Source organism: Paenibacillus sp. 10L310 (genome assembly GCF_056395745.1).
Genome location: NZ_JBFTKC010000004.1, coordinates 57,672 through 173,014 on the forward strand (window position 1 = coordinate 57,672; position 115,343 = coordinate 173,014).

Below are 115,343 nucleotides of genomic sequence, written 5' to 3' on the forward strand. Positions count from 1 at the left end.
AGATGCTGCTCGTCACCCGTTGCAACTGATTAAAATGAAGGTAGATCAACCGGTTTCGTACTTCGATATGATGAGAAAAAAGAAGTAGGCTCAAATACCTACAATGTGTCAATATTGTATTATAATTTAACAACATAGTGTTATGAAATTTACATGGGGACCTCCGTTTATCGGCAGATGGGGGTCTTTTTTTTATAGAAAAATAGGAATAAAGTTGTAAAATATTTCTGGGAAGTGAAAGGGGAACGAAGAAAGCTGTCGAATACTACATATTTATAGGGGAGAGAAAGAAAAATCTAACAAGTAAATTACTGGCAGGTGAATGGGATTGGTTCAAAAGAAGCAGGAAGACAGTGGGGAGCAAGTGACAAAAGCCGAGCAGGTTAATCCTGAGAAGGTTCAGAAAATGAAGAAAGAAAAAGTAGTCAAAAGCAAAACAACAGGCAGTGGCAAAAAAATGTTTAAGATTGACCGCAGCAAGCTCAACCTGGGCTGGATCAAGACTGATTGGGTGAAGAAACAATTTAAAAACCGGGATTGGAAAAACATTGGAGGTTCCTCTTTCCAACAGATTAAGAAGGCAAATCCGGTTAAATCCGTAGGGGTTAAACTGTTCTTGATCTTTTTTGCGGGGATTATGATTTTTGTAGTGAGTTTAGGTCTATTATCCTATTCGAAGGCCAAAGGTACGATAGAGAAAAATGCCTCGCGTGCCAATCAGGAGACCATTGATCAGACCAAGCAAAAAATGGACATCATTTTGGAGCGGTTTGTCGATACATCCACACAGATTTTCTTTGATCCGGAAATGCAGTCCTTGCTACAAAAAATGTCAGATACGAATTTGACTGCGTATGATACATTCGTGAACTCAAGTTCAATCAACAAGCAACTGTCCAATGTTGCATTTACAAATAAATCTATGGAAGCGATTTATTTGGTACCTACGGACGATACAAAGTCCATTATGGGTACCGGCAGCAACAGTTCATCCATGGGCAGCATTCGCCAGGAAGCATGGTACAGTGAGTTAATTGAGGCGGGCGGTTATCGCTGGCTTCCAACTGAGGTCAAAGAAGGTGGCTCAACGCCAACGTTTAAAATTGCACGTTCCATGAAAAACTTGCAGGGGACTACTCAGTCGTATGTTCTGGTTATTGAACTGAAACTGGAAGTTTTGGAGGAACAATTGAAATCGCTTGATCTGGGGCCAGGAGCTATTCTTCAACTAATTGCTCCGGATAATAAAGTGGTTGCATCTTCCATCTCGGATCGTACAGGACAAGATACAGAGCTTGCATTTGTCAAAGAGTTGACCGAACCAGCAGGTAGTACGAATACGGAGTATACAGTAGATGGCAAATCTACGGAAATGCTGGCTGTATACAGTACGATGGATACATCCAATTGGAAACTGGTTGGTATGATACCTACCTCTGTTTTGGTTCAGGACGCAAAAGGCATTCTGACTCTGACCCTGTGGATGGCGCTGATTGATGCGGGGATTGCAGTATTGATCGGGATCTGGATGGTGCGTATGATCGCTCGTCCACTTGGCAAATTGAAAGACCTGATGCAGGAAGGTGCGAAAGGTAATCTTAAAGTTCGTACACCATATAGCTCCCAGGATGAAATTGGTCAGCTCTCGACTGCCTTCAATCTGATGATGGAGCAGATCACTAAGCTGGTTGAACAAACCAATCGTTCTGCGCAGGAAGTATTGGATACGGCCTCTGAGCTGAGCAGTGCATCCAAGAAAACGGCTGTGTCTGCTTCGGAGATTGCCGTAGCTACAGAAGAGATCGCGGGCGGTGCAGGCAGTTTGGCAACTGAAGCGGAACGTGGCAATGAATTAACTGACAATATCTCTCGTCAGATGCAGAGTGTAATCGCTGCTAATGAACAGATGGGTGATTCTGCTCGTCATGTAGAGAAGTCCAGTCAGACAGGAACACAACATCTGAATCAGTTGATGACCAAAACCCAGAAGACAGAAGAAATGATTGGTGCACTGGTGAATAAGGTTGATTCGTTGAAAGAGAGTACGTCTTCTGTTCTGAAAGTGCTTGAAGTGCTGCAAAACATAACGAAACAGACAAATATCCTTTCCCTGAATGCAACCATTGAAGCAGCACGTGCCGGTGCAGCCGGACGCGGATTCATGGTGGTGGCTGATGAGGTTCGTCAGCTCGCGGCTCAATCGAGACAATCCATTGAGATGGTTGGAGAGATTACAGACAAAATCATGACTGAAATGAATGAGACCGTGGATGCTTTGTCGGCAGCTTATCCGTTATTCAAGGAACAGATGGATGCGGTTAAAGACACCAACGTCATCTTTGCTTCCGTACAGGAACAGATGGGTGCCTTTGTGGAACGTCTGGGCATGGTGACGGGTTCTATTGGGGATTTGAACAAATCTCAAGGTACGTTGTCTGAAGCCATGAGCAATGTCAGCGCTGTAGCTGAAGAATCTTCTGCAACGTCCCAAGAAGTAGCTTCCTTGAGCAGTGAACAGCAAAATATCAGTAACCAGCTGGTCAATCTGTCTGGCAAACTGGAGAATGTGTCTACTGAACTGAAAGAAACCTTGTCACGCTTTACGGTGTAACAAGCCAAGGTTGAAATGAGGAGAACCTGTCCCGCACATGGGACAGGTTTTCTTTTTGTTTACCGGATAATTCCAATCCATATCAGCAATAATATGTCAAAACGACAAAAGGTGAGATTGGGATGCATCTCCTTGCGAAACGGCGAATCTATATAACTTGTATTCTTCTAACTCTTGTCTTTGGATTGCTTATATTACGATTGGGATGGGTTCAGATCGTTCTGGTGAATCAGACGATGCCTGGATTTCACCGAACGGTACGTGAAATGTCTGTATTGCAGCGTGAACGCGGGGTGATGCTTGACCCGGGGCGGGGACAATTTACGGATTACAAGGGTGAGGCGTTGACCGGTAAGCTGCAATGGGGACTGGTTTTTTTTCCACAGGCAAGTCCATTAGAGAAATTACGCAAGCAAAGGGTATTAGAAGGCTCCGAGATGATACAGTTGGCAGCTATATTACATACCGATCCGGATCAATTGAAGAAGGAATGGAATCAGGAAAGTATACCTCATTTCTGGACAGCAGGTACACATCAGCCTGTTCATTTGAACGCTGCCCAGGTGGAGCGCCTACGTAGTTTGCACCTGCAAGGAGCTGGCATCTATCCGATGATGACAAGATACCTTCAGGGGCATACAGGAATGCAGTGGATGGGTTATCTGGCTGAACAGCCTGAGTCCTCCAAAGTTCTAACTGGGCATCAGGATGAAGTAAAACAGCCATTTGCCATGAAATCAGGGGCAGCGGGACTGGAGAGGACACTTGAACCGCTGTTAAGGGGAATTGGCCCTACGCTTGTATCACGTATGGTCTCGGGTGGTGGGGAGATTATCCCTGATATTCAGCCGCACGTCATTGCACCAGCCAATAGCCATTATCCTTTACGTGTAGAAACCACAGTGGATGCTGAGTTACAGCGTGGGTTGGAGGGGTTGACGCAAGAATCTGGATTACAAGAAGGGGCCATTGTTGTGTTAGATGCCGCTAACGCAGATGTTCGCGCCATGATCTCCCGCCCTTTCTATCAGCCACAACATGTGGACCCTAAAAAATCGGCCTGGGGGAATCGTGCAATACAGGGAGCCGTACCGGGTTCTATTTTCAAAATTGTCACTGCGGCTGCCGCATTGGAGTATCATGCGGTTTCTAACGGAGAAGAATTCCATTGCGGTGGTGAGTACGGAAGATATGGGTTGTCTTGCTGGAAGGAGCATGGGCATGGAGAACTGAATCTGGAGCAAGCATTCGCTGAGTCTTGCAACATCGTATTCGCGGAAACGGCGCGCAGGCTTAGTATGGAACAACTGGAGAACATGGCTGATCGTCTGGGACTCGCGCGTCCGATTGGCTGGGAGGGGAAGCAGATGGCAGGAATGCCCGTGTTACGACATTTTGATCATGAGGATCACGGGCGTGTGAGAACAGAGGCTGTTTCTTCTGCTGATGAAGGTGCGAAAATACAGACAGCAATCGGCCAGCGCGATGTCTTGGTCACGCCGCTGCAAGCTGCCAATCTGATCGTTACACTGTTACATGATGGAAAAGTTAGTGCCCCACGTCTCGTTAAGCGCATTCGATATGCGGATGGTGGCACCATGCTGGAGATGCCCTTGCATGATTCACCTTCAGCATCAGGACAGATTGCTCCCGCAACAGCGCATAAACTGTTATCCTGGATGAATAAGGTAGTCCGTGAGGGAACAGGAAAATCCCTGCAGCGTGCACGGTGGCATGTTGCAGGGAAATCAGGTACAGCTCAAGTACAGAAACATGGAGAGAAGCGCAACAATCAATGGTTCATTGGTTATGGACCGGTCGAACAACCCAAATATGCTGTAGCTGTTCTTGTCCAAAATGTCTCTCCTGACAGCCAACATCAGGCGACGGCTCTCTTCAGGAAGGTGATGGACTATCTGGCGGAGTCCTCATGATCCTTCGCAGGAACGGGACGTTGTACAGTAGACTCGGCAGAATTCGCTGAAGCCTTACTAACGGGTGGGTCCATGACCAATGGAGAGGATTCAAATTCATCTTTTGGCAGGTGAATCCACTTTTGCAGGTATCCTTGTTGTAACAGTTCTTTCAGAAGGATCAGAAGCACTGGAGATAACACTACACCAGCCAGGCCAAAGATCGAAAGGGAGATCAGCATAAACGAAAGCATCAAGTACGCCGAAGATACACCAATCGAGTTACCCGATATTTTTGGTTCCAGCAACTGCCGTGTCAGCATCGTTACTGCCAGAATCACAATCAGGCCAATCGCCAGGCTACTATTGCCAATAATGAATAAGTAGACGATCCATGGAATAAATACAACAGGAACGCCAAGCAAGGGTACCAGATCAAAAACCGCACAGACTGCTGCAATGGTAAAGGCGTTAGAGGTTCCCAAAATCAACAAACCTGCATAAATCAATACAAACGTAATGAGCATCATGATCATCTGTGCCTTCAGATACGAGCGGATTGTCTTGAACACGTGATTACGCATGAATTCAATAGCTAACTTTAATGTTTTGGGCGTTTTCGCACGGGCGAACTTGCGCCAGGACTCAATCTCGATACTGAGGAAAAATGCCAGAATAATCGCAATTCCGAAGTTCGTAATAAACGAAGAGAATGAACTGAGGAAACCTACTACGAATTGCGCTCCGCTAGTTACCCATTTGGACAGGAACCCGGTCAGTGTTGCAAAATAATCATTCGCTTTTTCCATAACTCCATCAGGGAGAGCGTCTGACTTGTCCTGAATGAATAACACCAGATTGGTGAATTCACGTTGTATCATTTCAATGTATACGGGGAAATTATCTTGAAGATTGGAAATTTGTGAAATGATAATCAAGCCTACCCCAAAAAAGGCAGCGACAATTAATGCAAGAAACAACAAGACGGAGATGGCTGCTCCAAGTGTCTTGGGCAATCCTTTGCGATGTAAAAATTTGGCCAGCGGTTCAATCATCCAATACACAATGAATGATAGAAAGACCGGTGCAGCCACATGGTATAATTGACTGAAACCGTACATGATCACATACACGGTTAATACGAGCAATGCGATGTCAAAGACAGTTCGCCCGTATTTTTTGTAAAGCGGTAGCATGGACATGGCTCCTTTGATGGCAATAATTAGATTGTATTTATTGTACACGATAGCTATCTTTTTGGGAAAACAGGATTCAAGAAAAGTCTGAACTATGATAAAATTAAAGGCGGTTTATTTTAGATAGTGCCATAGTGCACCGTAATTCAGCAGGAGAAGTGGGGAGCTCGCAACATGACAACGATACTTCATAGTATCTTACTGTGGTTATTGTATCTTTCATCTTTTTACGCCTTTATTCCAAGTTTGATCAGCAGGCTTTTTGGTTTTCGTGTATTTCGACGGGGAAGAAGTGATACACAATTTGCATTAACGTTTGACGATGGGCCAGATCCACATTATACGCCAAGACTGCTCGATCTGCTTCGTCAGCATCAAGCAAAAGCCACATTTTTTGTCGTTGGAGAACATGCAGCGAGTCATCCTGAACTCATACAGCGCATACATGAGGAAGGTCATCTTATTGGCATTCATAATTATATTCACAAGACGAACTGGCTCATGCGGCCACGTACCGTTCGAGATCAGATTCAGCGAACAGGTCAGATTATTCATAAAGTAACCGGAGTGAAGACTTGTTATTATCGTCCACCGTGGGGGATTATGAATTTGTTTGATTTTTTCAGCAAGAAAGAACGAAAGATTGTACTGTGGTCTTCCATGTTTGAAGATTGGAGAAGCCGAGTAGGTGCCCAGAGATTGACTGAACGGATGCTGAAGGAACTGAGAGGCGGAGAGGTCATGCTGCTGCATGATCGAGGGACGACCCTTGGTGCTGATGCACACGCGCCGGAGCAGATGCTTCAGGCGCTGGAAGTCGTATTACAGGAAGCTGAACGGCTAGGCCTTCAAAGCGTACGCGTTGATACGTTGATGGGAGGTATCATAGTGAGCGAATCTCAGAACAAAACGCAATTACAGACACCATTGAAGCTATGGAAACGAATCGTTGTTGCCTTATGGTTGGGCTGGGAGAAGTTGTTCCACTGGGTATACCATCTACGGACGGCTTCGCCAGAGGACCCAATGCTGCACTTCAGATCACGTGTATATCACGGAGCACGGGTGGAGATGAATGATGGCCATGTCATTCAAAATGGAGATCCGGTGATAGAACTACATTTTGACAATCAGAAGTTGTTTGAACTTGGAGTGACGTCACGTTCCAGTATGCATTTGGCTATTCGCATGATTCGGACCATGGAACAGCAATTGCCGGATTTGGCACGCATGGTGGCACTCGAACCTGAGTTACGCTCTGCCAAGGCCATATACGGTGTGAGTATGATTAACAGAGGCCCAGAAAAATTCGGATTTACCATACAAGAATTGCCTCCTGGACCGTTCAGTGCTGCATCCAAAGTATACTTGAAGCTGCTGTTAAGTGTAATCCACCCGGCAGGAACCAAACGTTTGAAACAGCGTACTGAACAACTGGTACCCAAGATGATTGCCATGCCGCTGGATCTATTATTGGAACGTTACGGTCAACATACGATGCAGGTAGCAGCAACGGTAGAAGAATCCAGAGATGAATCGTTGTTAATTGAACAAGATATACTGCCAGAGCGGAACTAAACGGACTGATCACACCAACCAGCAAAAGAAAAGGGTTGCCCTTCGCCAGATTTGGCAGAAGAGCAACCCTTTATTTATTAGTGAATTAGATACTCAGTACGCCACCGTTGCTTGCATTGGTAACCAGTTTGGAATAACGAGCCAGGTAACCGGTTTTTACTTTCGGTTCAAAGCCTTTCCAACCTGCGCGACGACGTTCAAACTCTTCGTCACTGATGTGCAATTCGATGATACGGTTGTTCAGATCCAGCTCGATGATGTCTCCTTCTTCAACAAAGGCGATTGGACCACCCTCAGCTGCTTCCGGAGAGATATGTCCGATACTGATTCCGCGGGATGCGCCAGAGAAGCGTCCATCGGTGATCAGACCAACTTTGGCACCCAATCCCATACCTACGATCTGGGAAGTAGGAGCCAGCATCTCAGGCATACCTGGTCCACCTTTTGGTCCTTCATAACGGATAACAACAACATGTCCTTCTTTTACTTTGCCGTTAGCAATACCTTCGAGCGCTTGCTCCTGTGAGTCAAAGCAGATGGCAGGACCTTTATGGTATCCGCCAACCGAAGCATCAACTGCACCAACTTTGATGATAGCGCCTTGTGGTGCAAGGTTACCAAACAATACAGCCAGGCCACCTTTTTCGGAATGCGGGTTATCCAGGTGGTGAATGACATTTGTATCCTGAATTTCTTTTCCTTCAACGTTCTCACGGATTGTTTTACCTGTTACTGTAATGCAGTCACCATGAATTGCGCCTGGTTTCTTGAGCAATTCGTTCAGCACTGCGCTTACGCCGCCTGCATTGTGAACGTCTTCGATGTGAAGATCGGAAGCAGGTGCAAGTTTCGCCAGATGCGGAACGCGGTTCGCTACTTCATTAATACGTTCGATTGGATACTCGATACCTGCTTCATGAGCCAGTGCCAACGTGTGCAGTACTGTATTCGTAGATCCACCCATCGCCATATCCAGTGCAAACGCATTATCGATCGCTTCTACAGTTACGATATCACGTGGTTTCAAGTCCATTTTGATGAGTTCCATCAATTGGGTAGCGGATTGTTTAACAAACTCACGACGCTCAGGAGCAACGGCAAGGATGGTTCCGTTACCTGGCATAGCCAGTCCCATCGCTTCTGCCAGACAGTTCATGGAGTTTGCCGTAAACATACCGGAACATGATCCACATGTTGGACAGCCGAACTGTTCAAGTTCAAGCAAGCTCTTATCATCGATTTTACCTGCTTGGTAAGCACCTACACCTTCAAATACGGATGTCAGGGAAAGAGCTTTACCATTGCTGTCACGACCAGCTTTCATTGGTCCACCACTTACGAACAGGGTAGGGATGTTTACACGAAGTGCACCCATCATCATGCCTGGTGTGATTTTGTCACAGTTCGGGATACATACCATGCCGTCGAACCAGTGTGCAGATACAACGGTTTCCACGGAATCCGCGATAATGTCACGGCTTGGCAGCGAGTAACGCATACCAATGTGTCCCATGGCAATACCATCATCTACTCCGATGGTGTTGAATTCGAATGGAACGCCACCGGCTTCACGAATAGCATCCTTTACAATTTTACCGAATTCCTGAAGGTGGACGTGGCCGGGCACGATATCGATGTATGAGTTACATACGGCAATAAACGGCTTGCCGAAATCCTCTTCTTTAACGCCCGCTGCGCGGAGCAAACTCCGGTGTGGTGCACGGTCAAAACCTTTTTTGATCATATCGGAACGCATCTTCTTGGCTGACATGGTGTATTCCCCCCAAATATATAATATTGAGCAACATGAATGGAAAAGTAAATGGCAGTGCATCTGTCGTTTAATTTCATCCGTACTCTAAAAAAAAGGACCGGCATGCCGGTGTCGAGCTCCCCGTAGTTTGTGAAATTCTTTGCTGCTTTAAACCCGTGAACACCCGGTTTTTCTATTGAGTCTATCACAACCGTCGTCATATTTCTACAATCAATAGAAAGAAGCCTCAAACCATTTTCATGGAATTAGACTTCTTGATTTACGGGAAAGCTATGATCATGTTTCGATGTGGCGAGCGGAATTAATTAGTTGCTTCCGCCTTTGCGTCCAATCTCACGATAGAATTCCTTATTATGAGTTTCGGAGGTTGCTTCGCCGCCCTTGCGACCAATCTGCTTGTAAAAGTCAGTGTCATGGGCATCTGAAGTCGCTTCTCCACCTTTTTTTCCAATCATCTGGTAGAAGCTTCGGTCATGGTTCTTGGAAGTCGCTTTGCCACCTAATCTGCCAGCTTCCTCACGGCTCATCTTGTGTTCTGACGTCTGTTGACGTGCCATTACAAATCACTCCTTACAACGATAAGTTGTTTTTTGTAGCGCGTAACCCTAATTTACCACCTTATTTCCAGCCTGAAACAATTCACTAGGATAGAATCGATGGTGAAGAGATCCGTCAGAGAATTAGGCCGACCGTTTAAACACCTCATGACGATTGAAAGAAAAGCGGGATATATCTGGTTCAATTACGGGTTTGAACGTGTGACGTACAGCCGGCAGAGCCAGTGTGACTGCGAAGAGTATGGCAATGACAAGTATGACTGGAATATACGCCGAGCTTCCCATATAACTGTAGACTCCGGACCAGATTGCGAGACGAACGAGAAACCCATGCAGCAGGAACACATAGAGTGTGCGTCGTCCAAGGTCCGTCAGTCTGGAAGTCAAGGAAGGTACCCAAGCCAAGAACAGTGCTGCCGATGCGATTTCCAGCAAGTAGACACCCACCCGGAAGATGCCGGCATACCATTCGTGGTGACCCAGTTCGGCGTACGTCATGCTGCCGAGTAACCATCCGGATGAAATGTTCAAACCACCATACCCGATCCATACCAACAGTGCAGCAGATAGGATGGCTGCGGTTTTTCGCCCCCAACCGGATAATAAATGTGAACGGATGGTTGCTCCATAGTCATAACCGATGACAAAAAACGGCAAAAATACAAACGTACGGCTGAAGCTGAGCCAGAACCCGTCGATGGGCAAATACCCGGCAATTACACCAAGCGCAATCGATCCAATCAGCCGATATATCGGTTTCCAGGAAATCGTCAGACGAAGCAACAGTCGCCAACAGAAATGACTCGCGAGAAACCATAACAGCAAGTAAGGTGCAAAGAAGGATAGCCGCATATGGGGTGTGTGGAATACGGTAAAGTCCATCAATGCGTATAAGGACTGAAACAGTACATACTGTAGTGCAATCTGCTTCAGGACGTTTCGTCCAGATTCACCTTGGAGTGAGTGTGTCGCAAAATACCCGGTTACCCATACAAAGAGTGGCATGTGAAACGTATATATCCACAGGAACAGAGCTTCCGCTCCTGCAAAACGTGTAATGAGTGGTTCAAGTGCATTACCAGCTAGGACACAGACGATAAGCATAAAGCGCAGATTGTAAAAGAAAGATTCCTGATCATTCCGGATCAGTGTCTGATTTTTCATGGTGTAGCCCCCTTATAGACCCTGTTTGCAAGGTCATTTGCATCTGTAATAAGGGTAATATGGATGTTTATTATCCATTGTGATTTAATTCACATTAGTAAGCGTTATCTTTTATCAAAGCTGTGACAACAAAATGAACGCAACGGGATTGACAACGGTTGCATAGAGGATGACAATAGAAAAAGAAGATGAGGGAATGTAACTATAAGGAGGGAAGAAATCATGTCAACGAGTCCCTATCCAAGCCCGGAAATTATTACGTTTGGGGAGAGTATGGGTTTGCTGACTGCCAAGGATACAAGAGGGCTGGAATATGCAACCACACTGGACAAGTCTTTCGGGGGTGCTGAGAGCAATCTGGCTATTGGCGTATCCCGCCTGGGGCATACCAGTGGTTGGTTTGGACGCTTGGGCAATGATCCGATCGGCAGGATGATTCTGAAAGCCATTCGCGGTGAAGGCGTAGATGTATCCCGGGTAAGGTTGAGTGATCACGAGCCAACTGGTTTGATGATTCGTGAGAACGCTTCCGGGAAAGCCTCGGTGCATTATTATAGGAAGCTATCTGCTGCAAGTGCGATCACACCTGATGATCTGGATCCTGATTATATTGCCGGGGCGAAGATATTGCACGTTACGGGTATAACGGCAGCGATAAGCCCGTCCGGACTTGCTACGGTAGAGGCTGCCATACATATTGCCAAACAGGCAGGTGTGAAAGTAAGCTTTGATCCAAATTTGCGTCTCAAACTATGGTCTGCGGATGAGGCCCGTCCGGTTATACTGCGTTTAGCTGAACTGGCGGACTACTTTTTACCGGGTCTGGACGAGATGAAACTTCTATATAACGAAGAAAATGATCAAAAAGTACTTGAGCGTTTATCTGCCATGAATGCTGTGTGCATCGTGAAGGGTGGCCCTGATTTGACCTACGTATTGGCGAATGGTACCCTAACTGAAGTTCCGTACTTTAAGGCGGATAATGTTCTGGATACGGTAGGAGCAGGAGACGGATTCTGTGCGGGATTTTTATCGGGTTTATTAAAAGGATACTCCCCGCAGGAAGCAACCCGTCTCGGCAATTTGACCGGTTCCATGGTTATACAGGCTGTTGGCGATTGGGAGGCGCTCCCGACGTGGGGGCAGGTCGAGGCCAAGCTGAACAACGTTGCCCATGTTGAGCGTTAGTCGCTGCTGAAATCATATATGGCTCATCTTCGTTCTTAAATGTAAGGCTTGTATACACAACCACCACATTGACAAGGGAGAGAATGAAATGAAGAAGCTTCAGCTGTTGCAAAAGATTACGGACAATGGGGTTGTTGCAGTTCTGCGTGCAGATTCTGCGGATCAAGTCATTGCCATGGCCGAGCAAGCGATTGCGGGTGGCATTAAAGTTATCGAGATTACGATGACAGTACCCAGTGCACTCAAAGCCATTGAAAAATTAAGCCGTGTATATCATTGGAACACACAAGATCCAGAGAAATTCGCGATTATTGGTGCGGGAACGGTGCTTGAACCGCAAACGGCGAGAGCGGCCATCATGTCGGGTGCCGAGTTTGTAGTTGGGCCTTCCCTGAATCCGGATACGGTTCAGATCTGCAACCTGTATCGAATTCCGATTCTGCCTGGTGTGATGACGATTGCTGACGTTCAACGCGCATTGGAACTTGGCGTGGACATTGTGAAGTTGTTCCCGGGTAATCTGTATGATCCTTCGATTATCAAAACGATGAAGGGCCCTATGCCACAGGCGAATTTTATGCCAACTGGCGGGGTATCCTTGTCTAATCTGGGGGATTGGATCAAGGGTGGGGCAGTGGCTGTAGGGATCGGCTCCGACTTGACATCGGAAGCTGTGAAGACGGGTGACCTGAGTCATGTCCGTCGCAAAGCGGAACAATATATGGATGCTTACCGCAAGGCCAAGGCTGAATAATATTTTTTCAATTCGTAGAAGGGGAGCCTGATAAACAAAGGCTCCCAATTCTGTGAGCCGCGGCACCTGCGGAAGTGAAGAAAGGTGATTAACGTTGAGAAATCGGTATAATACAGGGCGCAAGAAGAGGGGCATCGGGAAATTCCTGCTCGTACTTCTGGCGCTCATTGTCATTGGATGTGGATTTGTTGCATGGAAATTATTCACACCATACGGTCCACAGGAAACAGCTCAAACAGCTATGGAAACAGCCAATCCGGTGACGGTGAGTGAACAAGAGAACTGGATTGATTTTGTGCCAGATAAACCGACGGGGAAAAGTGTGCTTTTCTACCCTGGTGGACTGGTAAAACCGGAAAGTTATGCACCACTTGCGCATGAGCTGGCTGCTGCGGGTCATCACACGATTATTGCCAAGATGCCAGTTAACCTGGCAGTGCTTAAGCCAAACTTGGCAGATGAGATTCTGGCCGCATATCCGGACGAACAATTTGTTATGGGTGGACACTCTCTCGGCGGGTCGATGGCTGCACGTTATGTAGCCGCACATCCTGATGCACTTCACGGGATCTTCTTCTTGGCATCTTACCCGGATGAAAAAGGAAGCGTAAAGTCACTTGGAATACCTGCTTTATCTATTCTGGGTACTAAAGATGAAGTCGTGAATGCTACGAAGTATCAGAGTGGACGGATGTATCTTCCAGAAGACACGGTATATTACACCATTGAAGGTGGTAACCACGCCCAGTTTGGTGATTATGGTCATCAAAAAGGAGATGGCGAGCCGGAAGTGAGCGGGGAAGAACAGCTGAATCAGACGGTCAAGACTGTACTCGCTTGGTTAAGTACCATGAAGTAGGTTTTGATTATTCTGCATTAAGGGTTGAATGCATTTATAGCATAACTTAATGGAGGTGATATGGATGACCATGCTTCAAGTGAATGGAGTGCAGATCCCATGTAAAGGGATCCTGTTCGATAAAGATGGAACACTGCTGGAATTCCTTCAGCTATGGGGGCCGTGGGCAGAGACGTTGCTGAGTCAGTTACAAGCACGTATGAATGAGCTTGGAGCTTCATTTACGGTTGAACGGGAGCACGTCTTAGGCACCATTCATAATGCAGAAGGTCACATTGTCGGCTATGATCCGCAAGGCCCGCTGGCCATTGCGACTGTGGATGAGTGTACGGGATTGCTTGCCGGGCAACTATATGCAGCAGGCATACCATGGAATGAAGCGATCACAACGATACGCCAATTTTCAAGCGAGGCCATGAAATCGGTAAGAGAGCGCAAATCGGCTGAACCGATGCCAGGATTACTTGCTTTCTTACAAAGTTGCAGGGCAGCAGACATACCTCTGGCAGTCGTCACTTCAGACAGTACAGCGGCAGCAGAAACACATCTGGGTTGGATGGGGATACGTTCCTTTTTCACCTCCATTGTGGGCTGTGATCGGGTGACCCAGGGCAAACCGGATGGAGAAGCAGCACTCTTGGCTTGCCGTGAATTACATATCGATCCTGCGGAGGCAGTTGTAATTGGAGACAGCAATGGGGATATGCAGATGGGGCGGCACGCAGAAGTATCCTATACGCTCGGTTACTGTCCGCAGTTAGATCAAGGATCTCACCTGGTTGATGCCCATGCCATTATTCGTCATTATAATGAGATAAGCGTGATTATATAAGTCACCCTGGTCTAATTAAACTATATAAATTGAACTAAACATTTACACAAAACGGAGAGGACAGAAATAACCTGAAGAAACAGAGTGGTCGCCTTTATCCTCGGATTTTTTCCTTTAGAAAGGAATCAAAAAAATCTGTGGATAACAGCGATCGGAAGGTTGTTCTGTCATCGTAGTGGCCAGTGTAAATATTATTTAGTTCAATTTATATAGTAAACAAAAGGAGGAGAGAGGATGAACGCAACAGAACAACTGGCTGCCTGGATTCAGGAAAGCTCCCGGATTGTTTTTTTCGGAGGGGCCGGAACTTCAACGGAAAGCGGGATTCCCGACTTCCGCTCGGCTGCGGGTCTGTATCAGACGGAGCAACATTCGCCTTATCCACCGGAAGAGTTATTAAGCCGACATTTTTTTGATCAACATGCCGATATTTTTTATGATTTTTATCGTGGCAAAATGCTTCATCCAGATGCGGAACCGAATGGGTGCCATCGACTATTGGCCCGTTTGGAGCAGGAGGGAAAACTTCAGGCAGTGATCACGCAAAATATCGACGGACTACATCAGAAGGCAGGCAGTAGCAATGTTTTTGAGCTTCACGGTTCAATTCATCGTAATGCCTGCATGGATTGCAAGCAGTTTTATACGCTGAATGATATTATACAGTCCCAAGATACCGTGCCTCGCTGTAACACATGTGGTGGTGTGATCAAACCGGATGTGGTGCTGTACGAAGAGGAGCTGGATCAGACGACATTGTATCGTTCCATTGATGCACTGTCTTCTGCAGATCTGTTACTCGTGGGAGGCACGTCACTGACGGTATATCCGGCGGCCCAGTTAATTACGTATTTTCAGGGAAAACATACCGTTCTGCTCAACGCTACACCTACCGCTTACGACAGCAGGGCTGATTTGCTGATTACAGAGCCGATTGGTGAGGTAATGAATAATGTGGACCAGCTTCTTGGTTGAACGTATGGACTGAATAACCGCATTCTCCGGTATAGACCGGATACAAGAGGCGGAACCTGGGGAAAGAAGGGATTCATAATGGTCTACGTAGCAAGCGATACTCGCTATGAAACGATGAAATATAACCGCGTTGGACGTTCAGGTTTGAAACTGCCAGCGATTTCACTGGGGCTGTGGCATAATTTTGGCGGTATTAATAACGCTGAGAATGGCCGTAATATGATTACCCGATCATTTGATCTGGGTATTACACATTTTGATCTTGCCAACAATTATGGCCCACCGGCAGGTTCGGCAGAGCAGTTATTTGGACAGGTACTGGCCCAGGATCTGAAACCTTATCGTGATGAACTGGTGATCTCCACCAAAGCGGGGTATCATATGTGGCCCGGACCGTATGGCGAGTGGGGTTCACGCAAAAATCTGGTATCCAGTCTGAATCAGAGCTTGAAGCGTATGGGCCTGGATTATGTAGATATTTTCTATTCACATCGTTATGATCCCGAAACACCTTTGGAAGAAACGATGATGGCACTGGATCATATTGTTCGCTCGGGCAAAGCCCTTTATGTGGGGATATCCAACTATCCCGCAGAGCAGACAAGACAGGCTGCCGAAATTCTGAAAGGTCTGGGTACGCCTCTGTTAATCCATCAACCGAAATACTCGCTGCTGGACCGCTGGATTGAAGATGGTTTGCAGGACGTGCTGGATGAGTATGGAACAGGTAGTATTGCATTCTGTCCATTGGCACAAGGTGTGCTCACGAACAAATACTTGAATGGTATCCCGGAAGACTCACGTGCCAAAGGACCGTCGGTATTCCTGAATGAAAACAACATCTCTCCAGAGACGCTCCGCAAAGTGCGTGCGCTGAACCAGATTGCAGCAGCCCGTGGTCAGAGTTTGGCCCAATTTTCACTCTCATGGGTGCTGCGTAATGGCAGGGTAACTTCTGCGCTGATTGGCGCAAGTCGTCCTTCCCAGATTGAAGAGAATGTGGCTACACTGAGCCAATTGGATTTCTCTACAGAGGAATTGGAACGGATTGAATCCATCCTGTCTCCAGAGCCTGATGACAAATAAATAAAGTGCAAAAGGTGCATCTTAGCCATAATGGCGGAATGCACCTTTTTTTGTCATACGTGTTCCGTCCGTTGTGTTGCTCACCGTTTGATTTGTTGAGCATTCTGCTGTAACCCCTGATGTAGTGGACGGGACAATATTTTCTCTCGATACAAGCTAGGCGCTTCACCGTGAAATCGTTTGAACTGTTTGGAGAAATATAGCGCGTCTGGCAGTCCAACCGATGCAGATACCTGTTCGATGGACAGATCCGGGCGTTCTCTCAGGAGTTGGCGCGACTTGTCGATCCGTAGTTTTAGCAGATAGGTGACTGGTGAAAGGCCGGTTTCCTGTTTGAAAATACGGGATAAATACGCGCGGTTGTATCCAAGACTCGCAGACATTTGTTCAATGGAGACAGGATAGGCATATTGGGTAGACATATATTGAATCATCTGTTTCACCGTACGTCGGATGGAGGATTCACCTGGAATTAAGGTTTGGCCCTGCGAAAGGTGATTCTGTGCTTCGGCTAGAATCATATATAACGTACCCAGTGATGTGAAATGGGAGCTTTCTTTGCGCTCGGCAAAAGCATCCTGCATCACGGATAGCCAATCGGATATCCCACAGGATGGTCCAGCATGAAAAACGGACTTCTCCGGGCGGAACCCGGCTTCCTCGGTATGTTGGCCCGCCTGGCTGCCTGTGAAGGCAATCCAGCGATATTGCCATGGGTTGCGGGCGTGAGACTGGTAACTTACCAGTTGCCCAGGATGAATGAGGAAACAATCACCTGCGGATAACTCGTAGGTGTGCAGTTCGGTACGGAACGTACCCGCCCCTTTTTCTACATAATGCAGCAGATAATAATCAAACAATTTAGGACCGAGGGCGTGACCCGGAAGGGTCTGGCTTGCTCCGGCAAACAGGACATGCAGTGCGCCTTGTTCATAATAGACCGGATTGGAGGCAACCGAATAACTGAGTGCTCCGCTTTTACCGGAAGGTGATTCCTGTATTTTTTCGTTAGAAGATGCAAGGGATTCTTTCTTGGGGTTGGATTGATCTGACATGGTCGTTTCCTTCTTTCCGGGATGCTCCGATCATTATACGCCTTAAGGTCACATTTATCCATATGAAACACACATGGTTGCATTACAAGAGGCACCGCTTTCTTATATAATAACATTAAGAAAACCACAACAACGAGGCGAGGTGCACCAGCAGTGAACGTAACTGAATTGAAACAAAAGTTTATTGAGAAGTATGGAGAGAGTGGAGCGGACATCCGTGTATTTCATGCCCCTGGGCGTGTGAATCTGATCGGTGAGCACATTGACTATAACGGTGGATACGTGCTTCCGGCAGCACTTGAATTCGGAACAACATTGATCATTCGTGAGCGTGAGGACAACAAGTTGCAACTGGCTTCCACGAACATGTCTTATGAAGGGGGACTAGACACTTCCTCCATCGGTAAGGAAAAATCCGGAGAATGGACCGACTATCCTGTTGGTGTCATGGTTGAACTGCAAGGCAAGGGCGTGAATGTAACAAAAGGGTATGACTTCCTGTACCACGGGGAGATTCCGAACGGGGCAGGACTTTCATCGTCTGCATCACTGGAGGTACTTACCGGATTTGCGATTCAGTCTCTGGAGGGTGTATCGGATATTGACACGGTTCAACTGGCGCTTTTGTCCCAGAAAGCGGAAAATGAGTTCGTAGGCGTCAACTGTGGAATCATGGATCAGTTCGCTGTCGCAAACGGTGCACAGGATCACGCGATCCTGCTGATGTGTGACACACTGGAGTACGAAAAGGTTCCTTTCCGTACAGGCTCCTACAAATTGGTCATCGGTAACACAAACAAACGCCGCGGTCTGGTGGATTCGGCTTACAATGAACGTCGCTCCCAATGCGAGCAGGCACTTGCCATCTTGAAGGAACAGCTGCCTGCACTGAATTATCTGGCTCAATTGACGCCAGAGCAGTTCGTAACACTACAGGATCAGATCAAGGATGAGAAAGTAAGGCAGCGTGCGCAACATGTCGTGGAAGAGAACGCACGTGTTCTCGCATCAGTCGAAGCATTGCAGGGTAACGATCTGGAAACCTTCGGTAAGCTGATGAACGCTTCTCATGAATCGCTTCGTGACTTGTACGAAGTAAGCTGTGATGAGCTGGACGTTATGGTTGAAGAAGCTCAGCGGATTCCAGGCACGCTTGGTGCTCGGATGACTGGCGCAGGATTTGGCGGTTGTACCGTATCACTTGTGCATGAGAATGATGTCGAGCGTTTTGTAAGTGAAGTGGGCGCTGCATATGAAGCGCGTACCCGTCTCAAAGGTGATTTCTATGTATGCGGTGTAGGTGATGGTGTCAAAGAATTGAAGGAGGCGAAGTAAAATGGCAATTTTGGTGACAGGTGGAGCAGGGTATATTGGATCTCATACGGTAGCAGCATTGTTGGAACGTGGGGAAGAGGTTGTTGTACTGGATAACTTGCAGACAGGGCATCGTGAAGCGTTGCTCGGCGGTAAGTTGTATGAAGGGGATCTGCGTGACAAAGAAATTCTGGCGAAGCTGTTCGCTGAGAATTCAATCGATGCAGTCATTCACTTTGCAGCCAACTCACTCGTAGGCGAGAGTATGAAAGACCCGGTTAAATATTATGACAACAACGTGTTTGGTACACTCTGTCTGTTGGAAGCGATGAATGCAGCGAACGTACGCCGCATCGTCTTCTCCTCTACAGCAGCTACCTATGGTGAGCCTGAGAAAGTGCCAATCGAAGAGAGCGATCGTACAGAACCAACCAACGTATACGGCGAAACAAAGTTGATGATGGAACGCATGATGTCATGGTTCGATAAAGTTCAGGATATCAAATACGTTTCCCTGCGTTACTTCAATGCGGCCGGTGCTCATGACAGCGGCAAAATTGGTGAAGATCACCAACCAGAGAGTCACTTGATTCCACTTGTATTGCAAACAGCATTGAAACAACGCCCGCACATCGCCGTGTTTGGTGACGACTATGCAACAGAAGATGGGACATGTATCCGTGACTATATCCACGTGAGCGACTTGGCTGATGCACATCTGCGTGCAGTAGATTATCTTCGCAAAGGTGAGAACAGTAATGTGTTCAACCTAGGTAACGGCACAGGATTCTCGGTAAAACAAGTGATCGAAACAGCCAAAAAAGTGACTGGCCTTGATATTCCGGTTGTACAGGAACCACGTCGTGCAGGTGACCCGGCTGTGCTGGTAGCTTCATCTGCAAAAGCGAGATCTGTCCTGGGCTGGAATCCAAAATGGACCAATCTGGAAGATGTTATTCAAAGCGCTTGGAGCTGGCACCAATCACGTCCTGACGGCTACGGAAAAAACTAGGAGGCGAACACCTTATGTCACAGACTCATATTGCAGCAGGTGCCACAGAGCGGACACCGGAGCAGCAGGAAGCACTGCATGCCATTGAACGTCTGGTTGCATTTGCCTTGCAGAAACAATTAATCGAGGAAGCGGATTGGGATTATAGCCGCAACCTCTTGCTGGAACAATTCGGATTCTCAGAGCCTTATGCCGGCGAGTTGGACACGAATGTGCCCGATGGCCCACAGGCTATGCTGGATACGTTGATCGATTATGGATTTTCCATTGGACTTATTCCTGAAAATAGCGATACGTTCCGTGACTTGCTGGATGCCAAAATCATGGGTCATCTGATGGCACGCCCATCCGAGGTGGTACGCGCATTCCGCCACACGGAGCAGACGGAAGGCATTGAGGCGGCCACATCTCAATTCTATGACTTGTCGATTAACTCCAACTACATTCGGATGGATCGGATCTCGAAGAACGTCTACTGGACACAGGACACGGCCTATGGAGACATGGAGATTACTATCAACCTGTCAAAACCGGAGAAAAGTCCAAAGGAAATTGCCATGGCGAAATTGCTTCCGCCGCCGGTATATCCTAAATGCCAGCTGTGTCGTGAAAATGTAGGTTACGCTGGTCGGGTGAATCACCCGGCCCGCCAGAATCTGAGAGTTATTCCGTTGGAGCTTAACAACGAGCCTTGGTTGTTCCAATACTCGCCGTATGTGTACTACAACGAGCACTGCATCATTTTCCATCATGATCATGTACCGATGAAGCTGACGAAGGATACACTGCGCAGACTACTTGCGTTTGTCGGGGAGTACCCGCATTACTTTATCGGATCTAACGCGGATCTGCCGATTGTAGGTGGGTCGATTCTGACACATGACCATTTCCAGGGTGGACGTCATACATTCGCTATTCAAAATGCACAGCCAGAGGCGGTCTTCCGCCATGCGGATGCACCTGGACTTACATTGAGTCTTGTGAAATGGCCAATGTCTGTGATGCGTCTGGCTTCACACGATCCTGCAGAGTTGCTAGAAGCGGGTAACGCCGTATATGAAGCGTGGAAGGTCTACAGTGATTCTGCTGTGGATATCGAAGCATTCAGTGAAGTAGACGGGGAACAAGTACCACACAATACGGTAACACCAATCGTTCGTCGTAGTGCAGATGGTGGTTATGAGATGGATCTTGTATTGCGTAACAACCGCACAAATGATGTGCATCCAGAAGGCATTTTCCATCCGCACCGTGAAATGCACCATCTGAAGAAAGAAAACATTGGTCTGATCGAAGTGATGGGGCTTGCCATCCTGCCAGGTCGTTTGAAAGAAGAACTGGACAGTATCGCGGATATCCTTGCTGGAGATGCTAAACTTGCTGAAGTTGCCAAAGCTTCTGATCATGTGTTGAACAAACATCTGGGCTGGGCGGAAGAATTGATTGAACGGTTTGGTCCTAAACTGGACAAAGAACAAGCCGTTGCCATTGTACAGCAGGAAGTTGGCTTGAAATTTGCCGAGATTCTGGAACATGCAGGGGTCTACAAATATGATGAAGCAGGACGCCAGGCTTTCCGTCGTTTTGTGAGCAGCATGGGATACACTGAATAGACAGGTAGAAGGATGAACACCAGCCCATAATACAAGGGCTGGTGTTTTTTTGAATATGATTTTTAACGGAGTTGTGAGCCAGTCGTTTGTTCTGTTGGAATTGAACGATAGATCAGGGCAGCCAGCTCGGCTCGGGTTAGGGAGTCATCCGGCCTGAACTGTCCGTGATATCCCACAACCATTCGAGTCTCGGCCAGTGTGGCTATGTAGTCGTGAGCCCAGTGGGAGGAGGGCACATCCTCAAAAGAACTCGTTTGGATCAGCGGCAGGTCCAGCGCGAGTACCAGAATTTTTGCTGCCTCAGCACGTGTAAGTACAGCATCCGGATGGAAGAAATCATTTAAGCCGTTCGAAATATGGAATCCATCAATAAGGCCAACCTCCTGTAGTCGAGATATAGCATCAAAGTAGGGATGTGTCGGCTCTACATCTTCAAAGGGAGTAGCCTTTCGGATTATTGGTAGCTCAAACGCTCCGTTGATTATACCAGCCATGTGTTTACGCAAGATTGGCTGATTAGGCCTGAATGTGGCATCGGGATAGCCCGTTATTAGACCACGTGCAGCGATACTTTCAATCATCAAGCGTGCCCAATGGGTTGAAATATCACTGAACACAACTGGGGTCCAAGGTGTTGTTGGTTCTTTAGGTTTAGGTTCAACTTTAAGTTTAGGTTCGGTTTTAAGTTCCGTTCCTGTATCGGGTTCCTGGGATGATGCGTCAGTAATAGAGCTACTGGTCCAGAAAGAAGGACTGCCACCATGGTTTTCAGAGCTATCAGTCTTTACCCATTTGGCATATAGTGTTATGTCCCGACTTACGGTATCTCGGTCAAAATTCCAGGGAAGAGATAATGCCGAATCTATGTACCATCCATGAAATGAAAACCCGCTCTTGCTGGGCTGAGTGGGAGGCGCTATTGCTTGATTATTCCTAGTAATAGTAGAGGAAACGGGGCTTCCGCCTTGAGAATCAAAAGAGACGGTCAAAGCGGAAATGGGATCTTCCTTATTCGTATATTTGGACGCAGTTGTCACTGAACTCGTCCACTTGGCGTACAGCGTGATGTCCCCAGTCACGGTATCTCTGGCAAAATCCCAGGGAAGGGAGTATACCGAATCTATGTACCAGCCTTCAAACAAAAACTGGTCCTTGGTAGGCTGAGTGGGAGGTACAATGGTTTGCCCATAAGTGGCTTGAGTGACCGCAACCGGGGTCCCTCCATTGGAGTCGAAGGAGACGACCATATTCAATTTTTGAAAGGGAATGTTATAAAAGTTAGCGAAGTTTTGAGCCTCTGAAGGATCAAAACCCGTAATAATAAGGGATGAGTTACCATCAAACGCTAAGAAACCAATTGACAAGACACTAGCTGGAATGAAGACAGGCGCCAACCGATTGTCCGCAAATGCCATCGCCCCAATAGAGGAGACACTATCCGGAATGACGACAGAAGTGAGTTGATTGTCCATAAATGTAGCATGTCCAATGGAAGAGACACGATTTGGAATAACAATGGAAGTCAGCTGGTTAGATGCAAACGCCCAGTATCCAATAGTTGAGACATTCTCTGGGATAACGACAGTAGTCAGTTTATTGTTTGTAAATGCACTATTTCCGATCGACATAACAGTCTCGGGAATAACGACAGAGGCCAGTTGGTTGTTAGTGAATGTGGAGTTCCCAATTGTGGATACACTGTCCGGAATGACGACAGAGGTCAGCCGGTTGTATGCAAATGCCAAGTCTCCAATAGTCGTGACAGTCTCTGGAATGACGATAGAAGTCAGTTGATTGATTTCAAATGCCCTTTCTCCAATAGTGAAGACGGTATGCGGAATAACTACAGAAGTCAAATGATCGCTGTAAAATGCTTTTTCACCAATAGAAGTAACTGGTTGACCGCCAATGGTTTCGGGAATAATGACATCTTTCGAAGTGCCCACATAGTCGTTTATTGTGATTCCATGAGCATTAGCGCTCGTTATGAAGTCTTTTTCTTTATTCGGCTCAGCATACATAACCATCTGTCCCCAGGGTACGAGGAACATTAGCAGAGCAAAGACGAAGATGCTTGCTTTTTTCAATCCAATAACCTCCTTATATTTATATTAAGAATTTTGAAGTTCTTTTGGTTACAGTACAACTGTTAGATGATATTAACAATACTGAATCTCCAATAGGTGACCCGAGGGGACATGGGGGCGCGGTATTTGAATGACGGCACTCATATTCGTTCTCAGAAATGGAAGATGTCAGTTCCCGCATGTATAATGGTGGAAAGCCATTGAATACATAACTCAATGAAGAAACGGGGACGAACAATTGGAAAAGAAGGCATTGAATATTCCGTTGATTACAGATGCTGAGGAACTGCAAGGCATGGTGGGTGAACCGCATGAACATGTGCGTAACAAGGCAATTTCATTTGTGGATTCACATGTTCAGAACTTTCTATCCATGTCACCATTATTTTTCCTCTCCACCTCCGATCGTGATGGAAAAAGTGATGTGTCACCTCGGGGTGATGGAGCAGGATTTGTGAAAGTCTATGATACATATCGGCTCGTTTATCCCGAACGCCCAGGCAATCGGCGGATAGACTCGTTGTTAAACATGTTGTCGAACCCTGGTATTGGTATGCTCTTTTTGATTCCGGGTATGAATGAAGTGCTGCGTATTAATGGCACAGCATCCATTACTAAGGATGAGGAATTCATCGCCAGTATGGGCTGGAGTGGTAAAACCATAGGTGCGGCTGTCATTGTAGATGTGGAAGAGTGTTTTATCCATTGTCCGCGGGCATTCAAACAGGCTGGATTATGGGCCACAGAAACATGGGTGGATGCTGAGAATTTGCCTTCATCTAGCGAGATGTTTCGAGCTCATTTGGAGATTAACGGGTTGTTATAAAGTGAGTGACTATCGATTTGTTTTTCTATAGACAGGGTACTATAATTGGAGTTGCACAAAAATACTAAACTCCATTGGAGGCGACAATAGATATGAGATCTTTCCAATTCTATAATCCAACCCGGCTGATTTTCGGCAAAGGACAACTGGAAGCATTAAAGACAGAAGTGCCGAAATACGGTAAACGGGTTCTGCTTGTATATGGTGGCGGCAGTATCAAACGCAGTGGTCTGTACGATCAAGTGATCGGTTTGCTTAAGGAAGCTGGAGCAGAAGTGACTGAACTGGCAGGTGTTGAACCTAACCCGCGTCTTTCTACGGTGCATAAAGGGGTAGACCTCTGTAAAACAAATAACATCGACCTGATCCTCGCTGTAGGTGGCGGTAGTGTACTGGACTGCTCCAAAGCTATCGCTGTAGGTGCCAAATATGATGGCGATATGTGGGATTTTGCTCAGCGCAAAGCCGTTGCACAGGATGCTCTTCCACTCGGTACCGTATTGACCATGGCGGCAACTGGTTCGGAGATGAACTCCGGTTCGGTTATTACGAATCAGGATACACAAGAAAAACTGGGTTGGGGTAGCGCATACTCATTCCCTGCATTCTCTATCCTGGATCCGGTGAATACATACACTGTTCCGCTGGACCAAACGGTATACGGCATGGTGGATATGATGTCCCACGTATTGGAGCATTACTTCCATCTGGATGCCAATACACCGGTTCAACTCGGCTTCTGTGAGACGATTCTGTGTACTGTCATGGAAGCAGCGCCACGTCTGGTTGAAGACCTGGAGAACTATGAACTGCGCGAAACAATTCTGTATTGCGGAACAATGGCACTGAATGGCGTGCTGAATATGGGTCTCGCAGGAGATTGGGCAACACATAATATTGAACATGCGGTTTCCGCAGTGTATGATATCCCACACGGCGGTGGACTTGCAATCTTGTTCCCACACTGGATGAAACATAACCTGGACGTGAATGTGGATCGATTCAAACGTCTGGCAATTAATGTATTCGAGGTGAACCCTGAAGGCAAGTCGGACAGACAGATTGCCGAAGAAGGTATCGATGCGCTCAGCAAATTCTGGACATCCATTGGTGCACCTAACCGTTTGGCTGATTACGATATCGATGATAGCCAGATCGACGTAATGGCAGACAAAGCGATGCTGTTTGGCCCATTCGGTAATTTCAAGAAACTGCAACGGGAAGATGTTGTATCCATCTACAAGGCTTCTCTGTAATTCTATAATCACTGACAAGTGAACGGACACATCCTGTTGTCCAATAAACCGCAAGTCTCCTTCATGGGGGCCTTGCGGTTTTTTCATGTATTCGGGCTGTACACGTGAATGATGGAGGAACATGAAGCAAGAAGAACAGAATGTCGTGATAATACCCATTATCGGGTTCAGAATACATTTGAGGAAAGATTTTGAAACATTTTGATGTTAGCTACGTATTTATTTACATGTGGAATGCCCAGTTAGGATGAATTTGCGGCAGAGAGAGGAGGAACAGGGGATGGAGACAATTTATTGGGGTTGTCTAATCGGAGGAGCAATATTTGCGGTTGTCAGCCTTGTACTGGGTGACTTGATTGACGGCTTGCTGGACGGAGCCTTCGAAATGCCAGGTCTTGATTTTTTCAAACCTGTTGTGTTAGCTGGTTCCATTACAACCTTCGGTGGGGCAGGCATTATGCTGACACGCTATAGTTCATTAAGTGCGATGTCGGGTCTAATATTATCCCTGCTTATAGGTATTGCTGCAGCCATGCTGGTATTCTTCGCATATATCAAACCGATGCGTAACAGCGATGTCTCGATTGCATTTTCAATGAAAGAGTTATCTGGGAAAATTGGGGAAATTACCATTCCGGTGCCGGAAAAAGGTTTTGGCGAAGTGATGATTCGTTTTGCTTCCGGCAGTACGATTCAAACGGCATCCAGCTTTGAACAGCTCCCCATTGCGGCGGGAGCACGTGTAGTTGTGGTGGATGTTGTAGATGGTGTACTGCGTGTGTCGGAATGGGATGAAAATGTACTTAAAGATTTATAAAGTATTCTTATCACCTAAGTAGTTTAAGCACTCATCATGAATGAATAAGGGGAGAGATGTGGAATGGATAATTTGAATTTGAATTGGGATGTATTGCTGATTCCTATAGTTGTAGTCGGTGTCATTCTAATTTTAGGTTTGGCTTTCTGGGCGAGATACAAAACGGTTGGACCGGACGAGGCGATGATCGTTACGGGATCATTCCTGGGTAGCAAAAATATCTCCGATGATGATTCTGGCCGAAAAATTAAGATTGTTCGTGGTGGCGGTGCATTTATCCTGCCGATATTCCAGCAATCCGAATTTATCTCCTTATTGTCCCACAAGCTGGATGTCTCCACACCTGAAGTGTACACGGAGCAAGGGGTTCCGGTTATTGCTGACGGTGTAGCTATTATCAAGGTTGGAGGCGCTGTAGAAGACGTTGCTACGGCAGCTGAGCAATTCATCGGTAAACCTGTAGAAGCGCTGAGAAGCGAAGCACAGGAGGTACTGGAGGGGCATTTGCGGGCCATCCTCGGTACAATGACGGTGGAAGAAGTATATCGGAACCGGGATAGGTTTGCGCAAGAGGTTCAAGGTGTAGCAGCTAGAGATCTGAAGAAAATGGGCCTTCAAATTGTTTCATTTACCATCAAGGATGTTCGTGACAAACAGGGTTACCTTGATGCTCTCGGTAAACCGAGAATTGCTGCTGTGAAGCGTGATGCCGAGATAGCTGAAGCGGAAGCGATGCGTGATGCACGTATTCAGAAGGCCAATGCGGAAGAGCAGGGTCAAAAAGCAGAGTTGCTGCGTGATACCAATATCGCTGAGGCAGCCAAAGAGAAAGAACTGAAAGTAGCCACGTTTAAGCGGGATCAGGATACAGCCAAAGCGGAAGCCGACCAGGCTTACCATATCCATGAAGCTCGTGCGAGACAGACCGTGGTGGAAGAAGAAATGAAGGTTGAACTCGTTCGTAAAGAACGTGAGATCGATCTCCAGGAAAAAGAAATCGTCGTACGTGAGAAGCAATACGATGCCGAAGTGAAGAAAAAGGCAGAAGCGGATCGTTATGCGGTAGAGCAGGCTGCCGAAGCGGATAAAGCCAAAAGAATGCGTGAAGCCGATGCAGTACAGTATTCCATCGAAACACATGCCAAAGCAACAGCTGAGCAGAAGCGACTTGAAGGTCAGGCCATGGCGGATGCGGAACTTGCCAAAGGTACAGCAGATGCAGAAGTTATTCGATTGCGTGGTCTTGCAGAAGCAGAAGCAAAAGAAAAACTGGCCGAAGCGTTCCAGAAGTTTGGCGAAGCAGCTGTACTCGATATCATTGTCAAAATGCTGCCTGAACTGGCTGGCAAAATTGCAGAGCCAATTGCATCCATTGATAAACTGACGGTGGTAGATACAGGTAAAGGTGAAGGTGCAGCACGAGTGAGTAACTATGTTACCGAACTTATGGCGACCGCTCCAGAGATGCTCAAAAGTGTATCCGGCATCGATGTAGAGCAGCTGATTAAGGGCCTTACGAAGTCTAAAACACCTGCGCCAGTTGCCATTCAACAGAGCGAGGCTGTTACAACTCCTTCTATAATCGACAAGATTGTGGAAAGAGCTGGAGTTGACGAGTAAGAAGCACTTCGAATCTTGCATGGTTGCTCTATTGACCTTAAGGCGAATTTTTGTTACTTTTTAAGCGAGACGTCCGGCGCGGTTTGCCCGCTCCGGGTGTCTTTTCGTTCGTAACAGGGTGTGACTTAATCACACCTAAGATGGTGTGAAAAAGAGGTGCAAACAATGAGCAACTTGCATGTAGATAAAGCGCTAAATAATAATGTAATCATTGCACAGCATCCAGAACACGGGGAAGTCGTTGTTATTGGTAAAGGCATTGGCTTTAACCGAAAACCGAGTGATCACATTCCATTGATGGCTGTGGAGAAAATGTTCATTTTGAAAAACCAGCAGGAGCAAGAGCAGTACAAACAGCTTCTTCCACAGGTGGATGAAGCACTGATCGAGATTATTAACGAAGTTATTACGTATATTGCAGAGCGTACGGACGTTCCTCTGAATGAACATATCCATATTGCATTAACCGATCACATTTCTTTCGCGTTAAAACGCAAGGAGCAGGGCATTATCATACAAAATCCATTTTTATATGAAACCCGCGAGATTTATCCTGAAGAATATCGAATGGGAGAATACGCTGTTCGTCTGATCAAAGAGAAAATGGGTGTAGATCTGGGGATGGATGAGATTGGTTTTGTTGCCCTCCATATCTATAGCGCAATGACCAATCAAAATATATCCCAGGTACGTGAGCATTCACAATTGATCACTGATTTGGTGAACCTGGTGTCTGATCAACTCGATTATTCGTTTGAAACGGAATCGCTGGATTACTCTCGTTTGCTGACGCATCTTCGGTTCGCCCTTGAGCGTGTTCGCCGTGGAGACAAAGTGGAAGAGCTTCATAAGTTGGATTCCCTACTTAAGTTAGAGTATCCCGAAATGTACTCGCTTGCATGGAAACTGACCAAAGTAATGGAGAAAAGACTGAAACTGCCGGTTTATCCTGCAGAGGTAGGTTATCTGACCATTCATCTGCAAAGGCTGAATCAGCGGAAGGAAGAAGAGAATAAGTGAGATCATTCCAGTGATGGAATGTGGAATTTATTTTTTTGGTGTAAAGGCTTGCAATAGATTAGAACTGGTGCTACAATGGTTTCCGTAATCAAGCAACTGAATAAGCATAAGCGACGTGTTACTGACTCGATCAGGCATGAGTTAATTAAAGTGTGATTGTTCTTTCCTTATACAGGGTATGCTATACCCCAAGGTTGGCACAGTTTACTTTATTAATTCATGCCTTTTTTTGTGTTCCCTTGCTTGAATCACAACATATAACTTAGACGAAAGGGAGAAACGACGCGATGTTCAAAAAGCTTTTTGGTGTATTGCAAAGAGTAGGTAAAGCTCTCATGTTGCCTGTAGCCATTCTACCTGCGGCAGGTTTGCTGCTCGGAATCGGTAACATGCTGGTTAATCCAAATTTTTTGGAGTATGCGCCAATTTTAGATCATGCTTGGGTGAATGGATTTGCAACAATCATGATGAACGCGGGTCAGATTGTATTTAACAATCTTGCTTTGCTGTTCGCAGTTGGTGTGGCAATTGGTCTCGCAGGTGGCGAAGGGGTTGCGGGACTGGCTGCCATCATAGGTTACTTGGTTATGAATGTAACTCTTGGCACAGCTGTCGGTGTCACACCTGCACTGGTTAACTCTGGAGCCGGTTATGCAAATATCCTAGGTATTCCTACACTCAGCACAGGAGTGTTTGGAGGTATAATAGTTGGTGTTTTAGCCGCCGCAATGTATAATCGATTCTTTAAGATTGAATTACCTTCTTACTTGGGTTTCTTTGCAGGGAAAAGATTCGTACCTATCGTGACGGCTGTTGCTTCAATGTTTTTAGGATTGATTTTGGTAGTCATTTGGCCACCAATTCAACAAGGTTTGAATGCTGTTTCTCATCTGATGGTTGATTCAAACCCAACACTGGCAACCTTTATTTTTGGTGTTATTGAAAGAGCGCTGATTCCATTTGGGCTGCATCATATTTTTTACTCACCATTCTGGTTTGAATTTGGTGAATATGTGAACAAGGCAGGTCAAATTGTAAAAGGTGATTATAATATTTTCTTTGCTCAATTGAAAGATAATGTCACCTTGACTGGGAGTACATTCCAGGTTGGTAAATATCCTTTTATGATGTTTGGCCTTCCAGCTGCAGCACTTGCAATGTACCATGAAGCAAAACCACAGCATAAAAAATATGTTGCTGGAATAATGGGTTCAGCAGCACTGACTTCGTTTCTTACAGGAATTACCGAACCACTTGAGTTCTCGTTCTTGTTTGTCGCACCTGTGTTGTTCGGAATTCATTGTTTGTTTGCAGGATTGTCATTTATGACAATGCAGCTTCTGGATGTTAAAATTGGTATGACTTTTTCAGGTGGGTTGATTGATTTTCTGATTTTTGGTGTATTCCAAAACCGTACACCTTGGTGGGACGTTATTATTGTCGGATTGATTCTTGCGGTGATCTATTACTTCGGTTTCCGGTTTATCATTCGCAAATTCAATCTCAAAACACCAGGACGTGAAGATGCAACGCCTGAAACCGAATCTGGCGGAGGCTCTGGTTCAACGGATGACCTGCCACATAACATTCTCGAAGCTTTCGGTGGCAAGGAAAATATCAAACATCTGGACGCTTGTATTACTCGTTTGCGGATCGAAGTTAATGAGAAATCCAATGTGAAAAAAGATCGTTTGAAACAATTGGGTGCATCTGGTGTACTTGAAGTGGGTAATAATGTTCAAGCCATCTTCGGAACACGTTCCGACACGATCAAATCTCAGATGCAGGATATTATTGCAGGACGAACTCCAGCACCAACGCCAGCAGCTGCCAAACCAACTCCTGAAGAGGAGAAGGCACAAGGTGAGCAGGGCGAGCGCATCGTTGCTGAGGATATCGTCATGCCAGTCAATGGTGAATTGCTGGACATTACAAACGTACCTGATCCGGTCTTTGCTGAGAAAATGACAGGTGATGGATTCGCAATTTTGCCACATGATGGTACGATAACTTCTCCTGTGTATGGTAAAGTGTTTAATGTATTTCCAAGCAAACATGCCGTGGGCATCATGTCCGATGGTGGTAAGGAAGTGCTTGTTCATATAGGTGTTAATACGGTGAAGCTGAAAGGTCAAGGCTTTAACGTACTGGTACAGGAAGGTGATCTGGTATCGGCAGGTCAGCCGATTATGGAAGTGGATCTGGAGTATGTCAAAGCAAACGCTCCTTCGATCATTTCTCCAGTTATTTTCACCAACCTGCCAGAGGGCTCCACGGTAACTCTGAAGAAGAGTGGAGTGCTGAAAGTTGGCGAACAGCCAATCATTGAGATAAAATAAGAAGTGTTACGACGATGGCAAGCAAGTGTAAATATATGCAATGCCTAAACCAAACTACCGAAAGTGAGATGATTGTAATGCAACAAACATTCAGAATTACAGACGAAGATGGTATCCACGCACGTCCGGCGACAGCCCTGGTTAATACAGCAAACAAATTCAAAGGTGCAGAATCCTTTGCAGAAGCTAACGGTAAAAAAGTAACTTTGAAATCCATCCTGGGTGTTCTTTCCCTCGGATTGGAACAAGGCGACACTATCAGCATCATCGTTGAAGGCGAAGGCGAAGCTGAAGCTCTTCAAGCTTTGACTGACGTTATGGTTAACGAAGGGTTGGGCGAAATTAATGCTTAATGTCTCCGGGATCGCGGCTTCGGCGGGTATTGCTATCGCCAAGGCGTTTATCTTGGAGCATCCTGACTACTCTGTAGAAAAACGCCAAATTAACGACGTTGACGCAGAGATCGCGAAACTCGACTCAGCTCTGGGTAAATCCCAGGCTGAGCTTGAGGCGATCAAAGAGCGTACTTTACAAGAGCTTGGCGAGAAAAAAGCAGAGATTTTTGCTTCGCATTTGCTCATTTTGAATGACCCGGAACTAATTGATCCGGTTAAAGCTAGAATTGCGGATGACATGATCAATGCAGAATTTGCTTTGAACGAAACGGCATCGCAATTTATCTCCATGTTTGAGAACATGAAGAGTGCTTACCTGCAGGAACGTGCTGCAGATATGCGTGACGTTACCAAACGTGTGCTAAATCACTTGCTTGGTATCGACTTCATGAGTCCGGCTGAGATCAATGAAGAAGTGATTGTGCTTGCGGAGGATCTAACACCTTCCGACACGGCTCAATTGAACCGCCAATTTGTTAAAGGTTTTGCAACCAACATTGGTGGACGTACTTCTCACTCGGCAATTATGGCTCGCTCTCTTGAGATTCCAGCTGTTGTTGGAACCAAGGACATCTTGGCTCAAGCGAAACAAGGCGATATGATTATTGTTGACGGTCTGGATGGTCACGTACTAGTTAACCCTACTGATGAAGTTATTGCTGAATACCGTGCCAAACAGGAACAGTATGATGCACAACGTGCAGAGTGGAGAAAACTTCGTGATGAGCCAACGGTAACGGTGGACAACGTTCATGTTGAACTTGCAGCTAACATTGGTACACCAAATGACGTAACGGGTGTTCTGGAAAACGGCGGCGAGGCTGTAGGCCTGTACCGTACCGAGTTCTTGTACATGGGCAGAGACAAGCTTCCTTCCGAAGACATTCAGTATAATGCTTACAAAGCGGTACTGGAAAAAATGGAAGGCAAACCTGTCGTTGTTCGTACACTCGACATCGGTGGAGACAAAGAGCTTCCATACCTGGATCTGCCAAAAGAAATGAATCCATTCCTCGGCTTCCGCGCAGTTCGTCTGTGTTTGGACCGTCTGGATATCTTCCGTACACAATTGCGTGCATTGCTGCGTGCAAGCGTACATGGAAACCTGCGTGTCATGTTCCCAATGATCGCAACACTCGGTGAATTCCGTGAAGCAAAAGCTGTCTTGCTCGAAGAGAAAGAGAAGCTGGTTGCTGAAGGTATTGCTGTTTCTGACAGCATTCAACTCGGAATCATGGTCGAAATTCCTTCGACTGCAGTTCTGGCGGATCAATTTGCCAAAGAAGTGGATTTCTTCAGTATCGGAACGAACGATCTGATTCAATACACGATGGCTGCTGACCGCATGAACGAACGAGTGGCTTACCTGTATCAACCTTACAACCCAGCCATTTTGCGTTTGGTTAAAATGGTTATCGATGCAGCGCATCGTGAAGGCAAATGGGTTGGCATGTGTGGTGAGATGGCAGGAGACGAAACAGCAATTCCATTGCTGCTTGGTCTTGGATTGGATGAGTTCAGCATGAGCGCAACCTCCATTCTGCCAGCTCGTAGTCAGATCACCAAGCTGTCCCGTGCGGATATGCAGGAACTGGCTGCTAAAGCTCTGGATATGCAAACAGCTGAACAAGTTGTTGAATTGGTTCAAAGCATTCAAGCGTAATTTTGCCGGGGTTTCCTCCGGATTTGAGGTTTTTCTTTTTCCGATAATGAGCTGCATTGATGCAGCGATTTTGCCGGTATCCGCGATTCATTGTGGATATCGGCTTTTTTTGTTATAAACAGGACAATGTGATTCGGATTCTAGTGTGTAATGCTGAGAACTGGAGGGCGCTTGAATGTGGCTAAAGCAGACAAAAGCGCTGTATTCTGAATTGCGAGATGGCGTTCTCAGCACGAGAATGCGTACTTTATAAGCGAAAGTGCAGAGAACTAAGAGAGAAACAAAAGAGAAACAAGAGAGGAAAGCTAAGAGATTAGTACTTGGGGGTTAAACTTTGAGCATTAGGCGTAGGTGCTCAGTGTTAAGGAATCTGAGACATCTTATTCCGGGATTTGAAGCACCCACAGAAATCTAAAGAATCTGAGACACGCTATGTCGGAGTAGACAGCCATTTTTAGCATTTTTGTGAGGGATTTAGAGAAATAACGTGTCTGATGTTCCTAAGAATTGAAAAAGTGAACCTAGAGGTCAAATAAGACTTCCTGGATTCGTTAGAACATCTTCTAGCTTGGTACTATCCATCACAGGCATCCCAAAGTCTGGGCTTCCAGACCTCAGATCTGGACGCTGGCATACATCGGAGCGTAGCTTGCCTGCAATTGAGACATGTTCTAACAGGATGATGGTGAGCTGTAAGATTGACATCAGTAGACCGGGAAGGCAACACAAAAAGCTCTTGTTGATTGGAACATCAGCAAGAGCTTTCGTGATAACAATGATTTAATTAACTGCAAGCGCAGTTAAGTACAGGTTTGCGAGCGGCGGTGGTTTCATCCAGACGAGTGACCGGTGTTCCGTAAGGTGCGTTGAGTACCAATTCTGGTGTCTCTTCCGCTTCTTTGGCAATCCGTATCATCGTATCAATGAAGCCATCCAGCGTTTCTTTGCTCTCGGTTTCCGTTGGTTCGATCATGATGCATTCTTCCACGTTGAGCGGGAAGTACACCGTAGGTGGGTGATATCCAAAATCAAGCAATCGCTTGGCAACGTCAAGTGTGCGCACACCGTACTGCTTCAAACCCCGACCAGACATGACAAATTCATGTTTGCATACACCCGGATACGGAATCTCGTAATATGGTGCGAGGCGGGCCATCATATAGTTGGCATTCAGTACCGCGCATTCAGAGACTCGGCGTAACCCTTCCGGTCCATAGGTGCGAATGTAGGCATAGGCACGTACCAGAATACCGAAGTTGCCGTAGTAGGCTTTCACCCGGCCAATGGATTTATCGGCTTCACGATCAAATGCATACATACCGTCATCATTTTTGATTACCATTGGCTTAGGCAGGAACGGAACTAAACGACTCTTCACGCCGACTGGTCCGGCGCCTGGTCCACCACCGCCATGCGGTGTGCTCATCGTTTTGTGCAAGTTCAGATGCACCACATCAAAGCCCATATCACCCGGACGGGTAATACCCATAATGGCATTCGAGTTGGCTCCATCGTAATACAACAAGCCACCAGCCTGGTGTACGATGGATGCAATCTCCTGAATGTCTTTCTCGAACAAACCAAGTGTATTCGGGTTGGTCAGCATCAATGCTGCTGTATCGGAACCAACGGCTACACGGAGCGCGTCCAGATCGACCAGTCCATCTGCGCGGGATGGAATCGTCACAGTTTCAAATCCTGCAACGGTAGCACTTGCCGGGTTGGTACCATGAGAGGAATCGGGCACGATGACTTTGGTACGTTGTTCGCCACGCCCTTCGTGGTAGGCACGAATCATCATAAGTCCAGTCCATTCTCCATGGGCACCAGCGGCTGGTTGCAAGGTCACAGCGTCCATACCTGTCAGACCTGCAAGGTCGTTTTGCAACGTATATAACAGTTCAAGTGCACCTTGAATGCTGGATTCATGCTGGTACGGATGGATTTTGGCGAATCCATTATAACGGGCAACATCCTCATTGATCTTCGGATTGTATTTCATCGTACAAGAGCCAAGTGGATAGAATCCGTTATCTACGCCGAAGTTGCGGCGGGACAACGCAGTATAGTGTCGAATAACATCTACCTCGAACACTTCCGGCAGTGCCGCTGCTTCCGAACGGAGCATTTCCCGGGGAATCAACGTATCGGCAGCTTGACGAGGAACGTCACATTCTGGCAAGGAATAAGCGACACGCCCCGGGCTGCTGAGTTCAAAAATCAATGATTGTTCCGGAGCAGGAGATAAGGTCTGTGCACTAAATGTTGTATCCGTCTCAGGTTGAACCGAAGTGGAGACAGAGGTGCCTGTTTCTGATTGTCCGTGTACCGATGTTGTCGTTGTCGTCGTCGTTTCCTGAGTCACAGCGATCCCTCCAATGCTCGTGCGAATTCGTCAATTTCTTCCTTACTACGCCGTTCGGTAACAGCAATCAGCATATGTCCGGCAAGCTCCGGATAATCACGTCCGAGTTCGTAACCACCAATAAAGCCGGCATCCAGCAGTTTCAGTTGAAGTGTATCCACATCGGTTCCTTCAGGAAGCTTAATCACAAATTCATTAAATGTTGGTGCATTAAAAGTAAGGCTAACTCCAGGAATCGCAGTTAATGTATTGAGGGTGTAATGACTCTTTTGCAAATTCAGATCCGCGACATCGATCATGCCCTGTTTACCCATGATGGACATATACACAGATGCGCTGAGTGCAAGCAAAGCTTGGTTGGAACAGATGTTGGATGTCGCCTTTTCGCGGCGGATGTGCTGTTCACGTGCTTGCAGTGTGAGTACAAAACCACGTTTGCCGTTGCGATCCGTGGTCTGGCCTACAATTCGGCCAGGAATTCGGCGCATATGAGGCTGGGACACGGCGAAATATCCGCATGTCGGACCGCCGAGTGAAGCGGCGATGCCGAGGGGCTGCGCATCGCCAACAACGATGTCGGCACCCAACTTGCCTGGGGCTTCCAGCAGACCCAGCGATAGCGGGTTGGCACTTACAACGAGCAGGCCCTTGTGCGCATGCACGAGGTCGGCAGCCTGCTTCACATTTTCCACGGCACCAAAGAAGTTCGGACTCTGGATCATGACAGCAGCGGTATCGTCTGATATGGCGGTTTGCAGGGCATCCCAATCAGTGACGCCATCCTTATAACCAATCTCGACAATCTCCAGACGGAGTCCGTGCGCATATGCCTGCAATACCTGACGGGCTTCCGGATGAACGGTACGGGATACGATAAGTTGTTTGCGACGTGTTGCTGCTGCGGCGAGATTACCGGCTTCCGCAAAAGCTGTTGCGCCGTCATACATGCTGGCATTGGCTACAGCCATACCGGTTAATTCACAGATGTAGGATTGAAATTCGAAAATGGCCTGTAGTTCACCTTGGCTGATCTCAGGCTGATAAGGTGTGTAGGCAGTGTAGAACTCGGAACGGGAAATGACATGATTGATGACGGAAGGAACATGATGATCGTATATGCCTGCGCCGAGGAAACTGGCGTGTGTTTCGAAATTGGCGTTGGCGCCGGCTTGTTTGGACATATGACGTGTCAGCGCATATTCATCAAGTTTGGAGGATACGGGCAGCTCGCCCTGATAACGAATCTCCTGCGGAATGTCCTGAAACAGATCTTCCAGCGTATCCACACCGATGGTTGCGAGCATGGCGCTCTGATCTTGTTCAGTCATGGGAATGTAACGGTGCTTGCTCATGCTTGATCAGCTCCTTGAGTAGGTGTCTTCGACGTACGTGTCCGTTTATGAAAAGGGGTCTTCACGACCTCGGCTTTTAGTTTCTTGCCGCGGATCTCAATCTCAAGCGGGGTTCCCAGCGCAGCGTATTTGCTGTCGATGAGGGCAAGCCCCAGATTACGCTTCAATGTAGGTGATTGTGTGCCTGTTGTCACTTCACCAATCTGTACGCCTTCGGCGTAAATTGGATAGTGGGGGCGGGGAATACCGCGCTCCAACACTTCGATGCCGACCAGTTTGCGGGCGGGCCCGTCAGTTTTTTGCTGTAACAAGGCTTCGTGTCCGATAAAAGGTCCGGCATTCAGCTTCACAAACATATCTACGCCAGCTTCGAGTGGAGAGATAGTTGCCGACAATTCCTGTCCATACAGGGGGAGCCTCGCCTCAAAGCGTAATGTATCCCGGGCACCAAGTCCTGCTGGTACGAGTCCGTGACCTTCACCGGCTTGCATTAATCCATTCCACACCACAGCGGCCTGATCTGCAGGAACATATAGCTCAAAGCCATCTTCACCGGTATAACCGGTACGGGACAACAGTAATTTTACTCCACAGACTTCGGCATCCTGCACAAAACGAAACGGTTCAATCGTGGATACATCCGTATCTGTAACTTTTCTAATAATGTCTACAGCCAGTGGACCTTGCAAGGCGAGTAGCGCCGTCTGCTCCGAATCGTTGGTCATGCTTACGCCGGGGATCAAGTGCTCTTGCAACCACGCCCAATCCTTGTCGATGTTGGAGGCGTTAACAACGAGCATATAATGCTGATCTTCCAGCTTATACACGAGCAGATCATCCACCACACCGCCATCTGGATAACACATCAGGGTGTACTGGGCTTGATCAGGAACCAGCGTGGTCACATCATTGGTCATCATTTGTTGCAAAAACGCTTCAGCCTGCTCACCTTGTACCGTGAATTCGCCCATATGGGATACATCAAACAGTCCCGCGCGCTCGCGTACCGCTTCATGTTCTTTCTGGATTCCGCTAAATTGTACCGGAAGCTCCCAGCCTCCAAAATCAATGCACCGTACGCCTTCGTATTGCTGATACAGTGGGAAGAGTGGTGTTCTAAGCAAATCGGACATCAAATCACCTCGTCATAGGCCGTCAGCCGGCCGGATATACAATCGTGGATCAATGAACCAGGGTATTTTTAAATTTTCAGCTAGATATTTTCATCACATAAGTATGGTAAGGGCAGCTATGGCAGCGCCGTTCTACATCCTGTTTTTCGTTTTTTGGGAAAAAGGAAAAGGACAGGCCAAAGAATCGGCATGCCAAGTAGCACGCTGTATTCTAAGGCTCTGTCCCTTGTACCTGAGAGTTACCCCGCTACGATGTGCAGCAGGTTTCCCCTTGGGTGATCATAACGCCCGCACAGGGCGAATAGATGCTCTCCAGAGTTGCGTCCCGTAAAAGTCCTTTTGCCTGAGAGATTCACCCCCGCTTATCGGTGGTTTACTCCTTCGGCGTTACCTCATGTACATCCCGAATCGGGTGTCACGGGTAATCTCTCCCTTTACATTCATCCGCGGGTATAACATAGTCCAATAAACACATTTACTCCTCTCATTAAAACGTGAATCCACTACTGATGTCAAGAACGATATCATAGGTAATGATTGAAAACCGAATATTTAATTTATTTTTTATTTTATTGTTCGTGTATTTATAAAGAGTGCGCTTACTATTCTAATATTCACCAGTATATGAAGAAAGAGTGTAATCCGGTTACAGGATTTAGAGGTGTTCAGCAAATAAATTGTGAGGTATCTTGACATTTGATTCAAAAATATCATACGCTATGTTCTGGGAAAAAGGTTAAGGTCAAAGAACGCATCTACTCATTAATGAAAAGCGAGGCGGATATCGATGAGCGAATTGAAAAGTGATTTCCTGTACAGTGAAGAGCACGAATGGGTGCAAACCGTAGGGGAGGATACTGTACGTATTGGCATTACCGAGTTCGCGCAGCATCAGCTGGGTGACATTGTGTTTGTGGAATTGCCTGACCTTGAAACCAATGTAAAAGCAGAGGACAGCATTGGAACGATCGAATCGGTCAAAACGGTTTCGGACTTGTTCTCTCCCGTCACAGGTTCAATTATTGCAGTCAATGATTCGTTGCAGGACTCCCCTGAACTTGTGAACAGCTCTCCTTATGAGGAAGGCTGGATGATTGAGATCCGTGTTGAGGGAGATCTGACAGCAGCATTGTCTACATTGATGAATGCAGACACATATCGGAAACATACGGAAGAATAGTATCAACGAACTTGTACTTATTAACATATATTTTATAACCAAATGAAATGAGCTTCATATTGTTTCGACCTGTGTGAGCGGATGCTTGCACAGGTTTTTTGTGCTTTCCAAAAATGGTTTTGAAGGTGGATTTGAGCAGATTGTGGATGTGAATCGTCTGATTGGACCAAGCTATAGGTTGGAAAATGATTCTGGAAATGATAAAAGTCATAGGCAAGAAAATCCTTGTGTACCAATGGGTTCAGTCATTATGCATCAATTAAAACGATTACATAACCTAATGTTGTCATCATTGTTCATGACGAAAGTACGCTTTCATTTCATTGAACAGGAGAGCATTCTCGCTTAGGATTACAGCAGGGGAGAAATGATACCCCTTTCATAAATCATAATCACTTGATCCAAGGAGGATAATACAATGAGTAATTTGGACCAATCGTCCAATTCCAAAGGTGGGCTACGGGTTGGTGTTCAGCGTTTTGGCCGATTCCTGAGTGGTATGGTCATGCCAAATATGGGAGCGTTCATCGCCTGGGGATTAATTACGGCTCTGTTCATTCCAACAGGCTGGTTCCCTAACGAGACGCTTGCACAGCTAGTTGATCCGATGATCAAATATTTGCTGCCACTGTTAATTGGTTACACCGGAGGTACGATGGTGCATGGTCAGCGTGGTGGTGTCGTGGGTGCCATTATGACCATCGGGGTCATCGTGGGTAGTGATATCCCGATGTTCCTCGGTGCCATGATTGCCGGACCACTGGCAGCATGGATCATTAAAAAGTTTGATAAATCCATTGAAGGTAAAGTTAAAGCCGGATTTGAAATGCTTGTTAACAACTTCTCAGCCGGTATTATTGGCGGAATCTTGGGGATTTTTGCGCTACTGGGCATCGGGCCTGCTGTAGAAGCGATTAGCAAAGTATTATCTGCCGGGGTACAAGGGTTAATGAATCTTGGTTTGCTGCCGCTGGTCAACCTAATCATCGAACCAGGTAAAGTATTGTTCCTGAACAATGCAATCAACCACGGGATTCTGACACCGATTGCAACAGATCAAGCGAGAGAATTAGGGAAATCCGTATTATACATGCTTGAATCGAACCCGGGTCCGGGACTTGGTATCTTACTTGCTTACTGTTTCTTCGGACGCGGAATGGCCAAATCTTCTGCACCGGGTGCCGTTATCATTCATTTCTTCGGGGGAATTCATGAGATCTACTTCCCTTACATTCTGATGAGACCGATTCTGATTCTTGCCGCAATTGCGGGTGGCGTCGCAGGTACATTAACATTCATGCTCACCGGAGCAGGACTTGTTTCAGCACCATCACCGGGTAGTATTATCGCGTATTTCTTCTTAACACCAAAAGGTGGATACCTGCCGATGCTCGCAGGGGTGCTTGTAGCAGCCGTCGTTTCTTTCCTGGTTGCAGCAGTGTTGCTGAAAACGGGTAAACAAAAGGACGAAGATCTGGAGTCCGCATCCAGTCGGATGAAAGACATGAAGAGTCAAGGAACCGTGCCAAACGCTGGTATTACGGCTAATCAACGTGAAGCAGACAGAGCTGCAGATATGGCTTCTTCTACAGTGAAAACAGATGTGAAGAAAATTGTCTTCTCCTGTGATGCAGGCATGGGATCGAGTGCCATGGGCGCTTCCATTCTACGCAAGAAGATGAAGGCAGAGGGGATTGACGTTACGGTGACCAATACGGCTATCAGTGATATCCCGCCGGATGCAGACGTGGTGATCACACAACAAGTATTGACCGATCGTGCCCGCTCCGTTGCACCGAATGCAGAACATATATCCATCGACAACTTCCTAAAAAGCCCGGAATACGATGCGCTCGTTGAACGTCTAAAGTAATTGCACGCATTTGTTTTCCCTGAGCCGGAGGCTGAGATATGAGTATTACCAAAAGACAACGTGAAATCGTGGAGTTTCTGCTGGAGCATCCACATGAAGTCACTGCCGGCGAAATCGCCGTTGAAGTAAAGGTCAGTACCCGAACGGTTCACCGGGAGCTGCAAATGATTGAACAATGGCTTGAACCTTTGGGCATGAAGCTGGAAAAAAAATCAGGAACCGGTATCCGAATCGATGCCAGTTCCGATGATCTGGCTGTATTGCGCCAGCAACTAGAGGGTAAAGAATATGTAGAGTTTACGCCAGAAGAGCGTAAGCTCTTCATGCTTTGCATCCTGCTGGATGAACCGGAGCCTGTAAAGTTACTCGCCTTGGCTTCGGATCTGAAAGTGACCGTATCAACCGTAACCACTGATCTGGACGATCTGGAGTCACGGATTCGTCAGGCGGGACTAAAGCTGGTTCGCAGACGTGGATATGGCGTCAAGATTAACGGAAGTGAGACGATTCATCGCACAGCCATAGCTGCACTTGCTCTCGAATTTTTGGATGAATCCGACCTGTTCGGAAGACAACCTGAACAAGGGGGCTCCATCGTAAACCAAAAATTGTTGGATATGATTGGACATGGTGATGTACTTACGGTCGAAAATGCGTTATGGCAACCAGATATCGAATGGCTGGAGAACATCCCGGAACGCCAATACATGAAGTTGCTGATTCAATTATCCGTAGCGGTTGTACGTATTCGTAAAGGCTTTGGCATTGGCCGTATACCTCCCCTGGAGAACAAGGGAGATGAAGTCGCAGAGCAGGATGAGATGAAGGTTCCACCTTATATGGCTTCCCGCTTGTGTGGTGTGTTATCGACCCAGCTGGGGCTGACATTCTCCCAAGATGAGCAAGCTTATTTTCACAGACTATTAGTTGAGACAGAGCAGCGGATTCATTCTTCGCGGCTGTTGCCAATAGATGATTTGATTTTACTGGACAGGGTACATTCACTGATTGATCAGATGCAGGCGAGAACACATTACGCCTTTCATGAGGATCGTTTGCTTCGTGAAGGTCTGCTTGGTCATATGCAACCTGTCATGGAGCGAATTGAAGGGCAACAGATGATTCGTAATCCGCTACTGCAGCAGATTCGCAAGGATTATGATTCCCTCTTCGAAGAGGTCAAACAATCCGTGCATCAAGCTTGGCCAGGCACAGAAGTTCCGGATGAAGAAATTGGTTTCTTGGTCATGCATTTTGGGGCTTCCATCGAGAGGTTACGTGCATTGAAACGGGAGATCAGGGCGATCATCGTGTGTACAAGCGGAATCGGCTCATCACGTATGCTCTCCAGCCGACTGTCCAAGGAGATTCCCGAGATTCGGATCATGGACAGCGTGTCCTGGTATGAAGCTGCCCGGATGCCTACAGATCAATATGATCTGGTGTTATCCACTGTTGATCTGCCGATGGATGAGCATCAGTATTACAAAGTGAGTCCACTGCTTACGGCAGAAGAGAGCGAGCGTCTGCGTCATTTTATCCGAACAACAACATTACAACGACAGCATAATAAGCCCCGTGAAGCCGAGGTTCAGACGACAAGTCGTTACTCGGACCCGGATGGAATGGAAGCTATTTTAGTTGAAATCGTCCGAATTATTGGCAAGTTTCAGGTGTATCCGTTGGATAACCAAGATATCGGTTTCTATAAAACCGTATATGCGATGTGCAACGCACTCCATGGATCTGGTGTGCTGAAGGAACCGGAGGAGGTCGCGAAACGGTTGGAGGCACGTGAGGCAGTGGGGAGTCAGAAGATTCCCGGTACAAGACTTGCGCTGTTTCATACACGCAGTGAGGGAATTTACAGGCCGTCTATTAGCTTGTTTCAGCTCACTGAGCCACTCCTCTGTACGCCGGATGATCCGGCAGGAGTTACCCATGTCCTCTTGATGCTTGGTCCCAGAGAATTATCCAAGGAAAGCCTGGAGGTTCTCAGTGAGATCAGCGCCCTGTTATTACAGGAAGAAATGATTACATTGCTGGAAAAAGGAATCAGGGATGAACTCATTCATTACCTGTCCCAGGAACTTGTTGGATTTTATCGCAGTAAAACCGAAATTGGAGGTCAACCATTATGAGTATGTTAACAACAGATAAAGTCATCATGAATGCGACGGCTCAGGACAAATACGAAGCGATTCGTATGGCAGGACAGATTCTGAAGGATGCGGGACATATTACCGCTGATTACATTGAGAAGATGATTGAACGTGAAGAGATTGTCTCGACCTATGTAGGGAACGGCCTGGCTATTCCGCATGGTACAAAGGAGTCCAAAGCTTTCATTTTATCCACAGGTATCTCTGTCATTCAGTATCCACAGGGTGTTGATTTTGGCGAAGAAAAGGCTTATATGGTCATTGGTATCGCGGCTCAAGGCGGGGAACATATGGAGATCTTGACTAGCATCGCGGTGATCTGTGCTGAGGATGAGAATATGGAGGCCTTGCGTCTGGCGAAAACAGCCGAAGAAGTTATAACTATTCTGGAAAGTGAAATGGAGCTATGAAGGCCCTACACTTTGGCGCAGGTAACATTGGACGCGGGTTTATCGGATTGATTCTCTCCCGTGCAGGGTATGAGGTGATTTTCTCCGACGTGAATCAGACCTTGGTAACGGCTCTCCAGCAACGGGGACAATATACGGTGGAACTGGCCAACGAGAGCAAGGATCAGGAGACCGTCACAGGTGTAAATGCAATCGATGGAACCCAGCTGGAGACGGTTGCCCAAACCGTGGTGGAAGCGGATCTGATTACAACCGCGGTGGGCGTAGGCGTGCTGAAACATATTGCACCAGGTATTGCAAGGGGACTTGAGAAAAGACTGAATTCGGGTCCGGTACAAAACCCGCTTCACATTATCGCTTGCGAGAACGCCATTGGAGCCAGTACGCAATTGAAAGAGCATGTATATGGTCTGCTCGATGAAAAGGTACGTTCCCTTGCAGATCAGTACATTTATTTTCCCGACTCGGCCGTAGACCGGATTGTACCTATTCAGCATCATGAAGATCCTCTTCATGTACAGGTGGAGCCTTTTTACGAGTGGGTGGTGGATCGTTCCCAGATGGCTCCTGCATTCAAACCGGTTGAGGGCATTGTATATGTCGATGATCTGGAGCCATATATCGAACGTAAACTGTTCACGGTTAATACAGGACACTGCGTTGCAGCATATATCGGTAATGTGCACGGGTATGACACGATTCAGAAGGCTATTGCTGATGAAAAGGTGAAATCCATTGTATACGGCGCTTTGCAGGAAACTGGAAAAGTTCTAGTGAAGCGTTTTGCATTCAACCCGGAAGAACATGAGCAGTATATTGTCAAAATATTGGGACGGTTTGTCAACCCGTATCTTACCGATGAGGTTACTCGTGTTGGTCGTTCCCCGCTGCGTAAGTTGTCTCCGAATGATCGTCTGGTTCGTCCGGCCCTTCAGGCCTATGCGGATGGAAGCGAAACAACTTATCTGGCTATGGGCATGGCAGCAGCCTGCAAGTTCGATGTCTCCGATGATCCGGAAGCAGTTGAACTGCAGGATATGATCCGCGAGAAGGGGATTACAGCTGCCCTCCACCATTATACGTCCATGGATGAGCAACATCCGGTGCTTGAACAGGCTGTTGCCCAGTATAACCAAATGTAAGAGTAGTGTTAGCCAGCTAATAGTATAGATGATGCATAATGAAGAAGAGCCATACAGTCGTTAACTGTGTGGCTCTTCTTTTGGTTGGTGTTTATCGGCATAGTCATCCAAACAGCGTTGACATATGCACGATTTTCGGCGCTGCTCTGCCGGAATGCGGTCAAATACACCTTCGGGGAAAGTAGCCCGGTTACACCAGCATTCCGAATGGGGATGTCCTGCGGCATAGGAACAGCGATTAGCTTCCCCGCATAATGGGCAGACAAGAACATCGATATGGATGTGCTCTTGATCGTCTTGTTCTGCAGACATTCAGTTCTTCCCTCCCTGTGCAATAGCTACGAGCTGAAGTTAAACATACTGGTCCCAGTATAACAGAAATGTGTTGGTGATTATGGATTTCACTCTGTATATATGACTTCCAGTTCACCACATCTGTTTCTCCCATCGGCTATTCTTCAGGCGGTAACTCGATCTGTAGACCTTCCACATGTTTGCGTCCCATCAACTTACGCTTCTTTCGATTTTCCTTTGTTTCTAGCACAATGTCCAAGTCATAATCGTCACCCGGATAAAGCTCATTGGCAGATATATGCAGGGTCAGGCGTTTCTTATGGATTTTGACTTTGCGTCCCCGTAACATGACCCCGATATTTCCACGGCTATCCTCGACATCACAGACGACGCCCGACTGATTAAGATAGGCCGCATACACCCGATCTCCTTTGCGAAAAGTTTTGGCAGGAGCAGGAGAATCCGACTCTCTGGTTGTTGTCTTTTTGTTGAGACGGATTGGATCTTTTGACTGTTTCGACTGGTTCTTTCTGGATAACTCTGCTGGGCTGACTGATTCTGTACCAGAACGAGCAGGCGTCAGGGCCTTAGTTTCCGAAGGAGGTGACGTGAATCCTAATGTACGATCTCTCGAAATACTTTGATCGGACAGGGACTTGGATCGCTCGATAATTCGCTGTGGCATGCCCAGCTTCAATGCAATGGAATAGGCGTAACTTTCACCAGCTTCTCCGATACGCAATCGATACAGCGGCTTGAGAGAAACGGTGTCAAATTCCATACGGGCATTTTCGAATCCTGGCGTGGCAGTTGCAAAATGTTTGATTTCACCAAAGTGTGTTGTCGCCACAACGGTTGCTCCGCGGCTGTGAAGTTCCTCCAGCATGGCGATGGACAGTCCGACACCTTCACCGGGATCTGTGCCGGAAGCCATCTCATCAATGAGCACCAGCGTCGACGTATTGGCCTGTTCCAGTATGCCAATCATATTGCGAATATGTGCAGAGAATGTACTGAGTGCTTGTTCCATACTCTGTCCGTCACCAATATCAACCGCTACCTCGTTATAAACAGCCATCTCGCCACCTTCCTCTACCGGAATAAGCAAACCGGATTGCATCATCAGGGTTAACAAACCAAGTGTTTTGAGTGCGACCGTTTTACCACCGGTATTCGGGCCCGTAATAATGAGCGACGAGTACGTTCTGCCGATGGCAAAATCGAGGGGAACCATAGAAGAACCCATGAACGGATGACGTGCACGTTGAAGGCTAATGTGGCCCTGAGTATTGACTCGAACGGTACGCCCATCCATGGTGGCCGCATATTTGGCTTTGGCAAACAGGAAGTCCAATACACCTACCGTTTCGGTGTTGAGGGCGATTTCACGGTTATACGATTCGGCCATAGAGGTTAAATCACCGAGAATTCTCATCTCCTCTCGGGACTCCTCGGCTTGTAGAGCAGCCAATTCCATCTGCAGACTTACTAATTCAACGGGTTCAATATACACGGTTTGCCCGCTCCCCGATTCATCCAGCACACTGCCTTTCACCTGTTTGCGAAACTCTTTCTTAATGGGCAGCACCGTTCTTCCTCCCCGTTGGCTGATGACATGTTCCTGCATAATGGAGCGATGTTTACTCATCAGAGAATCAAGTTTTCGTTTCATGCGTTCCGCATTCACCGTTATTTTTTTACGAATACGAATCAGTTCCTTGCTCGCCTGATCCTGAATGCTTCCACTATGGATGCAGCGCTCAATCTCACTCAGCAAAGGTTCGATCATGATCATGGACGCTGCATAACGACTGACGGTGGGAGCGGCCCCGGATTTGCCCTCCATGTATTTCATAAGTTGTGCACAGCTCCGCAGGAACTGAGCGAGATGACTGAAGTCGCGTTCACTGAATAGATAACCGGTGCCAAGCAGATCCATAATGGTTTCCATTCCGTCGAGTGAAGGGAGGGGGATACTGGCCCCGAAGCGAATCAATGCAGCAGCTTCTGCTGTTTCTTCCAGGCGAATCTCGATCAGGTGAGCATCTACCATCGGTTTTAGTTCTCTCGCATAACGTTTGCCCAGATAAGACAGGGCGCAGTCTGCAACATTTTTTTGAATTTGTGGATAGCCCAAACTGTTTAATGTGTTCTCATTCATGCGTAATCTCTCCTTGAATTTGAATTGGGATTTCAGTTGACGCGCTGAAACATATTCCTGGAAAACGCAAAAAGGGCGGAGAATGAACAAACGTCATTCTCCGCCCTAAACGTATGGGAAAGCAAAGTCCACTACAGGTCTATATTAAAAAATCCGCGCTGAACTCAGCGCGGAAATAGACCCGGACAATTACAATCCCGGAGGCGATTTATGATATCCGCTGTTCTTAACTAAGTACAGGGATCTGGCGCATCATGAAATACACGTATGCCATATGGGCACAAGCGCAATGAAAGGCCAAACTCCTGAATATGAAACTTGGTTAGTTAAGAACATTCACCGACATTAAAAATCTCTCCTTTGATTGAGGAATATGCAACCAATATAAACTGGAAATTGGTTTGAAGTCAACCTTTAGAATAAATGAGTGGACTTGAATAAGAATGGGTTTTAAAATAACAATAGTAAATTAATCCAATGAAAGCGATTTATTTTAATAAACATACGTATAAAGGAGGATGCTCTTCTTGCCGAAGTATTTACTGCGTTTGCTCTGTTTTACCCTGATCCTCGGAGCCCTTCCGGTCATTGTTATTGGTTCGGTCTCGTATACGATTGCATCACGTGACATTGAACAGAAAGTGCGTGAGAGCAATCTTCAGATATTACATCAGACCCAAATGAGGGTAGAACAAGTTCTGCGTAGCCTGCAATTATCATCCATCCAGTATGTTAATTCGCCCTTGGTACTACAAGCGATGAAGAAACCACTAGACAGTAGCGAGTTTCAGGAGATTCGTGATCTGACCTCCGGTTTTAACAACTTGCAAGCGGTTACGAACATTGACCAAGCCTATCTGGTCAATCTGGATGAAGATTGGGTCGTTTCGATGCGTTCTTTTGGCAAATTGGATGATTTCAGCATTCGAGACCGAATTGGCTCCTACCTAAGTTATACCAACAGCCTGTTCTGGGTCACTCAGAATGCTAGTTCAGCCAAAGAAAGTGTACCTGTGTCAGCAGGTATGGGTGAACTAACACCCGAACAGGCACCTGCTCTTATATCATCGGATAATGTGGTCAGTATGGTATTCAAAATCCCGATGATACCAACCAATGTGAAACCAAAGGGATTTCTTGTAATTGATATCGCCGATACGGAACTGAGTACATACTTGAGCCGAAATACGAATTCTGGAGATATGTACGTTCTGGATCGGGAGCAGAAGTATTTTCTGAACGATATGCAGCAAGGCGGGAAATATGACGGGCTGAATAAGGAAATTCAGGAAATGGTGCAAACGACGGGCCAGCCAGAGGGTTTCTTCAGTGCGGAGGTGGAAGGTAATCAAGTGGCGGTTAGCTATAGACAATCTCCGCTCAATGGCTGGTTATACGTGTCCGTTGTATCTCTTGGACAGATCACGGCCCAGTCACAGAAAATTGCATTGGTTACTGGTATCGCTACACTGGTCATGTTATGTGTAACGGGATTGTTCGCCATATACGGCAGTCGGCGGATGTACTCACCAATCTCCAGACTGCTACAATTTACGAAGGGTTTGGATTCCCCAGTTGCCCCGTCAGGACGCCGTCAAGATGAATTTATCTATATTGAGGAGCAATTGTCAACCTTGTTCAGTTCGGAGAAAACGATGCGTGAGCAGATGAAGGGGCAGCATGTGCACCTCCAGGAGTTTTTTATGACCAAACTGCTGACAGGTAAAATCTCGGAAGAAGATTTCAGATATCAGGGAGAATTGTACGATTTCCCGACAGGGTGGGCGAGTCTTGGCGTACTCATGCTCCAGATCGATACCTTGGAAGGGACCCGATATGAGGAACAAGATCGCGATCTGCTGCTGTTTGCTGTCAATAATATGGTAGGTGAGCTCCTCCCTTCGGCAGTTCGGTTCACCCCAGTCATGCTGGATGATGCTCAGGTCACCGTTCTTGCCTCCGAACTCACGGATGAGGTGCAGCTGAAGGAATGGATGCATACCCAGGCAGACTGGATTCGCGAACGTGTCGTGACCTACCTGAATCTGCCCGTAAGTATTGGCATCAGTCGTTCTTACGCTTGTATCGGAGATACGCCAAGAGCGGTTCAGGAGAGCCGCGAGGCTCTGCAAGGCCGGGTCAGTCTGGGCAGCCGTATTATTTTACATTACGAAGATATTCAGCCCCGTGGTCAGATGGAGGCCGCGTTGTATACCCAGTTACGTATGATCGAGGATCAGCTCGCGTCTGCGCTCAAGCAAGGAGATGAAGAGAAGACGGACACCTACTTTAAGCAATATTTGGGACTGCTTGCAGACAAAAAGCTTCATTTCAGTGAATACCCCGTCATTATGGTTCAGTTATTGTCTCGTGTATATCAGCTTGTGCAGGAGCAAGGCGGGGATGTAGCCGAAGTACTGGGGGAAAAAGCATCCATGTCACATTTGCTGAAGTTGTCCACATTGGACGAAATGACCAATTGGTTCCGCAAGCGGCTGTTCCTGCCCGTCATTCGTTTCTGGCGAGAGCAGGAAGAATCCCAATACATGAATATTGCGAGACGTATGATTCGTTTGATCGAGGAACGTTATGATCGTGAATTGTCGCTGGAAGCCTGTGCCGCTGAGCTTAATTTTCACCCTGTCTACCTAAGTCGGGTATTCAAGAAGGAAGCTGGAGTCAATTTTACGGAATATCTCGCAGAGTATCGTATGGAAAAAGCAAAGACATGGCTGCAAACAACAAATCTTAAAATATCGGAGATTGCCGAGAAATTAAACTATACCAACCCAACCGCATTTATCCGTACATTTCGCAAAATCACAGGAACCACCCCCGGCAAGTACCGGGAGCAGCAGCGATAAAACAAACCTGCTCTGCCCGCCATGGCAGGCAGGCTTTTTTATGTTTGGATGAAGGAAGAAGACCACTTTTCTTTATGAAGTTAAGACAGGAATATAGAGGTTGAAAGCAGTTCATTGCGCCTTTGAACTCTGTGATGTAAATGAGCTAAACCCTTGCTACATAAGGAAAAACAAAAGGCTAAAACGAGACGATAGCCAGTCATTCGTTTATCCTCCACAATGAAGACATGAATTCAGGAAGTGATATTTTGTAATCGTTTCCAATGTGGGGAGGAAGACAATATGAAAGCCGAAACGGCGGCTCGAACACGGCCCGCTACCCGCAGTGACAAAAACCTGCTGTGGAGGGACATTATCAAAAACCGGTGGCTGTATATCATGTTAATACCGGGTGTGCTTTACTTTGTTATTTTCAAATACATACCCATGTATGGCATCACGATGGCTTTTCAGGATTACACGCCTTACAAGGGCATCTTGGGAAGTGACTGGGTAGGGTTCAAACATTTCCAGCGTTTCTTCGGAGAACCACAGTTCTGGGCATTATTTCGGAATACGTTTTTGCTTGCCATTTATAACATTGTGTTCTTTTTCCCACTGCCGATTGTACTGGCACTCATGATGAATGAAGTTCGCCGTGAACGGTTCAAACGATTTGTACAAACACTTGTCTACGTTCCACACTTTGTTTCCTGGGTTGTTGTTGTCGGTGTGTTCTACATGCTGTTCACAACCGAGGGTGGTGCGATTAATGAATTGCTCTATAACCTGACTGGACAAAAAGTGGCGTTCCTGCTTGAACCCGGATGGTTCCGAACCATGATTGTTGGACAATCCATCTGGAAAGAGGTCGGTTGGGGCACGATTATCTTCCTGGCGGCACTTTCGGGTGTTGATACACAGCTCTACGAAGCTGCAAGGATTGATGGTGCCAATCGCTGGCGCCAAACCTGGCATATTACGCTGCCGGCCATTCGCAGTACCATCGTCATTTTGCTCATTCTGCGTCTGGGCAATTTCCTGGATACAGGCTTTGAACAGATCTTCCTGATGCTAACTCCGACAAACCGGGATGTGGGCGAGGTATTTGATACCTACGTGTACACGAAGGGTCTTACCCAGGCACAGTACAGTTATAGTGCTGCTGTCGGGTTGTTCAAATCGGTTGTCGGGCTGGCGCTTGTTCTTGGTGCCAATACGCTGGCCAAAAAATTCGGGGAGGAAGGCGTCTACTAACCCTCGGGAGTAGACGTTCTTCACCAGACAGGAGTGAACATTAAAATGCAACAGGATAAAACGTGGGGCAACCGGATCTTTGATTTTCTCAATCACGGCTTGCTGCTGTTGATTGGAATTGTGACGGTCATCCCGTTCATGTATATTTTGGCCGTTTCGTTTACCAGTCCGCATGAAGTGGCTAAGGGAGGATTCATTCTTTTTCCAAAAGAGTTCTCTCTGGCCGCGTACCGTTACATTTTCTCTACAGATACTTTGATTCGCAGTCTGGGTGTATCGGTCTATATTACCGTGATCGGTACCTTCATTAACCTGCTGTTTACATCACTTATGGCGTATCCGCTCTCCAGAAGATATCTGCGTGGACGCCAGCCCATTTTGCTCGGTGTATTGTTCACGATGCTCTTCAGTGGCGGAATGATTCCAACATACTTTGTCGTGAAATCTTTGCATTTGACGGATACGTTATGGTCGCTGATGTTACCTACCGCTATTAGTGCATTTAACTTGATCGTACTCAAAAACTTCTTCCAGGCCATTCCCGATGAACTGGAGGATGCAGCCAAAATTGATGGATGTAACGATGTCAGCGTATTGTTCCGGATTGTACTGCCGTTGTCCATGCCAGCCATGGCGACATTTTCACTCTTTTACGCGGTGGCCCACTGGAACAGTTTCTTCAGCGCTGTTATCTATATCAACGATAGTGAGAAGTGGCCTGTTCAAGTTTGGCTGCGTGAGATTGTCATTCTGGCACAGAGCCGAATCGGAGACACGAGTATCGAAGAGACCGAGATCCAGCCGCTTACCATTCGCATGGCGGTTATCGTATTCTCCACAATCCCGATTATGCTGGTATATCCATTCCTGCAAAAGCACTTTGCAAAAGGCGTGATGCTGGGTTCGGTGAAAGGTTGAGTCGTCACATGGTTCAAAGTCAGTTCAGTATGACTGCATAAAAAAAGGGAGGTTTTCATGTTATGAAAGCAACAAAAAAGAAAGCCGTAGCTGTCTTAAGCACACTGGCACTGGTGACAGGTTTGCTGGCAGGATGCGGATCAGACGAGGGTCAGGCTGCCGAGGGCGGCGTACAAAATGTGTCCATAGCCATTGCACAGGTGGGTGATGTGCCAAGCAAAGGCAATGAAGTTCAGCAAAAGATTGAAGCGTATACCAATACCAAACTGGATATCCAGTGGATTCCGGCTTCGGCCTACAATGACAAAATTAACGTGATGATCGCTTCAAGCGATATGCCAAAAATTGTGAAAGTGCAATATAACCCAACGGTGACCAGCGCGATGCGTAATGACGTGTTCTGGGAAGTGGGGCCTTTTCTGAAAGACTACAAAAATCTGTCGGCACAGAACGAGCGTTTTTTTGACAACATCAAGGTAGAGGGCAAAATCTATGGGGTTCCTGTGTTCTCCGATATTGCGCGGGCTACAGTGATCTATCGCAAGGACTGGTTCGAGAAACTGAATCTGAAGGTGCCAACCACACCGGATGAATGGTATGAAACGATTAAAACGCTGGCTACCTCGGATCCGGATGGAGATGGTCAGGATAATACGTTTGGACTGATGCTTTTCAAAAAATATAATGAGGATCAATATTCCTTCACAACGCGCCTTGGCGTAAGTTTTGGTGCACCTAACAAGTGGAAGGTCGAAGATGATGGCAGCTTCACGCCGGAATTCATGACACCGGAATATATGCAGGTGCTGGATCTGCTGAAACGTTTGTACGATGAGAAACTACTGAACCAGGACTTTGCCGTATTCGACTCTACGGAAGCGGAGAAAAAGTATGATTCCGGTGTTGTTGGTATCCGTGTTGGTGTTGCGCAGAACGGAAAAAGTCAGCAAGAGCGTTTGTCCAAAAACAATCCGGATGGTGTGGTAGACATCGCTGGTTTGCTTGGAGCGAACGGAGATCGTGTTGCAGGACAGACGGGTAACTCCGGAATACTGGCATTCCCTAAATCAACGGTGAAATCGGAAGAAGAACTCAAGAACCTGCTCTCCTTCCTGGATAAACTGATGGACCCTGAGATGGCGACCCTGTTGATGCGTGGTATGGAAGACAAACATTACACCAAAGTGGGCGAAGATCAGGTGGAGATGAGTGACTTCGATGCATTCCAGCGTGAAGTGAAGCCTTACCGTGACAACCTTCCTTATGTCGAAGGCTATAACGTACCGAAATTGAAGGATACCGAACTGGGTGAAAAAGGTACGGCACTTGCCAAGGAACTGGCGGAGCACGCTGTGCCAAACCCTGCACTGACGTTATATTCTCCAACGTATGGTGACCGCGGGGCGGATCTGGATCAGGTGATTGCCGATGCACAAACCAAATACATTATGGGCAAGATCGATCGAAGTGGCTGGGAAAAGGAAATCGAGAATTGGGGCAATGCGGGTGGAAACAAGATTCGTGAGGAATATGCCGAAGATTATAAAAAACAGGCTCAATAAAGAGCCGGAAGCGGAGGCTTGATCATGAAGGAAACACTGCAACTCACATCGGTGCGCATGGCACAGCAGTTCATGGAAAGTTATCGAAACCATGAGCTGTACGCCACTTGGCATTATGAGAACGGCTGCTTACTGAAAGCGCTGGAGGAGCTGTATACACATACGGGGGAGCAAAAGTATTTTGACTACATCTGTGAGCTGATGGATCATTTCGTTCAGGAAGATGGCTCCATTCGCTCCTATACGGTTGAGGAATATAATCTGGATCAGATCAATCAGGGGAAATCACTGTTCCTGTTGCACGAGAAAACGGGAGAAGAGAAGTATCGCAAAGCTGCGGAGTTGCTGATGACTCAGCTTAAGGGACAGCCACATACGAGTGAAGGCGGGTTCTGGCACAAAAAGATATACCCTTTCCAGATGTGGCTGGATGGATTGTACATGGCTACTCCGTATCTGACCCAGTATGGCGCAGTGACGGGAGAAGAGAAGTGGTTTGACAAGGCGGCTCTGCAGCTCTTGTTGGTGGAGCAACGTACACGTGATCCGCGTAGCGGTCTCTTGTACCATGCCTGGGATGAGAGCAAAGAGCAGCGCTGGAGTTCGGGAGAAACGGGATGTTCTCCACATGTGTGGAGCCGGGCAATGGGCTGGTATGTGATGGCGGTTGTGGATACCTTGGATCATCTGCCGGTAGATCATCCGCAGCGCGGACAGATTGTGGGTATCTTCGAACGGGTAGCAAACGCACTAGTGCATGTACAGGATCAGCAGACCGGACTATGGCCACATTTGTTGGATCAACCGGGACGTGAGCGGAACTATCTGGAGGCTTCCGGGACCTCAATGTTTGTCTATGCATTGGCCAAAGGTGTGCGTAAAGGATATCTGAGTGGCAAGTTCAAAGCGGTTGCGGAGAAAGGATATCAGGGTCTGCTACAGCATCTGTTGCAAACGGACCGTGAAGGCGTGCTGTCCTTGACGCAGTGTAATGGCGGAGCCGGTCTTGGAGGAAACCCGTATCGTGACGGGTCCTATGAGTATTATGTGACCGAGTCCATTCGGATCAATGATCCGAAGTCGGTCGCTCCGTTCATTTTGGCGGGAGTGGAGATTGAACTGGCGTAATGCTGGTTCTTCTCTTTAGAAGATTTATGATAGCGCATACATGGTTGGTTTGAGTGAAGTGAGGCAAGCTTGCTGAACAATTTGGCTATCAAAAAAGGAGAGATGGTTCATGAGTCCAAAAGGTCCAATGTCCCGTTTAGGCGGAATCGTTGTAATTGGTGCTATGTCCGCTGGATTGCTTGCAGGTTGCGGGGGAGAGAAAGCACCTGCTGCAGGGGAAGGTAAACTTCCCATTTCCATCTCTTTAATGCAGGTAGGAGATATACCGGCCAAGGAGAACGGGATTGAAAAGAAGATTGAGGAATATACCAATACGGATGTCAATGTACAGTGGATTCCGCAGTCTGCTTTTGATGATAAGGTGAATGTTATGGTTGCTTCAGGCGAGATGCCGACCATTATGCGTGTGAATTATGTGCCGACAACATTTAATGCCGCCAAAACGGGACTGTTCTGGGAACTGGGGCCTTACTTGAAGGATTATAAGAACCTGTCTGCCCAATCCGAAGCTTATTTTAACAATATCAAAATTGAAGGCAAGGTGTACGGTATTCCGAACTTCCGGGATATTGGACGGACTGCGATCGTATATCGCAAGGACTGGTTTGATACATTGAAGCTGGATATACCCAAAACGCTGGATGACTGGTATGAAGTGATGCGCTCCATTCGCAAGGATGACCCTGACGGGAATGGTAAGGAAGATACGTACGGTGCACTGCTTTTCAAAAAGTATAATGAGGGTGTCTCTTCCCCACTGACGCGGATCGCTGTAAGTATTGGCGGTGTCAACAAATGGGGAGTGGATGATGCTGGGAAACTGACCCCGGAGTTCTTGACTACCGAATATATGGATACGATGAAACTTTTCAAGCGATTGTTCAGCGAGGGACTGATTAATAGTGATTTCCCTGCCCTGGACCCTTCTGATGCGGACAAAAAAATGGATTCCGGCCTGGTTGGCATGAAGCTTAACGGTGTGGCCCAGAACGGAAAGTCCTCTCAGCAGCGCCTTACACCTAACGCTCCGGATGGAGAGATTGATGTGGCTCCGTTCCAGGGAACCGATGGTATTCGAATCGCCGGGGAGCCGGGAAACTACGGAATGCTGGTCATCCCGAAGGCATCCGTTACGGATGAGGAGCAATTGAAGAAGGTTCTTACGTTCTTGGATCAGTTGATGGATGAGGAATTGAGTATGTTACAGCTCCGTGGATTGCTCGATGTGCACTACACCAAAACTGCGGATGGGAAAACCGAACTCAAAGATTTTGACGCTTATCAGCGTGAAGTGAAGCCATACCGGGATAATCTGTTAAGTATTGAAGGTTATAATGTACCTGAACTGGTTGATGTTCCGATTGGTATGAAAGGTACAAAGATGGCGCGTGAGAATGAGCAGTACGCCATCGCCAATCCGGCACTCACCTTGTCTTCGGCGATCTATACCGAGCGTGGTCAGGAGTTGGATCAGATGATCTGGGATGCACAGACCAAGTACATTATGGGGAAAATCGATGATGCAGGCTGGGAGCAGGAAATCGCAAGCTGGAGAAAAGCTGGTGGTGATCAATTGATTACGGAATTGGAAGCTTCCTATAAGGAATTGAACGGAAAATAAAGCTGGGTGAAATAAAAAAAGGTTGATCAAATGGAATGATATGGTTTATTCTATGGATGAGTTCATTTTCCAATATCATAAGAAAGACCACACCCTTAAAGCATAAGGCTATGAATCTGCGGATTCATGGCCTTTTTTTGTGTTTTAGGCGAATGAAGTGGGTCTATGGAAGGAGGGGCCCACGCCTTGAAGTGATGGGGATGGACGAAAAATAATACCAATAGCCTAGTACAACATGGTAGAATATTGATTATTATGGCAAATTTAGGTTTTATTTATGAAGAGAATTGACTAGGTTGACCAAGTAAAGCATCCCCATACTAAGGTACATAGGAGCGTGAGTAGATTGAATAAACGAATTGAAGGTCACGAGAAGAAGAAAAAACGGCATGTTTGGATCGTCGGGTTGGTAACAACAGCAGTATTGGCAGCAACACTATTACCGATGGGCCCCGTACATTTGACGTCAACAGCGAATGCTGCATCGGGAACAAGTGACACTGCCCTTAGCAAGTTCAAGGATATCAAGGGCCACTGGGCTCAAGCGACAATTGCCAAAGCTTATGAAAAAAAACTGATCTCTGGTTACCAGGATGGAACGTTTCGTCCTAATGGCAAAATCACGCGTGGGGAATATGCGACCATACTTGCCCGTGCGACTGGACTGGAGAAGGTAGAGGGACAGAATCCCTTTGCTGATCTCAAGGGACATTGGTCTGAAGCAGCGGTTAGCCAACTTGTTGGACAAGGATTCATTAATGCTGGCGATTATGCCAAAGGGTTCAATCCAAATGCGGAACTGACACGTTACGAGATGATGAAATGGATTGCAAATGGACTGATCAAGTCCGGAACCAGTTTTCAGGATGCTTTTAACGATACAAAAAATACGCTACTTCCTACACCGGAAGTGAACCGCGGCACCATTCGTGCTGAGCAGATTCCGTATCTTGCCCTTGTGCGTGGGACAGGCATTGTCGGTGGATTCCAGGATGGCACATTGAAACCTGCAGATTCCACCACTCGTGCAGAAGTATCGGCCATTTTACTGCGTTATATGGACGTGGAGGGCACGGATGCCGGGAAGTATAGCGACCTGAATGAGATGAGAGAGGTCGGCACGACGGGGACGAATTTAACGACCATTAGTAATTATAGGTATAGTAATAACTCCGCTAAAGTAAGTGATTTAGCAAGAGAAGAAATTAAATTATCCAATAATTCCGGTGTAGTTACACTGCATAGATATATTGTTGTAGATGTTACTCAAGGTAAAGCAAAAGGTCTCTATGCAACATTATTCATTGGTCCAGAGACACATCTTTTCAAAGGCAACTATATGGCTTTTGCAGATATATCTTTCACATCAAAAATTGAGAGATCCGATCCAATCACTTTTAATGGAGGGCTATATAGTGGTTTTTTACAATTTAATCGTTTGGATCTTAAGCAAGCATTCAAGAATGGCCTAGTGACTATCCCTGAGAGATCGAGTGATTTGATTAAGAAAGATATAAAGAAGAGATTTTGGGTGACATCTGTTTTAGAAGGTAAAAATGGAGCATATTCCTTTAATCAAAAAAGTGGAAATATACTAAAAATTCAGAATATGTAAGTCAAACTTAATGGTGGTGGAATATCTTTGTGTGCTCATGTTGAGAAGAAATCCTTAATTTTTATCTCAATTTTTCTTATTACTATACTATGTTTGAATTTAACATCCTCAATAGAAGCTGCAAGTTCAGATCCATATGGACCTAAGAAGCAAAAAATATCTAATACGGTACAGTCTGAAAAAAGGATAGCAAATCCAGGTGTTTACTGGTATCAACTTGACGATGGTAATTTTAAAGCAGATCACACTACTGGACCAACTTTTTCGAATAACCTCAATCCTAATTCATGTTCTATTCCATATCCAGATGAGAAGGAAATTCCTAATGAGGTCGATTTTTCTGAATGGCCTGCAATATCTTGGCCAGATTTTCAATCACAGACTGTTACACAGAGAATGCTAGATAAAATCCGTATTAAAAACGTAGATTACCAATCAACTACACTACAGTCGTCTTATACTGGTGTGGGTAATACGATTATAAGAGAAGGAAATACAATCGTAAAAATTATTACCAAAACAGGAGGCTCACACACAGTTACTAATCGAAGGGACTATGAAAATGGTGGTAAAACAATTCGAAACTGTGTGAAGCAAATCGTTGCATACCATACGCCCATGGATATCATCTGGGAAGGCGATCTGGTTGAAGAAAAAGAAATCGATGTAACACCGGATTCGGTTTTGACTATTGGACAAACAAAGCAGATGAAAGCCGAAGTTAGCACAAGACATTATGGCGAAACAGATTTTAATGGAGGCATAGACGTATCCCGCAGGGAAACGGAGATCAAATGGTTTTCTTCTGACGAGACGATTGCGAGTATAGAGCTCAAAACAGGGATGTTAACAGCCGAAAGTCCAGGCACGGTCACTGTGCGTGCGATCTGGAACAATGGTACATATCTGATCTCGGATACAGCCACCATAACCGTTACGTCTGAGCCAGGACTCGTGGTGAATTTGCCGAACGCTTGTAAAGCCAATACAACACCACTACAGGCAGAAGCCGTTCTAACCAAACCGGATCGCTCTGTTCATAAACTGACGGCTCACCCCAAACTGACGTGGCAGAGCTCGAATCCGGCTGTGGCAACGATCGGTGCTGATGGCAAAATCACGACAAAAGGGATCGTGGGTAGCACTACCATCAAAGCTCATTTTCTTGATTCTCCTCAGCAACTGGATGAACAAGGGACTCAGGTGCTTGAGGTGAAGGACTGCACGGATAATGGAGAAGGTGGTAATGATGGCGATCCGGGGGGTGACCCTGCGAACACTTGCCCCGTGACCATCAGTCCACCGAGTAGAGGTACGGTTATTGAAGCATCGGTTATGGACCCGTCTGTTCGAGGTGTGTTGAAGGCAGACGAGCGTGGATCTGAGAAGTTCGATGTTACCCGTGGTATTCCAACTTCGGAAGATCTCTATGCCAATGTTTTAGCCAAGGGATATCTGTTTCAGCACCGTTGGATTAACATGACAGGAACGGTGACTTACACCGTTAAGGTGAAAAGGGTTTATCATAAAACCTGGACGATCCCGGGAAGAGCGTCTAGTGGTGAGGGGGATCCAGGGACACCTCCTCAGCCCAGAGAACGTGATGTGCCTGGGGATAAAACCATGCAAGTAACACGGACATATAGCTATTGGCAGATTGATAACCTGGAGGTATACAAGTTAAATGAGGCAAAGGTATCTAACTATGCGTTAGGCGGTTATGGTGACACCGTGACCCTTATGCCCAATGCATATACACCACCGACTTTGCAATCGGCTATGGATACTGCGGTTACCAATCATGTGAAACCTGCGCCATGTCGAGAAATTGATCTTGGCATCAAAGGGGTTCCTGGTGGTTCGGATGAACCGCCTACGCCAGATGAAACATCATTGTTTCAATCCAAAGCTGAAGCGGAGGTTAGAGAGAACACCGTTAATAACGACAAGGTAACCTTTAATGGAGCGACGATTATGGACCCTGCTCCCGTGGAAAAAACAGCTCCAAGACCTGGGATGATCCCGCAGCCTGGTATGATCGGAGACGATGTTCTGTACCAGAACCGTCTGACGATCAAGAACACATTGATGAACAAAGCTAACCAGCCAACCACGGGTGAGATAACGTATGGACTGCTCCCTAGCAATGTTAACGGAGGTCAGGATCAGAAGTTCCCCATTCTGGGCATCAACTCGGTGACAGTACATACTCCAGTTGTGAACTATGCCTGGGTGTCAGATGATCAGCTGCATAACCAGAAGACCACGCCTGATCAGACAAGAGCTGCACTTATTTTAGAGCGTCCGTTTATTGTACGCATCCCAACTTCAGGGCAGCATCTGGATGTAGCGAGTTACCCTGGTTATGGAAACCATGATTATGCGAAATATTTCCGGATCAAACAGGTTCGTTTCCCATTTGATGTCTATAACGGTGCTAGAAGTCAGTTTATTCCGGCCATGACATGGGTGGATATTCCGGTAAATCAGTTGGACACTCCTTTTTATCTTCCTGTATGGGTAGATGAAGGGAATTACCAGATCGAGTTTCGAAATATCGCCGAAAATGCACCTGAAAACTACACAGAACAACAGGATGCCAATACGAATCTGACTCATCATGTCGCAGCAGATACCGTTGCTGTAGACGTTATCGGACGATTATATGATTTTCACATCACCGATATTTCAGACTACAACTGGGAGAATGTGTTCCGTAAGCGGATAGGCAGCCCCGAACCAACAGGTGTAAGCTACTGGACCGGAGGAAACAGTATAGACGGAGATCCCCGAGGTAATTTGGCTCCCTATGTCCTGCCTATTCGTCCTGGCAGTCATCCGGTACAAGGGTTCCGAAATGCTGCAGTGAAGACGGGTTACCATTTCAAGTTTGATCTGAAAACCAAGGGTAATATGTTTGGGAAACAGGATGGTATCCGAATTACGCCGACGTTCTCTTTTGTGAGTAAAGATGGCACCACCCGGCAAGAAGTGGATTTATACTACCATCGAGGACAGGAACGACTCATTCGTATCGGATCGGCACAAGATTTAGAAAAACGCTTTGTTGTCCTGAACTCACGGTTGCGGAATGTCCCCGGTACGGAGTTAGGTGATACAGCGCGTTATCAGTATACCTATGAACTGTCGGAGGAGGAACGCAATCAGGGTACAATGGCGGAACATATGGTTCGTTTCGTGGATCAGACCTCACATCATAAAACTTGGGTAGGTCGTTATGACTGGATGATTCTTCCTTCACAGATCCGTACACTCATTGGCCCAAAAGCAGATATTCCCTCCAGTGTTAATGTGGATCGGGCGAATGCAGCGATTCAGCGCTGGTATGGGGAATATAGCTTGCCAGCAGATGTATATGCGGTGCCCAAAGGAACCAATCTAGAACTGCTCGCGAGACAAAATCAGTTGGATGAGAAGGCTAAGATATTCCTGAGGGACGGTTACATTGTGGTTAACTTCAATATCGAAACATTGCGCAGTGGCAATACGAGTGCACCGCATCTGCAATATATTCATGCACCGTTGATGAATCAATGGCAAATGGAAGGTTTTGATAACAGCCCGGTAGATGGTCAGGGAAAAAGCTGGCCGATGCAAGATGGGGACGTGGTTTTGTACCACGCCGATCAATCCAGCCGGAATGATTTCCAATCCCAGGTACCGCATTAGGGAGATATCGTTTTACCCATAAAGAAGGCAGGCGTCATGTGAATCTACATGACGTTTGTCTTCTTTTGTGTAATTCGGATTATGGTTGGGTAGCAGAACGGGTATAAAGGGTAAGGAGCACTCGTACCATCCATGTTCATCAATTTTCTCAACGAGAGGGGAACAACACATATGATTGAAGAGGATAAGCAGGAACTATTGATTTCAGAAGATACATACAAAGGAAGAGATTTAGGTGTCACATTAGGAGCACAAACCTGTCACTTCAAAGTCTGGTCACCGTTAGCTGTTCAGATGGAACTACTTTTGTACCCACCTTTGACAGGGGGGAGCCCGGAGGAAGAGCCCAATCAACGGAAACAGCAGGCGCTACCTATGCAAAAGAAAGAACAAGGCATCTGGGTTATGGAACTGGAAGGTGATTTAAGTAGCTACCGTTACATGTACAAGCCTACTTTCGAAGATGGACATTCAACTACTGCTGTAGATCCCTACGCCCGAGCAGTGACCATGAATGGAGAAATGGGTGTAATTGTGAGACTGGAGCAGACACATCCGAAGGGATGGAGTGAGGATATTCGCCCGGAATTGACCAGTTCTGTAGATGCAGTCCTGTACGAACTGCATGTACGTGATTTTTCCATTCACCCATCATCTGGTATAACGAATAAAGGCAAATACATGGCTTTCACCGAGACGGGCCTGCATGATTCGGAGGGCAACACACTGGGGATCGATCATTTGGTTGAACTCGGGATTACCCATGTGCATCTGCTCCCAGTATTTGATTTTGCGACGGTGGATGAATCCAGGGTGGATGGTGATACGTCTGATGCCTCCAACTATAACTGGGGATATGATCCGCTCCATTACAATGTACCGGAAGGTTCCTATGCATCACGTGCAGATGATCCGGAGACACGAATTCGTGAGTTCAAATCCATGGTGCTTGCCCTTCATAACAAGGGAATAGGTGTCATTATGGATGTGGTATATAATCATACGTTTGATACGGCAGGCAGCTCTTTTGAGAAACTTGTACCAGGGTACTACTATCGTCAAAACGCCGATGGGACCTACAGCAATGGTTCAGGTACGGGCAATGAGGTGGCTACTGAACGCACCATGGTTCGCAAGTTTATCATCGACTCGGTCCGTTACTGGGCAGAGGAGTACCATGTGGACGGTTTTCGATTTGACCTGATGGGTCTGATCGACACAACTACGATGAAACAGCTTGCAGCGGAGTTGCACGCCGAAGTATCCCCATCCATATTGTTATATGGTGAACCATGGGGCGCACTGGATTCTCCTCTTGGAGATGATATGACCCTAAAAGGAACGCAGCGCGGAGCTGGTTTTGCTGTGTTTAACGATAATTTTCGAGGAGTGATCAAGGGAGACAGCGATGGCATGGGTACGGGATTTGCGACGGGCGCGGACGGGAAAGAAGACGAATTGTGGACTGGGGTCCGGGGAGCCATTCAGGATTTTACGGATGGTCCATCCGAGACGATTAACTATGTAACCGTGCATGATAATCTCAACCTGTGGGACAAAGTTGCACGTACACAAGGAATCCACGATACCTTGAATTTCCTCACCTATGACGAGGATGGAAGTATTCGTGGATGCCAGAGTGTGGAAGAGGCCGTAGAGAAGGCTAAGCCTTACCTGCAGATCGATCCAGAACACATTCTGGAGAATGAGACCGTTAGGCGTTGTCTGCTTGCCAATGGTATCGTTTTAACCTCCCAGGGTATTCCCTTGATCGCTGCTGGAGATGAGCTACTTCGCAGCAAATATGGGGACGCCAACAGCCACCAGAGTGGAGACGTAGTCAATGCCATACATTGGGAGCAAAAGCAGCTGTTCAAGCCGGTGTTTGACTATTATCGTGGGCTGATCCGTCTTCGGCGAGAACATCCAGCCTTTCGGCTTCGTACACGGGAAGAGATCGAGAAGCATGTTCGTCTAATAGAAAAAGGCAATGGGCTGCTAGCCTATGAACTGAACGGTACAGCAGCCAGCGATCCTTGGGAACGTATTGTTGTCATCTATAACGCGGCAAAAGAAAACCGTGACATCTCTGTCCCCACAGGGACATGGAATGTGATAGTAGAAAAAGGACAAGCAGGCGTTGATACGATACGTACCATACAGGACGGACATGCACATGTGAATGCGATATCCCTAACGGTGATGTATTCGAATTCCTAATGAACGGAATGCTTGCCAAGAATTGAAGGGTATCAACAAACCATTAGTAAAATCGCTAACAAGGCCACGTTCTAGATATCCAATCAAATCTAATCAAATAAATTGAGATAAAACAAATCCCTCTTTCCCGTAAGAAAGGGGGGATTTGTTGATGCGTCAGAAACCAATGCCTTGGTCGCAGGGCTATACATCGTCATGTCTGGAGCTTTTTTTATACTGTGCACCTGTTGGTGCATTTTAATCTCAACCAAATGACATCCTGCAATTTATTCTCGTATATTCCAAACTTTTTTTGTCGGGACAGGTACAAATGCTGTCAATCTATGGCGCTTGTTTTCATATCCTATATTTTGAAAGCGATTGCTAATTGAATACGCAAATTGGACCGATATGATGAGTACAGACAACCCCGGGTTGACAAACAACGTCCCACTCCGTAACATCGGGACAACACGAAATCAATGGATATAAAGGCGGTGGGAACGATGCCGGAATGGACTTCTTTTTGTTACGAAGGCAACGATCTTGGCTTAACATATACTCGTGCTGCAAGTACTTTTAAATTGTGGGCACCTACGGCACAACAGGTTTATATATTGATTTTTAACGATGAAGGGCATTACAACGATAGTGGTAAAGTACAAAATCATGAAAATGGGCAGGAACATTTCTTGACACGTGATGCGGACGGAATATGGAGTCTGAAGCTCAGCGGCGATTGGGCAGGACATTATTATATGTACCGAATTATTCATGATAATAAGCAGATTGAAGTGGCTGTTGATCCTTATGCCAGAGCGGTAACGGCTAATGGGCAACGAACGGCTATTATAGATCCGGAGACCACCAATCCGGTCGATTGGGACCTGGATGTCAAACCTGCTTTTCTGCGTCCTGTTGATGCCGTGTTATATGAGTTGCATGTCCGTGATTTCTCCTCAGACCCACATGCAGATATTCCGTATAAGGGAAAATATCTGGCATTCACGGCATCCGGTCTGACGGATAGAGCAGGCAATAGTATTGGCGTAGACCATCTTGCCGAACTGGGAGTTACTCATGTACATCTTCTGCCTGTGGCGGATTATCAGACGGTGAATGAACTTGCTACGGCAGAAGTGGGTTCAAATGTCAGAGCACCATACAACTGGGGGTATGATCCCCAGCATTATAACGTTCCCGAAGGTTCGTATGCTACCGACCCTCGTGATCCTGCAGTTCGAATTCGGGAGCTCAAATCACTCGTTCAATCGCTGCACAGACAAGGCATTCGCGTTGTACTTGATGTTGTCTATAATCACACGTATAGCGTGGAAGAGGGTCCTTTTGAACGGATTGTACCAGGCTATTATTACCGTTATCGGGAGGATGGTACCCTCAGTAATGGTTCTGGTGTAGGCAATGAATTGGCGACAGAACGTCCAATGGTGCGAAAATATATTTTGGATTCTCTCCGATATTGGGCAGAAGAATATCATGTGGACGGATTTCGATTTGACCTCATGGCCCTGATTGATACGGAAACGATGAATGAATTGACACGCGAATTGCGGGAGCAGATCGATCCGGCGTTTCTGATCTATGGGGAACCCTGGATGGGTGGAGATTCACCTTTGGACCGTAAAACATTAAAAGGAACCCAGCGAGGTCAGGGGTTTGCAGTATTTAATGATCATTTTCGCAGTGCAATCAAGGGCGATAGTGATGGCAGTGGCAGAGGGTTTGTCACGGGTGCCGGAGGGCAGGAATATGAGCTTATTAGGGGATTAGCGGGAGCACTGGATGATTTCACATCTTCACCTGTGGAAGTTGTCAATTATGTAACTGCCCATGACAATCTCAATCTGTGGGATAAAATTGCGACAACAATGAACCTTAGACATGAATTAGGATTTCCCGTATGGAAGGACGGACAGCCCGTGGGTGGTGGGAGTGCTGAGTCCGCTGTAAAAGCAGCAGATCCTTATCGGTATGTGGATGCAGATGATGTTTTGAATCATGAGATGGTTCGTCGCTCGTTACTGTCCTCCGGCATTCTGCTTACTTCTCAGGGAATTCCGTTTCTGCATTCAGGGGATGAGATGCTCAGATCCAAAGCCGGTGATCATAACAGTTATCGGAGCGGGGATGCGGTGAACGCCATCACATGGGCCAACAAATCACGCTTCAGACCGGTGTTTGATTACTATCGTGGTCTTATTCATTTGCGGAGAACACATCCCGCTTTTCGTATGATCGATGCTGAACAGGTTCGAAATCACCTTCGTGTTATTCGTGCGGATGGCAATGTAGTTGCCTTTATACTTCAGAATGGTGCGAATCAGGACACTTGGAATCAGATTATGGTCATCTATAACGGAACGGAACATGAGCAGCATGTCGACCTGGGGGAAGGGGACTGGCATGTTGTAGTCAATGATCATCAGGCAGGCACAGACGTGATCGAGACTGTTCGTGGTACTGTTCAGGTAGAACGATGGTCTTTAATGGTACTGTATGACACAGAGCATGCTGGAGGCGCTGAACCATCAACAGTGGAGATTAGTTTTCCTCGCCAGGTATATAGTCCGAAGGAGACCACTCAACTACGAGCGATCGTACGGGACAGTATTGGCAATGTGGTGGAAAAAGCTCCAGTTACCTGGACTTCTTCTGATCCGGATATTATTCAGATCCAGCCTGATGGAACAATCCATGCACTGGAACGAGGGGAAGCTTCGATTACAGTCCACTGTGCGGACATAACGGCAAGCTGTATGTTACAAGTGGATTATCGTCATGCTGAACGAATCGAAATTGTGGGCGAACCTGTCATGTACATGACTCGAATCAGTCGCTTCCGTGCCTTGGTTCTGGATCAATTTGGTCAGCCGCTTCAGGATTCGAATATACGCTGGAGCTCTTCTCATCCAGAACTTGCAGCGGTGAGTGCAGCAGGGATCGTACGTGCGATGACACCTGGAGTAACCCATATTATTGCTGAGGCTGGAGGAATTCGGGCAACGCTTGGCGTAACGATTCATAAACAGATTTCGCGAACTGTCACGCTTCGATACGAACGGGAAGACCAGCATTATGAAGGTTGGGATGTCTGGGTATGGGGCACAGGTATGGAGGACGGAGCAGTACGGCTGGAACAAGTCGGTAATGCCGCCGAAGCCCGCTTCCGGGTTGCTCCGGGTCTGCATCACCTGGGATTAATCATTCGATTGAACGAATGGGAAGCGAAAGATACGTGCGGAGACCGTTACGTGGACATTGTACCTGAAGATGGGGATGTACACATTGTTGTCCGTAGCGGATCAGACGAGATGCAGATCATTCGTGAAAGTGAAAAAACAGAGGATCGTAACAGCGCATAGTTTCTTTATTTATAACTTTGAATGTAGTTCGTCAAAACCTTGATAAATCAGCAGTTGGAAGAGATTCCGACTGCTTTTTTTGGTCTGATTATAAGCCGCATAACTTGCCAAAAAAAAATTATTTGTCCTGTTTCGTGTTTGAGATCCTCTATCATTGGGGTAAATATAGATATGGCCCACGATTCGGCCAAAGGAAAAAAGACCATCATGGTCTATGAGATAAGCCTCAGCGCTTTCTAACAAATATAATGTAGTGATCCCTTGAAGGAGGATGTTCAATCATGAAATCCAACGGAAAAATGGCTCAACTTACAGCAACGCCAAGAACGGAAAAGAAAGGTGCAGCACTGCGCCTGTTAAGACAAGGCGGACGAGTTCCCGCAGTCGTTTACGGCCCGGGACTTGAAGGTGCTTCAATACATGTAGATGAAAAAGAAATGCTGAAAGTGGCACGCACAGGCCGCTCCGAAATGTTCAATCTGAATGTTGAGGGCGGTAAAACGCTTCCGGTGCTGATCAAGGATCAGCAAGAGCGTAACGGACGTTTGCTGCACGTAGACTTTTTGCAAATTTCCAAGAACAAGCCGATCAGCGTAAGTGTATCGATCGACTTCCAGGGTACAGCGGCCGGCTCGAAAGCTGGCGGTGTATTCCAGACACAGGAGACACAGCTGGAAGTAGAAGGATTGCCTGCGGATCTGCCAACGTCCATTGAAGTGGATGTGAGCGGATTGGACATTGGTGATCGTTTGACTGCTGCGGATATCAAACTCGGTAAAGGTTTGACACTCGTAACATCACCTGAATCCATCATTGCTTCCGTCATGCCGCCACAAGCGGCTGAGGAAGAGCCAACGGCCTCTGCTGAGGAAGCTGAGCCGGCAGCTGAAGAAAAAGCTACAGAAGAATAAACCAAGCTACGGGATCTTGCCAGATCTCATGCTTAACCAGAGCCCAGTCCTAGTGACTGGGCTTTTTTTATTTTCCGAGCAAGAGAGTTCAATAGACACATCGTTCGCATGAAAAATGAGAATGTACTACAATACATGTTAAAGGGTAAGAAAGTAGGTTTAATTCAATGTTTGATCCAACGGTGTATGACAATCTGAAAGTCGGGTTTGAGAATTATCTCTATGATATGGATAACCTGGACGAACGTATTCAGATTACGGGGCGTAAAGATCGGCTGGAGATGGCAGTGATGTCCAGAGAGTTCACATTACAATTCTGTCTCAGGGATCGTCCGGAAGTAACAGGCGAGGTTGTGTTAAGTAGTTCTCTAAATGAGCTCGCAGCGGAGATCCTGGAGACGCCTGGCGCTCATCCAGGTTGTTGTTTGGAAATCCGGTTTGGCATGGTTATGAAAGAGCCTGAGAGGCAGTGCCCAGCCATTCGTTCGATATTACAGGAGAGCTGGCCTGAGCAGAGGATATGCCAGACTATCCAGTATATCTTTGATGAACAGCCAATCATTTATAACGTCATGGCTCACGTTTGTTTTGACCGCAGTGTGAATGAAGACCAGATGGGGGACATTGCTGAACTCTGTGAGCATATGGCAAATGTAATGAATCAATTATTACAGTTGAATAATTAGTATTTCCGAGAAAAGCCTTGTCTCTTTGTGGAGATCAGGGCTTTTTTGTATTATTTTTAGAAAATTGTATAGGCTTTCAGGCTTAGGTTTAAGGTCTTTTAGGTTAATGTTTTACGCAAGCGAGTAAGAGAATGTATATTAAAAGGGGGTAAGAGTGCAATTGGACTATACAAAAATGGTGAAATTGCGAAAATAATATTGGGACTAAAGATTTAGTTCTGTACTAAAGGAACTAGTTTTCCTTGCCGATAAAATATCGAAGGGGAGAAACTACATGACAGAGAAATTAATTCGTCTGCTGCGTATACTTCAGGCTATACAAGCAAATCCTGGAATTTCGGCCAAGGAATTGGCGCTGAAATGCGGTACGACTGTACGCACGATTTATCGTGATCTCCGGATTTTGGATAGGGTCGCCCCGATTATGAATGAAGGATACGGCAAAGGTTACCGATTTATTGGTGAGTTTGCGATGTATCCATTAGATTTTACTGAACAGGAAGCAATGGTTTTCTCCTTGCTCCCGTCCGTAGTTGATACCTCCAAGTTACCTGCTGAGTTTGATTCAGCGTTTGACAAGGTTATGTCGGCTCATACCAAATTAAAATCAAGAAACAGTGACATTGTAGAGAATATTGCGGGAATTATTCGGATGGGCACGCCAGCTTATCGTGAGGAAGGAAAAGACCCTAATTTGCTGATTCCCATCATCGAAGCTATTTTAAGCCAGCAAACCATTCGTACTCAATATCATACGCTGACAAGAAATGAGATCACAGTCCGGGATATCGATCCCTATTATCTCATTCCACGTGATCAACGTTTTTATTTGATTGGATACTGCCATTTGCTGCAAAAAGTTCGATTGTTTCGGATCAGCCGTTTTTTGGATGTGACACGAACAAATGCCGGTTTCGACAAGGGTGATTTCAACATAACGCAGTACATGAAGAACACATGGTCTATTGACCGTGGCGACGAAAATATCCATTTCAAGGTAAGATTCTCTGAGAAAGTGGCCCCCTACATAAAAGAAGAAGAAATGTTTGTTCGCCCGCGAATGACGAATATGTCGGATGGGGGATTGTTATTTGAAGTGACACTGAATAGCAGCAGAGAATTTTTGAAATGGTTGTATCAATTTGGGCCCGAGGCAGAGGTACTTGAACCTCGTGAGTTTCGTAGAGAGATACGCAGGCAACTTGTCGAGTGGTTGGAACATTATGAAACCGATGTATCATTGTAAAAATTTTAATCATGGAGAAATACAGGAAAAGGAGCAGGTAATATGAGCACCAAATTATTCGCAGCTATGTATGGAATGGATCACTACCATGGAGTACAGGCTTTACATGTGGGGGATACCATGTATCTCGTCAAAGATCCAGATAATCGTTTGGATCATCAAGCAATTAAGGTTGTTATTCCCCCGATTGGAGCCGTAGGTTATATCGTTAATGATCCGCTGGTCGTACCTCATGGATGTTGGGCCGGGACGGCATTCTACGATGTATTTCATCAACTCACGTGTGCCAAAGTACGATTCATGATGAGAGATATGGTGATTATGGAGTTAATCGAGATGAGTCACATTCCTGTTCCACAGATGGATTCTTTGATTAAGGGATGGCAATTTCGTGAAAAAGCTTGATCATCCTAACAAAAGAAGGCTCATTTACGGATGAGCCTGGTATAGGTCGCTTCCAGATGCATGGCTGTTCTTGCCCAACTGAAATATGCCCTTGCGCTGTCTCGGCCAGCCTTTCCTAACTTCTCGGCAAAAGTGTGATTGCTTGCAAGTTTGTACAGGTAAGAGGCGAAACGTTGGGGACGCTTATAAGCGGTGACAAGGTATCCATTGATACCTGATTCAATAATCTCGCGAATACCTCCGTTATCCGAAGCAATAACGGGTAATCCTGAAGCCATCGCCTCAACATTAACCAGGCCAAAAGCTTCATGTTCTTGAGACGGACAGACCAGACAATCCACTGCCCGATACAACTGATCGATATGCTCATGGTTTATCTGACCACGGAAGGAAACATGGACCTTTTGTTTTTGGGCAAGTTCGCGAAGTTTACGCATGTAATACGGAGGTCCTTTGCCTGCAACAACCAGTTGAACAGGCATCTGTTGCTGAAGGAGGGCAGTCGCGCGAATTAATACGTCTATACCTTTTCCAGGGATCAGCCTGCCGACATACAGAATAGAGAATGGTTTAGTTACTCCAAATTGTGTACGCAGATGAATCTGTTCTTCGCTGGATTCAACAGGTCTGAAGCGGCTTAGATCTGCACCCAATGGAACAACACTCATTCGGTGTTTTACCAACGGAAATCTGCGGCCTAACCTTTGTCGCAGGGAATGACTGTTGACGGCAATCCAATCAGCTTTTTTCATTAATGTGAGTTTGGAAGGTCCGGGCTGAGCAAATGTTAACGAGTGAAGATAGAGTACAACGGGAGTGCGTGGAAAAGCTCGTTTGATGGTAGCCATACTTCGTGGCCTGTTATCCACTTGAATTACATCATAGGGTTGTTGGGATAACAAACGTATGACTGCTTTGGTGTACATGACAGGACTCGACGCAGGGACACGTTGAATGGTGATCCCATCGATCTGTTCTGTGGCGGCGAGACCTTGCATTTGACGACTTATAATGGTTACCTGATGGCGATGGGCTAGTTCACGAGCGATGCCCAGGATACAGATTTCCACGGAACCATTACCGGGCAAAGGCAATTTCTCGGGTGCAACCATAGCTATTTTCATGATCAGGCTCCTCCTTGTCCGACATCTGTAACAATCTTCGTCATATATCTTATGAGAAGTTGAAGCATTTGGCTCCTGCGAAATGGTAGGTGAGCCAACCATATTAGCGTGCAGGAATAATCTGCTACATGGCATTAAGCGAGATATTCAGCTTTTGTGATATACTGTACGGGAAGAATTGAATTCGTTACATGTATAAAAGCAGGAGGAAAATAATGTTACATTCTACGCTGGGACGCTTCCGGCTGATGTTGTGGTTGCAGGGCATTTCGTACGTGTTGTTACTGTTTGTTGCTTTTCCGTTGAGAGATGCCGGGGTTATGCCACAGGCTGTCACATGGTTTGGGAATCTGTACGGTTTTTTGTTTTTAATGTATTTGTTATTTATGGTGACTATGTACACCTCACAGAAATGGCGTCTGCGCCGTCCAATTGCTCTGTTCTTTGTTTCTTTCATTCCACTGGGGAATATGATCTACGATGTTGTCGTATTCCGTAAGCTGTATCGTCAACTAAATAAAGCTTGACTTTATTTAACGTTATGAAATATGATGAGTACAGGTTAAACAACCCGTTCCAACTAAAACTACATATTCCTGTTAAAGGGGAGTAGCTTTTACAGTAAAGTCGTCAATTCGGGATCATATCCCCGGCTTTATTGGCAGCAATTTTGTTGTTAGCGAGACCTTTACCAAGTTTTCATGCTCGGTAAAGGTCTCTTTTTGTGGATATAAAAGGACCTTACCAGTGATGGTAAAGGTCCTTTTTTTTGTACATCATAAGAATATTAAGGAGGAGTCAATTTTGGATGTTTCATTATTATTAGAATATGGGTGGGTGCTTGCTGTCTTAGTGGTCCTTGAAGGATTACTCGCAGCAGATAATGCATTGGTACTCGCAATCATGGTTAAACACTTGCCTGAAGATAAGCGCAAAAAAGCGTTGTTCTATGGTCTGATGGGTGCATTTGTTTTCCGTTTAGGTTCATTGTTCCTGATCTCTTTCCTCGTCGATGTATGGCAAGTACAAGCGATCGGTGCCCTGTATCTCCTGTATATTTCGATTAACCACATCGTTAAAAAGATACTGGGTAGTCGCAATAAGACAGATGAAGCAGCTGATTCAACCCCTAAGAAACCGAAAAAACAATCCGGTTTCTGGATGACCGTTTTCAAGGTCGAAGTAGCGGATATCGCATTTGCAGTTGATTCCATTCTGGCTGCTGTTGCTTTGGCCGTGGCGTTGCCACCAAGTGGATTGCCTCCAATTGGCGGACTCGACGGTGGACAGTTTATCGTTATCTTCCTCGGTGGATTCATCGGGCTTGTGATCATGCGTTTTGCAGCCTCATACTTTGTGAAATTGCTTCATTCCCGTCCAGGACTTGAAGTTGCAGCCTTTGTCATCGTAGGTTGGGTAGGGGTTAAGCTGGCGGTTATTACACTCGCTCACCCTTCATTGGGTGTTCTGGATGAGCATTTCCCGGAAAATAAAATTTGGAAATTCGGATTCTATATTGTACTGATCACCATTGCGGTATGTGGTTGGTTCCTGTCTTCCAAAGTTCCTGAAAAAGAAGACGAAAATCCGGTTGAAGAGTTGGAAAAACAAGCAGGACTGTAATAATCATGTTACGCTAACAACATCATTATTATTTGGAAAACAGGAGATTGTCCTAGGACAATCTCCTGTTTTTGTTTACATATGCAATCTACACCATGGAGCAATTTCCAAGAAAAGGGTTGACACATGAATTCTAGTCCCCTTAATATAAGACTAACATTAGCGAAGGGAGGCCGAGAGACATGATGCTTGGTTATGATTTGATTCAAACAGGGCGCAACGTAGACACAATAGCATATCCGGCTCATCGTTTCATTGGCCTCATACGGTCGACATAGGGGATAGGCATATCGTTTAGCAGGTTTTATAATCGATATGCGTTCTTCGCTTATATTATAGCGATGGATGACAGACACACAGCACGTTTATGCTGTTCTGTTCTCCGTTATTGTCATTCAGTAGAAGTCATGGGCGACTAGCCTATGGCTTTTTTTAGTTTTATTTTACAGATGAATCAGCAAACCGAATTTGCTGAACGTACAGGAAGGAATAATACACTTTTATGAATACAGAATTTAATTTATTTACCAATCCAAACGAATTAACAGGTGCCTACCGGCATGAAGTAAAATTGCCTGCAGGTGATCTAACCGTATATGCGGCGCAACAACTCTTCTCCTCGCTCGATTACAAGGTGTTTGAGATGGCAAACAATAATCTGCAGATTCCGGGAATTTCTTATATGAGTTACACGCCAGACGTACACGTCGGTGTAGGTACGTGCATCGGAACGACAGCCGTGTGGGATGCGCAGAGCGGATACGTTTCTCCCTCCATCGTGGGCAGTGACATCGGCTGTGGCATGCGAGTGCATATGACAAACTTGCACAAGGACGAATTGAAAGACATCAAGCTCCGCCGCAAACTCGTCAAGGCCATTGAGAAAGTATTGCCGATGGAGGCGAACCAGCGAGGTCATTACTCGGATATCAGACTGGAGCATATTGTTCGTAAAGGACTGCATGGTTTACCCAAAAAGTATATTCCAGACAGCTATACACCGAAAAAATCAACCGCGATGACACATGTGGAAAGAAGCAAGTTCAGTTACGATGAGGATGTGTTAAACCACGTTCCTGATATGACATGGCATCGTTCGCATCGTCAGCTCGGAACACTGGGTGGGGGGAATCATTTTGCCGAGATCCAGGCGATTGAGATCGCTGAAGAGAATCGTGAAATCGCCGAAGCTTGGGGATTGTATGATGGACAGGTCGTGGTCATGATTCATTCCGGCTCTCGTGCATGGGGTGGGTATGTAAGCCAGACGAGTTCGTCAGCGATTGCCAAAGTCATGCAGCGGCTTAACCTGGGTACATCCGATCCCAGACTGGTATTTGCTCCACTTGAGCATGCGGAAGGTCGTCATTATGTGAACATGATGTATTCTGCATTGAATTACGCTGTTGTCAATCGTCATCTGATTGCGTATGCTATTCGCGAAGCATTCCGGGATGTGTTCGGCTCCAAATGTGAATTTCGTACGTTATACGATCTGATGCACAACTATGCCTGGGAGGAATCTCACGCAGACCAAGGTTCCGTTTTTGTGCATCGCAAAGGGGCGACACGTGCGTTGCCAGCAGGTCACCCGGACAATCCAAAGCCTTATCTGGCAACTGGACATCCGGCACTTATTCCGGGTTCCATGGGAACTGCTTCATATATCATGGTAGGTCAGCCGCAGGGTGCTGATAATTATTATTCAATATGTCACGGTGCGGGTCGAATCCGTTCACGGACGGCAACAAAACGATTGATTAGCGTGGAGGATTTTGCTACGGCACTGGGTGTGGGTACAGAAGATGAGATCGTGGTAAATCAACGCTCACTTGAATCCATTATTGATGAATCACCTCAGGCTTATAAAAATGTAGATGAAATTATAGACAGTGTTACCGGCGCAGGCCTGGCTCAAGTTGTAGCCAAATGCAAGCCGCTTGTAGCGGTAAAGGGAGCGAAATAATGACAATAAACGAAAAACAAACAGATCCAACCCAGGCGATCTATACCTATGACGAACAACATGATACCCGAATTCGAGTGGAAGGGTACGCCATCTATTCAAGGCTGATTCGTGGAATCAGTGAGGCGCTCCATCAGCGCTATGGGGTTGAGTACAAGCTTTATGCCAGTTCTGATCCGAACAATGAATACTGGGAGTTACTCCGGGAAGATCTGCAAAATGGCAGTGACGAAGTGGAATTGGTAGCCCGTATATTCGAGGATCTGGAACTTCAGACGTTGCATTACGACGATGATGGAGATGTGCCCACTTATGGTGTGCATTACTCCATTCGTAACAACGTATTTGCTTATCCGAAATGGGGCGTAGCACTTGTGCGGGTTCCATTTTTCCGAGAGAACGGGATCTACAGTGAAGACTTTGTCTTTGCCATCGGTGATGAGGAGATGAAGCAATTTCTGGGAAGTGTCCGGGAACGGGAACGTCAGCAAAATATGAAAAAAGTAACGGTCTACACTGATGCCCGTAATGGTAGCGATCGTCATGTCGAATCCATCACTCGCTCCGTGGGAAGAGAGGATGTTGTTCTCTCTGCGCAGATCAAGCAGGATATTTTCCGCTCGCTGGATCAGTTTTTCGAAGCGGATCGTTCCTTTTACAGAGATTATGATATCCCGTACAAACGGGGCATTCTGCTGTATGGGCATCCGGGAAACGGCAAGACCACATTGGTGAAATCCATTGCGGGAAGTATCCCGGGCCCGGCTGCGTATTGGCAGATTACGGAGTATACCAACAGTGAATCAGTGCGTGAAGTGTTCGAGGCTGCCAAGCGGTTGGCACCGATGGTACTGATCATTGAGGACATCGATTCGATGCCGGATGAAGTCCGTTCCTTTTTCCTGAATACACTGGATGGAGCTACGTCAAAAGAAGGCATTTTCCTGATCGGGACAACGAATTATCCGGAGAAAATAGATCCTGGCCTCATGAACCGTGCTGGACGGTTTGACCGGGCTTACGAAATTCCGTTGCCAGATGAAGCGCTGCGCTTGCAATACTTGCGCCAACGAGGCTTCACCGTATTTGCGGGTGAAGAAGGCACAGTAGAAGCAGCTCGTCTGACCGACACGTTTTCTCTTGCACAGCTAGGTGAGTTATATGTGAGCGCTGCGCTGGAATGGCATCAGAATGGACAGACAGACATTGTGAAAGTCATTCAGTCGATGCGTGGCGAGCTGGACAAGAGCCATAAACATACTTGGCTGGCGCAGCCAGGTAAGGGCCGTGCAGGCTTTTATTAATCAGACCTAACCCATCCATCCTATAATATGACGCAATTTTATAAATAATCCTATCTCAATTGGTGATACTAACCTTGTCTGCTCAAACATACAATGACTTTCGGGAGGTACATAACGCAGCCCTGAGCTGGTGAGATGCCGGAAAGTAACGCGATCTGTTCCATACCTGACTAAGGCTTGTTTTGCAGAGGAAGATGCATGGGGACAAAAGGTAATATGCAAAAATTTTTATGCCAATTGTTTAAATGCTTCTGTAGCGGTTAATAGTAGACAGACAACAACAAAAACTTTAATTAGAGGTGAATGATATGGGTTGGTTATGGTCATTAATTATCGGTGGTATCATTGGTTGGTTGGCAGGTTTGATCGTTGGTCGTGACATTCCAGGTGGTGTTATTGGTAACATCATTGCTGGTTTTATCGGTGGATGGTTAGGTGGAGTAATCTTGGGCGATATGGGTCCTGAGATGGGCGGATTCCACATTGTACCTGCATTGATCGGTGCGATCGTTCTTGTAGCCATCGTAAGCTTGATCTTCCGTTCGATGGGACGTAGTCGCGGGTAATTTAATCAAGATAATTTCTTGAATTAGTTGTCAGCTAAATGCATTACTAATGAAGAGGTTGATTGAGAGCCATAACGATGGCTTTCAATCAACCTCTTGTTGTTTTAAAATATATAAAGATATGCGTAATAGCTATCTATATAAATTGGACTAAACATTTACACGAGAACGTAGAGGACAGAAATAACCTGAAGAAGCGGAGCTAAAAGCTTTCTGTAAGAAAGCTGCTTCGAAAGCATACACTCGCCTTTATCACCAGATTTTCTCCTTGTAAAGCCAAATGTAAAAAATCTGGGGATAACAGCGATCAGAAGGTTGTTCTGTCATCGGAGTGGTAAGTGTAAAAGGTAGTTTAGATAAGAGGGGATGAACGGAATGGAAAAAGCTACATTCGCCGGCGGATGTTTCTGGTGTATGGTTACACCGTTTGAAGAACAACCGGGCATTCATGGCATTATATCGGGTTATGCCGGCGGTCACGTCGAGAATCCAACATATGAGCAGGTCAAAACCGGGGAGACCGGTCATGTCGAAGTGGTTGAAATTACATTTGATCCAGATGTATTCCCTTATGAACGACTGCTGGAGCTATACTGGCCGCAGATTGATCCCACGGATGACGGAGGTCAGTTCCAGGATCGGGGGGCACAGTATCGTACGGCGATCTTTGTGCATAATGAACGTCAACGTGAGCTTGCTGAACAGTCCAAACAGGAACTGGCAGCCAGCGGACGATTCACTCAACCCATTGTTACGGAAATTCGGGATGCAGCTGTATTCTATCCGGCTGAAGACTATCATCAGGATTACCACAAGAAAAACGAGAAACATTATAAGGAAGACCGTGCGTTATCCGGACGGGACGAATTTATAGACGAGAATTGGAAATAGGATGATTCAATCCTGCCAATGCAATAAGCCGGGAGAGCTCCTTATGGAACTCTCCCGGCTTATTATTAGATCGAGTATTTATTTTGCAGAATTGGACTTCAGTACATACTTGGACAATGTTTCATCGTTCATGGAATAGATGACATCATCGACATAGGTTGAAACACCTTCTAATGAAGGAACTGAGGCACTGGTCGTGTAAATGTGCACGTCTTCCAGCGTCTGCGGATCAAGAATGTATCCTGTTTTGGCAAAATCAAGCTGATATTGACCATCCTGTGTCTGGTCGATATGCATCAATGCAGGCTGTGCGTCCTTGAATGTACGCTCAGTCACTTTGCCTTTCATCGTGTACAGTTCCAGCTTCTGCCCTGTAAAGACTGTATAACCGTTGCCAGCCGTCTGAATGTAGGCATCACCAGCAATGGCACGTCCCCAAGCAAGCTTGCCATCGATGCCAAAGCCCATCAGTCGGTTACCGGTGTTCTCAAAATTGGCGCGCATAATGATGGAACCATCGTCGAGAATGGCCAGCGATTCACCGCCGCCATCTCCTAATGTATTTGCATTGGCAGGGAATTGGTAGAAGGACAGACGATTCAACGTACGATCATAGATCTCTACTTTGGGATTAGCTGCTTGCTGCCAGAAGTTTCCTACCTTCGTTTGTTTACTGGCATCCACTACAATTCGACCATGATCAGCTTTAAGCACGTTACCGTTGATGGTCTTTTCGGTAATCAGCTTGCCCTTTTTGTCATATAACGAGATGGCGGAGCGAACCGAACCATTCGATTGCACGCCCTGACTTGAAGCAACCATCAGCGTATCGTTATCCAATAGGGATATGCTTGCAGGTGAATTCACCGTTTTGACCCAGTTGGTTTTACCGGATGTATTGAATGAGTACAATTTTTTGGTTTTGTCTGAATATTCCATATACACATAAGCTGTACCGTTGCTGGCATATACCGAATCGGAGTAGGTGGTATAAGGACCACTTTTCTCATGGAATATCGTATTCCACTTCAATTGTCCAGTTGTAACATCGAATGCTTGGAGAGAGTCCAGTTGCCAGTCGAGTGTTGTTTTGCTACTTGTTTTGGTAACGGGTTGGGAGGCATGTACATATACAAGATTTTTGGATGGCACGGCATGAATTCCCTTGATCAGGACATCTTTCTCTGTATTAGCCTCAGATAACATCAGGGAAGATGACGTCCACGCCGGTTTGGGCATGGATTCGGTTGAAGCAGCGGCGTAACCTGTTGTATTCATGGTGAAGAGGAGCATGCCGCTGAGAATGAGGGCAGCCCATGTTTTGGACTTGTGTTTGGTCAATGTATGCAAGTGATAAACCACCTTTCTTCTTCGGTTCAAAATAGAACCGATTGTTGAATTTTACCATTAAAGTCAACCTGAATTCAACCGAACGCACTGTAACCTTTTATCATTGACTTGTCCAAATAACCATGTTTGGAGAAGTGTAACGGTTACAAGGAATTCATCTTCTTTCGATGAAGGTGGAAGTCTGATATATTTAGTGCGGTGACAAGCCATATCTGCGTAAGACGTTGGATAGAACATAGGAAATGAAACAAGGAGAATAGCTATGAACTGGAGTGAAAATGTGACCCTATGGGTCATTGGATGTATCATCATATTGTTGCTGCTGGCCTGGATTATTCGGCGAGTTATCGGGCGCGGGCAGCGGATCCGAAGTGAAGCCAATCCTCGTAAGATCACAATAAAGGACATCGACAAGATGGAGGATGGTTCGGAGTTTGAATTATATCTCTATCATTTATTCGAGCAACTCGGATATGATGAGGTTCATAAGACAACGAGCAGCCGGGATTTTGGGGCAGATCTGGTGTTTGTTGATAGACTCGGCAGACGAAGTGTGATACAAGCGAAGCGATATGGTGCGAACCATCCCGTAGGGTTGAGTGCTGTGCAGGAGATATATACATCGATGCGTTATTATGAAGCCGATCGGTCGATTGTATTAACGTCCGCCCGTTACACCGAGGCCTGTCGGACGCTTGCAGCGGTTAATGGAGTGAAGCTGCTGGACCGGGAAGACCTGATGGAATTAATTCTGTTATTCAAAGCCAGAAGAGTGGAAGAAGCATTGGAACTGATCGAAGAAGATGATCATGAACCAATCGAGACGTGGCAGTCCCGGCGAAAGCGGCAATCCCGCTAAGTACTTGGGTGGAAGCCTTTTTAATGATGTACATCTCATTTCAGTAGGAAGCACCTTCACTTGCGTAGCTGCACATGATATATTGAGTGTATATCAACCAAAGGAGTGTGTGATCCATTATGGCACGTACACAAACACAAAAAGCATTACGTAAAGCAGAGCGGTCAGGTCAATGGTGCTCAGAACAGAGCCGAAGAGTTAACGGGGATTATAGCGCGTTATCCCAGCATGTACGACTCATGCCTACGAAGCAGGAAAAATTGCAAAAGGTCAAACACAAGAAGCAGATCATCCAGGATGGTGGTGCTTCTTTTTATTTTTTCTATGAGGCGCCGATTGCTGGATAAGTAAGACGATAGAATTTTGTACACTAAATGAAGGGAAGAACCTATACATATGACAACAGCGCTGCACTTGAATAAAAAAATCGTTCGGCGTTTTTTGCTGCAAACGCAAGCTTTACTTGGACGTTGGCCCGCAGTTTCCTTACCTTCGGGACCCGACCAAGTTTTGAGCTTGATTCGTTCCCTTAGTTGCGTACAGATCGATCCTGTGGCTGCTGTAACTGGAAACCAGCATTTGGTGCTGGGGGCTCGTGACCCTGGTTATACTGCTGACAGCTTAAATACGCTGCTGAGTGATCACAAGGTGTTTGAATATTTTGCAAATGCTGCTTGTGTCATTCCAATCGAGGATTATGCTCTCTTTGAACCTGTTCGTGCCCGATTAAGGGAGCGTCTGGCTCCGTCCTTGCAAGGTCTGGAGAAAACAGTGCAGCATGTGTTACAACGTTTGAAGGAAGAGGGTCCTTTGCCTTCACGAGCTTTTCGTGCTGTAGAAAGGGTAAGTGGTTATTGGGACAGTGCGGATGTGCCAAAGACAAAGGATACCACACTTGCTCTGAATCTACTGTTGGACTCCGCTGTGATTCGTGTGGTGGCGCGGCAGGGGAATGAACGTTATTTTCATATTACCGAATCCGGATTGCAACAACAGGGACTTACGATAAAAGAAGACATCGATGTGTTGGCCCAGAGACAGGCTCTGCTGGATAAATACATTCATGCGTATCGTGTCGTAGATGCCCGTGATCCCCGTCTGGGTTGGCTGAAATCTACAGCGGCTGAACGACGCGCCGATATTGCTGCCCGTGTGTCAGATGGGCGAATGATCCCGCTTAAGGTGGAGGACGTGGCCACGCCTTATTATATTCGTGCTGAAGATGAGGACTTGCTGCTGCATATGGAAAGGGAAGAGCCACACTATGATCCGTCTGGCCCGGTACGTTTCCTGCCGCCGCTGGACAACCTGTTATGGAGAAGAGAACGTATTGTTGATTTATTTGATTTTCATTATAAATGGGAGATTTATACGCCAGAGGTGAAAAGAACCTACGGTTATTATGCCATGCCTATTCTTCACGGTGATCGGTTGATTGGACGTATGGACCCACGACTTGATCGCAAAACTGGAGTACTTACCGTTCGTTTGTTATCGATGGAAGAGACTGCTCCACCTGTGGAGGAATGGATTACGGATTTTCGGGAGGGGCTTCAATTCTTTGCGTCCATGCATGGAGCACGTTCCATTACTATCGAGAAGACGGTACCAAAAGAGTTGAAAAAGCAACTTAAATCGATTTGATTAGGGGATACATGAAAGAGTGTATGGACACGGAAATTGGAATTGTTGAGGGGGTAAAGGATCTAAAAAGGACAAAGAAGGAGGAGCCAGAGGACCCCTCCTTCTTCATTTGATTTTAATATCATATCTCTAGCATTACATTAGAAGTGCTAACGAAAACAAAAACCTAGGTTCACGTCCACGCCAAAACTTCTTTAGTTCACCAGATGAGGCATTTCAACGTTGGGATCAACATCTGCTTCATAATCCACACCATCGGTTTCAAAACCAAACAGCTGGAAGAATTCGCGACGGTAACCTTCCAGATCGGACAGATCGTAGATGTTCTCTGTGGTCAACTCATTCCAGAGCTTCGCCACTTCTTCCTGTACGTCAGCTCTCATCTCCCAATCGTCAATGCGAATACGGCCTTCGGCATCGGTTGGAACTTCTCCTCCCGCATACAAGCGATCAGCGAACAGACGTTGCAATTGCTCGATGCATCCTTCATGCAAGCCTTTTTCTTTCATGACTTTGTACAATGCTGAGATGTACAGCGGCACGACTGGAATCGCAGAACTGGATTGAGTCACCAGCGCCTTGGCTACAGTTAAGTATGCACGTCCACCTTTGGCACTTAGGCGATCATTCAGCTTGTGTGCAGTCGCTTCCAGATGATTCTTGGCTTGACCGATGGAACCATCACGATAAATGGCATGCGTAAGTTCAGGACCGATATAAGAGAAAGCGATGGTTGTTGCATCATCGGCAAGCACGCCGCCTTGTTGCAGGGCATCCATCCACAGTTCCCAATCATCTCCACCCATTACGGTTACCGTCTGACGAATTTCCTCTTCGTTTGCCGGTTCAAGGGTAACGGAGCTGATTTCGCCTGTGTGGAAGTTTACCGTTTTGTTTGTGTAGGATTGTCCGATAGGCTTCAGCACAGAGTTAAATACTTCACCCGTGTTCGGATCGGTACGGCGTGCCGAGGCTACGCTGTATACAACCAGATCGACTTGACCGAGTTCACTGCGAATCAGTTCAACGGCTTTGTCTCGTGTTTCGTTTGCGAATGCATCACCTGTAACGCTGTACGATTTCAGGCCTGCTTCCTCAGCGGCTTTTTCGAATGCAGCGGAGTTGTACCAGCCTGCAGAAGCCGTACGTTTCTCTGTGGAACTGCTTGGACGATAAATGCCGACTGTATTCGCTCCAGCTCCAAAGGCAGAAACAACGCGTGACGCCAGACCGTATCCAGTGGAAGCACCGATCACAAGCACATTACGCGGTCCTTTCAGTTCAGGCTGGGATTTCACATAATCAATCTGTTCCTGCACTTGCGTAGCGCAACCTACAGGATGGGAAGTGGTACAAATAAAACCACGTGTTCTTGGTTTAATAATCATTTATTTGCATCCTTTCATATTCAGCTCATGTTTCAGCATTTCGATAAAATGCTCTTACACATACTTTCTTATTGTAAAACAATTACCTCGGAAACGGAAACCGTTTCGTTTGATTTCGCCGGAAGGGTGGCGTTATATCTCTAATTTTGCGATGATGTGAATAGAATGTACTCGCTTGTTAGGATAGAAAGGACAGGGATACAATGCTGAAGGAACGCATTGAACTGCTAAGCAAAAGAAAACAAATCTCCCGTAAAGACCTTGTGGAAGGTCTGGTCACGCAGGCCCACTTTGCCAATATCCTGGCGGATCGTTATCCGCTACCTGAGGACTTGGCAGAAGCCATCGCCGGGCGTCTTGGGGTATCCCCTACCTATATTCTAAAAGTTGCGGCTCAGGACGAGGATACAATTGAACGGGCAGAGGTTATTTTCGAACAAATGTCTGTTCCAGCGTCGGCGATATCCGAAGATACGGTGCATGCACTGGCAGATCGGGATGACACGCTGACCGTTGAGCTGACAACGGCCTTGATGAAGGCGGTCTATTATCAGCAATTAAACGATGCAACGGCTCATGAGTATATACACACGTCCTACCTCAATTTTTACCTGGAGAAATACGGTCGTCCAGACGATATCGATTTGCCGCGTCCGTTAGTCAAAGCACTTTTATTCTATAAAATACAATATTATCGTTCCAAAATGGCTTTTGTGGATGTATTAACTCATGCAACTAGGCTCAGTGAGCTGGCGCTTCCTGGCAGTGAATTCTGGTTGTCTGTGCAAAATATCAAGATGGAAGCCTACATCCAGGTCAAACAGTACGAAGAGGCAAAACAGGTATTTGAGCTTACAATGCGTCATGTCTATGATCAGCGGATGTTCCATCGGTTGTCCGGGTTATATGTAGCATATAGTGGGTATTGCTTCGCAATGGGGCTGGTTCAGGAGGCACTCTCGGCATTAACGATGGCGGAGGCAAACCTCGTGTATGCGGGCAACCAGGGAGATCTGGTAACGGCGATTGCCAACAATCGCATTGTCATGTTAACAATGACAGGTGAACTGGATCAGGCACAGACGGAGATTGAACGATTTGAATCGCTATTGCAGCAGGAAACGGAAGAAACACAGCAGGCCATGCAGCCGCTCGTCAGTGTGTATCGATGCGAAGTGGCTCTGGCACGGAAGAACTGGGGCGTGCTCGCGCAGAGTGTAGATCAACTTTTGAAATGTGCAACAACACAGGACCAGCAGATGAGCGCAACCTTCTACCAGAGCCATCTGGCTCTTGCACATGGAGATCGCGAAGTTTTCATGGAGCGGGCGCTTACGTGTCTGCCCTATTTTGAATCCGCGCAGCATGTCATGCGGCTTGAACCGTTATATGAGGGGATGGCCGTAGTATCGGAGGATCAGCGGAAATACAAAGAAGCAACGATGTATTATCGGAAGCTGGTCTATCTGTTACGCAAAAAATAGAGTGAGAATCGGCTTGCAATAGCCTGATTATGGCATGATTTTGTGCATTGCCAAAGCTCTTGGCACAAAATATGGCCGCCAATCGTGAAATGAAGATTGGATTAGCAGATCTTTTTTTGTGGAATTAGCATCATTCCTTACCAAAGAAACGATCATCCCGTAATTCAGTTGCCGGATTTTTCGTTTTTTTTGTATGCTACCAGAAGGGTATTCAAGGACAAGCCGCGGTGTTTATAATTTAACTATAAATACGTGTTCAAAAAGTCTGGTTTTCAGTACCGAGAAGATGGAATGAAGCTAGAAATGGAGTAGCGGAGCGTAGGAGACCTACGTGAGCAACGGACATTTCGGCTGAATTTCATATTCGATGCTGATGATGCCGCTAGGCATGATTCGTAATCAAAAGTGGACTTTTTGAACAACTTCTAAAAACAAATAAAACAAATGAGGTGCTGGATATGGGATGGTTCGGTAAAAAGAACAAACAAGAAGATGCGATTGCTAAAGCGGATAAAATGATGAATAAAGGACTCACTGGCATGATGATGAAAGGTTTTGTATCAAAGGAACATCGGGAGGCCATCAACCTAAGTCTGGATTCGGCAAAGCAGGCACAGTTGGCGGCAAGTGGTTCTCTGCCTTTAACAGCTACGGCTACGGTGGTGACAATCACCGATACAGGCAAACTGATCAACTTTGATCCGATTGTTGTGCTTGTGTTGGATGTGACAGAAACGAATGGCAACCAGTATCAGCGAACATTAGAGACACTGGTGTCCAAAATGCAGATTCCACGAGTAGGCGATCGGGTGGGATTAGGTCAAAATCCAGCAAATCCCTCCGAACTGATCTACATGGGGCTTATGTCCATCTAGAAGGTATTTGGTTATAAGACAGTCATAATCTATTTATATAATGCTTATAACAACGCTAAATAGATATATTGATAGAGATATTAAGAGAAGGATTAAGAAAGGGTGGATCATATGATAGGTTTCCTGAGATTCATTGGCGTATTAACTGTATTCGGGGTGGGGTTCTCCCCATTTCTGGCACAGCAGCTGTGGAATGATCCGTTTATGATTATGCAGGCATGGTGGTACACTCCGGCGATCTTTGCCGGGTTTGCACTGATCTTTGTTCCTGCGATTTTGAGCAATATTTTTGGCGTAGGTCGAGTGAAGACAGGTTTACCAGCAGTTGGGGTCATTAAGACTATACAACAGACGGGAACGTATATTAATGAACAGCCTGAGGTTCGATTGGGTCTGACGGTGTCGCGTAAGGGGCGCGAGAAATACGATACCGAGATGAAAGCCGTCATTCCGCTGACCTCCATGGCACAGTTTCAGCCGGGCAGTTTCATTCCGTTAGTAGTCTCCGTAAAGGATGAGCGCAAGGTAGGGCTTGATATGAAGGGGCAATTATCACAGGAAGATATGCAGCAATTGCTGGATGAAAAGATGGTACAGCAAGGGGTATCACCTGAAATGATGGATATTGCAAGAACAGGGGAAAAAGCAATGGCCAAGATCCTTGATGTCACTCCACTTGGAAGTGGTGGCAATAACAAGATCAAGCTTCAGCTCAAACTCAGCATAACGAAAACGAACGGTGAAACCTTCAATGTGACAACGCAAAAAGAGATTTTGTCATCTGCCCTGCCGCAGGTGCAGCAAGGTCATATCATTAACGTCATTTATTCAAGACAAGACCCAACAAAATTGGTGTTGGCATTGAATGTACAGGAGCGACAATTAAGTGACTTATTCTCTTCCTGAGGATGTAGACAAAAGGAGGTCCCACAGATCATGTTTATGACGTGTAGGACCTTCTTTTTCATTTTGGTATGTATGAGAGATGCAAGCAAAGAACGGTTTTCAAACAATACCAAGGCGCATGCGATAAGAAAAGAGTACTTTTCTGGATTCTCCGTCAAATACACGATTAGCCAGCGCTCTGAACTCGTCAGCAACTGTTAGTAGATCATCCGCTCCGAGTTTCAACGCCGTTTGCAGGCCGCCTTGGCTCAGGGCGAGATTGACATAACGATCGGCAGTGAATGTCTCGTGGTGATGAAATACGATTTCCCGGACATATCGGAACAGCCCGGACTGCTGAATCTGCTGCAAATGCCCATCCTTGCTCCATTTGTGTGCCTGACTATCCTGGGGAGCCAGACTGGCTGCTCGTTGATCTGCTTCCTTATTCAGCTGCAGATAGGCTTGTTCTAACTGCCAGTCTAACATTGGCGGCCAGTCGCAATCGTAGGCTGCAAATATGCCCCCTGTACGAAGTACACGTGCAAACTCGCGTAGTGTGGGTTGCGGCTCCATCCAGTGAAACGATTGGGAGCAGGTCAGCACATCCACACTGCCATCTGGTAGTCCGAGGTCGTGAGACAAGCCGGACACAAACCGCAGGTTATCCGGCTTCCCGGCAGATTCCCACTTGGATTCAGCTACAGACCTCATGTCATCGCTGGGTTCAAAGCCGATGATACGTTCAGCTTCATTAAGCCAGATCCACGAGGATAAGCCGGTGCCACAGCCAATATCTGCGACCATACGCGGTGTGCTGCCAAGATATGTCGTTAGAATATCCACCACTTCAGTGGGAGCAGCTGGTCGGTTCTGATCGTATAACGTACCAAAACCTTTGAAACGTTCCACATTGTTGCGTCTAATGTCTTGCATGGATAAACCTCCTTCGGGCAGATGGATGACGGAGAGTCAGCTGTGATCAAAAGTTGTATAGGCCTATATTATATCATTCATTGTTGGGAAGTTTGTTCATGACGTTCTGCAAATGTTCAACGGCTTTGATATGACGTCTGAGCAATTCCTGTCCAACATGAACAGGCTCGATTACGGTCAGCTCGGAACCAAACGACAGCAGGAAGGAGTAGAGCCATTCCCCTACATTCAGTTCGAGAGACACACGGAGCCTGCCATCAGGCTCTTTTTTAATGAGGGAGGGTTCGAAAAAATCATACACTCGGTATGCAATATTGCTGGAGAACGAGAGTGTAAGAGGAATCAGGACAGGAGTTGCCTCTGATTCAGGATCGTTTGATCCGGCAGTAACAGAGTGATCGTGTTTTCTCGCCAGAAAAGTCAACTGGGTGATCCGTTTCATCTTAAATGTCTCGAATTCTTTCCGATCAGGGTCATCATGGATATATCCTTTGAAGTACCATGTACTGTTTTTGAAAATAAGCTTCTGTGGCTCCACGGTCGGAATGCTCTTCTCACCATCCGAATTAACATAATGAAACGTAATCAGTTGATTCGTTAATATAGCCTGCTTCACCTGATTGAACAGTTCTCTCTCCTGCAGAGGGATGCTGCCCCATGGTGAGAAATTGAATTCGATCCAATCCAGCTTGTGATCAAAAAGGGCGGTTAACCGTTGCAGCATATGGGCACTGTTAAGATGTGGGATCGCACTGATGCTATATAGTCCCATCAAAATTTCATTCTGGTCTTCTTCCGACAACAGGGACTTGTCCATGACATAGTTGTCCATCAGATGGATACCGCCATGCTTGCCGGTCGTTGTATAGACGGGAATGCCCGCAGCACTCAACCGATCGATATCACGGTACACCGTGCGTACAGAAATCTCGAACATACGGGCGAGTTCTGGTGCAGTGGCTTTCTTTTTCTCCAATAACAAAAGCAACATTCGAAATAGTCGGTTATTTTCCATGCTCTGATTATACCATGACAACAGGTGTCAGGGTATGGGTGGTACACTGGTGTAAAAGTCTTACCAAGACATTTTGACTCAGATTTATAATTTGTTCTTCATTTATTGGGGAGTAGTGAAGGGGACGATATCGATTCTGAAGAAACGAAGTGTTCGCTAAAAGCTTTCTGTAAGAAAGCTACTTCGGAAGCAAACGCTATCATGGGATTTTTCCATTTAGAAATGGGAATAAAAGAAATCCGAGGATAACAGCGATCAGAAGAACGATTCGTGACCGGAACGGCTACTCGCATAATATCAAGCACTTTATACCGAAATGAGTTAATTATTAAGGAGGAACTGGTCATGACAATGAAAGAAGGATTTTACTGGGGTGGCGCTACGGCTGCCAATCAATTCGAGGGTGGATGGAACCAGGGTGGTAAGGGGCCAAGCACGTCTGACATGATGACAGGGGGAACCCACACGATTCCACGCCGGATTACGCCTGTACTGGAAGAGGGCACGTATTATCCGAGCCATGAAGCGGTTGATTTTTACGGACATTACAAAGAAGATATTGCCATGATGGCAGAGATGGGCTTCAAAATGTTCCGCATGTCCATCAACTGGTCCCGGATCTATCCAAACGGTTATGATCTGGAGCCAAACGAAGAGGGATTGCAGTTCTACGACAATGTTTTTGCCGAGTTGAAAAAGTACAATATTGAGCCGCTCGTAACGATCTCCCATTATGAAACGCCATTCGGTCTGACACAGAAGTATAACGGCTGGGCTTCCCGTGAAGTCATCGACTGTTATATCCGTTATTGTACAACCCTCTTCAACCGTTACAAGGATCAGGTCAAATACTGGCTGACGTTCAACGAAATTAACTGTCTGACGATGCCGATGGGTGCATATATGGCTGCAGGTATTCTGTTTGAAGGCAAAGAGACGCTGGTCGACGGAGTGGATGATCCACAGACTCGTTTCCAGGCATTACATCACCAATTCGTTGCGAGTGCCAAAGCAGTGAAGCTGGGACATGAGATCAACCCTGATTTCAAAATTGGCTGTATGGTTGCATTCATGACAACCTATCCAAACACATGTAACCCGGACGACATGTTGCTTGCACAGAAGAAAGACCAAATCTCTAATATGATCTGCGGTGATGTACAGGTTCGTGGAGCGTATCCTGGATTCGCCAAACGTTTCTTCGCCGAAGAAGGTATCCAGATCGAGATGCAACCGGGAGACGAGCAGACTTTGCGTGAAGGCTGCGTAGACTTCTATTCCTTCAGTTATTATATGTCTTTGGTTGAAAGTGCGGACGAGTCCCTCGAGAGAGCAGAAGGTAATCTGCTGGGCGGTATCAAAAATCCATATCTCGAAGCTTCCGACTGGGGCTGGCAGATCGATCCAAAAGGACTGCGTTACACGCTGAATCATCTGTATGATCGTTATCAGATTCCACTGATGGTGGTTGAGAATGGCTTGGGTGCTGTCGATGTGGTCGAGGAAGATGGCTCCATTCAAGATGACTATCGCATTGATTATTTGAAAGGTCACATTGAACAGATGAAAGAAGCGGTAGCTGACGGCGTAGATCTGATTGCCTACACTATGTGGGGATGTATCGACCTGGTTAGTGCATCCACTGGAGAGATGAAGAAGCGTTATGGCTTCATTCATGTCAATAAAGACAATGACGGTAACGGAGACTTGAGCAGAACACCGAAGAAGAGTTTCCACTGGTACAAAAAAGTCATTGAATCCAATGGTGAAGAGTTATAAATTGGTGTAAAAAAACCCAGATCCGCTTGTTCCCTTAAATGGGACAAGCGGTCCATGTGGTCCTGAACGAGTTCAGGACTACTATATATGAATATAAAAATACCCGGCTATCCTTCAGTTAAGGAAAGCCGGATATTTCTTTGTGTAGTTAAATAGCGGGCCGCCTAGGCCAGCCTTCTGCTTTGCAGTTGGGACATGCGCTCCAAATGTCGCCGATAAAACCATATGCATGTGGAGAGCCAACAACCACTCAAGAAGTATCCGCCTACGATATCACTTGGATAATGCACCCCCAAGTAGATACGACTTATACCAATGGTTAGTATAAATACGGCGCTGGCAACAATCATCAGCACACGTCCTGTGACGGTGGGTACATGTTTCCAGATTAGAAAGGCCAGTCCACCGTACAGGCTAAATGCTGCCATAGAATGCCCACTGGGGAAGCTATAGCCGCTCACTTCGATAATCCGGTTAATGGTAGGTCTGGCACGCTGGAATACCAGTTTGAGCAATGCATTTAACAGGGTTGAACCTGCAAGCACACAAGCCAGGAAGAGCAGTTCGCGTTTGTGTCGCAGGCAAACGTACAACACAATCATGGCGATGATGGTAATGAAGACCACTGGCATTTCGCTGCCGATCCAGGTGAAAAGGTGCATGAATTGTGTCATACCAGGGGATTCCAACCCCTGAATCCAGCCGATTAAGGTATCATCAAATCGATGAATCTGGTTGTCGCTGATGGACAGGGCGATGCTTATAAAGGCGATCATGCATAACGCTGCAACGAGCAGCGGGAAGGAGATATTCTTTTTCCAGTTGTGTATCAAATGTTGAGTTCCTCCGTGATGGTTGATTTCGTATGTTGTGTCCTTGCGTATGTCGGACATAACGATATTTATATTGTGCTATAATTTTACAATAAATATAGCAACAATAAAAATATGTAACCTTAACAACGCTTATTCAAGCAGAGAATGTAGGAGGGGAGCGGTCGGAATGAAACGACGTTTGGTGATGTGCATGTTGATCTTACTGTTGGTTACGTCTGGGTTAGCTCTATTTCCCGGAGAGAAAGTGTATGCTTGCAGTTGTCTCGAGAGTGATGCTCAAGAGAGATTGAAGACAAACACAACTGTATTTACAGGAGAAGTGGTGAAGAAGGGACGTTCTCAACAGTCGAAGCATGATGGCTTATTAAGAGAGTATACCTTTGATGTAGATACTGCATGGAAGGGGGTTAATGCCAAAAAGATGAAAATTCTCGCGAGTGACGGTGGTTCTGAGTCCTGTGGCATTCAATTTGAAAAGAATCAGTCCTACCTGATCTATGCTTATCAATATGAAGTGGATCATAAGCTTCATACGAATCTGTGCAGTCGCAATGTTCCAATTGAACAAGCCGGAGACGATCTGAAATTGCTGGGTGCGGGAAAGGTTGTAAGTAAAGAAGATTTTGGAGAAACCAATGATGGTGGTGGGCGAACTGGGCCTTTCTATCTCATCTTATATGGCGGAGTCATTTTATTAGCAGCATTGGCAGTACTGTGGCTCTGGAGACGAAAGAAAAGAATCTGATTGCCCAACGGAAAAAAAGCTATTCCCCGTACAGAACGTTAAGAAACATTGACGTTCTATACGGGGATTTTCAGGATTGTTGCAGCTAGTTCAGCTGCAACATGTATTCATAAGCCGTGACACCAAATACCCGTTTGAAATGTCGATTCAGATGGGTCAGATCGACGAATCCGCAATCGGCAACAGCAGCATAGACGTCCTTCTGCATTTCGATGGATTGACGGGCACGCTCTACTTTGCAGTTTAAGAAAAACTGGTAGGGGGATATGCCTGCTTGTGCTTTGAATTCACGGATAAATTGAAACTTGGACATGCCAAATTCGGAGCTCAGGTTGTCCAGCTTGAGCACATCTTCGGTGCTGCAAAACATGATTTCCTTGGCTTTGCGGACCAGGTTGTCCTGAGGCAACCAGAGCTTGGTGTCCATTTCCTTCTGAGCCAGCAGGTGAACCAGATCAAAGACCCGTTCGCTGCACTCGGCTTCGTTCTGTCTGAGTTGAACGGCATCGTTCAGCATCAGGATCTTACGTGCAAGCTCGGGATCATAGACGATGGGACTTCCAAAACGCAATTCCTTTTTGCCTATAATCTCCTCTACTAATTCCGGCTTCAAATACAGCATCACATAGTCAATGCCAGCCTTATCATAGGAACTTCCATCATGAGACTGTTCGCGGTTGAACAACATGACACCATTTTGGTGAGAGGCCTGATATTGTCCGGCCAGGTTGTATTGTTGAATGCCACGCAGGGTTACACCGACCGCATACTCTTCATGGCAATGTTTTTTGTATGCAAAATCAGTAAAGCTGGCGGATAGTGCCAGCACGTCTTGCGACTTTTTATAGTTAAACCGTTCCATGCAGCACACCTCCCAAGCTTTAGATTAATCCGGATACTATAATGGCTGAGTATAACAAAAAAAGTGCCATGAGAATACTCAGTAATTTTTGGTGGCGATTCAGCAACGTTCTGAAAACCGTACCAAAAACAACCCAACTGGAATAGGCCAGAAATCCAATGAAGGTAATGAGCACCACGAACAGAAACGATGAGAATGAACTTTGATAAAAGGGCAATACATAACTTGGAATGACAGTGAAAGTAAACAAGACGACCTTTGGGTTCACAAATTGCATGATGAAACCGTTCCAAAATCCGGTAACTTGTTTTGGTGCATCCTCGGTGGTACCCATCTTGTAGATCTGGTACGCCAGATACACCATGTACAGGCCGCCGACAATCTGCATCACCTTCAGAATTCCGGGTAACACTCCCGCAAGAAGCTGATTAAGAAAAGCTGAAGCGGTAAGCAGCAGACCAAATGCCAACGTAGCTCCCCACACATATTGCATCGTTTGACGCGCCCCAACCTGTTGTACGGAAGAAAGAATTACGATATTGCTGGGGCCGGGGGTAAATGTTACGACGATGCAGTAGATTAAAAAAGATGCAAGATTCATAAGGATGATGCTCTCCTCTGGTTGTAGTTTAGTTCCATGATCATACGTCCATAGGGAGAAACCATATAGTACATTATTGCAGCAGGTACACCGTTAACAGCAGGAGCTTGTTTTTAAAAGATAAGGGGTGGTTTTCTTTTTGAATGATTGCGTTTACAATTTAGACGATGTACAAGGTGATCAGACGACTTGAGGAAGTGAACGGAATGAAAAAAATGCTGCTGGTTTACATTTTGCTAATCTCAGCCTTTGCGTTGTATGTATTGAGGTTTGAATACACCAGTCAGGTAAACAGTTCTTGGGAGGACCGGGGGCTACGCGGTGATATCGGAGAGACGTATATCATGATTACATTCCAGTCCGGGCTGGAGTATTGGAAGAGCCCGCTCAAAGGTTTCGAGGATGCCGCGGATGCACTCGGCGTGACCGTAGAATATCGCGGGGCTACCCGGTATGATGCGAAGGAGCAGACCATGGTGATCGAGCAGGCTATCGCTCGTAAACCCGCAGGCATTGCTATATCTGCAATCGATCCTCAATCGTTAGTTCCAGCGATTAACAAGGCAATCGACGCAGATATCCCTGTTGTATTATTTGACGCGGATGCACCCGATAGCCAGGCCTATTCTTTTCTTGGGACAGATAATTACAAGTCGGGTGTAATGGCTGCCGATAAAATGGCTGAACTGCTGGGTCGTGAGGGAGAGGTCGCGGTATTAACCTTGCCCGGACAACAAAATCATGAAGAGCGCACGAAGGGTTTCCGCGATACGATCAAGGAGAGATACCCTTCCATGCAGATTGTTGAAGTTGCAGACGGACACGGTGATGCGATGGTATCCAGAGACGAAACAATCAGAATGATGAAGGAACATCCCGAGCTGGCGGGAATTTTTGTGACTGAAGCTACCGGAGGGGCAGGAGCGGGGGAAGCTGTTCAAACTCTCGGGGACAGACATCCATTGCAGATTATTTCGTTTGATACAAATAAGACTACATTGGATATGATCAAGAACGGTACGATCTCAGCTACAATTGCACAGGGAACCTGGAATATGGGATATTGGTCACTCCAATATCTGTTCCATCTGCATCACCAGTTAACGGTTCCTGCCCCATCCTCATCCGGTGAAAATGCACCGCTTCCCGTGATGGTGGACACAGGGATCTCTGTGGTGACACGCTCGGATGTGGATGATTACTATGCCAAATAACAAGGAGTATTTCAAGAGTCCAAGGCCTTGGAGTAGGAGAGTAATTCTCTCCACTTTCAGGAACGGGATTCGGCGTTTACGCTTGCGTAATATGCCCCTTCGGTACCAGCTGATGCTGCTTTTTCTGTTATTCGCCATTGTGCCTTCCGTAGGGCTTGGGTTGCTTGTGAACTGGACGGTGGAGCGGGTTGTTGAACGACAGGTTGAAGGGCATACCATGCAACTGATTGGCAAAGTGAATGAAGCTCTGAACAGCAAAATGGAGAATTTGCAGAATATGACCTATCTGATTGCATTTGACCCGGAGATTGATGCTTTTATGAACGACAAAATGCCACTGAATGATGAAGCAGGTATCGAACCGATGAACATGGACACCAATGCCGAAACGGAGCAAAATCGGTTATATGGCATCAAACAAACCTTGCAGGGATTCACAACGTTGTATCCTGAAATCGCCGGGATAGTTCTCGTCAGTGCAAGTGGTGACTATATTAGCAACGAGATGTATCCCCGAGCGGAACAGAGCCTGATTCAGGAAAATTGGTATCAAAAAGCTTCGGCCAATCCGGGCATCTTCACGGTGTTGGGTCAGCCGAAAGAGCGTAATCTCACAACACATGTACGGTACAAGGATGATGAGATTGTATCGGTTGCGCGTTCCATAACGGATGAAGCGTCAGGACGTGTGCGGGGCGTTATTATGATTGATCTTAAACTTAGGTCCGTCTCTCAGGCTGCCCGTAATGTAACCTTGGGGAAATCCGGTTATGTGATGGTTACGGATGCAGAAGGTCAAAGTGTATACAAGCCGGAGCATCCGCTAATAGAACACATTCCCACAGACTGGTTCCCCTCCGGTGAGAGTGGAACGTTTACCGCCGATACAGAAGGTGGAACGTTATTATTCATGTATCAGTCGTCTACCTTTACCGGTTGGAGAACGGTAGGGGTATTTCCCACAAGAGACTCGATATCCGAAGTACGCCAAATCCAGTTTTACGTGGTTAGCTTTGTATTTGTGGTTTGTTTGTTTGGCCTGAGCGCCTCTTTATGGTTCTCCCGTTCTATTGCTCAGCCCATTTTCCGACTCATGTCCTACATGCGAAGGGCGGAGACCGGCAATCTCAGACCAGGCCGCTGGAGCGATCGCGCTGATGAGATTGGCATGCTTGGCAACAGTTATAACCGAATGCTGGCACAGATTCGACAATTGATATCACTAAATGAATTGCGGGAGCGGCAGAAGCGCGACGCTGAAATGCGAAGTTTGCAGGAGCATATCAAACCACACTTTTTGTACAATACCTTGGATACGATTCATTGGATGGCACGCAAAGAGGGTGCAGAAGATGTGTCCGTCATGGTTGGCGCGTTATCTCGATTATTTCGCATAGGGCTTAGTAAAGGACAGGATTACATTCCGCTGCATTCGGAGATTGAGCATATGACCAGCTATCTGCAAATTCAGCAGACACGATACCGCGATCGTCTTCAGTATACATTGAATATTCCAGAGGAAATGCGGGACCTTTTTGTGTTAAAGCTGCTGCTTCAGCCGCTAATAGAGAATGCAATCTATCATGGAATCAAGGGCAGGCGTGGGCCGGGACACATTAGGGTGGAGGCCAGATTGGAACATAACAGACTGCTACTGACCGTTCAGGATAATGGAGCAGGCATGTCCAACGAACGGCTGGCCGAGATGCAGCAGCTGCTCGAAGCTCCTTTGGCCAGTTTGGAAACGTCTTCGCCGGGGATAACAGGCAAAAGTTATGGAATGTTGAATGTGCAGGCCCGTCTCCGGCTGTCCTTTGGCGATGAATACGGTGTTGTGCTTGAGAGCCAGGAAGGTGAAGGAACGAGTGTGACCATCATTCATCCGTTGATGCGAGAGCTCCCACCAACCAAGCAAATCAATAACGAAGAGAGGCAGGAGAGTGAATGGGGAAATTCATGAAATCGACCGTGACAACTTCCACTGAAACAGATGAGACATCCACATTGACTACAGTAATGGAGATTACGCCGGATAGCCATGTTGCGAAGAAATACCGCGTGCTCATCGCTGATGATGAACCGATCATTCGTGAGGGGATTCGGGATGCCATTGACTGGGCAACTCTCGGGATGGAGGTTGTAGGTGAAGCGGAAGATGGCGAGGAAGCGCTGGAACGGGCGGCTGACCTGGGTGTGGATATTGTTCTCGTTGATATGAATATGCCATTCCTGAACGGAATCGAACTAATCCGTGCCCTTCAGCAGAAGTGCCCGGGCTGTCGTTACCTGATCATCTCGGGACATGATGAATTTGCATATGCGCAGGAGGCGGTTCGTCTTGGCGTAGAGGATTACATCTTAAAACCTGTGCAAGCAGAACAATTATATGCTGCACTTGAGCGATTACATCAGCGACTTACTGAAGAGCACCAGAGGACGGCATATGTACAACAGGCAGCTCATCAGATTGAACGTAATATCCCGTTGCTTCGCCAGCGATTTATGCTGGAGTGGCTGGAGGGGCAGGCTGAAGGGAGGGATCTGACGGAGCAGCTTGTGTTTTTACGGCTGCCCGCCGTCCCACCTGTGCAGATCGGGGTCGTACGCTGGCCTGCCGCTGAAGCTCGTCAGACGATACTGAGAGAGAATGATCGTCAGTTGTTTCTGTTTGCAGTGGAAAATATAATTAGTGAACTGCTGGGGGACGTGCCACATGTCCTGTTTCGGGACGTAAGCGGGTTGATCGGCATGTGTCTGTGGCAGGAAGCCCCTGAAGAAATAGAGTCCCTTCTGGAACAGCAGATTAGTTCTTGCTTGAATATTGCCATTCATGCTCATGTGGAGACACATGCAGGGACACTGGAAGAAACGCCGGATACGTACCGTCATTGCCGTGAACGGGTATTCGGGGAAGTGCAGTTGTCGCCTCTGGTTCGCCGGGCAAGACAACTTATTCACGAAGAGTATGCCGAGCGGGAACTGACCCTGGAATCACTCGCTTCCCGTCTACAAGTATCTACCGTATATCTTAGTCGTGTGCTGAAGAAAGAGCTGAATGATTCCTTCGTCACACTTGTCACGCATGCTCGCATTCGCAAGGCTATACAGTTATTAGATTCAACAACACTGCCGATTCACACCATAGCTGAGCGTGTAGGTTATGACACGCAACATTATTTCAGCACTGCATTTAAGAAAACAATGGGCATTTCTCCAGTGCAGTATCGAAAGAACGGGGGGACGGCTTATCATCCTTCTGTGAATTAAATATCGTATTACAGCTATTCATTCAGACGTGTGATAAATGAGATGGATATGTTCTACTTCGTGTGAAGCGAAGTGGAGCATGTCCTTTTTTTTGACTCTGGAATGGTATCTCGTGGATCAAACTTGTACTTTAAGCGTTTCCATCAAAAGTTAAATTTTTATAAAAAAGGTTCAAAACGTGCAAAGACCTTATGGCTTCTCCAATGCTACGATTGGTCTCAGACAGGAACAGTAAGCAACAGGATGCACTACATGCATTGTAAGCGTTATCTTATAACTCATTCAGAACCGTATGACGTGAGGAAAGGGGAACTTCATATGAAAAAAGGAGCAATGCTCATCTGGCTTCTGGTGATGACTTTGATGCTTTCGGCCTGCAATCTGGCAGAGAGTGGCCCAGGCAGTAAAGAAAAGGGATATGTCGGTATATCGATGCCAACCAAATCATCAGAACGATGGGTGGGAGACGGGGAGAACATGGTCCGTCTGTTTCAGGAGCAGGGGTACAAAACCGATCTTCAGTATGCTGAGGATGTGGTCGAGAATCAGATTTCACAGATTGAAAACATGATCACCAAAGGTGTGGATGTGATGGTCATCGCGTCCGTGGATGGCAACACTTTAACGGATGTAATCAAGAAAGCGCATGACGAAGGGATACAAGTGATCTCGTATGATCGGCTCATTCGAAATACGCCATATCTAACCTATTACGCCACGTTCGACAATTTTAAGGTGGGTGTGCTTCAAGCCTCCTACATCGAACAAAAGCTTGGGCTCAAGGATGGAAAAGGACCTTATAACATTGAGCTGTTTGGTGGCTCTCCTGATGATAATAACGCCTATTTCTTCTTCGACGGTGCGATGTCTGTGCTGAAGCCGTACATCGATTCCGGCAAACTGGTGGTACGCAGCAAGCAGATGACGATGGCCCAGATTGCGACCTTACGCTGGGACGGGGCACTGGCCCAGTCACGGATGGATAACCTGCTGAGTGCTTATTACTCGGGTGATAATCTGGATGCAGTATTATCTCCTTATGATGGAATCAGTATTGGTATCATCTCATCCTTGAAAGGGATTGGTTATGGTACTTCGAACAAACCGCTGCCCGTTATTACAGGACAGGATGCCGAACTTGCCTCGATCAAGTCGATTGTGGCCGGGGAACAGACGCAGACGGTGTTCAAGGATACACGGAAGCTAGCGGAGAAGACGGTAGAGATGGCCAATAGTATTTTGCAAGGAAAACAAGCGGAAGTTAATGATGAAACATCATATAACAATGGAATTGAGGTTGTTCCGGCGTATCTCTTGGATCCCATCTCGGTGGACCGTACAAATGTGGAGCAGGATATCGTTGGTACACAGTATTACACGAAGGAAGAAATCGGACTGAAATAATAAATGAAAGGAGCACATCCCATGGCCGGAATCATTCTGGAAATGAAAAACATCACCAAAACCTTTCCTGGCGTCAAAGCGCTGGAAAATGTCAATCTGAAAGTCCGTGAAGGCGAAATTCATTCCATATGTGGTGAAAATGGCGCAGGTAAATCTACGTTGATGAAGGTACTGAGTGGTGTATATCCACATGGCACGTATGAAGGCGACATTTTATTTCAGGGCAAAAATTGTGAGTTCAAGGATATTAAGCAGAGCGAGGATCTGGGAATCGTCATTATCCATCAGGAGTTGGCCCTGATTCCCTACCTTTCAATCGCGGAAAATATATATTTGGGCAATGAGCGTGCCAGCAGAGGAATTGTCAACTGGAAGGAAACTTTTGTAGGTACACGAGAACTGCTCTCGAAGGTGGGACTGAGCGAAAATCCAAACACGCTGGTATCCAGCATCGGGGTAGGCAAGCAGCAACTGGTCGAAATTGCGAAAGCGCTCTCCAAAAAGGTGCGGCTGCTTATTCTGGATGAGCCAACCGCTGCACTGAACGAGGACGACAGTGAAAATCTGCTGCAGTTGATGCTGGAATTCAAGAAACAGGGCATCGCCTGTATCCTGATCTCACACAAGCTGAATGAGGTATCCAAGGTATCCGATTCGGTGACTATTTTACGGGATGGCAAGACAATTGAGACGTTGGATATGAAGAAGGAAAAAGTGACGGAGGACCGGATTATTAGCGGAATGGTAGGACGTGATCTCACTAGCCGTTATCCGGAGCGTCATGCGACCATTGGTGAAGTTATCCTTGAGGTAAAGGACTGGACGGTATATCACGAACATCATGCCGAGCGGAAGGTACTGGATCAGATCCATATGAATATCAGACGTGGTGAGATTGTAGGTATTGCCGGGCTGATGGGCGCTGGGCGTACCGAACTTGCCATGAGTATATTTGGCAAATCCTATGGCCGGAATATTTCGGGTCAACTCATTAAGAATGGTAAACCGATCCACAACAATACCGTCACAGAGGCTATTCAGAATGGGTTTGCTTATGTGACAGAAGACCGCAAGGAATACGGACTCATTCTGATGGATGACATCAAGCGCAATATTTCCTTAACGGGTCTGAGCAAGCTGACGCGAAACGCAGTAGTGAACGAGCGTGAAGAAGTACTGGTGGCGGAAAAGATGAAGAAAAGCATGAACATCAAAGCACCAAGTATTTTGCAGAAGACCGGTAATCTGAGTGGAGGCAACCAGCAAAAAGTGGTGCTCAGCAAATGGATTTTTGCCGGACCAGATATTCTTATCCTGGATGAACCTACCCGCGGTATCGATGTGGGAGCGAAATTCGAAATCTATACGATCATTCATCGGCTTGCTGCTGAAGGCAAGGGCGTACTGGTAATCTCATCCGAGCTTCCGGAGGTTCTTGGCCTGTGTGACCGGATCTATGTGATGAATGCCGGACGAATCACCGGTGAAGTCAGCCGGGAGCAAGCATCGCAGGAAACGTTGATGAGATATATGACCAAGTCTGGAGGCGGCAAGCATGGAAATGATAACAAAACTGTTCAAAAATAATATCCGTCAATACGGCATGATTATTGCCTTGGTAGTGATTATGCTTTTGTTCGAGGTACTTACAGGCGGGCTGTTGCTCAAGCCGATTAATATTACAAATTTGATTTTGCAGAACAGTTACATTTTGGTGCTGGCGATCGGAATGGTGCTGGTCATCATTACCGGGCATATTGACCTGTCTGTTGGTTCCATTGCAGCTTTTGTTGGTGCCGTTGCCGCGATTATGATGGTTGATTGGCAGCTTCCGGCTTGGCTTGCAGTCATCGCTTCCTTGCTGGTTGGTGCTTTGATCGGTGCATGGCAAGGCTTCTGGATCGCCTATGTGCGAATTCCGGCATTTATCGTGACGCTGGCAGGTATGCTGCTGTTCCGTGGCTTGACGATGATCGTGCTGGAGGGGCAATCGATCTCTCCTTTCCCGGGTGGTTTCCAGAAAATAAGCTCTGGCTTCTTGGCGGACATTCAATTCTCAGGTTTCGGTCTGGTGTCTATCATTGTGGGTCTTGTGCTCACCGTTTGGTACATTGTCAATGAACTGCGGGAACGCCGTTCCCAGCGAAAATATGGATTCGAGGTCGTGTCAAAGGGACTATTTTTGCTCAAGTTGATTGTGGTGGCTGTTGTGACAAATCTGTTTACGTTTGTACTCGCAAGTTATGCAGGTATTCCAAATATCCTGGTCCTGCTGTTTGTCCTGATCGTTGTGTACTCCTTCGTTATGAATCGTACTGTCATGGGACGGCATGTGTATGCGCTTGGAGGTAATGAGAAGGCCGCAGGTCTGTCTGGAGTCAAAACAAAAAAGGTAACCTTCTGGGTTTTCGTGAACATGGGTACACTTGCCGCGGTATCCGGGTTGATCTTCGCCGCACGTCTGAATGCAGCTACGCCAAGAGCGGGTACCAACTTCGAGTTAGATGCCATTGCGGCCTGCTTCATCGGTGGTGCTTCCGCTTCAGGGGGCATAGGTACGGTATTTGGTGCCATCATCGGTGGTTTAGTTATGGGTGTGCTGAATAACGGGATGTCCCTGATTGGTCTCGGTATTGACTGGCAACAGGGGATTAAGGGATTGGTACTACTGCTCGCTGTAGCGTTTGATATCTATAATAAAAATAAAAGATCAGCGTAACACTTGGTAAAATGAAAAAACAGACCTTGATCTCAGAATCAGGTCTGTTTTGCTGTATGCACAACTTAGTTACATTAAGGCATCGAGGAAACGTGTGGCGATGCCAAAATAGATAAACAGGGACAAGATATCATTCAATGTGGTGATTAACGGGCCAGAGGCAACAGCCGGGTCGACTTTGAAACGACTAAGCAGAAGCGGGATGCATGTACCGGTCAGTGTACCAATGACCAGAGTGAGGAACAGAGATACCCCAATAATGGCGCCCAGTAGCCAGTCCCCTTGCCAGAAATAAGCGATGACGGTGATCAGCAATCCACATACCAAGCCGATCATTATGCCTACCTTGATCTCCCGACCAATCAGTGCGAGTACGGTGGCTTTGTCGAGCTTGCGTCCGATCAGTCCGCGTACCACAACAGCCAGAGACTGCGTTCCTGTGTTACCGGTCATACCTGCGATCATCGGCATGAAAAATGCCAATGCCACAACCTGATTGAGTGTATCCTCAAAGAAATCCACAATACTTCCCGAGATTAGACCAATCAATAGAAGCAAGATGAGCCAGGGAAGCCTGCGTCTGACGGCCACGAGTGGTTTGGTATCAAAGTCGATATCCTTGCTACCGCCCCCCATCTTGGCCAAATCTTCACTGGCTTCATCCATAATAATATCGATGACATCATCCATCTGAATGATACCGCATAACCTGTGATTTTCATCCACCACCGGAAGTGCAATAAACTCATAACGCTGTAGAAGCTGTGCTGCTTCTTCCTGGTCCATATCTACCGTTGCATGGATCACCCGCCGGGTCATCAGTTCTTCAACCTGGGTCTTATCGTCAGCCAGGGCAAGGGATCGATAACTCACGACACCGACCAGTTTACCTTCATTATCGGTTACATAGAGATAACTGGAGGCTGAGATATGCATGGTACCTTGCGATTGTCGTAAGGCTTCCTTGGCTGTCTCATGAGCGAGCAGGGTCCGATATTGATCTGTCATGATCCGTCCAGCCGTCTCCGGCGGGTAATTAAGCACGGATCGGATAATGGCAGAGTGGTCCAGATTCATGTTGGACAGCAATTCTTCTCTGCGTTTGGCAGGTAAATCGTGCATGAACCGAATCAGATCACTTTTGTCCATCTGCTGCATGACTTCAAGTGTTCGTTCCGGCCCAAGTCGTTCAAACAGTTGAATCTGTTCGTGCAGCTTCAAGGTCTCGGCGAGATCCGCCAGAGCATCGGGTTTGAATAGGAGCAGAAACCGATTGGTTTCTTCTTCAGGGAACTTTTTATATACGAGTGAGAGGTCGTAGGGATGTAGTTCTTTCACCAATTTATAGAAATCGGGAAGGTTCCGGGATTGTACATGTTGCACGAGTTGTTCGGTGATCTCCTCCACGGAGAAATCTTTCTTGGTATGAGGTCTGTTCATATCGACACTCCTTTCTGAATGATCAACTTCATATTTTTAAACGGAATGGGTTGAAAGTCAAACAACGAAGGGAAAAAGGGAGCGCCAAAAATAATATTGTAATCTTGCTCACCTATTCGATATGGGCTTACAAACAGCCGCTTCAAGGATATACTTGTTGTACAGAAACAGACGAGGAGGACATGCGCTAGTGGAAGTAGATATCAGAACACAATTGCTCAGCATGGTTGAGCCGGAGTATCAAAAATTCTCGGCCGCACTTATTCCCAACATCACGAATGTACTTGGTGTAAGGTTGCCAGCCTTACGAAAAATTGCCAAGCAGCTTGCCGCCGGGGACTGGCGCACGTATCTGGAAACGGCAGAGGATGAATATTTTGAAGAAGTGATGTTGCAAGCGATGGTCATTGGACATGTACAGGCTGATCTGGACGAGCTGTTAAAGGCTATTGAAACATTTGTACCGAAGATTGACAACTGGTCGGTGTGTGACAGCTTCTGTGCGGGACTGAAATATACGAAGGTCCATTCGGAGTCCATGTGGGCGTTCTTGCAGCCGTATCTGAGATCAGATCAGGAATATGAAATCCGGTTTGGTGTGGTAATGCTGTTGAATTTTTATCTTAATGAGCGATATATCGATCAGGTTCTATCTGCATTGGATCAGATTAGGCACGAGGCGTATTATGTGAAAATGGCAGTTGCTTGGGCCATCTCAATGGCTTATGTGAAACAACCTGAGGTGACTATGCGTTATTTGAACCGTAATACCCTGGATGATTTTACGTATAATAAGGCACTTCAGAAAATCACGGAATCTTATCGCGTTGATCCAGAGAGCAAGCAAATGATCCGCAGTATGAAACGTAAGGTGAAGAAGCAGATTACCTCCTAGTTCTAGCATTAAGCATTCCACCAGGGAGAGGGCGGTAAACGAATGAGAAAAAAGTTGATGTACACCACGATGCAGTTGGACGGTCGTCCATGGGTGCTGCTCGCTACGGAACAGGGGTTGTGCCGAGTGGTCATGCCCAACGAAACACTGGAGGACTGGAACGGCTGGATACAGAAAGTTGCACCTGGCGTGGAACTGGAAGAGAACGAGGATGCTCTGAAACAAACAGGTATGATGGATTGGTTGCAGTCCTATTTTGCAGGAGAATTGATGGCTTATACAGATGCAATCCCACTGGACTTGATCGGAACGAATTTCCAACAGGAGGTATGGAGAGAGCTAGGGCGTGTGCCTTATGGTGAAATTCGGACCTATGGTGATATAGCTGCTGCGATTGGAAGACCTTCAGCTGTGCGAGCAGTTGGGGCTGCCAATGGGGCCAATCCAATTCCGGTTCTGTTACCATGCCACCGCATTATTGGGGCTAATCGCAAGCTGACCGGGTTCCGTGGAGGCCTGGAGATGAAGCGCAGACTGCTGGATATCGAACAGATTGAAGGCGTGACCGATGGAGGGCATGCGCGGTTTCATTTTTAATAGACTCACGTAATCAAGAAGATTAAGGTGAGTGGACGGGGCAGGCACGTATTGTGCCTGTTTTTTTTACATGTATTAAGTAGAGTAATACAAACGTTCCGCATATGGAACACCAACGTTTTACGTATTTTTGCCCGGTGAAACCGTATGGTACCATGGATCATAGATCAATCGGTATCCGGGGGACGTAATGCCGGGTAAGAAAAGAGGGATGACATGATGAAGCAGGCTTATTGGTTAACAAACGTGACTGTGGAGCGGAGTTATGTTCGGGAGGGAGAACAGGTGATGGGGACACGGACAAGCCCCGCTCATCTGCGGATTAAAGATGGAGTGATCGCAGAGATTGTGGAAGGAAACAACCCGTTATCTAGCGATCTACCACAAGTAGATGGCAAGGGACTTCTGCTGTTGCCTTCGTTCGAGGAGGCACATATTCATCTGGATAAAACTTACTACGATGGGCCGTGGACAGCCGTTAAGCGTATCTCCAGTATTTTCGAACGTATTGAAGAAGAAAAGGTTCTGTTGCCCAAGTTGCTACCAGATGCAACGCGTCAAGCGGAGAGTATTCTGACCTTGATCCAGGGGTACGGCTCCACTCATGTTCGTAGTCATTGCAATATTGAACCCGTCAGTGGCTTGAAAAGACTGGAAGCGACGCGGCAGGCTCTGGAATCATTTTCGGGCAAAATCGCTTCGGAGATTGTGGCTTTCCCGCAGCATGGACTGCTTCGCTCCCATTCAGTGGAGCTTATGGGCCAAGCGATGAAGGAAGGTGCAACGCATGTGGGCGGACTTGATCCTCATACGGTGGACGAACAGATCGAGAAATCACTGAACGCCATGGTTGAACTGGCTGTTCAGCACCAGGCGGGCATCGATATTCATCTGCATGATGGCGGGCAGGCCGGCAAACAAACGCTGTTGGAACTCACAAATCTGACCGAAGCAGCAGGGCTTCAGGGTAAAGTTACGGTCAGTCATGCGTTCTGGTTCGCCCGCGCAGAGCAGCAGGAAGCAGAAGATATGGCGCAGCGAATGGCCTCGCTTGGGATGAGCATTGCTTCCACGGTGCCCATTGGCAGAACGATGATGCCTCTTCCCATGCTCCACCGTATGGGTGTGAACGTGAAGCTGGCCACAGATAGCCTGACGGATCACTGGTCTCCTTTTGGCAATGGGGATATGCTTGAGAAAGCGGGACGATTCGCAGAACTGTACGGATATAGCGACGAACTGTCCTTGTCTCAATCTTTGGCATGGGTAACAGGCGGGATTACACCGCTGGATTCACAAGGGGAACAAGTCTGGCCGAAGGTAGGCGACACCGCGAGTTTTGTATTGGTGCATGCGAGTTGTTCGGCGGAAGCCGTTGCGCGGCGATCTGCGCGGCAGGCCGTATGGTACAAGGGGCAATTGGTCAGTGGATCAACAGCGGATTGAGGGAAATAGAGCGGGTGCAGCCACGGGAAACCGTGGTTTTTTGGCATGGGAGAAAAAGAGGAAAGAACTGTTCGCATATACCACATTTTGGGTTATGATGGACGTAGTTAATGAAGGGAGTATTACAAATGAAGATTAAGTATGCAACGGAAGCTGACTACGACTACATCATTGAAAGAGATCGGCATATCCATCAGCCACTTGTGAAAACGAAGATTAGTGAGAAAGAAATATTCATCCTATGGGACGAGGACGAGGGATCAAGAGTTGGATGGATGAGGTACGGGTACTTTTGGGATAACCTTCCCTTCATGAATATGATCTGGATTGATGAACCCTATCGAAACGGCGGATATGGCAAAAAAGTGGTACATCACTGGGAAAATCTAATGAAGCAACAAGGCTTTGATACGGTGATGACTTCAACGCAATCAGACGAACATGCCCAACATTTCTATCGAAAGCTGGGGTATGTTGATGCAGGGGCTCTATTGCTGGATACACAACCTTTGGAGATTATATTGATCAAGAAAATCTAGTAAATAAGCTGCAAGGAGAGATGATTGTGGATGTGAAAAAAGTAAGCCTACAACCCATAACCAAAGAAAATGAACTCGAGTGCATCCACCTTAAACCACGGGAAGATCAGCTAGATTTGGTAGCTAGCAATGCGGATTCATTGATGCATGCGATGAAGGAAATTACGTCCAAGCCGTACGGCATTTTGGCAGAGGATCAGATGGTAGGTTTTATTTTATTTGATAACGAGATCTACAATGACGGGTATTACTGGATTCTGCGCTTCATGATTGATGAGAAGTACCAGGGGAAGGGTTACGGCAAACTTGCTATTCAAGAAGTGGTTCGTATGTTGCAAGAGAGAAGTGACTGCCAGCAAATCAGGGTATCCCATGTTCCACATAACATTGCGGCAAATGCGCTGTACAAAAGTTGCGGATTTCAGGACACGGGTGAATTCGAGGACAACGGTGATATCATTTTAAGTTATCAAGTGAGGTAACAGGGAGGGGAAGCTTGATGATAAGAGAGGCAGAAGCTAGGGATGCAGCGGTTATTGAAAGACTGTATAAAGAATTATTGCCAAACAACTTAAACACGAAGGTACTGGCGGAACGGATTGAAGAGGTTCGGAATAACCCAAACAGTTTCTTGTTTGTGTATGAACTGGGTGATCAGGTGATCGGCACAGCTCATTTACATATTTGTCTGGATGCTTTGGTGGAAAATAGACCATTCGGCGTAGTTGAGCGGGTTATCATTACGGAACATGTGCAGAGCAAGGGATATGGATCTGAATTGATGAAACATATAGAGCATGTATGTGTGCAGAAAAATTGTGTGAAGGTGTTTCTTACGAGCGGATCATCCAGAAACGAAGCACATCACTTTTATACGAAATTGGGGTACAACGGAGAATCCAGCAAGGCATTTAAAAAGTATTTATAACTTATAACATTCATCAAGGAAAAGGAAGTAGAAGCAAAGAAATGAAAGATAACAAACATCCGGTTCAAGATCTCCGACTCATCGTTACCTTGCTCGTGGCTACTTTTTGTTGTCTAGGTGTTGTGATGTATTTACGTGCCCAATCAGATACGAATATGTATCGATTTTTAAGTTGGGACATGTTCCTGGCATGGGTACCCTTCATCATCTCATCCTGCATTAGATACATATTTAATAAGAAATTAACCACAACGAGCATGATATGTATGGGGCTGATGTGTGGAGTATGGCTCTTTTTTCTGCCCAATGCGGCCTACCTTTTTACGGAGATTCTGCATTCATTCAGATATTTTGATGCTCAAGGGGAAGTTAGATTTTGGGTTAATATTGATTTTTGGTATGGACTCACCCTGACGTTTGCCGTAGCGATCATCGGATTGTTGCTCTCGACTTGTTCGATCAATCAAATCCACGGCATGTTAAACAAATTAGTAAATAAGTACATTAGCATGATGGTTGTCGGTGTTATTTTGCTATTGAGCAGTATAGGGGTCTACATTGGTAGATTTAATCGGTGGAATTCGTGGGATATATTATCCCGACCTGGGAAGATCTTTGTGGATCTTGTGAATGATTTTAATGCAGCGAACAGCATAATGGTTGAGTTTGTTGTCATTGTATTTGCGGTTCAACTTTTTGGATACGTTATTATATCCTTGCTAACCGCAAGGTCGGGCAACTAATTATTCCATTTGAAAGGGTAAAGGAGGCAGTATCACACGATGGGTAATCTTAATTTTATCGATAAACTTCCTCACATTAGTGAATGCAAACAGATTCTAAAGGCAGCAGCTATGCTGGATGCCATTTTGATGCCGGAATGGGAGTACAGGTATTACTCGTATAATTCCCAGTGGGACACGAATGAGCAAATGGCATCCATGAGAGATGGGCAAGGAGATCATTATTTTGCAATATTCAGTCCGAATGGGCTGATTATTAAAGGCTTTGATAAAGAGTATACACTTCAGCATAAGGTTGATAGGAGTGAGGTGGTAAAAAGCGTTCCAGAAGCATTTAATACTTTTGTGGTAGAGCCGGCATTTGTAATGGATCAGACGACGTTCTGTATCTGGAGTGTGGCGGATCAGGAAGGGTGGTCTGCAGGCACGGAGCTTGGGGATCATGAATACGAACTGTTAGAGATTTTGGTAGGCGGCGCGAAATATTATCATGCTTGGGCACAGGATTACTACGAGATAGCGTTGGATATCAATCTGGTTGAACAGGTATTTGATATGAAGCCGATCGATGAGGTCTTACTACAGCAATTAAATGATGAACTGAAATTAAGTGATATCGAAGGTGAAATTGAAGAAATTGGATACCCGGATAAGGATATGAAGGTATGAAGGCGATAGCCTAGGAAATCACGGAAGAATTATTGGCTGTGATGGATATGTACCAAAGAATCGCGCGGCAATTGATCGACCAACCGATATTGGAAACCGATCAGCCTGATCGGGCGGAAATTCTCGAAGGTGCGTACCATTTGCTGACCAATGCGGATGTAATCCACGGAGAAGAAGAATTAACGGGAAATTGGTATTTTGATGTTCACGGCGAGCACTGTATGTTCAAGAATACAGAAACAGGGCAGACAATAGAGGTTTTCCTTGGTAGTCTTCGTATTTCGAGAATCCGTTTAAGGACATGTTGGATTTCTTCGAACGTATGGAGGCACAGCATGTGTTAATTCATGTTCACGGGGTGGCGTATAGAAAAATGATTTGATTGCTTGCCATTTAATTAAAACTGAGGAGGAATTACATATGGGGTTAACTGAGTGGTCTACAGATATTCTTCAATATGATCTGTCGGATGAATATTCGATTCGCAAAGCTGATTTTGCCGAATGGGGATTATATTGCACGGTTTATTATGATATGCGTTATGTCGGATTTTTCAGGGAAGAAGAGTTCAGTTCTTCCAAGATCAGTGCCTACTGGATTTACAAGGGGGAAAGCAAAATAGGGGGCGTGAGAATGGAGCCTAACCGGATGTATCATTTGTTTTTTATCCCGCCATTCCAGCAGTGCTTTGATGTATTGAAGCTTCTGAAGCATAAATTATTACAGTGGTCGGATCGCACCAAACGTATTCTGACCTTTGAGATTCTTCCAGACCAAGTTGATCTATATGCAAGAGCTGGATTCTGGCCAGTGGAGTTTAAATGTCGCTGGATGCAGCGGCCTACAGATCACTTTGAAATCGAATGGGACAGCAGGGTAACCGTGAAGAGTCCAGAGATTATTGAAAGTGAAACCGGCAATAGAAAATATGTGAATGAAGATGAAATTGCTCAATGTGACCTGGAGAGTTTTGCAGGAAGTCTTGAAGCTACACGAAGAAAACATACCACGCTTGCAGATTTTATACCAAGTGATGACCCTAATTATACCAATGAAATTCTGACCGAAGCGTCCACGCTTGTATATGACAAGGAAACGGGACAGCTTATTGCAAATTGTCGCTTGTGCTTGCAAGATAATCAGGCTGCTGTGTATAGCATAGGTGTTCGTCCGGCCTATAGAGGCAGAGGTCTGGCTACGCTGATGTTACAGAGAGCACTAAATGAACTTAAGGGTAAGTATCCCGTTTTACGCTTGTATGTGATGCAAGGAAATGATGCGGAGTCCGTGTATCTGAATCTGGGCTTTATTCCGGGTGTGCAGGAGATTCAGACGATGTATATTCCTGAGGAGGAATCACAATGAAGGTTGCCATCTTAACCGATATTCATGGGAATGTTCCTGCGCTTCAAGCGGTATTGGTTGATATCGATTCCAGAGGAGACATTGAGCATACATTTTGTTTGGGGGATATGATCGGTATTGGCCCGTACTCCAATGAAGTGATCGAGATGTTGTACAGCCGCGAAAATATGATAGCAATTTCAGGGAATCACGAAGAGGCCGTATTGAGTTTGCTTCAAAATAAGGGTCCATTAGAAGGGCACAAAGGGATGGCCGAGCATCACGAATGGATTGGTCGGCATTTGAGTGCAGAATCGATCAAGAAAATTCAAGCTCTACCGAAATTCGTTGAAAAAGAGGTAGAAGGACATCGGTTCCTTTTGACTCACTATCATATGAACAACGACAAGTTGGATGTCATCGATAAAGAACCATCCAGGACCAAATTGGATGCAAGATATCAGGGAACGGCCCATGATTTGGTTTGTTTTGGTCATTATCATATTCTTCATTATTATAAGACAGATCAAAGAGTATATATGAATCCGGGCGCTCTAGGCTGTAACGATCTTGCCATAGCTAGATATGGCATTGTGGATCTCCAAGAGGGCAAAGTGGACGTGAAATTCATTGGCGTTCCATATGACAACATGGAGTATCTTCAATCGTATGAACGGTTGAACGTTCCGGATCGGGCTTTTATTTTGAAGGCATTCCATGGGAATCAGTTGGAGAGAGAGGATAGTGAACGTTCGTAGCAATGTGCTGCTACTTTGGAAAGGAGAGATATACATGGGAATGATCATTATGTTGGTGGTGTATCTGTTCCTCGGTATTTATGTTGTGAAAGTTGGAATAGATAACTCCAAAAATAGCCAGCACACCAAAGACATATTATCAGAGTTAAGGGAAATTAAGGAACTGTTGAAAGAACGAGGGTAAAGAGGAGGGGTGTACTTGTGTCTCGAGCACCATTTCAAATATTAGTTTTTCCTTATATCAGGTTGAAAGATTCAAATGATTATGCATACGCTATCTTTCGAAGATCAAGAGAAGGTTACTGGCAGGGCATAGCTGGGGGAGGGGAAGATGAAGAAAAACCATTAGAAGCAGCTATGAGAGAAGCATTTGAAGAGGCGGGAATCCCTTTAAATAGTAAATACAGGAGTCTTAATTCAAGCTCGACTCGCTCCGTGGTAGATGTGGTTGGTTATTTTAAGTGGGGACCTGATACATTTGTTATTCCTGAGTATTGCTTTGGAGTAGAACTAGATGAAATGGATCTGTCTTTATCCAATGAGCACTCAGAATATAAATGGGTGGCTTATGAAGAAGCTCGTGAAATACTTAAATGGGATAGTAATAGAGTAGCGATCTGGGAATTGCATCAAAGACTGATCAGAGAGTCATCGAAATAGACATGTGGAGGGATGCTATGATTTACGATCTACAAGGTGAAGCCAACATGTCACCAGTTGTGGGGATGTTATTTTCTGCTGTAACAGAAAATAGCCAAAGACTTAAATCAATTACAGAAGGTATGTCGCAAGAAGAGGTAGATTACAAAGGGGAAAAGAACCAGTTTAATAGTACAGCTCAATTAATACGACATATTATGTTTGTTGATATGAATTGGGTTTATAGAATAAAGGGATCTGTCCTTCCACAGTCATTAATAGAGCAATATGGTCCCATGACTGATGAAAATAATAGACTTCCGCTGGTTCAAGATGTGTCACGTGACACACTTATCTCTCAATATGAGGGTGTATTAACCCTTCTGAAAGAAACATGCACACAAGTAGCAGATGCTGACCTAGATCGAGTAGTTACTTTTGGACATCAGAACGAAAAACAAGCTACGGTACGTTGGGGATTATGGCATATGGCTGACCATAACCGTTATCATCAAGCTCAAATTAATCAGCTAAGAAAGTGGTTCCAAACACAGAATGATTGCTAACACATAGACAGGTTATTTTTCTAAATGCCAGATCTGATGATATCACCACCTCCCCTCAGCGGGTACTTCAGATCTGAAGTACACGTATAACAATATCCTGATCATGGTTACCAAAACCGGCACCATAGATCGTTAATCCCCCTACGTTGGGGCTTTCTTCGTCAACCGTGAAGCGTAGCGTCCAGAACGGTTCGTCTAGTTTGACATCTTTGAGAGTAATGTCTGACATCCGCTCACCATCCATATAGGTACCGGAACCATCAATACGAATGGTCTTTAATAATCCATACTGATTCACATTACGATGCCACCATTCTGGTGTATATTTGCCGCGTGCTGCTCTGCCAAAGTCGGCAGGGCTTGTCCACGTTCCGAGAGAAACGCCATTGAAGGTGAAACGAATATCCGAAGGCCAATGATCTCGCAATCCCGGAGCTTCAGAGGCTAGTTCCATCGAAATTTCAATAGCATCGGTGGTCTGATCCGGTAGTACAAAGTTAGGTGTTTTATATTCAACATAGCCCTTCCCAAACCACAAGATAGCGGCGTGAACACGCTCGGGATCAAGGAAGTAACGCGGATCATCCCATACGCCGATCTCTTTCTCAAGTGTTCCTAGCCCACAGGTAGGGTGGATATCAAAAGCAGTGTAGTGTCCCACGGCTATCGTCTGTTCTCTGGTTCGTGAAGTTTGGCTTGCGGACGGTAGCTCGATCTCAATCTGATTTTGTTTGAGGTAACATAATTTGTGCGTCCCTCCGTTGATCCGAACTCGTCTGCTGCCAATTAGACCCGCATCCTCCAGTTTGCGAATATGCATCGTGACAATGGAGGGGCTAAGCTCTAATACTGCCGCAATATCCTTCACATTCATTTCGCGATCTGCAATCATATCCATGATTCTCCATCTGACCTCACTTGCCAGCGCCTCATATAAAGGAAGGAACTGGGGCTCCCCATTTGCTTTAATCATCTGTACAACTCCCTACACTCAATATTTTAAAATCACATATATATTAATTTAATAAAATTAACTCCAAGATGCAATTCAGATTCATTGCAAGTTTACACCCGATGGTGTTTAATTTTTGTAGTTGTTACGAAGTTGAATTCTTATATTTGTGAATTTTATAATAAGAGATGGAGTGGAGTAATGAAATACAATAACCCTGTTGTAAAAGGTTTTTATCCAGACCCTAGTGTGGTTAAGGTGCACGATACATACTATATGGTGTGTAGTTCTTTTCAATATTTTCCGTGTGTCCCGCTCTTTGAAAGCAAGGATCTGCTGAATTGGAAACAGATTGGTCACTGCCTGACTCGTAAAAGCCAGATTCAGCTAGAGACGGTGAACAGCTCCGGGGGTGTATTTGCCCCAACCATCAGGCACAATAACGGGCGTTTTTATATGGTCACAACCAACGATACGACGCATCAGAATTTCTATGTCTGGACGGATAATATCTACGGAGAATGGTCTGAGCCTATCTATGTGGATCAAGGCGGAATTGATCCCGATTTGTATTTTGAAGATGGAAAAACATTGTTTATGAGTAATGGCGTGGATGATGAAGGCGTTGGCGGAATTGTCCAGTGTGAGCTTGAGATTGAAACTGGCCGCAAACTGACCCCGAGTCGTTCGATATGGAACGGAACGGGTGGACGATATCTGGAAAGTCCGCATCTCTATAAAATGAACGGTTATTATTACCTGCTTGCAGCTGAAGGCGGCACCGAGTATGGTCACATGGTTACGTATGCTCGGGGAACTTCTTCTTCAGGACCGTTCGAAGCCTATGCGCACAATCCAGTTCTAACCAATCGCAATCTGGGCGGGTATGAGGTCCAGGGTGTGGGGCATGGTGATATAGTTCAGGATGATCTGGGGAACTGGTGGCTCTTTCACTTGGGATTTCGACAGATCGGCAGATGGGCTACGTACCATCATTTGGGTCGAGAAGTATTTCTGACTCCAATTACGTTTGGCGAAGACGGATGGTTTACAGCCGGGCATGAAGGAACAACGCTGACGAGTTTTGAGACCAATCGTATCCCAGTTACGGTGATCCAGCAAGATAAGAAGCATTATACGTTTGCAAATACAGACTGGAACCTCGACTGGTGTTACCTTCGTCATCCAAATACAGAGTATTATCAGCTCGAATCAGATAAGCTTACGCTAACAGGGACCGATGTAACGCTGGACGTTCCGGCATCCCCAACATTCATTGGGTTACGTCAAAAAGACTTTAATGCTACGATTTCTGTCGATGTTAGTCTGACGAGTGGAGAAGCCGGGATCACGATCTACATGGATGAGAATCATCATTATGAAGTGGCTATTCGTCAGGAGCAGGACGGTTATAAGGTGATCGAGCGTCTAAATATCGGTGATATCAAAT

Annotated in this window: 95 protein-coding genes, 1 pseudogene and 2 riboswitches (2 of these 98 cut by a window edge); of the genes and pseudogenes, 75 read left to right on the forward strand and 21 right to left on the reverse strand. The window is 46.3% G+C overall.

Annotation, left to right across the window (positions count from 1 at the left end; all coding sequences use genetic code 11):
* The 3 genes from AC1DE7_RS12490 to AC1DE7_RS12500 form a co-directional block, all read left to right on the forward strand.
* On the forward strand, positions 1-88 hold the end of the coding sequence (locus AC1DE7_RS12490) for a peptidase U32 family protein (protein WP_076252944.1). The gene continues 1,241 nt to the left of window position 1, outside the view; the window shows 88 of its 1,329 coding nt (coding positions 1,242-1,329); its start codon lies off the left edge, out of view; its stop codon occupies positions 86-88.
* 234 nt (positions 89-322) lie between these two features.
* Positions 323-2,611 carry a methyl-accepting chemotaxis protein gene (locus tag AC1DE7_RS12495; protein ID WP_445253589.1) on the forward strand — a complete coding sequence of 763 codons (2,289 nt, stop codon included), beginning with the start codon at positions 323-325 and terminating at the stop codon, positions 2,609-2,611.
* Between the two features lie 122 nt (positions 2,612-2,733).
* On the forward strand, positions 2,734-4,545 hold the full coding sequence (locus AC1DE7_RS12500) for a peptidoglycan D,D-transpeptidase FtsI family protein (protein ID WP_339284011.1): 1,812 nt from the start codon (positions 2,734-2,736) through the stop codon (positions 4,543-4,545).
* Here AC1DE7_RS12500 and AC1DE7_RS12505 read toward each other — a convergent pair.
* A complete protein-coding gene (locus tag AC1DE7_RS12505) occupies positions 4,524-5,720 on the reverse strand; it encodes an AI-2E family transporter (protein WP_339284009.1) in 1,197 nt (398 codons plus the stop codon). The genes AC1DE7_RS12500 and AC1DE7_RS12505 overlap by 22 nt on opposite strands.
* Before the next feature lie 174 nt (positions 5,721-5,894).
* Between AC1DE7_RS12505 and AC1DE7_RS12510 the strand changes: the two genes are divergently transcribed.
* A complete protein-coding gene (locus tag AC1DE7_RS12510; protein WP_477534466.1) occupies positions 5,895-7,298 on the forward strand; it encodes a polysaccharide deacetylase family protein in 1,404 nt (467 codons plus the stop codon).
* A gap of 85 nt (positions 7,299-7,383) precedes the next feature.
* On the opposite strand, the gene ilvD is transcribed toward AC1DE7_RS12510, so the two are convergent.
* From ilvD to AC1DE7_RS12525, 3 genes and pseudogenes are all read right to left on the reverse strand, one after another.
* The gene (gene ilvD / locus AC1DE7_RS12515; RefSeq protein ID WP_036616973.1) at positions 7,384-9,069 is read right to left on the reverse strand and encodes a dihydroxy-acid dehydratase; all 1,686 of its coding nucleotides are present in this window, start codon (positions 9,067-9,069) and stop codon (positions 7,384-7,386) included.
* A 317-nt stretch (positions 9,070-9,386) separates the two neighbouring features.
* Positions 9,387-9,629, reverse strand: a pseudogene (locus tag AC1DE7_RS12520) (KGG domain-containing protein); the annotation flags it as partial.
* A 123-nt stretch (positions 9,630-9,752) separates the two neighbouring features.
* The gene (locus AC1DE7_RS12525; RefSeq protein ID WP_477534467.1) at positions 9,753-10,793 is read right to left on the reverse strand and encodes an acyltransferase family protein; all 1,041 of its coding nucleotides are present in this window, start codon (positions 10,791-10,793) and stop codon (positions 9,753-9,755) included.
* 222 nt (positions 10,794-11,015) lie between these two features.
* On the opposite strand from AC1DE7_RS12525, the gene AC1DE7_RS12530 reads away from it, so the two are divergent.
* From AC1DE7_RS12530 to mgrA, 6 genes are all read left to right on the forward strand, one after another.
* Positions 11,016-11,981 (forward strand): sugar kinase, encoded by a 966-nt coding sequence (locus AC1DE7_RS12530; RefSeq protein ID WP_405157781.1) that lies wholly within the window; start codon positions 11,016-11,018, stop codon positions 11,979-11,981.
* A gap of 88 nt (positions 11,982-12,069) precedes the next feature.
* Positions 12,070-12,735, forward strand: coding sequence for a bifunctional 2-keto-4-hydroxyglutarate aldolase/2-keto-3-deoxy-6-phosphogluconate aldolase (locus tag AC1DE7_RS12535; protein ID WP_017686833.1), 666 nt, complete (start codon positions 12,070-12,072; stop codon positions 12,733-12,735).
* A 94-nt stretch (positions 12,736-12,829) separates the two neighbouring features.
* On the forward strand, positions 12,830-13,594 hold the full coding sequence (locus AC1DE7_RS12540) for an alpha/beta fold hydrolase (protein ID WP_477534468.1): 765 nt from the start codon (positions 12,830-12,832) through the stop codon (positions 13,592-13,594).
* 64 nt (positions 13,595-13,658) lie between these two features.
* Positions 13,659-14,426: an HAD family hydrolase gene (locus tag AC1DE7_RS12545; RefSeq protein ID WP_477534469.1), complete on the forward strand. Its 768-nt coding sequence runs from the start codon at positions 13,659-13,661 to the stop codon at positions 14,424-14,426.
* Between the two features lie 234 nt (positions 14,427-14,660).
* On the forward strand, positions 14,661-15,401 hold the full coding sequence (locus tag AC1DE7_RS12550; protein ID WP_477534470.1) for an NAD-dependent protein deacylase: 741 nt from the start codon (positions 14,661-14,663) through the stop codon (positions 15,399-15,401).
* Positions 15,402-15,479: 78 nt separating this feature from the next.
* A complete protein-coding gene (gene mgrA / locus AC1DE7_RS12555) occupies positions 15,480-16,487 on the forward strand; it encodes an L-glyceraldehyde 3-phosphate reductase (RefSeq protein WP_477534471.1) in 1,008 nt (335 codons plus the stop codon).
* Positions 16,488-16,567: 80 nt separating this feature from the next.
* Here the strand turns inward: mgrA and AC1DE7_RS12560 are convergent, their stop codons facing one another.
* A complete protein-coding gene (locus AC1DE7_RS12560) occupies positions 16,568-17,542 on the reverse strand; it encodes an AraC family transcriptional regulator (RefSeq protein ID WP_243391440.1) in 975 nt (324 codons plus the stop codon).
* Positions 17,543-17,695: 153 nt separating this feature from the next.
* On the opposite strand from AC1DE7_RS12560, the gene AC1DE7_RS12565 reads away from it, so the two are divergent.
* The 3 genes from AC1DE7_RS12565 to AC1DE7_RS12575 are packed head-to-tail and all read left to right on the forward strand — an operon-like array spanning position 17,696 to position 21,481.
* Positions 17,696-18,877: a galactokinase gene (locus AC1DE7_RS12565; RefSeq protein ID WP_036674508.1), complete on the forward strand. Its 1,182-nt coding sequence runs from the start codon at positions 17,696-17,698 to the stop codon at positions 18,875-18,877.
* Position 18,878: 1 nt separating this feature from the next.
* Positions 18,879-19,868, forward strand: a complete 990-nt coding sequence (galE, locus tag AC1DE7_RS12570; RefSeq protein ID WP_017686840.1) for a UDP-glucose 4-epimerase GalE — start codon at positions 18,879-18,881, stop codon at positions 19,866-19,868.
* 14 nt (positions 19,869-19,882) lie between these two features.
* A complete protein-coding gene (locus tag AC1DE7_RS12575; RefSeq protein WP_477534472.1) occupies positions 19,883-21,481 on the forward strand; it encodes a UDP-glucose--hexose-1-phosphate uridylyltransferase in 1,599 nt (532 codons plus the stop codon).
* Positions 21,482-21,543: 62 nt separating this feature from the next.
* On the opposite strand, the gene AC1DE7_RS12580 is transcribed toward AC1DE7_RS12575, so the two are convergent.
* A complete protein-coding gene (locus tag AC1DE7_RS12580) occupies positions 21,544-23,568 on the reverse strand; it encodes a leucine-rich repeat protein (RefSeq protein ID WP_477534473.1) in 2,025 nt (674 codons plus the stop codon).
* 238 nt (positions 23,569-23,806) lie between these two features.
* Here AC1DE7_RS12580 and AC1DE7_RS12585 point away from each other — a divergent pair, with 238 nt between their 5' ends.
* The 8 genes from AC1DE7_RS12585 to ptsP all read left to right on the forward strand — a co-directional run bounded on the left by AC1DE7_RS12585 (position 23,807) and on the right by ptsP (position 33,504).
* Positions 23,807-24,394: an MSMEG_1061 family FMN-dependent PPOX-type flavoprotein gene (locus tag AC1DE7_RS12585; protein WP_255319957.1), complete on the forward strand. Its 588-nt coding sequence runs from the start codon at positions 23,807-23,809 to the stop codon at positions 24,392-24,394.
* Positions 24,395-24,486: 92 nt separating this feature from the next.
* Positions 24,487-25,650, forward strand: coding sequence for an iron-containing alcohol dehydrogenase (locus AC1DE7_RS12590; protein WP_477534474.1), 1,164 nt, complete (start codon positions 24,487-24,489; stop codon positions 25,648-25,650).
* A gap of 280 nt (positions 25,651-25,930) precedes the next feature.
* Complete coding sequence (locus AC1DE7_RS12595) at positions 25,931-26,467, forward strand: NfeD family membrane protein (protein WP_124115634.1); 537 nt, start codon at positions 25,931-25,933, stop codon at positions 26,465-26,467.
* A 63-nt stretch (positions 26,468-26,530) separates the two neighbouring features.
* On the forward strand, positions 26,531-28,087 hold the full coding sequence (locus tag AC1DE7_RS12600; RefSeq protein WP_036617002.1) for a flotillin family protein: 1,557 nt from the start codon (positions 26,531-26,533) through the stop codon (positions 28,085-28,087).
* 165 nt (positions 28,088-28,252) lie between these two features.
* The gene (glcT, locus tag AC1DE7_RS12605; protein WP_036617005.1) at positions 28,253-29,107 is read left to right on the forward strand and encodes a glucose PTS transporter transcription antiterminator GlcT; all 855 of its coding nucleotides are present in this window, start codon (positions 28,253-28,255) and stop codon (positions 29,105-29,107) included.
* A gap of 287 nt (positions 29,108-29,394) precedes the next feature.
* Entirely contained in the window at positions 29,395-31,446 is a 2,052-nt protein-coding gene (gene ptsG, locus AC1DE7_RS12610; RefSeq protein ID WP_289390193.1) for a glucose-specific PTS transporter subunit IIBC, read from the forward strand.
* Positions 31,447-31,523: 77 nt separating this feature from the next.
* Complete coding sequence (locus tag AC1DE7_RS12615) at positions 31,524-31,799, forward strand: HPr family phosphocarrier protein (protein ID WP_036617010.1); 276 nt, start codon at positions 31,524-31,526, stop codon at positions 31,797-31,799.
* The gene (gene ptsP / locus AC1DE7_RS12620) at positions 31,792-33,504 is read left to right on the forward strand and encodes a phosphoenolpyruvate--protein phosphotransferase (protein WP_047844045.1); all 1,713 of its coding nucleotides are present in this window, start codon (positions 31,792-31,794) and stop codon (positions 33,502-33,504) included. The genes AC1DE7_RS12615 and ptsP overlap by 8 nt, the downstream gene beginning before the upstream one ends.
* 784 nt (positions 33,505-34,288) lie before the next feature.
* Here ptsP and gcvPB read toward each other — a convergent pair.
* The 3 genes from gcvPB to gcvT form a co-directional block, all read right to left on the reverse strand.
* Entirely contained in the window at positions 34,289-35,728 is a 1,440-nt protein-coding gene (gene gcvPB, locus AC1DE7_RS12625; RefSeq protein ID WP_477534590.1) for an aminomethyl-transferring glycine dehydrogenase subunit GcvPB, read from the reverse strand.
* A 137-nt stretch (positions 35,729-35,865) separates the two neighbouring features.
* Positions 35,866-37,221: an aminomethyl-transferring glycine dehydrogenase subunit GcvPA gene (gene gcvPA, locus AC1DE7_RS12630; protein WP_127551419.1), complete on the reverse strand. Its 1,356-nt coding sequence runs from the start codon at positions 37,219-37,221 to the stop codon at positions 35,866-35,868.
* Positions 37,218-38,354 (reverse strand): glycine cleavage system aminomethyltransferase GcvT, encoded by a 1,137-nt coding sequence (gcvT, locus tag AC1DE7_RS12635; protein WP_477534475.1) that lies wholly within the window; start codon positions 38,352-38,354, stop codon positions 37,218-37,220. The genes gcvPA and gcvT overlap by 4 nt, the downstream gene beginning before the upstream one ends.
* A gap of 217 nt (positions 38,355-38,571) precedes the next feature.
* Positions 38,572-38,672, reverse strand: a riboswitch (glycine riboswitch).
* A gap of 3 nt (positions 38,673-38,675) precedes the next feature.
* Positions 38,676-38,798: riboswitch (glycine riboswitch) on the reverse strand.
* A gap of 343 nt (positions 38,799-39,141) precedes the next feature.
* Here gcvT and gcvH point away from each other — a divergent pair.
* The 6 genes from gcvH (at position 39,142) to AC1DE7_RS12665 (ending at position 45,121) form a co-directional block, all read left to right on the forward strand.
* Positions 39,142-39,534 (forward strand): glycine cleavage system protein GcvH, encoded by a 393-nt coding sequence (gene gcvH / locus AC1DE7_RS12640; protein WP_477534476.1) that lies wholly within the window; start codon positions 39,142-39,144, stop codon positions 39,532-39,534.
* Positions 39,535-39,634: 100 nt separating this feature from the next.
* Positions 39,635-39,883 (forward strand): hypothetical protein, encoded by a 249-nt coding sequence (locus AC1DE7_RS12645; RefSeq protein ID WP_477534477.1) that lies wholly within the window; start codon positions 39,635-39,637, stop codon positions 39,881-39,883.
* Positions 39,884-39,952: 69 nt separating this feature from the next.
* On the forward strand, positions 39,953-41,407 hold the full coding sequence (locus AC1DE7_RS12650; protein ID WP_477534478.1) for a PTS mannitol transporter subunit IIBC: 1,455 nt from the start codon (positions 39,953-39,955) through the stop codon (positions 41,405-41,407).
* Positions 41,408-41,445: 38 nt separating this feature from the next.
* Positions 41,446-43,548 (forward strand): BglG family transcription antiterminator, encoded by a 2,103-nt coding sequence (locus AC1DE7_RS12655; protein WP_477534479.1) that lies wholly within the window; start codon positions 41,446-41,448, stop codon positions 43,546-43,548.
* Complete coding sequence (locus AC1DE7_RS12660) at positions 43,545-43,979, forward strand: PTS mannitol transporter subunit IIA (RefSeq protein WP_101314543.1); 435 nt, start codon at positions 43,545-43,547, stop codon at positions 43,977-43,979. The genes AC1DE7_RS12655 and AC1DE7_RS12660 overlap by 4 nt, the downstream gene beginning before the upstream one ends.
* Positions 43,976-45,121, forward strand: coding sequence for a mannitol-1-phosphate 5-dehydrogenase (locus AC1DE7_RS12665; RefSeq protein WP_477534480.1), 1,146 nt, complete (start codon positions 43,976-43,978; stop codon positions 45,119-45,121). Before AC1DE7_RS12660 ends, AC1DE7_RS12665 begins: the two co-directional genes overlap by 4 nt.
* A 60-nt stretch (positions 45,122-45,181) precedes the next feature.
* On the opposite strand, the gene AC1DE7_RS12670 is transcribed toward AC1DE7_RS12665, so the two are convergent.
* On the reverse strand, positions 45,182-45,433 hold the full coding sequence (locus AC1DE7_RS12670; protein WP_074096180.1) for a cysteine-rich CWC family protein: 252 nt from the start codon (positions 45,431-45,433) through the stop codon (positions 45,182-45,184).
* Positions 45,434-45,572: 139 nt separating this feature from the next.
* On the reverse strand, positions 45,573-47,576 hold the full coding sequence (locus tag AC1DE7_RS12675; RefSeq protein ID WP_477534481.1) for an endonuclease MutS2: 2,004 nt from the start codon (positions 47,574-47,576) through the stop codon (positions 45,573-45,575).
* 527 nt (positions 47,577-48,103) lie between these two features.
* Here AC1DE7_RS12675 and AC1DE7_RS12680 point away from each other — a divergent pair.
* From AC1DE7_RS12680 to AC1DE7_RS12745, 14 genes are all read left to right on the forward strand, one after another.
* Positions 48,104-50,440, forward strand: a complete 2,337-nt coding sequence (locus tag AC1DE7_RS12680) for an AraC family transcriptional regulator (protein WP_282320448.1) — start codon at positions 48,104-48,106, stop codon at positions 50,438-50,440.
* Positions 50,441-50,722: 282 nt separating this feature from the next.
* Complete coding sequence (locus AC1DE7_RS12685) at positions 50,723-51,676, forward strand: ABC transporter permease (RefSeq protein ID WP_477534482.1); 954 nt, start codon at positions 50,723-50,725, stop codon at positions 51,674-51,676.
* Positions 51,677-51,721: 45 nt separating this feature from the next.
* Complete coding sequence (locus AC1DE7_RS12690; protein WP_017686862.1) at positions 51,722-52,594, forward strand: carbohydrate ABC transporter permease; 873 nt, start codon at positions 51,722-51,724, stop codon at positions 52,592-52,594.
* Positions 52,595-52,656: 62 nt separating this feature from the next.
* Positions 52,657-54,156 (forward strand): extracellular solute-binding protein, encoded by a 1,500-nt coding sequence (locus AC1DE7_RS12695; protein ID WP_477534483.1) that lies wholly within the window; start codon positions 52,657-52,659, stop codon positions 54,154-54,156.
* A 24-nt stretch (positions 54,157-54,180) separates the two neighbouring features.
* Complete coding sequence (locus tag AC1DE7_RS12700) at positions 54,181-55,284, forward strand: glycoside hydrolase family 88/105 protein (RefSeq protein ID WP_477534484.1); 1,104 nt, start codon at positions 54,181-54,183, stop codon at positions 55,282-55,284.
* Between the two features lie 109 nt (positions 55,285-55,393).
* Complete coding sequence (locus tag AC1DE7_RS12705) at positions 55,394-56,905, forward strand: extracellular solute-binding protein (RefSeq protein ID WP_477534485.1); 1,512 nt, start codon at positions 55,394-55,396, stop codon at positions 56,903-56,905.
* 346 nt (positions 56,906-57,251) lie between these two features.
* Positions 57,252-58,520, forward strand: coding sequence for an S-layer homology domain-containing protein (locus AC1DE7_RS12710; protein ID WP_127551399.1), 1,269 nt, complete (start codon positions 57,252-57,254; stop codon positions 58,518-58,520).
* 618 nt (positions 58,521-59,138) lie between these two features.
* On the forward strand, positions 59,139-62,210 hold the full coding sequence (locus AC1DE7_RS12715) for a DUF5704 domain-containing protein (protein ID WP_477534486.1): 3,072 nt from the start codon (positions 59,139-59,141) through the stop codon (positions 62,208-62,210).
* 171 nt (positions 62,211-62,381) lie between these two features.
* Complete coding sequence (gene pulA / locus AC1DE7_RS12720) at positions 62,382-64,430, forward strand: type I pullulanase (RefSeq protein WP_477534487.1); 2,049 nt, start codon at positions 62,382-62,384, stop codon at positions 64,428-64,430.
* A gap of 485 nt (positions 64,431-64,915) precedes the next feature.
* Positions 64,916-67,792, forward strand: coding sequence for a type I pullulanase (gene pulA, locus AC1DE7_RS12725; protein ID WP_477534488.1), 2,877 nt, complete (start codon positions 64,916-64,918; stop codon positions 67,790-67,792).
* A gap of 281 nt (positions 67,793-68,073) precedes the next feature.
* Positions 68,074-68,703: a 50S ribosomal protein L25 gene (locus AC1DE7_RS12730; RefSeq protein ID WP_477534489.1), complete on the forward strand. Its 630-nt coding sequence runs from the start codon at positions 68,074-68,076 to the stop codon at positions 68,701-68,703.
* Between the two features lie 167 nt (positions 68,704-68,870).
* Positions 68,871-69,389: a hypothetical protein gene (locus tag AC1DE7_RS12735; protein WP_477534490.1), complete on the forward strand. Its 519-nt coding sequence runs from the start codon at positions 68,871-68,873 to the stop codon at positions 69,387-69,389.
* 274 nt (positions 69,390-69,663) lie between these two features.
* Positions 69,664-70,635, forward strand: a complete 972-nt coding sequence (locus AC1DE7_RS12740; protein WP_036617058.1) for a helix-turn-helix transcriptional regulator — start codon at positions 69,664-69,666, stop codon at positions 70,633-70,635.
* A gap of 42 nt (positions 70,636-70,677) precedes the next feature.
* A complete protein-coding gene (locus AC1DE7_RS12745) occupies positions 70,678-71,040 on the forward strand; it encodes an HIRAN domain-containing protein (RefSeq protein ID WP_477534491.1) in 363 nt (120 codons plus the stop codon).
* Positions 71,041-71,060: 20 nt separating this feature from the next.
* On the opposite strand, the gene AC1DE7_RS12750 is transcribed toward AC1DE7_RS12745, so the two are convergent.
* Positions 71,061-72,164, reverse strand: coding sequence for a glycosyltransferase family 4 protein (locus tag AC1DE7_RS12750; RefSeq protein ID WP_477534492.1), 1,104 nt, complete (start codon positions 72,162-72,164; stop codon positions 71,061-71,063).
* A gap of 215 nt (positions 72,165-72,379) precedes the next feature.
* Here AC1DE7_RS12750 and AC1DE7_RS12755 point away from each other — a divergent pair, with 215 nt between their 5' ends.
* The 6 genes from AC1DE7_RS12755 (at position 72,380) to msrA (ending at position 78,514) form a co-directional block, all read left to right on the forward strand.
* Positions 72,380-72,691, forward strand: coding sequence for a DUF3817 domain-containing protein (locus tag AC1DE7_RS12755; protein ID WP_036617062.1), 312 nt, complete (start codon positions 72,380-72,382; stop codon positions 72,689-72,691).
* A 277-nt stretch (positions 72,692-72,968) separates the two neighbouring features.
* A complete protein-coding gene (locus tag AC1DE7_RS12760) occupies positions 72,969-73,787 on the forward strand; it encodes a TerC family protein (RefSeq protein ID WP_036617064.1) in 819 nt (272 codons plus the stop codon).
* Between the two features lie 502 nt (positions 73,788-74,289).
* The gene (locus AC1DE7_RS12765) at positions 74,290-75,753 is read left to right on the forward strand and encodes an RtcB family protein (protein ID WP_477534493.1); all 1,464 of its coding nucleotides are present in this window, start codon (positions 74,290-74,292) and stop codon (positions 75,751-75,753) included.
* Entirely contained in the window at positions 75,753-77,057 is a 1,305-nt protein-coding gene (locus AC1DE7_RS12770; RefSeq protein WP_036617070.1) for an AAA family ATPase, read from the forward strand. The genes AC1DE7_RS12765 and AC1DE7_RS12770 overlap by 1 nt, the downstream gene beginning before the upstream one ends.
* A gap of 308 nt (positions 77,058-77,365) precedes the next feature.
* On the forward strand, positions 77,366-77,623 hold the full coding sequence (locus tag AC1DE7_RS12775; protein ID WP_062835823.1) for a GlsB/YeaQ/YmgE family stress response membrane protein: 258 nt from the start codon (positions 77,366-77,368) through the stop codon (positions 77,621-77,623).
* Positions 77,624-77,998: 375 nt separating this feature from the next.
* On the forward strand, positions 77,999-78,514 hold the full coding sequence (gene msrA / locus AC1DE7_RS12780; protein WP_477534494.1) for a peptide-methionine (S)-S-oxide reductase MsrA: 516 nt from the start codon (positions 77,999-78,001) through the stop codon (positions 78,512-78,514).
* A 78-nt stretch (positions 78,515-78,592) separates the two neighbouring features.
* On the opposite strand, the gene AC1DE7_RS12785 is transcribed toward msrA, so the two are convergent.
* Positions 78,593-79,864, reverse strand: coding sequence for a hypothetical protein (locus tag AC1DE7_RS12785; RefSeq protein ID WP_477534495.1), 1,272 nt, complete (start codon positions 79,862-79,864; stop codon positions 78,593-78,595).
* Between the two features lie 262 nt (positions 79,865-80,126).
* Between AC1DE7_RS12785 and AC1DE7_RS12790 the strand changes: the two genes are divergently transcribed.
* The 3 genes from AC1DE7_RS12790 (at position 80,127) to AC1DE7_RS12800 (ending at position 82,367) form a co-directional block, all read left to right on the forward strand.
* Complete coding sequence (locus AC1DE7_RS12790) at positions 80,127-80,723, forward strand: restriction endonuclease (protein WP_211082563.1); 597 nt, start codon at positions 80,127-80,129, stop codon at positions 80,721-80,723.
* Between the two features lie 119 nt (positions 80,724-80,842).
* Positions 80,843-81,070, forward strand: a complete 228-nt coding sequence (locus AC1DE7_RS12795; protein WP_127551381.1) for a hypothetical protein — start codon at positions 80,843-80,845, stop codon at positions 81,068-81,070.
* Positions 81,071-81,137: 67 nt separating this feature from the next.
* Complete coding sequence (locus tag AC1DE7_RS12800; RefSeq protein WP_477534496.1) at positions 81,138-82,367, forward strand: DNA glycosylase AlkZ-like family protein; 1,230 nt, start codon at positions 81,138-81,140, stop codon at positions 82,365-82,367.
* A gap of 194 nt (positions 82,368-82,561) precedes the next feature.
* Here the strand turns inward: AC1DE7_RS12800 and fabV are convergent, their stop codons facing one another.
* On the reverse strand, positions 82,562-83,755 hold the full coding sequence (gene fabV, locus AC1DE7_RS12805) for an enoyl-ACP reductase FabV (protein ID WP_477534497.1): 1,194 nt from the start codon (positions 83,753-83,755) through the stop codon (positions 82,562-82,564).
* A gap of 203 nt (positions 83,756-83,958) precedes the next feature.
* Here fabV and AC1DE7_RS12810 point away from each other — a divergent pair, with 203 nt between their 5' ends.
* The 3 genes from AC1DE7_RS12810 (at position 83,959) to AC1DE7_RS12820 (ending at position 87,020) form a co-directional block, all read left to right on the forward strand.
* The gene (locus AC1DE7_RS12810; protein WP_477534498.1) at positions 83,959-85,239 is read left to right on the forward strand and encodes an XRE family transcriptional regulator; all 1,281 of its coding nucleotides are present in this window, start codon (positions 83,959-83,961) and stop codon (positions 85,237-85,239) included.
* Between the two features lie 458 nt (positions 85,240-85,697).
* On the forward strand, positions 85,698-86,114 hold the full coding sequence (locus AC1DE7_RS12815; RefSeq protein ID WP_477534499.1) for a hypothetical protein: 417 nt from the start codon (positions 85,698-85,700) through the stop codon (positions 86,112-86,114).
* A 111-nt stretch (positions 86,115-86,225) separates the two neighbouring features.
* On the forward strand, positions 86,226-87,020 hold the full coding sequence (locus AC1DE7_RS12820) for a hypothetical protein (RefSeq protein ID WP_477534591.1): 795 nt from the start codon (positions 86,226-86,228) through the stop codon (positions 87,018-87,020).
* A gap of 99 nt (positions 87,021-87,119) precedes the next feature.
* Here the strand turns inward: AC1DE7_RS12820 and AC1DE7_RS12825 are convergent, their stop codons facing one another.
* Both AC1DE7_RS12825 and AC1DE7_RS12830 read right to left on the reverse strand, forming a co-directional pair.
* The gene (locus AC1DE7_RS12825) at positions 87,120-87,935 is read right to left on the reverse strand and encodes a class I SAM-dependent methyltransferase (RefSeq protein WP_340387259.1); all 816 of its coding nucleotides are present in this window, start codon (positions 87,933-87,935) and stop codon (positions 87,120-87,122) included.
* Positions 87,936-88,008: 73 nt separating this feature from the next.
* Positions 88,009-88,926 carry a helix-turn-helix transcriptional regulator gene (locus AC1DE7_RS12830; protein ID WP_127550144.1) on the reverse strand — a complete coding sequence of 306 codons (918 nt, stop codon included), beginning with the start codon at positions 88,924-88,926 and terminating at the stop codon, positions 88,009-88,011.
* Positions 88,927-89,295: 369 nt separating this feature from the next.
* On the opposite strand from AC1DE7_RS12830, the gene AC1DE7_RS12835 reads away from it, so the two are divergent.
* Complete coding sequence (locus AC1DE7_RS12835) at positions 89,296-90,729, forward strand: glycoside hydrolase family 1 protein (RefSeq protein ID WP_477534500.1); 1,434 nt, start codon at positions 89,296-89,298, stop codon at positions 90,727-90,729.
* 164 nt (positions 90,730-90,893) lie between these two features.
* Here the strand turns inward: AC1DE7_RS12835 and AC1DE7_RS12840 are convergent, their stop codons facing one another.
* Positions 90,894-91,562, reverse strand: a complete 669-nt coding sequence (locus AC1DE7_RS12840) for a phosphatase PAP2 family protein (RefSeq protein ID WP_413407539.1) — start codon at positions 91,560-91,562, stop codon at positions 90,894-90,896.
* A gap of 169 nt (positions 91,563-91,731) precedes the next feature.
* On the opposite strand from AC1DE7_RS12840, the gene AC1DE7_RS12845 reads away from it, so the two are divergent.
* A complete protein-coding gene (locus AC1DE7_RS12845; protein WP_477534501.1) occupies positions 91,732-92,310 on the forward strand; it encodes a hypothetical protein in 579 nt (192 codons plus the stop codon).
* Positions 92,311-92,395: 85 nt separating this feature from the next.
* On the opposite strand, the gene AC1DE7_RS12850 is transcribed toward AC1DE7_RS12845, so the two are convergent.
* Complete coding sequence (locus AC1DE7_RS12850; protein WP_477534502.1) at positions 92,396-93,172, reverse strand: AraC family transcriptional regulator; 777 nt, start codon at positions 93,170-93,172, stop codon at positions 92,396-92,398.
* Between the two features lie 19 nt (positions 93,173-93,191).
* A complete protein-coding gene (locus AC1DE7_RS12855) occupies positions 93,192-93,773 on the reverse strand; it encodes a LysE family translocator (RefSeq protein WP_017686897.1) in 582 nt (193 codons plus the stop codon).
* Positions 93,774-93,979: 206 nt separating this feature from the next.
* Between AC1DE7_RS12855 and AC1DE7_RS12860 the strand changes: the two genes are divergently transcribed.
* From AC1DE7_RS12860 to mmsB, 6 genes are all read left to right on the forward strand, one after another.
* Positions 93,980-94,987, forward strand: coding sequence for a substrate-binding domain-containing protein (locus tag AC1DE7_RS12860; protein ID WP_100529115.1), 1,008 nt, complete (start codon positions 93,980-93,982; stop codon positions 94,985-94,987).
* A 91-nt stretch (positions 94,988-95,078) separates the two neighbouring features.
* Positions 95,079-96,947, forward strand: a complete 1,869-nt coding sequence (locus AC1DE7_RS12865) for a cache domain-containing sensor histidine kinase (RefSeq protein WP_477534503.1) — start codon at positions 95,079-95,081, stop codon at positions 96,945-96,947.
* A gap of 8 nt (positions 96,948-96,955) precedes the next feature.
* A complete protein-coding gene (locus tag AC1DE7_RS12870; protein WP_477534592.1) occupies positions 96,956-98,254 on the forward strand; it encodes a response regulator in 1,299 nt (432 codons plus the stop codon).
* 318 nt (positions 98,255-98,572) lie between these two features.
* Entirely contained in the window at positions 98,573-99,658 is a 1,086-nt protein-coding gene (gene chvE, locus AC1DE7_RS12875) for a multiple monosaccharide ABC transporter substrate-binding protein (RefSeq protein ID WP_036617106.1), read from the forward strand.
* A 21-nt stretch (positions 99,659-99,679) separates the two neighbouring features.
* Positions 99,680-101,245, forward strand: a complete 1,566-nt coding sequence (mmsA, locus tag AC1DE7_RS12880) for a multiple monosaccharide ABC transporter ATP-binding protein (RefSeq protein ID WP_047844003.1) — start codon at positions 99,680-99,682, stop codon at positions 101,243-101,245.
* Positions 101,214-102,377, forward strand: a complete 1,164-nt coding sequence (gene mmsB, locus AC1DE7_RS12885) for a multiple monosaccharide ABC transporter permease (RefSeq protein ID WP_036617110.1) — start codon at positions 101,214-101,216, stop codon at positions 102,375-102,377. The genes mmsA and mmsB overlap by 32 nt, the downstream gene beginning before the upstream one ends.
* Positions 102,378-102,446: 69 nt before the next feature.
* On the opposite strand, the gene mgtE is transcribed toward mmsB, so the two are convergent.
* A complete protein-coding gene (mgtE, locus tag AC1DE7_RS12890; protein ID WP_127549853.1) occupies positions 102,447-103,817 on the reverse strand; it encodes a magnesium transporter in 1,371 nt (456 codons plus the stop codon).
* A 190-nt stretch (positions 103,818-104,007) separates the two neighbouring features.
* Between mgtE and AC1DE7_RS12895 the strand changes: the two genes are divergently transcribed.
* The 13 genes from AC1DE7_RS12895 to AC1DE7_RS12955 all read left to right on the forward strand — a co-directional run bounded on the left by AC1DE7_RS12895 (position 104,008) and on the right by AC1DE7_RS12955 (position 112,941).
* Entirely contained in the window at positions 104,008-104,712 is a 705-nt protein-coding gene (locus AC1DE7_RS12895) for a DNA alkylation repair protein (RefSeq protein WP_076252888.1), read from the forward strand.
* A gap of 42 nt (positions 104,713-104,754) precedes the next feature.
* The gene (locus AC1DE7_RS12900) at positions 104,755-105,309 is read left to right on the forward strand and encodes a methylated-DNA--[protein]-cysteine S-methyltransferase (protein WP_076329125.1); all 555 of its coding nucleotides are present in this window, start codon (positions 104,755-104,757) and stop codon (positions 105,307-105,309) included.
* A 219-nt stretch (positions 105,310-105,528) separates the two neighbouring features.
* Entirely contained in the window at positions 105,529-106,755 is a 1,227-nt protein-coding gene (locus AC1DE7_RS12905; RefSeq protein WP_477534593.1) for an amidohydrolase, read from the forward strand.
* 128 nt (positions 106,756-106,883) lie between these two features.
* Positions 106,884-107,294 carry a GNAT family N-acetyltransferase gene (locus tag AC1DE7_RS12910; protein ID WP_405157754.1) on the forward strand — a complete coding sequence of 137 codons (411 nt, stop codon included), beginning with the start codon at positions 106,884-106,886 and terminating at the stop codon, positions 107,292-107,294.
* A 26-nt stretch (positions 107,295-107,320) separates the two neighbouring features.
* Positions 107,321-107,776: a GNAT family N-acetyltransferase gene (locus AC1DE7_RS12915; protein WP_477534504.1), complete on the forward strand. Its 456-nt coding sequence runs from the start codon at positions 107,321-107,323 to the stop codon at positions 107,774-107,776.
* 17 nt (positions 107,777-107,793) lie between these two features.
* On the forward strand, positions 107,794-108,222 hold the full coding sequence (locus AC1DE7_RS12920; RefSeq protein ID WP_076252886.1) for a GNAT family N-acetyltransferase: 429 nt from the start codon (positions 107,794-107,796) through the stop codon (positions 108,220-108,222).
* A gap of 41 nt (positions 108,223-108,263) precedes the next feature.
* The gene (locus AC1DE7_RS12925) at positions 108,264-108,965 is read left to right on the forward strand and encodes a DUF1361 domain-containing protein (RefSeq protein WP_477534505.1); all 702 of its coding nucleotides are present in this window, start codon (positions 108,264-108,266) and stop codon (positions 108,963-108,965) included.
* Between the two features lie 39 nt (positions 108,966-109,004).
* Positions 109,005-109,634 carry a hypothetical protein gene (locus AC1DE7_RS12930; RefSeq protein ID WP_477534506.1) on the forward strand — a complete coding sequence of 210 codons (630 nt, stop codon included), beginning with the start codon at positions 109,005-109,007 and terminating at the stop codon, positions 109,632-109,634.
* 420 nt (positions 109,635-110,054) lie between these two features.
* Complete coding sequence (locus AC1DE7_RS12935) at positions 110,055-110,999, forward strand: GNAT family N-acetyltransferase (RefSeq protein ID WP_282320480.1); 945 nt, start codon at positions 110,055-110,057, stop codon at positions 110,997-110,999.
* Positions 110,996-111,736 carry a metallophosphoesterase family protein gene (locus tag AC1DE7_RS12940; RefSeq protein WP_282320481.1) on the forward strand — a complete coding sequence of 247 codons (741 nt, stop codon included), beginning with the start codon at positions 110,996-110,998 and terminating at the stop codon, positions 111,734-111,736. Before AC1DE7_RS12935 ends, AC1DE7_RS12940 begins: the two co-directional genes overlap by 4 nt.
* A 34-nt stretch (positions 111,737-111,770) precedes the next feature.
* The gene (locus tag AC1DE7_RS12945; protein WP_477534507.1) at positions 111,771-111,920 is read left to right on the forward strand and encodes a hypothetical protein; all 150 of its coding nucleotides are present in this window, start codon (positions 111,771-111,773) and stop codon (positions 111,918-111,920) included.
* 17 nt (positions 111,921-111,937) lie between these two features.
* The gene (locus tag AC1DE7_RS12950) at positions 111,938-112,396 is read left to right on the forward strand and encodes an NUDIX hydrolase (protein ID WP_477534508.1); all 459 of its coding nucleotides are present in this window, start codon (positions 111,938-111,940) and stop codon (positions 112,394-112,396) included.
* A gap of 17 nt (positions 112,397-112,413) precedes the next feature.
* The gene (locus AC1DE7_RS12955) at positions 112,414-112,941 is read left to right on the forward strand and encodes a DinB family protein (protein ID WP_477534509.1); all 528 of its coding nucleotides are present in this window, start codon (positions 112,414-112,416) and stop codon (positions 112,939-112,941) included.
* Positions 112,942-113,008: 67 nt separating this feature from the next.
* Here the strand turns inward: AC1DE7_RS12955 and AC1DE7_RS12960 are convergent, their stop codons facing one another.
* The gene (locus tag AC1DE7_RS12960) at positions 113,009-113,914 is read right to left on the reverse strand and encodes an ArsR/SmtB family transcription factor (RefSeq protein ID WP_477534510.1); all 906 of its coding nucleotides are present in this window, start codon (positions 113,912-113,914) and stop codon (positions 113,009-113,011) included.
* Between the two features lie 180 nt (positions 113,915-114,094).
* Between AC1DE7_RS12960 and AC1DE7_RS12965 the strand changes: the two genes are divergently transcribed.
* Positions 114,095-115,343 carry the 5' portion of a glycoside hydrolase family 43 protein gene (locus AC1DE7_RS12965; protein WP_477534511.1) on the forward strand. The gene runs 242 nt beyond the window's last position, so the window shows 1,249 of its 1,491 coding nt (coding positions 1-1,249); it begins with the start codon at positions 114,095-114,097; its stop codon lies off the right edge, out of view.

Excerpts from the sequence above, each read along its gene's own strand:
- AC1DE7_RS12495 (WP_445253589.1), top strand. The coding sequence starts at position 323 with ATGGGATTGGTTCAAAAGAAGCAGGAAGACAGTGGGGAGCAAGTGACA.
- AC1DE7_RS12500 (WP_339284011.1), top strand. The coding sequence starts at position 2,734 with ATGCATCTCCTTGCGAAACGGCGAATCTATATAACTTGTATTCTTCTA.
- AC1DE7_RS12505 (WP_339284009.1), bottom strand. The coding sequence starts at position 5,720 with ATGCTACCGCTTTACAAAAAATACGGGCGAACTGTCTTTGACATCGCA.
- AC1DE7_RS12510 (WP_477534466.1), top strand. The coding sequence starts at position 5,895 with ATGACAACGATACTTCATAGTATCTTACTGTGGTTATTGTATCTTTCA.
- ilvD (WP_036616973.1), bottom strand. The coding sequence starts at position 9,069 with ATGTCAGCCAAGAAGATGCGTTCCGATATGATCAAAAAAGGTTTTGAC.
- AC1DE7_RS12525 (WP_477534467.1), bottom strand. The coding sequence starts at position 10,793 with ATGAAAAATCAGACACTGATCCGGAATGATCAGGAATCTTTCTTTTAC.
- AC1DE7_RS12530 (WP_405157781.1), top strand. The coding sequence starts at position 11,016 with ATGTCAACGAGTCCCTATCCAAGCCCGGAAATTATTACGTTTGGGGAG.
- AC1DE7_RS12535 (WP_017686833.1), top strand. The coding sequence starts at position 12,070 with ATGAAGAAGCTTCAGCTGTTGCAAAAGATTACGGACAATGGGGTTGTT.
- AC1DE7_RS12545 (WP_477534469.1), top strand. The coding sequence starts at position 13,659 with ATGACCATGCTTCAAGTGAATGGAGTGCAGATCCCATGTAAAGGGATC.
- AC1DE7_RS12550 (WP_477534470.1), top strand. The coding sequence starts at position 14,661 with ATGAACGCAACAGAACAACTGGCTGCCTGGATTCAGGAAAGCTCCCGG.
- mgrA (WP_477534471.1), top strand. The coding sequence starts at position 15,480 with ATGGTCTACGTAGCAAGCGATACTCGCTATGAAACGATGAAATATAAC.
- AC1DE7_RS12560 (WP_243391440.1), bottom strand. The coding sequence starts at position 17,542 with ATGTCAGATCAATCCAACCCCAAGAAAGAATCCCTTGCATCTTCTAAC.
- galE (WP_017686840.1), top strand. The coding sequence starts at position 18,879 with ATGGCAATTTTGGTGACAGGTGGAGCAGGGTATATTGGATCTCATACG.
- AC1DE7_RS12575 (WP_477534472.1), top strand. The coding sequence starts at position 19,883 with ATGTCACAGACTCATATTGCAGCAGGTGCCACAGAGCGGACACCGGAG.
- AC1DE7_RS12590 (WP_477534474.1), top strand. The coding sequence starts at position 24,487 with ATGAGATCTTTCCAATTCTATAATCCAACCCGGCTGATTTTCGGCAAA.
- AC1DE7_RS12595 (WP_124115634.1), top strand. The coding sequence starts at position 25,931 with ATGGAGACAATTTATTGGGGTTGTCTAATCGGAGGAGCAATATTTGCG.
- AC1DE7_RS12600 (WP_036617002.1), top strand. The coding sequence starts at position 26,531 with ATGGATAATTTGAATTTGAATTGGGATGTATTGCTGATTCCTATAGTT.
- glcT (WP_036617005.1), top strand. The coding sequence starts at position 28,253 with ATGAGCAACTTGCATGTAGATAAAGCGCTAAATAATAATGTAATCATT.
- ptsG (WP_289390193.1), top strand. The coding sequence starts at position 29,395 with ATGTTCAAAAAGCTTTTTGGTGTATTGCAAAGAGTAGGTAAAGCTCTC.
- AC1DE7_RS12615 (WP_036617010.1), top strand. The coding sequence starts at position 31,524 with ATGCAACAAACATTCAGAATTACAGACGAAGATGGTATCCACGCACGT.
- ptsP (WP_047844045.1), top strand. The coding sequence starts at position 31,792 with ATGCTTAATGTCTCCGGGATCGCGGCTTCGGCGGGTATTGCTATCGCC.
- gcvPA (WP_127551419.1), bottom strand. The coding sequence starts at position 37,221 with ATGAGCAAGCACCGTTACATTCCCATGACTGAACAAGATCAGAGCGCC.
- gcvT (WP_477534475.1), bottom strand. The coding sequence starts at position 38,354 with ATGTCCGATTTGCTTAGAACACCACTCTTCCCACTGTATCAGCAATAC.
- gcvH (WP_477534476.1), top strand. The coding sequence starts at position 39,142 with ATGAGCGAATTGAAAAGTGATTTCCTGTACAGTGAAGAGCACGAATGG.
- AC1DE7_RS12650 (WP_477534478.1), top strand. The coding sequence starts at position 39,953 with ATGAGTAATTTGGACCAATCGTCCAATTCCAAAGGTGGGCTACGGGTT.
- AC1DE7_RS12655 (WP_477534479.1), top strand. The coding sequence starts at position 41,446 with ATGAGTATTACCAAAAGACAACGTGAAATCGTGGAGTTTCTGCTGGAG.
- AC1DE7_RS12660 (WP_101314543.1), top strand. The coding sequence starts at position 43,545 with ATGAGTATGTTAACAACAGATAAAGTCATCATGAATGCGACGGCTCAG.
- AC1DE7_RS12665 (WP_477534480.1), top strand. The coding sequence starts at position 43,976 with ATGAAGGCCCTACACTTTGGCGCAGGTAACATTGGACGCGGGTTTATC.
- AC1DE7_RS12670 (WP_074096180.1), bottom strand. The coding sequence starts at position 45,433 with ATGTCTGCAGAACAAGACGATCAAGAGCACATCCATATCGATGTTCTT.
- AC1DE7_RS12675 (WP_477534481.1), bottom strand. The coding sequence starts at position 47,576 with ATGAATGAGAACACATTAAACAGTTTGGGCTATCCACAAATTCAAAAA.
- AC1DE7_RS12685 (WP_477534482.1), top strand. The coding sequence starts at position 50,723 with ATGAAAGCCGAAACGGCGGCTCGAACACGGCCCGCTACCCGCAGTGAC.
- AC1DE7_RS12690 (WP_017686862.1), top strand. The coding sequence starts at position 51,722 with ATGCAACAGGATAAAACGTGGGGCAACCGGATCTTTGATTTTCTCAAT.
- AC1DE7_RS12695 (WP_477534483.1), top strand. The coding sequence starts at position 52,657 with ATGAAAGCAACAAAAAAGAAAGCCGTAGCTGTCTTAAGCACACTGGCA.
- AC1DE7_RS12700 (WP_477534484.1), top strand. The coding sequence starts at position 54,181 with ATGAAGGAAACACTGCAACTCACATCGGTGCGCATGGCACAGCAGTTC.
- AC1DE7_RS12705 (WP_477534485.1), top strand. The coding sequence starts at position 55,394 with ATGAGTCCAAAAGGTCCAATGTCCCGTTTAGGCGGAATCGTTGTAATT.
- AC1DE7_RS12715 (WP_477534486.1), top strand. The coding sequence starts at position 59,139 with ATGGATATCATCTGGGAAGGCGATCTGGTTGAAGAAAAAGAAATCGAT.
- pulA (WP_477534487.1), top strand. The coding sequence starts at position 62,382 with ATGATTGAAGAGGATAAGCAGGAACTATTGATTTCAGAAGATACATAC.
- pulA (WP_477534488.1), top strand. The coding sequence starts at position 64,916 with ATGCCGGAATGGACTTCTTTTTGTTACGAAGGCAACGATCTTGGCTTA.
- AC1DE7_RS12730 (WP_477534489.1), top strand. The coding sequence starts at position 68,074 with ATGAAATCCAACGGAAAAATGGCTCAACTTACAGCAACGCCAAGAACG.
- AC1DE7_RS12735 (WP_477534490.1), top strand. The coding sequence starts at position 68,871 with ATGTTTGATCCAACGGTGTATGACAATCTGAAAGTCGGGTTTGAGAAT.
- AC1DE7_RS12740 (WP_036617058.1), top strand. The coding sequence starts at position 69,664 with ATGACAGAGAAATTAATTCGTCTGCTGCGTATACTTCAGGCTATACAA.
- AC1DE7_RS12745 (WP_477534491.1), top strand. The coding sequence starts at position 70,678 with ATGAGCACCAAATTATTCGCAGCTATGTATGGAATGGATCACTACCAT.
- AC1DE7_RS12750 (WP_477534492.1), bottom strand. The coding sequence starts at position 72,164 with ATGAAAATAGCTATGGTTGCACCCGAGAAATTGCCTTTGCCCGGTAAT.
- AC1DE7_RS12755 (WP_036617062.1), top strand. The coding sequence starts at position 72,380 with ATGTTACATTCTACGCTGGGACGCTTCCGGCTGATGTTGTGGTTGCAG.
- AC1DE7_RS12765 (WP_477534493.1), top strand. The coding sequence starts at position 74,290 with ATGAATACAGAATTTAATTTATTTACCAATCCAAACGAATTAACAGGT.
- AC1DE7_RS12770 (WP_036617070.1), top strand. The coding sequence starts at position 75,753 with ATGACAATAAACGAAAAACAAACAGATCCAACCCAGGCGATCTATACC.
- AC1DE7_RS12775 (WP_062835823.1), top strand. The coding sequence starts at position 77,366 with ATGGGTTGGTTATGGTCATTAATTATCGGTGGTATCATTGGTTGGTTG.
- msrA (WP_477534494.1), top strand. The coding sequence starts at position 77,999 with ATGGAAAAAGCTACATTCGCCGGCGGATGTTTCTGGTGTATGGTTACA.
- AC1DE7_RS12790 (WP_211082563.1), top strand. The coding sequence starts at position 80,127 with ATGAACTGGAGTGAAAATGTGACCCTATGGGTCATTGGATGTATCATC.
- AC1DE7_RS12795 (WP_127551381.1), top strand. The coding sequence starts at position 80,843 with ATGGCACGTACACAAACACAAAAAGCATTACGTAAAGCAGAGCGGTCA.
- fabV (WP_477534497.1), bottom strand. The coding sequence starts at position 83,755 with ATGATTATTAAACCAAGAACACGTGGTTTTATTTGTACCACTTCCCAT.
- AC1DE7_RS12810 (WP_477534498.1), top strand. The coding sequence starts at position 83,959 with ATGCTGAAGGAACGCATTGAACTGCTAAGCAAAAGAAAACAAATCTCC.
- AC1DE7_RS12815 (WP_477534499.1), top strand. The coding sequence starts at position 85,698 with ATGGGATGGTTCGGTAAAAAGAACAAACAAGAAGATGCGATTGCTAAA.
- AC1DE7_RS12820 (WP_477534591.1), top strand. The coding sequence starts at position 86,226 with ATGATAGGTTTCCTGAGATTCATTGGCGTATTAACTGTATTCGGGGTG.
- AC1DE7_RS12825 (WP_340387259.1), bottom strand. The coding sequence starts at position 87,935 with ATGCAAGACATTAGACGCAACAATGTGGAACGTTTCAAAGGTTTTGGT.
- AC1DE7_RS12830 (WP_127550144.1), bottom strand. The coding sequence starts at position 88,926 with ATGTTGCTTTTGTTATTGGAGAAAAAGAAAGCCACTGCACCAGAACTC.
- AC1DE7_RS12835 (WP_477534500.1), top strand. The coding sequence starts at position 89,296 with ATGACAATGAAAGAAGGATTTTACTGGGGTGGCGCTACGGCTGCCAAT.
- AC1DE7_RS12845 (WP_477534501.1), top strand. The coding sequence starts at position 91,732 with ATGAAACGACGTTTGGTGATGTGCATGTTGATCTTACTGTTGGTTACG.
- AC1DE7_RS12850 (WP_477534502.1), bottom strand. The coding sequence starts at position 93,172 with ATGGAACGGTTTAACTATAAAAAGTCGCAAGACGTGCTGGCACTATCC.
- AC1DE7_RS12855 (WP_017686897.1), bottom strand. The coding sequence starts at position 93,773 with ATGAATCTTGCATCTTTTTTAATCTACTGCATCGTCGTAACATTTACC.
- AC1DE7_RS12860 (WP_100529115.1), top strand. The coding sequence starts at position 93,980 with ATGAAAAAAATGCTGCTGGTTTACATTTTGCTAATCTCAGCCTTTGCG.
- AC1DE7_RS12865 (WP_477534503.1), top strand. The coding sequence starts at position 95,079 with ATGCCCCTTCGGTACCAGCTGATGCTGCTTTTTCTGTTATTCGCCATT.
- chvE (WP_036617106.1), top strand. The coding sequence starts at position 98,573 with ATGAAAAAAGGAGCAATGCTCATCTGGCTTCTGGTGATGACTTTGATG.
- mmsA (WP_047844003.1), top strand. The coding sequence starts at position 99,680 with ATGGCCGGAATCATTCTGGAAATGAAAAACATCACCAAAACCTTTCCT.
- mmsB (WP_036617110.1), top strand. The coding sequence starts at position 101,214 with ATGGAAATGATAACAAAACTGTTCAAAAATAATATCCGTCAATACGGC.
- mgtE (WP_127549853.1), bottom strand. The coding sequence starts at position 103,817 with ATGAACAGACCTCATACCAAGAAAGATTTCTCCGTGGAGGAGATCACC.
- AC1DE7_RS12900 (WP_076329125.1), top strand. The coding sequence starts at position 104,755 with ATGAGAAAAAAGTTGATGTACACCACGATGCAGTTGGACGGTCGTCCA.
- AC1DE7_RS12905 (WP_477534593.1), top strand. The coding sequence starts at position 105,529 with ATGAAGCAGGCTTATTGGTTAACAAACGTGACTGTGGAGCGGAGTTAT.
- AC1DE7_RS12910 (WP_405157754.1), top strand. The coding sequence starts at position 106,884 with ATGAAGATTAAGTATGCAACGGAAGCTGACTACGACTACATCATTGAA.
- AC1DE7_RS12920 (WP_076252886.1), top strand. The coding sequence starts at position 107,794 with ATGATAAGAGAGGCAGAAGCTAGGGATGCAGCGGTTATTGAAAGACTG.
- AC1DE7_RS12925 (WP_477534505.1), top strand. The coding sequence starts at position 108,264 with ATGAAAGATAACAAACATCCGGTTCAAGATCTCCGACTCATCGTTACC.
- AC1DE7_RS12930 (WP_477534506.1), top strand. The coding sequence starts at position 109,005 with ATGGGTAATCTTAATTTTATCGATAAACTTCCTCACATTAGTGAATGC.
- AC1DE7_RS12935 (WP_282320480.1), top strand. The coding sequence starts at position 110,055 with ATGGGGTTAACTGAGTGGTCTACAGATATTCTTCAATATGATCTGTCG.
- AC1DE7_RS12940 (WP_282320481.1), top strand. The coding sequence starts at position 110,996 with ATGAAGGTTGCCATCTTAACCGATATTCATGGGAATGTTCCTGCGCTT.
- AC1DE7_RS12945 (WP_477534507.1), top strand. The coding sequence starts at position 111,771 with ATGGGAATGATCATTATGTTGGTGGTGTATCTGTTCCTCGGTATTTAT.
- AC1DE7_RS12955 (WP_477534509.1), top strand. The coding sequence starts at position 112,414 with ATGATTTACGATCTACAAGGTGAAGCCAACATGTCACCAGTTGTGGGG.
- AC1DE7_RS12960 (WP_477534510.1), bottom strand. The coding sequence starts at position 113,914 with ATGATTAAAGCAAATGGGGAGCCCCAGTTCCTTCCTTTATATGAGGCG.